Annotated in this window: 104 protein-coding genes, 1 tRNA gene and 1 pseudogene (1 of these 106 only partly in view); 66 read left to right on the forward strand and 40 right to left on the reverse strand. The window is 58.7% G+C overall.

Going from position 1 to position 114,003, the window contains the following annotated elements:
* The first annotated feature begins 207 nt into the window (after positions 1–207).
* Complete coding sequence (locus ML541_RS13585; RefSeq protein ID WP_243373645.1) at positions 208–405, forward strand: hypothetical protein; 198 nt, start codon at positions 208–210, stop codon at positions 403–405.
* 82 nt (positions 406–487) lie between these two features.
* Here the strand turns inward: ML541_RS13585 and ML541_RS13590 are convergent, their stop codons facing one another.
* From ML541_RS13590 to ML541_RS13610, 5 genes are all read right to left on the reverse strand, one after another.
* The gene (locus ML541_RS13590; protein WP_243373646.1) at positions 488–1,774 is read right to left on the reverse strand and encodes an OmpA family protein; all 1,287 of its coding nucleotides are present in this window, start codon (positions 1,772–1,774) and stop codon (positions 488–490) included.
* Between the two features lie 36 nt (positions 1,775–1,810).
* Positions 1,811–2,254: a large conductance mechanosensitive channel protein MscL gene (mscL, locus tag ML541_RS13595; protein WP_243373647.1), complete on the reverse strand. Its 444-nt coding sequence runs from the start codon at positions 2,252–2,254 to the stop codon at positions 1,811–1,813.
* 144 nt (positions 2,255–2,398) lie between these two features.
* The gene (locus ML541_RS13600; RefSeq protein ID WP_243373648.1) at positions 2,399–2,935 is read right to left on the reverse strand and encodes a YbhB/YbcL family Raf kinase inhibitor-like protein; all 537 of its coding nucleotides are present in this window, start codon (positions 2,933–2,935) and stop codon (positions 2,399–2,401) included.
* A gap of 11 nt (positions 2,936–2,946) precedes the next feature.
* A complete protein-coding gene (locus tag ML541_RS13605) occupies positions 2,947–3,603 on the reverse strand; it encodes a haloacid dehalogenase type II (protein ID WP_243373649.1) in 657 nt (218 codons plus the stop codon).
* 14 nt (positions 3,604–3,617) lie between these two features.
* Positions 3,618–4,028: an FKBP-type peptidyl-prolyl cis-trans isomerase gene (locus tag ML541_RS13610; RefSeq protein ID WP_243373650.1), complete on the reverse strand. Its 411-nt coding sequence runs from the start codon at positions 4,026–4,028 to the stop codon at positions 3,618–3,620.
* Between the two features lie 163 nt (positions 4,029–4,191).
* Here ML541_RS13610 and ML541_RS13615 point away from each other — a divergent pair, with 163 nt between their 5' ends.
* A complete protein-coding gene (locus tag ML541_RS13615) occupies positions 4,192–4,641 on the forward strand; it encodes a hypothetical protein (protein WP_243373651.1) in 450 nt (149 codons plus the stop codon).
* 154 nt (positions 4,642–4,795) lie between these two features.
* Here ML541_RS13615 and ligD read toward each other — a convergent pair whose 3' ends face one another.
* Together ligD and ML541_RS13625 are read right to left on the reverse strand one after the other, a co-directional pair.
* Positions 4,796–7,285, reverse strand: a complete 2,490-nt coding sequence (ligD, locus tag ML541_RS13620; RefSeq protein WP_243373652.1) for a DNA ligase D — start codon at positions 7,283–7,285, stop codon at positions 4,796–4,798.
* 241 nt (positions 7,286–7,526) lie between these two features.
* A complete protein-coding gene (locus ML541_RS13625; protein ID WP_243373653.1) occupies positions 7,527–8,306 on the reverse strand; it encodes a Ku protein in 780 nt (259 codons plus the stop codon).
* Between the two features lie 75 nt (positions 8,307–8,381).
* Between ML541_RS13625 and ML541_RS13630 the strand changes: the two genes are divergently transcribed.
* Together ML541_RS13630 and ML541_RS13635 are read left to right on the forward strand one after the other, a co-directional pair.
* Entirely contained in the window at positions 8,382–9,569 is a 1,188-nt protein-coding gene (locus tag ML541_RS13630; RefSeq protein ID WP_243373654.1) for a glycoside hydrolase 100 family protein, read from the forward strand.
* Positions 9,570–9,649: 80 nt separating this feature from the next.
* Positions 9,650–10,042 carry a rhodanese-like domain-containing protein gene (locus ML541_RS13635; protein ID WP_243373655.1) on the forward strand — a complete coding sequence of 131 codons (393 nt, stop codon included), beginning with the start codon at positions 9,650–9,652 and terminating at the stop codon, positions 10,040–10,042.
* 55 nt (positions 10,043–10,097) lie between these two features.
* On the opposite strand, the gene ML541_RS13640 is transcribed toward ML541_RS13635, so the two are convergent.
* The 3 genes from ML541_RS13640 to ML541_RS13650 are packed head-to-tail and all read right to left on the reverse strand — an operon-like array spanning position 10,098 to position 11,757.
* Complete coding sequence (locus tag ML541_RS13640; RefSeq protein ID WP_243373656.1) at positions 10,098–10,859, reverse strand: hypothetical protein; 762 nt, start codon at positions 10,857–10,859, stop codon at positions 10,098–10,100.
* Entirely contained in the window at positions 10,859–11,392 is a 534-nt protein-coding gene (locus tag ML541_RS13645) for a hypothetical protein (RefSeq protein WP_243373657.1), read from the reverse strand. The genes ML541_RS13640 and ML541_RS13645 overlap by 1 nt, the downstream gene beginning before the upstream one ends.
* On the reverse strand, positions 11,359–11,757 hold the full coding sequence (locus ML541_RS13650) for a phage holin family protein (protein ID WP_243373658.1): 399 nt from the start codon (positions 11,755–11,757) through the stop codon (positions 11,359–11,361). The genes ML541_RS13645 and ML541_RS13650 overlap by 34 nt, the downstream gene beginning before the upstream one ends.
* Positions 11,758–12,002: 245 nt before the next feature.
* Here ML541_RS13650 and ML541_RS13655 point away from each other — a divergent pair, with 245 nt between their 5' ends.
* Complete coding sequence (locus tag ML541_RS13655) at positions 12,003–12,410, forward strand: hypothetical protein (RefSeq protein ID WP_243373659.1); 408 nt, start codon at positions 12,003–12,005, stop codon at positions 12,408–12,410.
* Between the two features lie 86 nt (positions 12,411–12,496).
* Here ML541_RS13655 and ML541_RS13660 read toward each other — a convergent pair whose 3' ends face one another.
* Complete coding sequence (locus ML541_RS13660; RefSeq protein ID WP_243373792.1) at positions 12,497–12,676, reverse strand: DUF1328 family protein; 180 nt, start codon at positions 12,674–12,676, stop codon at positions 12,497–12,499.
* A gap of 168 nt (positions 12,677–12,844) precedes the next feature.
* Positions 12,845–13,120: a hypothetical protein gene (locus ML541_RS13665; protein WP_243373660.1), complete on the reverse strand. Its 276-nt coding sequence runs from the start codon at positions 13,118–13,120 to the stop codon at positions 12,845–12,847.
* A 159-nt stretch (positions 13,121–13,279) separates the two neighbouring features.
* Between ML541_RS13665 and ML541_RS13670 the strand changes: the two genes are divergently transcribed.
* Genes ML541_RS13670 through ML541_RS18985 form a run of 3 tightly spaced genes read left to right on the forward strand, consistent with a single transcriptional unit; the run spans position 13,280 to position 20,081 of the window.
* Positions 13,280–14,338 carry an AI-2E family transporter gene (locus ML541_RS13670; protein WP_243373661.1) on the forward strand — a complete coding sequence of 353 codons (1,059 nt, stop codon included), beginning with the start codon at positions 13,280–13,282 and terminating at the stop codon, positions 14,336–14,338.
* A 20-nt stretch (positions 14,339–14,358) separates the two neighbouring features.
* A complete protein-coding gene (locus tag ML541_RS13675; protein WP_243373663.1) occupies positions 14,359–16,098 on the forward strand; it encodes a BamA/TamA family outer membrane protein in 1,740 nt (579 codons plus the stop codon).
* Complete coding sequence (locus tag ML541_RS18985) at positions 16,095–20,081, forward strand: translocation/assembly module TamB domain-containing protein (protein WP_243373665.1); 3,987 nt, start codon at positions 16,095–16,097, stop codon at positions 20,079–20,081. The genes ML541_RS13675 and ML541_RS18985 overlap by 4 nt, the downstream gene beginning before the upstream one ends.
* A 5-nt stretch (positions 20,082–20,086) precedes the next feature.
* Here the strand turns inward: ML541_RS18985 and hemG are convergent, their stop codons facing one another.
* The 5 genes from hemG to ML541_RS13705 form a co-directional block, all read right to left on the reverse strand.
* Positions 20,087–20,614 carry a menaquinone-dependent protoporphyrinogen IX dehydrogenase gene (gene hemG / locus ML541_RS13685; RefSeq protein ID WP_243373667.1) on the reverse strand — a complete coding sequence of 176 codons (528 nt, stop codon included), beginning with the start codon at positions 20,612–20,614 and terminating at the stop codon, positions 20,087–20,089.
* Between the two features lie 13 nt (positions 20,615–20,627).
* On the reverse strand, positions 20,628–22,613 hold the full coding sequence (locus ML541_RS13690; RefSeq protein ID WP_243373669.1) for a response regulator: 1,986 nt from the start codon (positions 22,611–22,613) through the stop codon (positions 20,628–20,630).
* 38 nt (positions 22,614–22,651) lie between these two features.
* On the reverse strand, positions 22,652–23,008 hold the full coding sequence (locus tag ML541_RS13695) for a response regulator (RefSeq protein ID WP_243373671.1): 357 nt from the start codon (positions 23,006–23,008) through the stop codon (positions 22,652–22,654).
* A complete protein-coding gene (locus ML541_RS13700) occupies positions 23,005–25,095 on the reverse strand; it encodes a transporter substrate-binding domain-containing protein (protein ID WP_243373673.1) in 2,091 nt (696 codons plus the stop codon). Before ML541_RS13700 ends, ML541_RS13695 begins: the two co-directional genes overlap by 4 nt.
* Positions 25,096–25,318: 223 nt before the next feature.
* Positions 25,319–26,005: a WG repeat-containing protein gene (locus ML541_RS13705; RefSeq protein WP_243373675.1), complete on the reverse strand. Its 687-nt coding sequence runs from the start codon at positions 26,003–26,005 to the stop codon at positions 25,319–25,321.
* A 187-nt stretch (positions 26,006–26,192) separates the two neighbouring features.
* Between ML541_RS13705 and ML541_RS13710 the strand changes: the two genes are divergently transcribed.
* On the forward strand, positions 26,193–26,480 hold the full coding sequence (locus tag ML541_RS13710) for a type II toxin-antitoxin system RelE/ParE family toxin (RefSeq protein ID WP_243373677.1): 288 nt from the start codon (positions 26,193–26,195) through the stop codon (positions 26,478–26,480).
* 4 nt (positions 26,481–26,484) lie between these two features.
* A complete protein-coding gene (locus tag ML541_RS13715) occupies positions 26,485–26,787 on the forward strand; it encodes a HigA family addiction module antitoxin (protein ID WP_243373679.1) in 303 nt (100 codons plus the stop codon).
* A 67-nt stretch (positions 26,788–26,854) separates the two neighbouring features.
* Here the strand turns inward: ML541_RS13715 and ML541_RS13720 are convergent, their stop codons facing one another.
* The 3 genes from ML541_RS13720 to ML541_RS13730 all read right to left on the reverse strand — a co-directional run bounded on the left by ML541_RS13720 (position 26,855) and on the right by ML541_RS13730 (position 28,430).
* Complete coding sequence (locus ML541_RS13720; RefSeq protein ID WP_243373681.1) at positions 26,855–27,394, reverse strand: hypothetical protein; 540 nt, start codon at positions 27,392–27,394, stop codon at positions 26,855–26,857.
* Between the two features lie 195 nt (positions 27,395–27,589).
* Entirely contained in the window at positions 27,590–27,925 is a 336-nt protein-coding gene (locus ML541_RS13725; protein ID WP_243373682.1) for a hypothetical protein, read from the reverse strand.
* Positions 27,926–28,076: 151 nt separating this feature from the next.
* Positions 28,077–28,430: a hypothetical protein gene (locus ML541_RS13730; RefSeq protein WP_243373683.1), complete on the reverse strand. Its 354-nt coding sequence runs from the start codon at positions 28,428–28,430 to the stop codon at positions 28,077–28,079.
* Between the two features lie 215 nt (positions 28,431–28,645).
* Between ML541_RS13730 and ML541_RS13735 the strand changes: the two genes are divergently transcribed.
* Positions 28,646–29,137: a Slp family lipoprotein gene (locus ML541_RS13735; protein ID WP_243373684.1), complete on the forward strand. Its 492-nt coding sequence runs from the start codon at positions 28,646–28,648 to the stop codon at positions 29,135–29,137.
* A gap of 147 nt (positions 29,138–29,284) precedes the next feature.
* Here the strand turns inward: ML541_RS13735 and ML541_RS13740 are convergent, their stop codons facing one another.
* The 11 genes from ML541_RS13740 to ML541_RS13790 form a co-directional block, all read right to left on the reverse strand.
* Complete coding sequence (locus tag ML541_RS13740) at positions 29,285–29,929, reverse strand: CoA pyrophosphatase (RefSeq protein WP_243373685.1); 645 nt, start codon at positions 29,927–29,929, stop codon at positions 29,285–29,287.
* A gap of 92 nt (positions 29,930–30,021) precedes the next feature.
* The gene (locus ML541_RS13745) at positions 30,022–30,240 is read right to left on the reverse strand and encodes a CDGSH iron-sulfur domain-containing protein (protein ID WP_243373686.1); all 219 of its coding nucleotides are present in this window, start codon (positions 30,238–30,240) and stop codon (positions 30,022–30,024) included.
* 25 nt (positions 30,241–30,265) lie between these two features.
* Positions 30,266–30,853, reverse strand: coding sequence for a YceI family protein (locus ML541_RS13750; protein WP_243373687.1), 588 nt, complete (start codon positions 30,851–30,853; stop codon positions 30,266–30,268).
* Positions 30,854–31,327: 474 nt separating this feature from the next.
* Entirely contained in the window at positions 31,328–32,839 is a 1,512-nt protein-coding gene (locus ML541_RS13755; RefSeq protein ID WP_243373688.1) for a peptidase S10, read from the reverse strand.
* A 95-nt stretch (positions 32,840–32,934) separates the two neighbouring features.
* Positions 32,935–34,107, reverse strand: coding sequence for an HlyD family type I secretion periplasmic adaptor subunit (locus ML541_RS13760; RefSeq protein WP_243373689.1), 1,173 nt, complete (start codon positions 34,105–34,107; stop codon positions 32,935–32,937).
* Between the two features lies 1 nt (position 34,108).
* Positions 34,109–36,256: an ATP-binding cassette domain-containing protein gene (locus tag ML541_RS13765; protein WP_243373690.1), complete on the reverse strand. Its 2,148-nt coding sequence runs from the start codon at positions 36,254–36,256 to the stop codon at positions 34,109–34,111.
* A 14-nt stretch (positions 36,257–36,270) separates the two neighbouring features.
* Positions 36,271–37,530 (reverse strand): TolC family protein, encoded by a 1,260-nt coding sequence (locus ML541_RS13770; protein WP_243373692.1) that lies wholly within the window; start codon positions 37,528–37,530, stop codon positions 36,271–36,273.
* On the reverse strand, positions 37,530–40,121 hold the full coding sequence (locus ML541_RS13775) for a tetratricopeptide repeat-containing sulfotransferase family protein (RefSeq protein WP_243373694.1): 2,592 nt from the start codon (positions 40,119–40,121) through the stop codon (positions 37,530–37,532). The genes ML541_RS13770 and ML541_RS13775 overlap by 1 nt, the downstream gene beginning before the upstream one ends.
* A complete protein-coding gene (locus ML541_RS13780) occupies positions 40,121–43,501 on the reverse strand; it encodes a cadherin domain-containing protein (protein WP_243373696.1) in 3,381 nt (1,126 codons plus the stop codon). Before ML541_RS13780 ends, ML541_RS13775 begins: the two co-directional genes overlap by 1 nt.
* 333 nt (positions 43,502–43,834) lie before the next feature.
* On the reverse strand, positions 43,835–44,872 hold the full coding sequence (locus ML541_RS13785; protein ID WP_243373698.1) for a hypothetical protein: 1,038 nt from the start codon (positions 44,870–44,872) through the stop codon (positions 43,835–43,837).
* Positions 44,873–44,899: 27 nt separating this feature from the next.
* On the reverse strand, positions 44,900–45,052 hold the full coding sequence (locus ML541_RS13790; RefSeq protein WP_243373700.1) for a hypothetical protein: 153 nt from the start codon (positions 45,050–45,052) through the stop codon (positions 44,900–44,902).
* A 72-nt stretch (positions 45,053–45,124) separates the two neighbouring features.
* On the opposite strand from ML541_RS13790, the gene ML541_RS13795 reads away from it, so the two are divergent.
* The 8 genes from ML541_RS13795 to ML541_RS13830 all read left to right on the forward strand — a co-directional run bounded on the left by ML541_RS13795 (position 45,125) and on the right by ML541_RS13830 (position 54,774).
* Positions 45,125–45,316, forward strand: coding sequence for a hypothetical protein (locus ML541_RS13795; RefSeq protein ID WP_243373702.1), 192 nt, complete (start codon positions 45,125–45,127; stop codon positions 45,314–45,316).
* On the forward strand, positions 45,295–46,593 hold the full coding sequence (locus ML541_RS13800) for a putative DNA modification/repair radical SAM protein (RefSeq protein ID WP_243373704.1): 1,299 nt from the start codon (positions 45,295–45,297) through the stop codon (positions 46,591–46,593). Before ML541_RS13795 ends, ML541_RS13800 begins: the two co-directional genes overlap by 22 nt.
* Positions 46,593–47,342 carry a TIGR03915 family putative DNA repair protein gene (locus tag ML541_RS13805; protein WP_243373705.1) on the forward strand — a complete coding sequence of 250 codons (750 nt, stop codon included), beginning with the start codon at positions 46,593–46,595 and terminating at the stop codon, positions 47,340–47,342. Before ML541_RS13800 ends, ML541_RS13805 begins: the two co-directional genes overlap by 1 nt.
* A 189-nt stretch (positions 47,343–47,531) precedes the next feature.
* The gene (locus ML541_RS13810; RefSeq protein ID WP_243373706.1) at positions 47,532–48,104 is read left to right on the forward strand and encodes a TetR/AcrR family transcriptional regulator; all 573 of its coding nucleotides are present in this window, start codon (positions 47,532–47,534) and stop codon (positions 48,102–48,104) included.
* 183 nt (positions 48,105–48,287) lie between these two features.
* Positions 48,288–49,490 carry an efflux RND transporter periplasmic adaptor subunit gene (locus tag ML541_RS13815; protein ID WP_243373707.1) on the forward strand — a complete coding sequence of 401 codons (1,203 nt, stop codon included), beginning with the start codon at positions 48,288–48,290 and terminating at the stop codon, positions 49,488–49,490.
* Positions 49,491–49,556: 66 nt separating this feature from the next.
* Positions 49,557–52,721 carry an efflux RND transporter permease subunit gene (locus ML541_RS13820; protein WP_243373794.1) on the forward strand — a complete coding sequence of 1,055 codons (3,165 nt, stop codon included), beginning with the start codon at positions 49,557–49,559 and terminating at the stop codon, positions 52,719–52,721.
* A 1-nt stretch (position 52,722) separates the two neighbouring features.
* A complete protein-coding gene (gene adeC, locus ML541_RS13825) occupies positions 52,723–54,147 on the forward strand; it encodes an AdeC/AdeK/OprM family multidrug efflux complex outer membrane factor (protein WP_243373708.1) in 1,425 nt (474 codons plus the stop codon).
* Positions 54,148–54,300: 153 nt separating this feature from the next.
* Positions 54,301–54,774 carry a MarR family transcriptional regulator gene (locus ML541_RS13830; RefSeq protein ID WP_243373709.1) on the forward strand — a complete coding sequence of 158 codons (474 nt, stop codon included), beginning with the start codon at positions 54,301–54,303 and terminating at the stop codon, positions 54,772–54,774.
* Positions 54,775–54,907: 133 nt separating this feature from the next.
* On the opposite strand, the gene ML541_RS13835 is transcribed toward ML541_RS13830, so the two are convergent.
* Positions 54,908–55,099, reverse strand: a complete 192-nt coding sequence (locus ML541_RS13835) for a twin-arginine translocase TatA/TatE family subunit (RefSeq protein WP_243373711.1) — start codon at positions 55,097–55,099, stop codon at positions 54,908–54,910.
* A gap of 169 nt (positions 55,100–55,268) precedes the next feature.
* Between ML541_RS13835 and ML541_RS13840 the strand changes: the two genes are divergently transcribed.
* Together ML541_RS13840 and uvrB are read left to right on the forward strand one after the other, a co-directional pair.
* Positions 55,269–55,721, forward strand: coding sequence for a response regulator (locus ML541_RS13840; RefSeq protein ID WP_243373796.1), 453 nt, complete (start codon positions 55,269–55,271; stop codon positions 55,719–55,721).
* A 62-nt stretch (positions 55,722–55,783) separates the two neighbouring features.
* Entirely contained in the window at positions 55,784–57,775 is a 1,992-nt protein-coding gene (uvrB, locus tag ML541_RS13845; protein ID WP_243373712.1) for an excinuclease ABC subunit UvrB, read from the forward strand.
* A gap of 2 nt (positions 57,776–57,777) precedes the next feature.
* On the opposite strand, the gene pcnB is transcribed toward uvrB, so the two are convergent.
* Positions 57,778–59,142, reverse strand: a complete 1,365-nt coding sequence (gene pcnB / locus ML541_RS13850; protein ID WP_243373713.1) for a polynucleotide adenylyltransferase PcnB — start codon at positions 59,140–59,142, stop codon at positions 57,778–57,780.
* 110 nt (positions 59,143–59,252) lie between these two features.
* Between pcnB and ML541_RS13855 the strand changes: the two genes are divergently transcribed.
* The 5 genes from ML541_RS13855 to ML541_RS13875 all read left to right on the forward strand — a co-directional run bounded on the left by ML541_RS13855 (position 59,253) and on the right by ML541_RS13875 (position 62,083).
* Positions 59,253–59,615: a nitrous oxide-stimulated promoter family protein gene (locus ML541_RS13855; protein WP_243373714.1), complete on the forward strand. Its 363-nt coding sequence runs from the start codon at positions 59,253–59,255 to the stop codon at positions 59,613–59,615.
* Positions 59,616–59,626: 11 nt separating this feature from the next.
* Positions 59,627–60,358 (forward strand): 4Fe-4S binding protein, encoded by a 732-nt coding sequence (locus ML541_RS13860; RefSeq protein WP_243373715.1) that lies wholly within the window; start codon positions 59,627–59,629, stop codon positions 60,356–60,358.
* 188 nt (positions 60,359–60,546) lie between these two features.
* On the forward strand, positions 60,547–61,143 hold the full coding sequence (locus tag ML541_RS13865) for a peroxiredoxin (protein WP_243373716.1): 597 nt from the start codon (positions 60,547–60,549) through the stop codon (positions 61,141–61,143).
* Between the two features lie 152 nt (positions 61,144–61,295).
* Positions 61,296–61,700 carry an exosortase system-associated protein, TIGR04073 family gene (locus ML541_RS13870; protein ID WP_243373717.1) on the forward strand — a complete coding sequence of 135 codons (405 nt, stop codon included), beginning with the start codon at positions 61,296–61,298 and terminating at the stop codon, positions 61,698–61,700.
* Between the two features lie 2 nt (positions 61,701–61,702).
* Positions 61,703–62,083: an exosortase system-associated protein, TIGR04073 family gene (locus ML541_RS13875; protein ID WP_243373798.1), complete on the forward strand. Its 381-nt coding sequence runs from the start codon at positions 61,703–61,705 to the stop codon at positions 62,081–62,083.
* Positions 62,084–62,185: 102 nt separating this feature from the next.
* Here ML541_RS13875 and ML541_RS13880 read toward each other — a convergent pair whose 3' ends face one another.
* Positions 62,186–62,431 carry a hypothetical protein gene (locus ML541_RS13880; protein WP_243373718.1) on the reverse strand — a complete coding sequence of 82 codons (246 nt, stop codon included), beginning with the start codon at positions 62,429–62,431 and terminating at the stop codon, positions 62,186–62,188.
* 315 nt (positions 62,432–62,746) lie between these two features.
* Here ML541_RS13880 and ML541_RS13885 point away from each other — a divergent pair, with 315 nt between their 5' ends.
* The 8 genes from ML541_RS13885 to hemB all read left to right on the forward strand — a co-directional run bounded on the left by ML541_RS13885 (position 62,747) and on the right by hemB (position 71,631).
* Positions 62,747–65,230 carry a TIGR03960 family B12-binding radical SAM protein gene (locus ML541_RS13885; protein ID WP_243373719.1) on the forward strand — a complete coding sequence of 828 codons (2,484 nt, stop codon included), beginning with the start codon at positions 62,747–62,749 and terminating at the stop codon, positions 65,228–65,230.
* 78 nt (positions 65,231–65,308) lie between these two features.
* Positions 65,309–66,820 carry an Rne/Rng family ribonuclease gene (locus ML541_RS13890; protein WP_243373721.1) on the forward strand — a complete coding sequence of 504 codons (1,512 nt, stop codon included), beginning with the start codon at positions 65,309–65,311 and terminating at the stop codon, positions 66,818–66,820.
* Positions 66,821–66,933: 113 nt separating this feature from the next.
* Positions 66,934–68,118 (forward strand): formate-dependent phosphoribosylglycinamide formyltransferase, encoded by a 1,185-nt coding sequence (purT, locus tag ML541_RS13895; protein WP_243373723.1) that lies wholly within the window; start codon positions 66,934–66,936, stop codon positions 68,116–68,118.
* Positions 68,119–68,173: 55 nt separating this feature from the next.
* On the forward strand, positions 68,174–68,476 hold the full coding sequence (locus ML541_RS13900) for a Rieske (2Fe-2S) protein (protein ID WP_243373724.1): 303 nt from the start codon (positions 68,174–68,176) through the stop codon (positions 68,474–68,476).
* 90 nt (positions 68,477–68,566) lie between these two features.
* Complete coding sequence (rplU, locus tag ML541_RS13905) at positions 68,567–68,875, forward strand: 50S ribosomal protein L21 (protein WP_243373725.1); 309 nt, start codon at positions 68,567–68,569, stop codon at positions 68,873–68,875.
* A 53-nt stretch (positions 68,876–68,928) separates the two neighbouring features.
* Positions 68,929–69,186, forward strand: coding sequence for a 50S ribosomal protein L27 (gene rpmA / locus ML541_RS13910; protein WP_054698723.1), 258 nt, complete (start codon positions 68,929–68,931; stop codon positions 69,184–69,186).
* A gap of 75 nt (positions 69,187–69,261) precedes the next feature.
* Positions 69,262–70,278: a GTPase ObgE gene (gene obgE, locus ML541_RS13915; protein WP_243373726.1), complete on the forward strand. Its 1,017-nt coding sequence runs from the start codon at positions 69,262–69,264 to the stop codon at positions 70,276–70,278.
* A gap of 339 nt (positions 70,279–70,617) precedes the next feature.
* On the forward strand, positions 70,618–71,631 hold the full coding sequence (hemB, locus tag ML541_RS13920) for a porphobilinogen synthase (protein ID WP_243373727.1): 1,014 nt from the start codon (positions 70,618–70,620) through the stop codon (positions 71,629–71,631).
* Between the two features lie 280 nt (positions 71,632–71,911).
* Here the strand turns inward: hemB and ML541_RS13925 are convergent, their stop codons facing one another.
* Positions 71,912–72,244, reverse strand: coding sequence for a cupin domain-containing protein (locus tag ML541_RS13925; protein ID WP_243373728.1), 333 nt, complete (start codon positions 72,242–72,244; stop codon positions 71,912–71,914).
* A 102-nt stretch (positions 72,245–72,346) separates the two neighbouring features.
* Between ML541_RS13925 and ML541_RS13930 the strand changes: the two genes are divergently transcribed.
* Positions 72,347–73,456, forward strand: coding sequence for an MBL fold metallo-hydrolase (locus ML541_RS13930; RefSeq protein ID WP_243373729.1), 1,110 nt, complete (start codon positions 72,347–72,349; stop codon positions 73,454–73,456).
* 52 nt (positions 73,457–73,508) lie between these two features.
* Here the strand turns inward: ML541_RS13930 and ML541_RS18990 are convergent.
* Positions 73,509–75,638, reverse strand: a pseudogene (locus tag ML541_RS18990) (PAS domain S-box protein); the annotation flags it as partial.
* Positions 75,639–75,701: 63 nt separating this feature from the next.
* Positions 75,702–77,072, reverse strand: coding sequence for a sensor histidine kinase (locus tag ML541_RS13940; RefSeq protein WP_243373730.1), 1,371 nt, complete (start codon positions 77,070–77,072; stop codon positions 75,702–75,704).
* Between the two features lie 294 nt (positions 77,073–77,366).
* Between ML541_RS13940 and ML541_RS13945 the strand changes: the two genes are divergently transcribed.
* The gene (locus ML541_RS13945; protein ID WP_243373732.1) at positions 77,367–77,732 is read left to right on the forward strand and encodes a translation initiation factor Sui1; all 366 of its coding nucleotides are present in this window, start codon (positions 77,367–77,369) and stop codon (positions 77,730–77,732) included.
* Positions 77,733–77,734: 2 nt separating this feature from the next.
* Here ML541_RS13945 and yaaA read toward each other — a convergent pair whose 3' ends face one another.
* Positions 77,735–77,932, reverse strand: coding sequence for a S4 domain-containing protein YaaA (gene yaaA / locus ML541_RS13950; RefSeq protein ID WP_243373734.1), 198 nt, complete (start codon positions 77,930–77,932; stop codon positions 77,735–77,737).
* A gap of 88 nt (positions 77,933–78,020) precedes the next feature.
* Between yaaA and ML541_RS13955 the strand changes: the two genes are divergently transcribed.
* From ML541_RS13955 to ML541_RS13980, 6 genes are all read left to right on the forward strand, one after another.
* A complete protein-coding gene (locus tag ML541_RS13955; protein WP_243373736.1) occupies positions 78,021–78,584 on the forward strand; it encodes an elongation factor P in 564 nt (187 codons plus the stop codon).
* 66 nt (positions 78,585–78,650) lie between these two features.
* Positions 78,651–78,726 (forward strand) — tRNA-Phe (locus tag ML541_RS13960).
* A 202-nt stretch (positions 78,727–78,928) separates the two neighbouring features.
* Positions 78,929–79,291 carry a hypothetical protein gene (locus tag ML541_RS13965; RefSeq protein WP_243373737.1) on the forward strand — a complete coding sequence of 121 codons (363 nt, stop codon included), beginning with the start codon at positions 78,929–78,931 and terminating at the stop codon, positions 79,289–79,291.
* Between the two features lie 102 nt (positions 79,292–79,393).
* Complete coding sequence (locus ML541_RS13970; RefSeq protein WP_243373738.1) at positions 79,394–80,680, forward strand: TolC family protein; 1,287 nt, start codon at positions 79,394–79,396, stop codon at positions 80,678–80,680.
* Entirely contained in the window at positions 80,677–81,930 is a 1,254-nt protein-coding gene (locus tag ML541_RS13975; RefSeq protein ID WP_243373739.1) for an efflux RND transporter periplasmic adaptor subunit, read from the forward strand. Before ML541_RS13970 ends, ML541_RS13975 begins: the two co-directional genes overlap by 4 nt.
* A gap of 95 nt (positions 81,931–82,025) precedes the next feature.
* Positions 82,026–85,130 (forward strand): CusA/CzcA family heavy metal efflux RND transporter, encoded by a 3,105-nt coding sequence (locus ML541_RS13980; protein ID WP_243373740.1) that lies wholly within the window; start codon positions 82,026–82,028, stop codon positions 85,128–85,130.
* Positions 85,131–85,216: 86 nt separating this feature from the next.
* On the opposite strand, the gene ML541_RS13985 is transcribed toward ML541_RS13980, so the two are convergent.
* Positions 85,217–85,867 (reverse strand): cation transporter, encoded by a 651-nt coding sequence (locus tag ML541_RS13985; RefSeq protein ID WP_243373741.1) that lies wholly within the window; start codon positions 85,865–85,867, stop codon positions 85,217–85,219.
* Positions 85,868–86,018: 151 nt separating this feature from the next.
* Here ML541_RS13985 and ML541_RS13990 point away from each other — a divergent pair, with 151 nt between their 5' ends.
* From ML541_RS13990 to ML541_RS14100, 23 genes are all read left to right on the forward strand, one after another.
* Positions 86,019–89,600: a DUF748 domain-containing protein gene (locus tag ML541_RS13990; RefSeq protein ID WP_243373742.1), complete on the forward strand. Its 3,582-nt coding sequence runs from the start codon at positions 86,019–86,021 to the stop codon at positions 89,598–89,600.
* 88 nt (positions 89,601–89,688) lie between these two features.
* A complete protein-coding gene (locus tag ML541_RS13995) occupies positions 89,689–90,870 on the forward strand; it encodes a methyl-accepting chemotaxis protein (protein WP_243373744.1) in 1,182 nt (393 codons plus the stop codon).
* A gap of 364 nt (positions 90,871–91,234) precedes the next feature.
* Positions 91,235–92,326, forward strand: coding sequence for a glycine cleavage system aminomethyltransferase GcvT (gene gcvT / locus ML541_RS14000; RefSeq protein WP_243373746.1), 1,092 nt, complete (start codon positions 91,235–91,237; stop codon positions 92,324–92,326).
* 36 nt (positions 92,327–92,362) lie between these two features.
* Complete coding sequence (gene gcvH / locus ML541_RS14005; RefSeq protein WP_243373747.1) at positions 92,363–92,737, forward strand: glycine cleavage system protein GcvH; 375 nt, start codon at positions 92,363–92,365, stop codon at positions 92,735–92,737.
* The gene (gene gcvPA / locus ML541_RS14010; protein WP_243373749.1) at positions 92,737–94,065 is read left to right on the forward strand and encodes an aminomethyl-transferring glycine dehydrogenase subunit GcvPA; all 1,329 of its coding nucleotides are present in this window, start codon (positions 92,737–92,739) and stop codon (positions 94,063–94,065) included. Before gcvH ends, gcvPA begins: the two co-directional genes overlap by 1 nt.
* A complete protein-coding gene (gcvPB, locus tag ML541_RS14015) occupies positions 94,062–95,501 on the forward strand; it encodes an aminomethyl-transferring glycine dehydrogenase subunit GcvPB (protein ID WP_243373751.1) in 1,440 nt (479 codons plus the stop codon). The genes gcvPA and gcvPB overlap by 4 nt, the downstream gene beginning before the upstream one ends.
* A gap of 125 nt (positions 95,502–95,626) precedes the next feature.
* The gene (locus ML541_RS14020) at positions 95,627–96,079 is read left to right on the forward strand and encodes a thioredoxin domain-containing protein (protein WP_243373753.1); all 453 of its coding nucleotides are present in this window, start codon (positions 95,627–95,629) and stop codon (positions 96,077–96,079) included.
* Positions 96,080–96,169: 90 nt separating this feature from the next.
* Positions 96,170–96,598, forward strand: coding sequence for an NADH-quinone oxidoreductase subunit A (locus ML541_RS14025; RefSeq protein WP_243373755.1), 429 nt, complete (start codon positions 96,170–96,172; stop codon positions 96,596–96,598).
* A 53-nt stretch (positions 96,599–96,651) separates the two neighbouring features.
* Positions 96,652–99,030 (forward strand): NADH-quinone oxidoreductase subunit B/C/D, encoded by a 2,379-nt coding sequence (locus ML541_RS14030; RefSeq protein WP_243373756.1) that lies wholly within the window; start codon positions 96,652–96,654, stop codon positions 99,028–99,030.
* A 16-nt stretch (positions 99,031–99,046) separates the two neighbouring features.
* The gene (locus ML541_RS14035) at positions 99,047–99,403 is read left to right on the forward strand and encodes a hypothetical protein (RefSeq protein WP_243373758.1); all 357 of its coding nucleotides are present in this window, start codon (positions 99,047–99,049) and stop codon (positions 99,401–99,403) included.
* Positions 99,400–99,867, forward strand: coding sequence for an NADH-quinone oxidoreductase subunit NuoE (gene nuoE / locus ML541_RS14040; RefSeq protein ID WP_243373760.1), 468 nt, complete (start codon positions 99,400–99,402; stop codon positions 99,865–99,867). The genes ML541_RS14035 and nuoE overlap by 4 nt, the downstream gene beginning before the upstream one ends.
* A gap of 32 nt (positions 99,868–99,899) precedes the next feature.
* Positions 99,900–100,235, forward strand: coding sequence for a c-type cytochrome (locus ML541_RS14045; protein ID WP_243373761.1), 336 nt, complete (start codon positions 99,900–99,902; stop codon positions 100,233–100,235).
* Between the two features lie 25 nt (positions 100,236–100,260).
* The gene (locus ML541_RS14050) at positions 100,261–100,605 is read left to right on the forward strand and encodes a DUF488 domain-containing protein (RefSeq protein ID WP_243373762.1); all 345 of its coding nucleotides are present in this window, start codon (positions 100,261–100,263) and stop codon (positions 100,603–100,605) included.
* A gap of 7 nt (positions 100,606–100,612) precedes the next feature.
* Positions 100,613–101,875, forward strand: a complete 1,263-nt coding sequence (gene nuoF, locus ML541_RS14055) for an NADH-quinone oxidoreductase subunit NuoF (protein ID WP_243373763.1) — start codon at positions 100,613–100,615, stop codon at positions 101,873–101,875.
* A gap of 32 nt (positions 101,876–101,907) precedes the next feature.
* The gene (gene nuoG, locus ML541_RS14060; protein WP_243373764.1) at positions 101,908–103,800 is read left to right on the forward strand and encodes an NADH-quinone oxidoreductase subunit NuoG; all 1,893 of its coding nucleotides are present in this window, start codon (positions 101,908–101,910) and stop codon (positions 103,798–103,800) included.
* 12 nt (positions 103,801–103,812) lie between these two features.
* Positions 103,813–104,817 (forward strand): NADH-quinone oxidoreductase subunit NuoH, encoded by a 1,005-nt coding sequence (gene nuoH, locus ML541_RS14065; RefSeq protein WP_243373765.1) that lies wholly within the window; start codon positions 103,813–103,815, stop codon positions 104,815–104,817.
* 34 nt (positions 104,818–104,851) lie between these two features.
* On the forward strand, positions 104,852–105,280 hold the full coding sequence (locus ML541_RS14070) for an ankyrin repeat domain-containing protein (protein ID WP_243373766.1): 429 nt from the start codon (positions 104,852–104,854) through the stop codon (positions 105,278–105,280).
* A gap of 53 nt (positions 105,281–105,333) precedes the next feature.
* Positions 105,334–105,864, forward strand: coding sequence for an NADH-quinone oxidoreductase subunit NuoI (nuoI, locus tag ML541_RS14075; RefSeq protein WP_243373767.1), 531 nt, complete (start codon positions 105,334–105,336; stop codon positions 105,862–105,864).
* 202 nt (positions 105,865–106,066) lie between these two features.
* Positions 106,067–106,552: an NADH-quinone oxidoreductase subunit J gene (locus tag ML541_RS14080; RefSeq protein ID WP_243373768.1), complete on the forward strand. Its 486-nt coding sequence runs from the start codon at positions 106,067–106,069 to the stop codon at positions 106,550–106,552.
* Positions 106,553–106,595: 43 nt separating this feature from the next.
* Positions 106,596–106,904 carry an NADH-quinone oxidoreductase subunit NuoK gene (gene nuoK / locus ML541_RS14085; protein WP_243373770.1) on the forward strand — a complete coding sequence of 103 codons (309 nt, stop codon included), beginning with the start codon at positions 106,596–106,598 and terminating at the stop codon, positions 106,902–106,904.
* Between the two features lie 6 nt (positions 106,905–106,910).
* On the forward strand, positions 106,911–108,821 hold the full coding sequence (gene nuoL, locus ML541_RS14090; protein WP_243373772.1) for an NADH-quinone oxidoreductase subunit L: 1,911 nt from the start codon (positions 106,911–106,913) through the stop codon (positions 108,819–108,821).
* A complete protein-coding gene (locus ML541_RS14095; protein ID WP_243373774.1) occupies positions 108,818–110,308 on the forward strand; it encodes an NADH-quinone oxidoreductase subunit M in 1,491 nt (496 codons plus the stop codon). Before nuoL ends, ML541_RS14095 begins: the two co-directional genes overlap by 4 nt.
* On the forward strand, positions 110,305–111,711 hold the full coding sequence (locus ML541_RS14100; RefSeq protein ID WP_243373776.1) for an NADH-quinone oxidoreductase subunit N: 1,407 nt from the start codon (positions 110,305–110,307) through the stop codon (positions 111,709–111,711). The genes ML541_RS14095 and ML541_RS14100 overlap by 4 nt, the downstream gene beginning before the upstream one ends.
* A gap of 19 nt (positions 111,712–111,730) precedes the next feature.
* Here ML541_RS14100 and pabB read toward each other — a convergent pair whose 3' ends face one another.
* A complete protein-coding gene (gene pabB, locus ML541_RS14105) occupies positions 111,731–113,485 on the reverse strand; it encodes an aminodeoxychorismate synthase component I (protein WP_243373777.1) in 1,755 nt (584 codons plus the stop codon).
* Positions 113,486–113,587: 102 nt separating this feature from the next.
* Between pabB and ML541_RS14110 the strand changes: the two genes are divergently transcribed.
* Positions 113,588–114,003: the 5' portion of a MarR family transcriptional regulator gene (locus tag ML541_RS14110; protein WP_243373778.1), read on the forward strand. The gene runs 46 nt beyond the window's last position; 416 of the gene's 462 nt are visible here — the first part of the coding sequence; its start codon is at positions 113,588–113,590; the stop codon falls past the right edge of the window.

Raw genomic sequence — 114,003 nt, forward strand, 5'->3', positions numbered from 1 at the left:
CAGATTGTTCTTCAAACCCGCGCATACTTTTTCTCCAGCAATATCAAAGAATTATGCGCAGCATCATAACATAAAACTGTACCTACTGGGGCTCAAATAGTAATAGTTTTTCAAAGACCTGATATAGAAACGAGGCGGGTCAAAGAAGTCCTGGAGCTGCAGCTGAGTGCAATCCGAACCCATGCGGAAAGGCTTTCGGTTCAGGATATGGATGCCCTGGAAGAGGAGCTGGTGGAAGTGGAACGGGCGGTTGCCGATCTGCGGGGGATGGTTGCATCCCTTCCCCACCGGGCTGCAGCACAGCAGTCTGCAGGGGTGCCGCCTGCTTCCCCTGCCACGGCACGTGGAGAAAGGGTAGCCAAGGGCTCTGCCGCGGCTGATCCATCACAGCGGCAGAACGAGTGACAGCAGCAGGCTAAAACAAAGCCCATGAAAAAAGCAGCCCTTCCGGATGGAAAGGCTGCTTTTTTTTCTGGAATCTTTACTGCTACTGCTTCTCGACCGTCACCGAATCCAGGACGGCCGTGATGCGGCGGTTCTGCTGGCGCCCTTCTTCGGTGGTATTGTCCGCTATTGGGCGGGTCATGCCGAACCCCTTGGCGGTGAGGCGGTCGGGGGCGATGCCGAATTTCTTGACCAGGTAGCTGCGGACAGCATCGGCACGGCGCTGGGAGAGCTTCATGTTGGCGGCAGCCGAACCGACGTTGTCGGTGTGCCCTTCGATAACCCCTTTCACCGTGGGATATTTCTTCATGTAGTCGGCAACCTTCCTGATTTCCTTGTCATACTTGGGCTGAATATCGTTCTTGCCGGTGGCAAACTGGATGTTCAGAGACATGCTCAGGGTTTCCATTTCGGGGCAGCCGTCGGCTTTCACCTTGGTTCCTGCGGGGGTACCGGGGCATTTGTCAAGGTAGTCGGGAACACCATCATTGTCGGAATCGACAGGGCAGCCATCCTTATCCACCTGGACCCCTGCAGGGGTGCCAGGACATTTATCCAGATAATCGGGGACGCCGTCCTTGTCGGAATCCACGGGGCAGCCATCTTTATCAACCTGAACGCCGGCTGGGGTGCCGGGGCATTTGTCCAGGGAATCTATGACGCCGTCGTTGTCGGAATCAACAGGTGCAGGGGGGGGGGCCACAACCGGCGCAGGGGCCGGGGCCGGAGCAGGTGCGGGAACAGGAGCCGGAGCAGGTGCGGGCTCTGCTTTGGCTACCGGTGCCGGTTCCTTGGCAGCGCCGAAGGAGTAAACGAGACCCAGGTTGTATTCGTAGTTGCTGAACGATCGGTCCTCGTTCTTGAAGATCAAGTGGCGAAAATCCCCACGCAGCGCCCAGGTGTCGTTGATGAAGAACTTCACGCCGGGGCCGTAATCGAAGATGCCGCGGGTCAGCTTGGTACCGTCCTTGCTGTCAAGGGACATGCCGCTGTAACCGGCGGCGATGTACGGTACCAGCCTGTTGTCGGGGAAAAAGTGGAGCAGGGCATCGGCGCCGTAGCGGTAGAAATCGGTGGTCGGGATGTCCCTGGTTCCTTCGGTGCGGGTATAGTCGAAGAGCGCCTCGGCACCCAGATGTTTGGTAAAGTTGTAACCGGCCCTGATGCCTCCCACCGGTTGGGTGTCCAGATGCTGCTTGCCGTCGAAGGTGTAGCCCCCGACGATGGGGGAGAGATAAAAAGCACCGGGTTCGACTCCTGCAGCCGAAGCGGTACCCACCGAGAGCAACAGAATGCCTGCTGCCGCCAGTACACGGTTCAATACCTTCATTTTTTGCCTCCTTCTTCCTACATTGAATTTAACTGCTTATTTTGCCGTCGGCTCCACAGTTGAAGTGCACTGGGGACAACGGGACGCAGCCAATGGAATTGGGCTCAGGCAGAACGGACAGGGCCTGGTGGATGGCGGAGGAGATGCTTCCGGTTGTCTGAGCCGGTTGAGTTGCTTGACGAGGATGAAAACGGAAAAGGCAACAAGCACGAAATCGATGATGTTGTTGAGAAAAATGCCGTAGTTGATTGTGGGAATGCCCGCAGCCTTTGCCTTGGCCACGGTATCGACGGAGGTGCCGGAAAGGTTGATGAAAAGGTTGCTGAAATCCATCTTTCCGGTCAAAAGCCCAAGGGGGGGCATGAGGACATCGTTAACGAGGCTGGTGACGATCTTGCCGAAGGCGGCCCCGATAATTACACCTACTGCCAGATCGACGGCATTGCCTTTGACGGCAAATTCCTTGAATGTCTTGAACATGCAAGATCCTTTCGTTAAGGAATTAATGATAGGAAGTGTAACCCGGGGTGGGGGGTATGTCAACCGAATGGGTTAACCGAAAGGGTGGGGAAGTATGTAAGAAGAGAAACGACGGGGCTGCTCTGGAAGCAGCCCCGGGGGCAGCTATTTTTTAGAGTAAGTTCCCATCAGCTCTGCTTTCTCGAGGATATGGGGCTGAATCGCTTTTTCCAGCTGGGCTCTCGTGGCATGACCGGCGATTTGCAGGACGGCGTCGAGGGCGTAGAGCCGGAAAAAATAACGGTGAGTGCCCGATGGGGGGCAGGGACCACCGTAACTGTTATGATAGAAGTCATTCTTGCCGACGATGGCTTCCCGCGGTTCCGCCTTTTCAGCCAGTTCCTGAGTTCTCGGGCTCATGTTCCAGACCATCCAGTGGGTCCAGATGCCTGACGGGGCATCGGGGTCATCGACGATCAGCGCCAGGGATTTGGCTTTTTCGGGGATGTTTTCGAACCTGAGCGGCGGACTGATATTGGCGCCGTTGCAGGTGTAGCGGTCGGGAATGCTCTGGTTGTCGGCAAAGGCAGGACTGGTTATCTTCAAAGTGCCCATCTTCGTACCCCCTTTCTTTGTTCCCCCGGCAGCAGCCCAGGCTGTGCAGGCGAAGAGACATATGAAGGCGATGATAAACTTCTTCATTCTGTTCCCCCTTATGTTCCCCAGGTCTGAAGCACCCCCGGCAGTTCACCGAGGGAGGATATGGTGGCGCCGGGGGGAACGCCCGGAAAAGGCCAGCGCCGGTCGCGGTTCATTATCCACACCGTGTGCAGGCCGGCTGCCGCGGCGCCATAGACATCCCAGCCATGGGCCGCCACCATCCAGCAGTCTTCCGCGTCCGCATCCAATCGGTCCATTGCCAATAGGTAGGTGGATGGGTGGGGCTTGCATTTTTCCACCTCATCGGTGGAGACGATCATCTCGAAATAAGGTGCCAGGCCGGAGCGTTCCAGCAGTGCCACTGCAGCAGGCTTGGCGCTATTGGTCAATATTGCCAACCGGATCTTTTGTCCTTTCAGCTTTTTCAGGCACTCGGCGGTTCCTGCCAACGGTTGCAGCTCTTTGAGCCCTTCCATTACCGCCGGCACCGAGACGCCCGCCAAGCCGTGGATCTCCACCAGATTGGTCAGAGAGAGTTCGACCACATCGCGAAAGGGTAGGTAGCGTTCGGCCAGCGTCGCTGCCATGGCGGCCTGAATGCACTCCTGAAACCAGCAGTCCCCCTTCAGACCTTCTTTTTCCAGCTGCTCATTCACCGTGTCCAGCGAAAACAGCGTCCCTACCAGATCGAATATGACTACCTTGGCCATGGCTGCCCCTCCTCTCAACGATCCGCAGCTTCCTCTACCTTTACCAGTTTCACATGGCACAACAGTGAAGCCCCTGGGGCCAGCTGCGGCTTTGCCTTTCGCGTACGTGGCTGGCCGGGGGTTATGGTATCGCCATCGGCGCCGGGAGCGAATTCGTAGCCATTTGGCGCCCGGCTGCTGCCGCGGGGAATTTGGGCATGTGGCGCCGCAATCAATGGATACCTGTCTATCTCGGTCGCCGATAGCCGGATGGTCCGGTGTTCCCCTGGGCTCATGCCGACAATTCCCGCATCAAGACTGGGCAGCGTCTGCCCTTGTCCGATCTGGAAACGGAGCATGGTCGCGTCGGTGAATTCATAGAGGGTGCCGTCTTCGAGCCTGCAGACGAAGCTGATGACCACCGTTTTACCCTTTTCTGCACGCATTGGTTACCACCCGGGCCAGTCGGCGTCACGGCCGATAAATGTAAATCCACAATTTAATGGTACCTTGATGGCCGATGGTTGCAAATCGGGGGAGGAAAATAATGCTGCACCACTTTGCTATACTTTGACTAAACCAATTTCTTCGCCACTTACAGGAGCTGCCATGGAAAATCGTCCAATTCTACCTGAAGAAAGGAGTATTCTCTCCTCCTTTATTTTGCCCGACGGCAAAGGGGAGATGGTGGATGTGGAACGGTTCAGGCAGCAGCGGAACTTGGTCGTTGTCTTTCTGCCGTCCCCGGATGCCGCCCTGGAAGGGTTCCTCCAGAAACTTTCCGCTGCGGGAGACCGCCTCGCTTACGAGGAAGCAGTGGTGGTCGTGGTCCACGAAAAAAAGGAGGATCTGGTGCGGCTGAAGGAACTGGGCTCAGCCTTCATCCTCCTGGCCGACGAGGGGGGAACGGTGATCAGGCGGTGCTCCGGCCCGGATGTCTCCGTCTACATTACCGACCGCTTTCGGGAGGTATTTGCCGTAAGACGGGGGAAGTCTGTTTTCTCTGTGGATGAGGTGCTGGAGTGGCTGGTCCACATCAACCGCCAATGCCCGGAATGAGGAGTTTCCCACTGGCCGGCGTAGGGTACGCCGCAAGAGGCCGGGAAATATTGGAAACAAACAGGCCGGGGAAACGAAGGTCCCCCGGCCCATGCCTGGAATGTATGGGATGCTTCCCGCTCAGATCCTGTGGTAGATGGATTGCGCGGAGGCATCAATCATTCTCCAGTCTTTCAATGCATTGCTCCATGTTTATGCCCGGGCCAAGGGTGCCGGCGAAGATGTCGCCGATCCTGTCAAGGCGCTGTGGTGCTGTCTTCAGGGTGAAGTCCCGCGGGTCGAGGCCGGGCCTGACCTCGTCCCAGGTAAGGGGAGTGGAAACGGTCGCACCCGGCCGGGGGCGGATGCTGTAGGGGGCGGCAAGGGTCTGACCCCGCTTGTTCTGTAGAAAATCCAGGTAGACCTTCCTCTGGCGCTTTGCCGGGCTCCGTTCCAGGCTGGTAAATCCAGGTACCAGCTGGTTGGCCAGGGTGGCGATGAGGTGGGCGAAGCGGCCGGCAGTCTCATAGTCGTACCGGGCCCCGAGGGGAACGTAGATGTGCATGCCGGTGGCTCCGGAGGTCTTGGGAAAGCTGGCGGCCCCGGCCCGGTCCAACACCTCCTTTACCGCCAGGGCGGCTTCCACCACCTTGTCAAAGCCGATTTCCTCCGGGTCCAGGTCGATCACCAGGTAGTCAGGGTTGTCCAGGCTTCCCAGCCGGGAGAGCCAGGGATTGATTTCGATGCACCCCAGGTTGGCTAGGTAGATGAGGCTCGCCTCGTCCTGGCAGATGAGAAAGGTGATGGTCTTGTGCTGGGACTCGGAGTAGATGGCCTCGGTCGGCGGCCAGTCTCCCACCATATCCTTGACATCCTTCTGAAAAAAGCCGGTCTCGGCGATACCGTTGGGGGTGCGATAGAGGGACTGGGGGCGGTCCCGCAGGTGGGGGAGCATGTGTCGGGCAACAGTGCGGTAATAGTCGATGACCTCCCGTTTGGTGTAGCCCTGCTCCGGCCAAAAGAGCTTGTCCAGATTGCTCAACCTGAGTCTTCTGCCGCCGACGATCAGCTCGTTTTCGGCTGTCACCCCTTTGACTGCGGGGGGCGGGGGCGCAGCCACCATGCCGGGAAAGGTCTCCCGGGTCACCGTCGCCGGCTCCTTGTCCGGGCGCAGGCCGAGAAAGACCGGTTGCCGCATGATGCCGTCACCGGTCCACTCGGAAAAGGAGACCTCGCAGACCAGCTGCGGCCTGACCCATTGGGCCGGCATTCTGGTGGCGGCTCCCCCCTTGAAGGGGCAGTCCTGCTGGATCAGAGGCTGCAGCAGGTCGTAGAGCTCATGGAGGCTCTCTTCGTTGAAGCCGCCGCCGCTGGTGCCGATGTAGACCAGCTCTCCATTATCGTAGGCGCCCAAGGCCAGGGTGCCGAATTTCTTCCTGCTCCGCCTGGGGGCGGTGAAGCCGCAAATGATCGCCTCCTGGCGAAGGGTTGCCTTGATCTTCAGCCAGGAGCTGCTCCGTCTCCCCGTCTCATAGCGGCTTTCGACTCGTTTGGCGACGATCCCCTCCAGCCCCTTCTCCTCGATGGCCTGGAAGAAGGCGATGCCTGTCTCCTCCATGTGGTCGCAGTATTTCACCTCCATGAGGTCGGGCAGGATTTCCTGCAGCAGGGTCTTGCGGGTGAGGAGCGGCAGGTTGCGCAGGTCGTGGCCGTCCAGGTAGAGGAGATCGAAGACGAAATAGATGATCAGCCCTTCGCCGGTGCGGCCGTAATTCTGCAGCAGCTGGAAATCGGACCGGCCGTTTTCGTCCATGGCAACCACTTCGCCGTCAAGGATCGCTTCGCGGCCCAATCCGGCAAGGGGGGCGGCGATGGTGGGGAACCTGGTGTTGAAGGAGAGCAGGTTGCGGGAATAGAGGCGCACTGTTCCGGAGGAGATCTCGGCGATGGTCCGGTAGCCATCCAGCTTGATCTCGAAGATCCAATCGGGGTTGTCGAAGGGGTCCTTGACCAGGGTGGCGAGCATGGGCCTGATGTTGTGGGGCATGGGAGCAGGATCGCCGGGAAGGTCGGCCATGACCGGCTCTTCCCCCTCGGGCCCCAGCTCCTCCACCCGGCGCCCCGAAACCACCGAGCGGTCCTGGATGGTTATGTCGGCCCGGCCGGCAAACTCGTCCTCCTTTTTCACCAGCAGCCATGAATTGTCTTCCGCAGATTTGATCCGGACCAGGGCGAACCGCCCCTTGAGCTTATGGCCATTGAGGACAAACTTCAGGTTCCCCTTGTCCAGACCTTTGCGAAAGAAATCCTCGCTTCTGCGGCGATCTTCCGTTTCGTAGGCATGGCAAGTACCCTCGTCCCAGATGATGACCGAGCCTGCGCCGTAGCTGCCGGGGGGGATGATCCCCTCGAAGGTGCGGTAGTCGAAGGGATGGTCTTCGACCATCATAGCCAGGCGTTTCACCGAAGGGTCGAGGGACGGCCCCTTGGGCACCGCCCAGCTTTTCAGTGCGCCGTCCAGTTCCAGGCGTAGATCGTAGTGCAGGTGGGACGCGGCGTGTTTTTGCACGACGAAGCGCAGCGCCGCCCCGAGGCTGCCTGCCCTGGGAGGGGGCTCTGGGGTCCTTTCGAAGTCGCGTTTTCGGCGGTAGTCTTCAAGGGGCATCACGCCCATCCCAAAAGATGAAAATTCCCCGCCTATCAGGGAGGCTGTCGTGGCTTCGGGAGTGAGTGACAGAGCCGTAGCGGCGAGCGGACACCCGCCCGACGTCGAAAGAGGCATCTTTGTCTGCATCGCTTACGCAGAAAGTAAACGTGAGAGACGTTGCAGGTCCGCAGCTGCGGCGACCGAACGAACGGACGAAGTCGCGGCAGCCGGTGGCTATACCCCTCTCCTGGCATGACACTTACGCTGCCTTCCGCTTCTTCTCCTCCAGGCTCTTCTTCAAAAGGGCCATCATGTCCACCACGTTTGTCGGCTGCGGCCGTTTTCCCTGGGGCTGAGGCTGGATGCCCTGCGCCTTTTCCTCGATGATCCGCCTCAGATCGTCGATGTAGCTGTCCTTGTATTTGGCCGGGTCGAATGTGGTGGTGTACCGCTCGATGAGCATCAGCGCCAGGTCGATCTCCTGCTGGCGGATGTTTTCCGCCTGGGGAACCTTCAGTTCTGCATGGCTGCGCACCTCTTCCTGGTAGCGCATCTGGTTGAGGACAAGCACGTCGTCCAGCGGCTTGACGACGCCGATACTCCCCCGGTTGCGCAGGACGTAGGAGGCAATTCCCACCTTGCCCGATTTTTTCAGCGCCTCCCGCAACAGGGCATAGGGCTTGGCGCCGGTCTTGTCCGGTTCCAGGTAGTAGGGACGCTCGAAATATCTGCTGTCGATCTCGTGCTCCTCGACAAAATCGAGGATATCGATCAAGTGAGTCTTTTCGACGCTGGCATTCTCGAAATCCTGCTCGGTCAGGACGATATACTCCCCGCTGGCATGCTGGTAGCCCTTGACGATCTCGCTCATGGGCACTTCCTTGTTCTCGGCCTTGCAAACTTTGATATAGTTGATGGGGTGCAGGTCGGTCTTGTGCAGCAGGTTCAGGTCGAGGGCGTTGCTTTCCGACCCGCTGAAGAGCTTGACAGGGATATTGACCAGGCCGAAGCTGATGGAACCGGTCCAGATGGCTTTCATGACTGTCTCCCTGGATGTGAGATGTCTCTCTGTTAAAACATTATCATTCGCCGATCCCTTTGCAACGGGGGAAGGATGGACGCGAACATTGCCGTTCCGGAACTGATCGAAACCTGTTACGTCAAATCGTTGGACCTGCTCCGCGCCAACTCGGGCGAGGACGGCATCCTCGCCGCAACCATGACGACGAAAGCCGCAGGACGGAATTATACCGCCATCTTTGGCCGTGATGCCGCCATCTGCACCCTGGGGATGGTTGTTTCCGGCGATGGGGAACTGATCCGGACTGCCGGCCGGGGGCTTTTCACCCTGGCCCGGCACCAGGCGCCCAACGGCCAGATACCGAAATACGTCAAGCCGGAGACCGGAGAGGTGGATTTCTGGTATACCGGCTGCATCGATGCCACCCTCTGGTGGCTCATTGCCGTGGCCTTTTACGATCGCCACTGTCCGGATGAAGATCTGGGCGCCCGTCTGAAGGAAAATACAGAGCGGGCGCTTCAATGGCTGCAGTGCCAGGAACACCAGGCCTGGTACCTCCTCCAGCAGAATGAGGCGAGCGACTGGGCGGACATCATGCCCCGCTCCGGCTTCGTCCTTTACAGCAACGTGCTCTGGCACTGGGTCAAGCGCCTCTATGACATCCCCACCGCCCGCCATACCCGAGATTATGCCAATCTTCTCTTCAATCCCTACGGCAACGTTGTCCCCGAGCAGCGCCGTCCCCGCCTTCTCGTCCATTACATCCGCAACCGCTCCAAGGCCACCCCCTTTTATCTCAGCTTCGTCAATTTCGCCGTCTGGGGGATGGAAATCGACCTCTTCGGCAATATCCTTGCCCCCCTGACCGGCCTGGCCGCTCCCTCCCGGGGGTGCAAGCTGATTCGGGGCATTCTCGCCCTTAAGGCGCACCGCCCCTTTCCCCTGCGGGTGGTGGGAAGGCCGATTCAGATCCGTGAGCCGCTCTGGCGCCTCTACATGCACCGTCACCGCCAGAACTTTCCCTGGCAGTACCATAACGGCGGCATCTGGCCCTTTGTCGGCGGATTCTGGGTGATGCTGCTGGCCCGTCTGGGGAAACGGGAACAGGCACTGATCGAGCTGACCAGGCTGGCAGAGGCAAACCGGATCAACGACTGGGAGTTCAACGAATGGTTCCATGGCCTGACCGGCGAGCCCCGGGGCATGGCGGGGCAGTCGTGGAATGCGGCCATGTTCATCCTCGCCTGCCGCACGGTCATGGACCGGAAGCGCTATATCTGAACAGACTCCATGGCGGTTGCCCCCCCTGGGGTCTTTGGTATTCTTTTACTGAAGGAATCGACAGCCTGCGGGAGGTGGCCATGGCACAGCTTCTGACGGAATCTTTCGAAATTACGGCAGCGGATCTCAAAACCAGGATCCATGGAGATCGGCCGGTGTTTTTGGTGAACCTGCGCCATCATGGGGATTGGGATACGGGGCTCTTCAAGGCGCGGGGAGCGCTTCGGGTCGCCGATGATGAGCTTGAACAGCATCTGGGGGATATCCCCCATGACCGGGAGGTGGTCGTCTGTTACGAGGGACCTGGAGATCGTCTCGGCGTGGAGGCGGCGCGGACGCTGCAACGGAAGGGTTGGGGGGACGTGCATTCCCTCAAGGGTGGCTTCGAGGCCTATCTGGATGCCGGTCTGCCGGTGGAAGACCTGAAGGGACGAGCGATCAACAGGCAAAGGATGATGATCAGCGGCAGCTGAAGGCAGGGCACTGGGGGAGGAGATGCTTCGCTATCTCCTCCTCTCGGCTAAGCTCCTATTCCCATTTTCCTTCGAAGAGCGGCTTTACCGGATGTTTCTTCCGGTTCAACTTCAGGTCCCGAAAAATATCGGCGGAAGATTCGTTCTCCTTGTCCGGTTTCAGGCCGATAGCCAGTTCCTTCCCTGGTTGCTCTTCCGCTCCGATCAGCATCAGCTCCGCTCCGGGATAATCCAGCAGTTCGGGAGGATCGGCATCGGCGAAGCGCCGATCGTGGAAGGCCTCCAGGAGTTTTTCCGGGTAATCCGCCTTCTGCTCCGGCTTGAGTCCCGTTCGCGGCGGTGACGGCTTCTCGGGATTCTTGACGCTGATGATGTAGCTTCCTTCCGGGGCGATGCGGAAGGAGTGTTGCACCTGGCGCGGCTGCTCCGGTAATTCCAGGGAGTAGGCCAGGTGGGTGTGATTGTCGTGGCGGACGATGGCATAGATACCTTCCCCCGCCGGTCTTGCCGCCGGCACTTCCCGCTCTCCCCGCGTCTTGGTTCCGTATTCCACCCGGCCGAATTCCTCTTCCAACTCGTGTGCCCGATGGGCGACCGCCTTGATGAAGGCCCAGTTGCGCTCCTTTTTGCCGATTGCAGGGAGGGACTTCCTGCCGATGATCACTTCCCGGTAGATGTTCTTCCCCTCGGGACTGAGCACCATGTAGAAGCGTTCCACATCCTGTCCTCCCCTGGCTTCTCCGGTCTGCACCTTGGGGCGGTAAAGAAAATAGATGTTGCCCTGTTCCAATATGCCCTTTCCTTTTATCTGTGCCATCAGTAGACGCTCTCCCTGACCGTTTCGGGAAACGCTCCGGCCCGGGGGACTTCCGTGACAGTGGCCCTCCCTGGGGCGGCCGGGCCCCGTTGGCTTTTCGACTGCAGATAGACGGCTCTGGCGGCGGTCCCCGCTGCAATGGCAATCCTGAGCAGGGAGAAGTAATGCTTCATGGTTTTGACCGGGTCCTTCTTCACCTTGCGCGGGAGCGCTTCCATCAGTGCCGCCCCCGGCAGTTCCGCCTTATTGCGGTGTTTTTTCTTCTTTCTGAAGAGGAGCCACAACGCCCCTACGCCGATCAGGGCTGCAGGAACTGGTTTCTTCCTCACCGTCTCCGTCACCTTGACCAGCCCGGTCAGGGAATATTCCCGCAGTTTCACCTTGGCTTCAGCCTTGATGTGGGAAGGAGTGAAACGCTGCTCGATAGTCTGCAGCGTCTCGGTGATCCCTGCCTCCGTCGAGCGGATCTCGTTTCGTATCCGGTCGGTCGGATGCGGCGTTACCGGACCGGTTTCATCTGTGCTTTTGCCCATTGTGCCGTCTCCTTGAGGGTCTCTTGAGATTTTTCAGGCGTCAGCTTCATCTGCGACACATCCTTTTTGGCCTTGAGCAACAATCCGGCACCGATACCGATAAAGACGATGCTGATCAGCAGGGCGGAGAGCCAGAGGGGAATGAAGACGGCCAGGCCGAAGACTATGGCGGCAATCAACGTCAGCAGCCCCGCGTAGAGCAGAACGGCGGCGACCCCGACAGCAACCGCGTCCTTCACCAGCTTGTCCAGTTTTTCGGAGACTTCGACCCGCATCAGTTCCATCTCTTTCCTGAAGAGGGTCCTGGTCTCCTGGATCAGTTCCGAGAACAGATCACCCAACGGCCGGTCTTTCTTTTCGGTCATATGCGCCTCCTTTCTGCCGGTACGTCTAAGGCTTTCTTAGCTATAGTTAATTTTATTTGCCCCTGGGAGCAATGTCAATCAAGTCGCCTGACAAAGCGCCGCAACTGCAGGTGGCTCTAATAATAAAATACTAATTCATTTGTTGACAGCCCACAGAGGTCGATTACACTCAAAATGAAGCCTGTCGTGTATTCCCATCATACCGACAGACGACGTCGGCACTACCATAAAGAAAGGAGATCGCTATGAAAAAATATCTGCTGCTGGCGGCGGCATCCCTGCTCATGGGTCTTTCCGGCTGTGCAAAGGAGGTAGTGGTCTCCCCTTCGGCGGAACTTCCTGCGGTAGTCGGTGAGGCCAAGGCCACAAGAGATGCCAACGGCAACACCCGGGTCCATCTGGAAGTGGAGCACATGGCGCCGCCGCAGAACCTGCAGCCTCCCAAGTCGGTGTATGTGGTCTGGGCGGAGACGCCGGATAAACAGCGCTACAGCCTGGGCCAGCTCAAGGTGGATGAAAAACGCCGCGGGAGGCTGGATTCCACCACCGCTTTCAAGGTGTTCCGGCTGGTGGTAACCCCCGAGGATTTCCCCACCGTCACCGAACCGACCGGCCCGGAGGTGTTGGCGACCGGGGTGCTGGAAGCCAAATAAGAGAGGCTGTTGAAGGTCAGGTCTTAATAGATATTCCGGACAAAACAAAGGCGGCCTGCGGGCCGCCTCATTGTATGCCGGAAGGATCAGTGGCGGGTGATCCTGGTGCCCGCGGAGATGCCGACGATCAGCATGATGACGGCTACCACCAGGAAGAGGAAGAAGAGTATTTTCGCGATACCGGCAGCAGCTGAGGCGATTCCGGCAAATCCAAATACTGCGGCAACAATGGCTATGATGAAAAAGATCACTGCCCAACGTAGCATGGTCATTCACCTCCTTCATCGGTTTGCCTTCATAAAAAGTATACCACCGCGAAAGAGAATGCAGCAACCGGCGGACGGGAAGGAACGGTCATGCTTGACGCGATTTTTGCCGAAGGAGAGTTCATGCCCAAAAAAGAGGAGCCCTCCATCAACGAAGGGCTCCTGCCATTATCGGCTGCCACCGGTGCTGGTCATGGCACCGAAAGATCCGCCGGTACCGGTCCCCATCGAGCCACCTGTTCCGCCTCCGCTGGTGCCGCCTGTATTGGCCGGGCTGGGAGTCGTCCCCCCCATCGACCCGCCGGTGCCGCTCCCCGATGTCGAGCCGGTGCTACCGCCAGTGCCGCCGGTGCCCCCTTCTTTCTTGCATCCCGTGCTAAAGACCATTCCACCCAGAGCAATCAGCGCTGCAATGGTAAAAACCGCTTTTTTGACATGCTTCATCGCTGTCCTCCTCTTTGGTTTCGTTTGTCTTTTCGCTCATAGGAAAGTCTAACGGATAATCAAGGACAGTAAATAAATTTTAATTTTGTCCCTGCGGCCGATGGCATATTAGTGTAAACTTAAACATTAATGCTACCTGCTGCCCACCTGAGAGAACCCATGGACAAAAGGATATTTCTGACCATACTTGCCGCTCTTGCCACAGCAGGGATCATCGTTCTGCTCGGCCTGCTGGCTGCGCCGATCCTCGAACCCCTTGCCTGGGCACTCGTCATCGGCGTTGCCACCATTCCCTACTATAAGCGTCTGCTGAGAAGGTTTCCCCGGCACCCCGGCCGCATGGCGGGGAGCATGGTCCTTGCCGTGACCGTCTGCTTCATCCTCCCCACGGCAGGGCTGATAGTGGCCATTGCCCAGAGCGCTCCCGACTGGGTCCGCGAGGCGGAGCGGATGGTGCAGACAGTTCCCAAGGGGCCCGCCGTTCTCCACCGTATCCCCTTCATCGATCATGCCGCCTCGCTGGTGGAACGGGCCGGGATAGATCTGGGGAGCTATGTGAGCAAGTATGCGGGCGCCCTATCCGGGGCCATCGTCAACGGTGCGGCAAATATGGCCAAGGGGCTGGTGGAACTGCTCTTCAGTCTTGCAGTGTCCCTGTTCATCCTCTTTTTCATCTATCGGGACGGGGAACGGGTGGTGGCTACGGTGGTCGATCGTTTCGGTGACGAGCAGGACCAGATCAAGCGCTATCTGCACCGTTTCCAGATGACGACGACCGCCGTTGCCGTCGGCACCCTCTTTACCTGTCTGATCCAGGGTATTACCGCGGGTATCGGCTATTTTTTCGCCGGGGTTCCCGCACCGGTCCTATTCGGTGGTCTGACCGCCATTGCCGCACTGGTGCCGGTGGTGGGGACCGGGGTCGTCTGGGTCCCCCTGGTCGTCTTGGTCGCCATCAAGGGGACTTACCTGAAAGCCGGACTGCTGGCCCTGTGGTGCCTGGTGCTGGTGGGTCTGGCCGACAACGCCATTCGCCCCCTAGCCGTCGGTGCCAAAGGGGATGTGCCGGTGCTGGCGGTGGTGCTGGGGGCCATCTGTGGAGTAACGACCATCGGCCTTCTGGGTCTCATTCTCGGGCCGATCATCTTTGCCACGGTCATCAATCTCTGGCATGAAGAAGCCGGCAATTACCACGATAATCCGAAAGTTCTGCTTTGATGGGCATCAGGGGCGCGTGGGTGATAGGGATCGTGACGTTCCTGCTCCTCGGCCGCCCAGTGCCGTCGATGGGAGCCGATCCGGTGGAGGTGGTGGTCAGCGGGGTGGAGGACGAAGCCCGGACCAACGTCCAGGAAGCCCTTGTCTTACCCCTGGGGATGGTGCGGGAGGGGAAGGTGGATCGGTTATGGCTGGAGCGTTTCGCCCGCCAGGCGCCGGACAAGGTGCGTACCGCACTGCAACCCTTCGGCTACTACAACGCCCGGGTGGAAACCAGCCTGCAAGCGGCGTCGAGGGGGCGCTTCCGCCTTCTGGTAAATGTTTCTCCCGGAGCGCCGGTGCGGATCACGGCACTGGACGTGGCTGTCACGGGAGCCGGTGCCGGCGAAGGGGGGCTCAAAGACCTGGTTGACACATTTCCCCTGGAGAAGGGGGATATACTGCTGCAGCACCCCTATGATCAGGCCAAGGGGGGGCTGAAATCGGCAGCCGAGGAGCTGGGTTATCTGGATGCAAAATTCACTGCCCACGAGATCCGCATCGATCCCACGAGAACCTCCGCCCGTATCCGGCTGGTCATGGACACCGGGGAACGTTATTTCTTCGACGGAGCCCGGATCGAGGGTGCCCCCGATTATCCGGACCGTTTTCTGCGCCGCTATCTGAGCTTCAAGTCCGGCGAGCCCTTCTCCTACAGCCGACTGGGGCAGACCCAGCTCAACTTCAACAACTCGGAGAGGTTCAAGGAGATCATGGTCACCCCCCTCAGGGAGGAGGTCCGGGACCACGCCATCCCCGTCTCGGTGCAACTGAAGCAGAACTATCGCCGCAGCCTCAGGCCGGGGATCGGCTACGGAACCGACACCGGCGGCCGCTTCTCTCTCCGCTACCGTGATCTGAACATGCTGCAACGGGGGCACGAATACTTTGCCAACCTCTTCATTTCCCAGCGCTTGCAAGGCTTTGCCAGTGGCTACGTCATCCCCGACGCCGACGATATCCGCAGCTCTACTTCGCTGCAGCTGAATCTGCAGCGGGAAATCACCACCTATACCAGCAGGCTGGTGGCGCTGGAGCTGGACAAGAACCGCAGCTTCGGCAAGGGGGAACTGGGCACCGCCTATATCCGGATACAGCGGGAAGGCTTCACTATCGGCAGCCAGAATTCCAGTTCCAGATTGGTCCTGCCGGGCATCCGCTTCACCAAGGATCACTACGGCGATCGGGTCAGGCCCGAGAAGGGCTTTCGTTATTTTTTCGACCTGCGCGGTACCCATCAGCTGATCGGTTCCGATGTGGGACTGGTGCAATTCATCGCCGAGGGAAGTAATCTGATGCCGTTGCCGTGGCGATTATCCCTCCATACCCGTGCCAAGGTAGGCTTTACCCTCCTCAACGATCCAATGGCCGATCTGCCTGCGTCATTGCGCTTCTTTGCCGGGGGGGACCAGAGCGTCCGAGGCTATTCCTACAAGAGCCTCGGCCCCCGCGATGCCACAGGTCAGGTGGTGGGGGGGAAACACCTTCTGGTGGGAAGCGTGGAACTGGAACGGGCACTGTTCAAGGACTGGGGAGTTTCCCTCTTCTATGACGCGGGCAATGCCTTCAATACCTTCACTTCCGTCAAGATCTACCGGGGCGCCGGGATCGGGCTCCATTACTATACCAGGGTTGGTGCCCTCAACCTTTCCGTCGCCCGGCAACTGGGGGTCGACACCCCTGCCTTCCATATCCATTTCACCGTGGGAATCGAGCTGTGAGACGCGGAACCGCATATGGTCTGACGCTGCTCTTAGCCCTGCCGGCCGTGGCCGTTGTGGCGGCGGCCTTTTGGTTGCTCGGTACCACCGCTGGCGCCCGCTGGACATTGGAGAGCCTTTTCCGCTACTCCCCGTTAAAGATTTCCGCCGCCGCTGTGACGGGGCGGCTTTGGGATAACCTGCACCTGACGGGGGTTACGATGCACAGCGGCTTGAAGACTGCTGCTGTGGGCAGCCTTGAACTTGCCTGGCATCCGGTCTGGCTGGTAACGGGGCACCTGGTGGTCGAGGAGCTGACTCTTTCTGCTGTTGCCGTTCGTGACGAGACACCGACGGTCAAAAAGCCGTTGAATCTCAGCTGGCCGCGGCTGCCAGGACTGGCTGAGCTGGTGGACGTGGAGGTAAACCGGTTCCGCATCAACAATCTCAGCTATCGGCACCTGGGGGGCAAACCGGTACAGGTGCAGGAACTGGCAGGGGCAATTCTCTGGCGTGAGGGGATGCTGACGCTGCCGTCACTTGCCGTCGTTGCACCCGAGGGGCGGCTCGAGGGGGCGGTGGCGGTGGGATTGAAGCGCCCATCCCTGGCCATGGAACTGGGTATCATTCCGGCCAAGGCGGTGGCGGAAATGGATGAACTCTCACTTTCCGGCCGCCTTTTGCCCGGGCGGGCACCGGAGCAACTGGCGGGCAGGGTGGCCGTCACCGGCAGGTTGCGGGGTTATCCCCGACTGGAGCTACGGACCGAGCTGGGATTGGAGCGGCAGGCAATCAATCTGCGCCGCCTGAAGCTGACCAGACCGGGGAGGCGGGGCATCATCACCGGCGAAGGGAGCGTGAGCCTTGCCGTTGTGGAGCCCCAGGTGCGGCTGGCCCTTGCGGCCGACCGGCTGGATCTGTCCCGGGAGTTGAAGATGCCGACCGATCTTTCCGGCACCCTAAAGCTGACCGGAAGCAGCAGGGGATACCATGGCCACTTCCGTATGGACAATCGGGGAAAAGGATGGCGGGAGGCTTCCCTTGCCGCAACCTTCCGCGGCGGGGAGACCGGGATCAACCTGGCTCCCCTGCATGGCTCCATGGTTGGCGGCACCGTATCGGGAAATCTGGAGCTTGGCTGGGCTGGAGGCATCTCCGCCAAAGGACGCCTGCAGGGGCAAAAACTTGACCCGGCGCGGCTGGCAAAGGATTGGCAGGGAGAGGTGAATTTCGATGCCGCTATGGACGTGGCTTTACCAAAGGGGGGGCAACTGCAGGGGAAGGTCGATGTGACTCTGCTGCAAAGCCGTCTCCATGGTCAACCGCTTACCGGCGGGGCCAGGGGGAGTTTTTCCGGTAAAAACCTGCAGATAGCCAACCTGGACCTGCATGGCAGTGGCTTTGACCTGCATGGGGGGGGAGACCTGGCCCGGCGCTTCGATTTCAGTGCTGTGATTACCGATCTGTCGCGGCTGGTGCCGGATACGGCGGGAGAGGTGCGCCTCGCGGGATGGGGACTCTGGAGGAATGGGCGGGGAGCCGGGACCATCAGCGGCGCCGGCCGCCGACTTAAGGGGCGCGGCATGACTCTTGATGGGGTGCTGCTGGAAGGGAGCGTACCGTGGAGCAAGGACCCGCCGGTCCATCTGGTCGTTTTGTTGCAGAAGGCCGCCTATGGCGGGTTTCAGGCTGTCGCGATCAATCTGAGCATGGACGGCAGGCTTTCCGCTCACCGCCTCGGTCTGTCCATGACCGCCCCGGAAGCGAGCGTGGCGCTTGCCGTGGCCGGTGGCTACGGCAACGGTACCTGGCAGGGAACGATCGACCGTTTTTCCGGCCAGGACCGCATCGGTCCCTGGAACCTGCTTGCTCCGGCGGGGTTGCAAGTCAGCCGGACGAAGCTTTCCCTGGCACGTATGGCCCTTGTCGGTGCGGGGGGGGAGCGTCTGGAAGCGGCGGCGGAATTCAGGGCCGGTCCCGGGACGGGAAAGGTGGATCTGCAGTGGGATAAGATCGACCTGGACCGCATCACCCCCTGGCTGCAGGGGGTGCGGGTGGTGGGGGAGAGCCATGGCAAAGTGGCCCTCTCCCTTCTCCAGGAAAGCAGGCTTTTCTTCGCCATTGATGCGGGTGGAAGGGCAACGGTCACCCGGGAGGGGCGCACCATCATCATCAAGCGTGCCGACCTGCACGCGATCGGTGGCGAAAAGGGGATAGAGGCCGATGTTACCGTCAAGGGTGCCGAAGGTATACAGCTGGAGGGAAAAATTGCCACTGCCTCCCCGGCTTCGCTGGCCCTGCCGGACCAGGGGACCGTCGATCTGCACGGCAAGGTGGCCAATCTGGCCGTCCTGGAGCCGTGGATGAAGGGAAATATTAAGGTCGCCGGCGCCCTGGAAGGAACGGCAAAAGGCCGTTTCTTGCCGGAAAACCGCCTGGCCCTGGCGGGAGATGTGGCGCTCAGCGGGGGGAACCTCCATTGGCGCAAGCCGGAAGGAGAGGGAACCATGGCCCTCAAGGAGGCTGCCGTGAACTGGACCTGGCAGGGGAATACCCTGCGGGGGACCGTGGGGTTGACCCTGGGGGAATTTGGCCGGGCGCAGGGAAATTTCACACTGCCGGTACCGGCGGCATTTCCCGTTACCCCGGACCCACGGGGGGCCGTTTCGGCAAATCTATCGGGGCGTGTCCGCGAGCAGGGGCTCCTGTCGGCCATGTTGCCCGGACTGGTCCAGGAGACCCACGGGCTGGCGGCAATGGACCTGGGGGTGGGGGGCATCTGGCAGGAGCCGACACTTACCGGGACCTTGCAGCTTTCCCAGGCAGGGGCTTACCTCCCATCGGCGGGGATAAGGCTGGAGGATGTGGCCCTGGCTGCGAACCTGGACCGGGACCGGATAGGGGTGAGTCTCAGTGCCGCATCGGGCTCGGGCCGGCTCACCGGCGAGGGACTTGCCCAATTGCAGGGATGGCAGGTGGCGAGTTACCGGGGCACCATCAGTGGCGATCGTTTTCAGTTGCTCCATCTGCCGGAGCTGGAGGCCTCAGGTTCTCCCAGGCTCTCTTTCGAGGGGACGACGAGCAGGCTCGCTGTGCGGGGCGAGGTCCGCCTGCCGGTCCTCCTTGTGCATGGACAGCCTCCCAAGGCCAGCGTCCAGCCCAGCGAAGATGTGGTCCTGGAGGGGGCGCCGGCGGAGAAAAAGGCGCCACAGCTGGCCTTGGATGTCCAGGTCAGGGTTATTCTGGGGGACCGGGTGCTGGTCAAGGCGGCAGGGCTGGATGCCCAACTGGGGGGGAGCATGGACCTGCGCTTCACCCGGCTCGACACCATTGCCAGCACGGGGGAAATCAAGGTGGTCAAGGGGCGCTATAAGGCTTACGGGCTGGATCTGGCCATCGTCCGGGGGCGGATTTTCTATGCCGGCGGGCCGGTCAACGAGCCGCTGCTGGATGTCCTCGCCCTGCGCTCCGTTGGTGACGTGCGCGCCGGGGTCACGGTCACCGGTACCCCCCGGACGCCGGTCATAAAGCTTTACTCAGAACCTGCCATGCCGGACATGGACATTCTTGCCTACATGGTTCTGGGGCATCCGCTTGGGCAAAGCAGCGAACAGGCGGGGCTGGTGGCACAGGCGGCAGGGCTGCTCCTTTCCACGGGGCAATCGACGGTGCTCCAGGACCAGATCAAGAACCGCCTCGGGCTCAGTACCATCGAAATCGAGAGCGGGCAGCAGAACGCGGTGGCCCGCATGGGTTACAAGGCCATTCCCGTCACCCCCAGCGGCATGGCCCCCACCAAGGAGGCGGACACGGGAGTCTCCCAATCGATCCTCACCCTGGGCAAATACCTGACGCCGCAGCTCTACATCAGCTACGGGCGCTCCCTCTTCACCGGCGCCAATCTCTTCCGGCTCCGCTACGACATCTCCCGGCGCCTGCAGCTGGAAACGGAAACCGGCAGCGAGAGCGGCGCCGACCTCTACTATAAGATGAATTTCAACTAGTACGACTACATTTGCGCCATCCGCCGGCCGAATTCCTCCACCTTTTCCCAGTCGGTGAACTCGATAACCGCCTTGGGGTCGGTCGGGCCTTTGGTCATCCACATGATCAGCATGATCATGAACCGGTCGAGGGGCTTATAGCTGGGATAGTCGATCTTGCCGGCAAAAACTGCCAGTTCACGCGGCCTCCAGGATATGCGCCGGAGGAACTTCTGCAGGTAGGGGTTCTGTTCGGGGTCACTTTTTTCCGGTTTTCGGGCCACCACATTAACGGAGAAAAAGGCGTTGGGCCTGCTCTCCAGGCTGGAGCGGTTTTTTTCGATGAAGCGGGTGATGAGCGGGCTGTGCTTGCCGTAGCGGATGCTCGCCCCGACGATGATCTTGTCGAAGGAGGCAGGATCTAAGGTATCCGCCTCCTGAACCTTAGCCACCGTTACCCGGTGCCCCTGCTGTTCCATGACCTGCTGGAGGCGTGCGGCTATCTTTGTTGTCTGGCCGTCAGTGGTGGCGTAAACGATGAGGATATTCGCCATGGGTAGTATCCTTTCACGGCTGGAGCAGCGACGCCAACGCCTGGCGCAGGGTCTCCAGATCAAAGGGTTTTCGGATGAAGTGCGTACCTTCCGCCAGCAACCCGTGCGCGCCGGTCATCTCCGAAGAATATCCGGACATATAGAGTACGGGAACGCCGGGGAGGTATACCTCGATATTTCTGATCATCTGTTTGCAGTGCATGCCGGGCATGATCACATCGGTCAGGATCAGATCAATGGTTCTGTTGCCGGCGGCGCAAAAGGTGACGGCCTCTTCCGTGCCAGCCATTTCAAAGACCTGGTATCCTTGCGTCTCAAGCATCGTTTTTACTACCCGCCGGACCGCTTCATCATCCTCCACAAGGAGAACGGTGCTCGATTTTTTCCTCGTGCTGGCGGTTTCGGGAACAGCCGTGCCGGTCTCCGGTCCCTTTTCCCAGCGGGGAAAGCAGATGGTGAAGGTGGTGCCGCACCCCGGTTCGCTGCTGACATCGATGAAGCCGCGGTTCTGGCTGACGATGCCGTAGATGGTGGCCAGCCCCAGGCCAGTGCCCTTGCCCGCCTCCTTTGTGGTGAAGAACGGCTCGAAGATGTGGGTGAGGATCTCGGCGGACATGCCGCAACCGGTGTCGCTGATTTCCAGTTGCACATACTTCCCCGGTGCCGCCTGGGAATGCTGGAGACTCAGGTGCCGATCGATTAGGACATTGCTGGTGGCGAAACGGAGCGTCCCCCCGCGGGGCATGGCATCGCGGGCATTGACCGACAGGTTCATGACGATCTGGTCCACCTGCGTCGGGTCCAGCCTTGCCGGCCACAAGTCGGGTGCCAGTGCGAGATCCAGGATGATGTCTTCGCCGATCAGGCACCCAAGGCTCTTGCAGCCGATTTCGATCAACTCGTTGAGGTTGACCGTGCGGGGAACTATGATCTCCTTGCGGGAGAAGGCCAGCAATTGCCGGGTTATCTCCCGTGCCTGTTGAGCTGCCTTCATGACCCGCTGGAGCGTTTCCTCGACCACCTCCCACTGGGGCCGCCGGTGCTGTAACAGTTCCAGGTGTCCCATGATGACCGTCAGCTTGTTGTTGAAATCGTGGGCGACCCCTCCTGCCAGCCGGCCGACCGCTTCCATCTTCTGGGCGTGCTGAAGCTGGGCTTCCAACATCTTCTGCTGCGATATGTCACGGATGACCTGGATATCACCCACCGGCAGTCCATCATCGCCGATAAGCTTCAGTGCCGACAGCTCTCCTTCGAACCTGCTGCCGTCTTTTTTGCGGCAGGCAACTTCCCGAACCAGCGGCTCTAGGGCAATAGCCACGCCGTTCACGGCCTCGTGGCCAACCGGCGCAGTCCCGGCAAAGAGCAGCCGGCTGTCTGCCCCCTTGAGGTCCTCCAGTTCATAGCCGAAAATGGTGCGCAGAGCGGGCTGGTTCGCGTCCAGGACCATTCCCTGCAGATCGGTGATGATCACCACGTCGCGAAGGCTGTTGAACAGGTTACGGTAGCGGCGCTCGCTCTCCCGGATCTGCACCAGTTTATCGTCCAGCTTTTCCCGGAGACGTGAGTTGTAGGTTACCAGGTAATCCTCTTCACCCAGGTTGGCTTGACCCGGTTGTAAGGCCTTGTTCTTGGCGTGGGCGACAACATCCATGATGATCTGGAGAAAGACCTGGGGGGCAGCAGGTTTGAGGATGAAGCGGTCGGCGCCGAGGCCGAGGGCAAAGGCTTCGTCTTCTTCCGAGGTGTAGGTGGCCGTGTAGAAAACGAAGGGAATGCGGCGCAGCGTGATGTCGGCCCGCACCGCGCGGCAGAACTGGAAGCCGTCCATTTTCGGCATGAGGATGTCGGAAACGATCAGACCGAAGGAATCCTGCTTCAGCAGCGCCAAGGCCTCCTCTCCATTGCCGGCCATGGCAACACTAAAGCCGTTTCCCGTCAGGATAGCCTGAAGCAGGTAGAGGTTTTCGGCATTGTCATCGACAATAAGCACTTTCATAGGTCCGCTCCCCACGTGTTATCTCGTGCGTCAAGCCCTCACAAAAAGGCGCCGATCTCGTCCTTGATCGTGCCCGGATCGATAGGCTTCTCGATATAGCCGTTGCATCCTGCCGCCAGAAGCCGTTCCCGATCCCCTGACATGGCAAATGAGGTAACGGCGATGATCGGCACGGCGGTAATGCCTTCTTCCCGGATCCTTTTGGTGGTTTCCAGGCCGTCGATCCCGGGAAGCTGAATATCCATCAGGATCAGGTCGGGACGTTCCGCCACCGCCAGGGCGACCCCCTCTTCACCGGTCTTGGCCTGGACCACCTGATGTCCCATGGTGCCGATGATGAACGAGATCAGGTACATGTTCTTTTCATTGTCTTCCACAATAAGGATCTTCTTCATGCCCGCTCCTCCCTCTGCAACGGCACGGATACCGCAAAGGTGCTGCCTCTGCCGAATTCACTTTCCACCTGGATGCCGCCCCCTAGGAGGATCATCAGCTTCCTTGAAATATAGAGTCCGAGCCCGGTCCCTTCGTGTTTCGGCAAGTCCGCAGAGGTGATCTGACTGAAGTACTGGAACAGTTTTGACATATCCTCCGCCTTGATTCCCGGCCCCGAGTCGCGGACTGCGACTACCGCGCTGTCTGCATCGGTGCCGATCGCGATTCGCACCTCGCCCTCATCGGTGAATTTCACTGCATTTCCCACCAGATTGACCAGGACCTGCCTGATTCTCCGCATATCGCTCTCGATCCTCAGCCGCTCAGACCCTTCGACGATGAGTTTGAGGGATTTTCGGTCGGCGGTAACCCGGAAACTTTCGACGATGTCCCTGGTCAATGCCGCCAGGTCGAACGGCTCTATGGTCAGGGTGATCTTGCCTGCTTCGATTTTGCTCAGGTCGATGATATCGGTGATCAGTTCCAGCAGGTGCTGGGAACTTCCCTTAACCATGCTGAGCTGCTTGCGCTGCTCGTCGTTCAGCGTCCCGGCAAGCCCCTGGAGCAGAATGCCAGTGAAGCCGATGATGGAATTGAGGGGGGTCCGCAATTCATGGCTCATGGAGGCGATGAACATGGATTTGAGCTGGTCGAGCTCCTTCAGCTTCTCGTTGACCCCCTCCAGTTCCAGGTTTTTCTGCTCCAGTTGGGCCGTCCGCTCCCGCACCTTGTTGTCGAGGGTTTCATTGACGTTACGCAGCTGGTCTTCCATCTGCTTCATCTCGGTTACATCGGAGATGACGGCAATCCGGGCGTCATACCCCCAGTACTCGATGTCGTGGGACCGGACCATGATGGTCATGATCGATCCGTCTGCCTTGCGGTGGTGCCATTCCCCCACGTAGGCCAGCCCCTTGAGCCCTGCCGCCATCGTGGCAATCTTCTCCTTTTCCTCGTCCGGATAGAGATCGGTGAGGAGGAAGGACAGGGCTGCCTCCCGACTATAGCCGTAGTGGTTAACGAAGGCATCGTTCACCGCCAGCATTTCCAGGGTTCCCCGCTGATAAATGAGCATGGGCGCCGGGTTGTGTTCGAATAGGTGGCGATAGCGCTGCTCGCTTTCGGTCAGATCATTGTTGATCTTCTCCAACTGCCGGGTGCGGGCCTTCACCTGGGATTTCAACAGGACCGCTCCCGCCAGGCTGGTGATTAACGCCACACCCAGGACCAGGCCGAGAACATCCAGCCATACCGGCAGCTTGAATTGCACCTCCTCAGTGGTCCAGCGCCCCATTGAGGCGTAGTAGGCCGATTTGGGGTCCTTTTTCAAGGCGGCAAGGTCGCGATCTATGGCATCCAGGAGCGGCTGGTTGAGCCCTTTGTGAGCGGCAAAAAAGAATGGGGCAGGATCGAACATGACTGGGGTATCTTCAAGGCCATACTTTCTGCCGTTCATCAAGCCGTAGAAGCGGTTGGTGACCCCCGCATCGGCCCTGCCGTCGGCGATCATCTGAAAGCCGGTTTTGTAGTCCGGCACAGGGATAAGGGTAATCTTCAACGCGAAATTGCTGGCAAGTCTCCTGAACGTCTCCAGCTGGATGGTCTGCTCCAGGGCAACGACCCGTTTGCCGTTCAGATCCAGAAAAGACTGAATGCCGCTCCCTTTTCTGGCATAGACCTGGGACCAACCGTTAAGGACCGGGATGCGGTGAAAGGAATAAACCTTTTCCCGTTCGGCCGTGTAAGCCACATCGGGCATCAGGTCGATCTCCCCCTTTTCCAGGCGACTCAACCCTTCTCCCCAGGTGCCGTGCACGTAGTGCAGTTCCCATCCTTCGGTTTTAGCGATATGTTCGATGATGTCGATGAAGATCCCGGCGGGCTTGCCCGATTCGGCAGTGAAGACCTTGGGGGCGTTTTCATAGACGCCGACGGTCACGGTCTGTGCTTCGGCTCTAGCTGGGGGGGAAAAAAGGAGTGGAAAGAACAGCGCCATGGCTGCCAGGAGAACATGCAGGCAACGGATACTGTCCCTCATCGTTAACATACCGTGTGCTCCCTTCCCAGCGGCACATTTGTCACGATAACCCGGTCGTGGTGCGGCATCGATATTCAGCAACAGGTATCCAGCAAGTATGTCAATTAATAGCATACATTAATAATTAATGCCATGTTTTACTGTGGTGGCAGATTGAGCGGGATAGGTTTGGACGATGAACAAAAAAGGCCGGTGGAGTTTCCACCGGCCCATGTTCAGAAAGGTTACAGGATCAATACTTGACCGGCCCCCAGACGAAGCGGCCGGAATGATCGATGTATCCCTTCTTGCCATCGATTTCCACCAGCGCCAGACCATTGATGAAGGCATCGGCGCTGTCGAAGGCAGGCTTGATGGCGAATTTGCCGTTCTTGCCCATATAGCCCCATTTGTCGTCAGACTTGACCCTCGCCAGCCCTTCGGTGAAATCTTCCACCTCCTTGTATTGGGTGGGGACGACCTTCCTTCCGGTGGTGTCGATAAAGCCCCATCGGCCGTCGATCTTTACCTTTGCCATCCCTTCCCGGAAATTCCCCGCATCTTCGAATTCAAGGGGAATCCTTACCTTGCCGCCATGGTCCACAAAGCCCCACTTTTTCTTGCTCCTCACCTTGGCCAACCCTTCGGAAAACTCGTCGTTGTCGTCATAGACAGGGGCAACCACCACCCTGCCGCTCCGATCCATGAAGCCCCACAGATCCTTCACCTGGATCCGGGTCAACCCCTCCTCGAAACCGCCGCGCACGTCATCGTAGCGGGGAGGGATAACCTCTTTGCCCTGGCGGTTGATGAAGCCGATTTTGCCGTCCCGCTTGATTTCGTAAAGGGCTGTTCCTCCCTGCTTCTTCTGCTGTCCGCCAGAGGCCGGCAGCGTCAGGCAAAGCATGAGACAGGCAAGAGAAAAGATCAGGCTTTTCATGGGTGGACCTCCTGGGTGAATTGAATTAGTGTTATTCCCTTTTTATTTCGTGTCCCCGATAACGTCACAAAGGGCACTGGCGAAGCGTAGGAAGATAGTGTGCTGCTGATCAGCAGCTTTCCTGAGCCGTATTTTCTTTGCAAAGTCCTCGTTGACTGTACTTCCGCCATACGTTAGTATATGGTTTATGATTGCCTCGTTCCATGACAGCGAAACGCAAAAGATTTGGGATGGCCATTTTTCCCGTCGGCTACCAAACCAGATTCAGGCAGTGGCACGGCGGAAGCTACGTATGTTAAACAACGCCCGCCGAATTGACGATCTCCGTATCCCTCCACAGAATAGGCTGGAGAAGCTCTCTGGAGACCGTGACGGACAATGGAGCATAAGAATCAATGACCAGTGGCGGATTTGCTTTATGTGGAACGAAGGGACCGCCAGCCGTGTCGAAATTTGCGACTATCAATTGAGGTGACGCCATGAACAAGCTTCCAAATATTCACCCTGGAGAGGTCCTTCGGGAAGAATTCCTGATTCCGTTAGGGATAAGCCAGTATCGCTTGGCCAAAGAAATTGGAGTGCCGGAGCCAAGGATCTCCGCAATTTGTAATGGCAAGCGGGCCATCACTGCCGATACTGCCGTCCGACTTGCGCGCTTCTTTGGCACCAGTGCTGGTTTCTGGCTCGGTCTTCAGGCCGATTACGATACTGAGGAAATTGAAAATTCCGAGTCGGAAAGCCTTTCCTCCATTCACCAATGGAACGCTAATTCTCCTGCGTAAACTTTGCTAACGGTTCGAGGATGACCGGCGCGGCCTTATCGCGACCGATCTAGTCGTGTGTTGGGCATTATCTTGGCGTGATCGAAACTTTTTTAAAGGTGCTACCACCTTTTTTGGAAAAGCTGATGTACCCTATTGTGTTGTCATCTATCCAATATGGTGCAAAAGCATTACGATCACGACTCACTGTTGTAATTTTATATCGAAGAAAGTTTTCAATGGTTAGGACCTCAATTCCGTCAGTATCATTAAATACAATCTTCCTGAGTCGCGGGTGTGCTGCAAAATGAGATTCTCCTGCTGCCCCAATTTCTGTAATTTTCTTCTTTTTGCCAGTACGCAAATTGAATACTTCAATTACAGCACTTGCTTCAGCTTCTCCATCGGGCTGGTAAGCGACAAAGATCTCTTCTTTATCAAGCCAGCCATACCCATAAAAGGGGGATTTTGTTCTAAAAATTTCTTTGTATTTACCGTTGAAGCTGGCGAACAAGATTCTTCCCTGAACTACCGTTAGGATGTCCGCATGTGATTCTCTGGTCGCAGCTAAACAAACAAGAGTCACGAAAGTTAGCAGAATGAATTTTCCCACCGATAGCTTCTTCATTTTCTTCCCTTTGATTGCCCAACGGGGTGACAGAACAGCGGCGGTTTTTTAGGCCGCTGCTTCTGGCTGGTTATACCTTCGGGTGTAGCCTCACTTCTCTAATAAAGGGGGATAAGATGAAATGCAAATGCCATTCATGCGTAAATTACATGACTAGAGAAGAAGCCAATGAGTTGGTAATGCAGATGCAAACAGCTACTCAGCGTTGTTCTGCTCAGATTTCTTCGGCACGAGCCTTAGTAGAGGCTTCGACTCAGCTTTTATCCCAGTTAACGCGCGCAAGTGATCGTCATAAGCCTCAGAGTAGATGCCAACCGATTTTTTCATCTCTAGTAAATTTGCCAATTCTTCAACTACTTTGGCGTGTACTGAGGGGTTTGTTTCGGCAAGAGCCGAAAACAACCTAAGTTGCACAACCTCAAGTGCTCCGACCTTTTCAATGAGAGTTGCTATATGGTCGCTTTGAAATGTTAATTGATTGCTAAGTGCCTGTATTGACTCTAAAATGTTCAGAATTGGGTTGTCTGCCATTTGCTTTCTCCCTTTTGGGCAATTCCGCTCACTCGGAGCAGTTTTAGGTTCTTTTATTTTTCTTGGTATAACTAATTATTGACCAGTTTCCGTATACAAGTCATTGCCTATATAGTTAAGGTGCCAGGTTACCTATACTGGTAATATTCGCTCAGCGATATAGTTCTGCAAGCCTCTCGACTAGGGGGGTCCCGCGAATCAGGCCATAGCGCACGTACCACAGCTTTCTCTCTGCATCCCATCTCGCCCGCATGGCGCGCAGTTGCTGTCGCAGTTCCGTCTCGTCATAGGCGACATGCACCGGCACCAGGTCATCGTCCTTGAACCGGGGAGCCTGCAATGGTTTCTCGTCCACGATGATCTCAACCGTCTTCAGCTTAACGCCGCGCGTCTCATCGAAGCGATACCGCACGCAGACAAGCTTGTCGCCATATTGCTCGACCAGCCTTTTCGTGCCGTCCTGCCCAGGTTTCAGATGGGCATAGGCCTTCATCTCTCTCAACATGGACCCTCCATAACCCTGCCAGACAACGATCCGTGAAATCCTTCTACCATGTTGGATAACTATTTCCTATTAAAATTTATACAGTGACAGCTGGTATCTTGAGATGCCCATTTATCGTGCGGTCGTATTCATTGGATAGACAGAGGCAGTGGCATTGACATCCTTTCGTTTGCCGCCAGACTTTAATTGAATCATAGCGGCAGAGGAGGTCTGCGATGCGTCTATGTCTTTTGCTGGTGTTGGTGATGTTCATTTCCGGATGTGCCGGGGTCTTCAGCGATGAATCCTTGAACAGGGTGGAATGGGATGTGCCTTTTGCCGTGCTGCGCGTGCAGCCGGAGCAGTATCAGGGGCGCTATTTTCTGCTGGGCGGGGCGATTGTGGCGGTGCGGAACGATGAGCAGGGGAGTGAGCTGGAGGTGGCGCAGCTTTCGACCGACGACGATGGCCACATCAAGGACAATCCCACCTCGGGAGGGCGTTTCCTTGCCAGGAGCGGGGATTTCCTCGATCCCGCCATCTTTCGGCGGGGGATGCTGGTGAGCGTGGTGGGGCCGGTGGCGGGGAAGGAGGTCAGGGAACTTGCCGGGCGGGATTATCCCTATCCGGTATTGGCGATCCGGGAAATCCACCTCTGGCGGCCGGAGGAACGATACGGGGAACCGCGCTTTCATTTTGGCTTCGGCATCGGTACCTTCATCCATTAGCAGGTTGTTGAAAAACTGTTGCGGGTCCGATCTGCTGCGTTATCACTCGCTAAAAACCTCAGCGTACAGTGGGTACGCTTCGGCTTTTCGCTCGCTTAAGCCTTGCATCTCGGCCTCTTTAGGCCCTGTGGGTCCTCTCGACGTTTTTCAATAATCCGTTGGGATGATGGCCTTTTTTATCTGCTGCAGCAGGTCGTAGGTGATTCCCCAGAGCTGCCGCTCCTGGGGGCCGGGGATAGAGACTGCCGGATAGCTCCTCATGCGCCCTTTGAAGAGGAACCTGATCCGGGCGCGGCCGGCCGGGTTATCCAGGTCCCGGAGGGGAAACCAGAAGGCCTCGGCCACCTCTAGGGGGTCGGGGTGCAGTACCGGCTCATCCCGAAGTGCGTAAACGAAACAGGATACGACGATGTTCAAGCCCTTCGGGGCGAGGTCCTTGAGGCGACCCAGGTAGCGGGCGTCGGACAGATCAAGGCCGAGCTCTTCACGGGTCTCACGCTCGGCGGTATCCATGGGGCCGTTGTCGGCGCTTTCCGTTCTCCCCCCTGGCAGGCCGATCTGCCCCGACCAGAAGTCCTTTTCGTTGAGCGACCGCTGGATGAGCAGGACGCTCAGGCCGTCGAGTCGCTCGCGCAGGATCATGGCCACTGCTGCATGGGCGCGGTCGTCGGGCTTTACGGTCCGGGGACGATGACGGCCGAGCACGTGCTGAATCTGTTGGAACGGGTCCATGCCGTCTGCCCCCAGCCCGTGGTGGCGCTCCGGTCGTGATGAAATGGCCTGTATTTTCATTTTATAACTCTTTGCTTTCATGGCTATGTCCAAAAAAGGCCGGACCGGCATTGTGCCCGGTCCGGCCTCGTCATGCCGCATGTATTATTGCCCTACTTGGCGCAGCTCCCGTCGCAGAAGGGGGCGTTAGCGGTCTTGCCGCAGTTGCAGAGGTATACCTGCTGCTTCTCCTTGACTTCGAAGGACTTGGGGGCGCAGTCGGTTCCCTGGTGGGCGCCGTCACAGAAGGGTGTGGCGGCTTTCCCGCAGGTGCAGCGGTAGTAGGTCCCTGGTTCCAGTTCCAGTACGATGGGTCCTTTTGCTTGGGTCATAATTGCTTCTCTCCTTTTTCTCTAATTACTTCTTGATCATTTCAATTTCGAGGATGATGGCCACTTCTTCACCGACGGCTACCCCACCGGTCTCAAGGGCTGCATTATAGACCAGGCCGAAGTCCTTGCGGTTGATGGTGGTGGTAGCAGTGGTGCCGCGACGGAGGTTGCCCCAGGGATCTTTGCTCTCTTTGGTGAGGGGCTCGACGGTGAGCACGACAGGTCGGGTAACGCCGTGGAGGGTCAGGTTGCCGGTAACTTTAAGGTATTTCCCAGCTTTGGCCACTTTTTTGGAAACGAAGGTCATGGTCGGATACTTGGCAACATCGAAGAAATCGGCGCTGCGCAGGTGTTCGTCACGCTTGGCGACATTGGTGTTGACGGATGCGGTTTCGATGGTGACGTCAACCTTGGACTTGGTGATGTCCTTGTCGTTCAGCTCAAGGACGCCAGCTACCTTCTCAAAGCTCCCTTTGACGTTGGAAACCATCAGGTGGCGGACTTTGAACCCCACGTTGGAATGGTCGGCATCGATCTTCCAGCTGGAAGCCGATGCCATTGCCGGCAGGGACAGGGCGATGATTGCTGCGATGGATGTGATAATGCGTTTCATGGTTGTTTCTCCTTTTGGTGTTGTGTTGATGGTAAATGGTTTAATATTGAACTTATTACCTAAAAAATTTTTCCTGCTTATTTCTTTATGGGTACTGTCGGTGCGTTCCTCCTTCGTATCAATTTTCGGGGTGATACCAACGATGATTTAAAATCATATCGTTTGAACTTAAACTATATCTTTCTGAAACTGCTGTCAACGATTTTTTTTTGCCCGTGAAAAAACTCCTCGGTAGGGGGTTTCTGGAGAAAGAAAAGCAGTCGGGACGACGTCCGTTCGCTCTGTCACCGCAGCTGCGGACCTTGCGGTGCCGCCCTCGTAGTGCGTTCGTGGTGCCAAAACGGGCATCCTTTCCTTCGTTCAACGTACGGCGGGCGTCCGCTCGCCGCTGTGGCTCGTCACTCACTCCCGACGCCCCGACTGCTTTTCCTGGAAATGACCAAGAACAAAAAAATCGCCAACGGCTATACCAGGTCAGGGAGCCGCGGCAGTATTCCTGATGAAGGCGGTGACATCGCTACTAAGCCTGGAGAGGGCGGCGACATCCAGGTACATCATGTGGCCTCCCCGATAGCGGCGGGTGGTGAGGTTTTTGCGCAGTTCGGGAGTGAGTCCCAGGTGGTTCAGGGTGTATTCGGTGGAAAAATGGGGGGTGGCCAGGTCGAAGCAGCCCATGGCGACGAAGAGCTTCATGTGGGGGTTCTTGGTCATGGCTTCCCGCAGGTCGCTACTCGTGTCTGCGTAGGCGTTTTTCGCTTCCCAGTCCCACTTGCCGATCCCTCCCCCCAGGATGTAATACTCCTGGTCCGCTCGAAAGCCGAGCTCTTTACGGATGTAGTCGTTGAAAAGGGAGGTGTAGGGGGGGCGGATCGAGGCGACGGTGGGGTCGAAGCCGTGGGGGGAGGAAGGATCGGTATTGGCGGCGGTGAAGCGGCTGTCCATGGTGCCAGTCACCTGCTGCCGGTCGCGGAGAAGTTCCCGGACAAAGGTTCTGCTGTCGATGCGCAGGTTGAGGCTGTCGATGAAGGAAGGGCTCAGGCCGGTGAAGCGGGCAAGGCGGTCGGCGACCTCCGTTCGCTCCTTGGCTGGTAAATCGTCCCCCTTGGCCAGGGCGGTGAAATAGGCGCTTCCCGCCCAGGTTTCCGCCTCTTCCAGGAGAGCATCCAGCTCGGCGGCGGGGGCTGCCCCTTTCTTGTGGTACCAGGCGGTGGCGGCGTAGCTGGGTAGGTAGAGGGCATAGGGGAGATCGTTGCCCGGATCAAAGGAGACGGTCTGCATGTTCATGATGGCGGAAATGAGGATGGTGCCGTTCAGGGCAATGCCGTGCTCCAGGAGATAATTGGCGAGACCGGCGGCGCGGAAGGCGCCGTAGCTTTCCCCCACCAGGAACAGGGGGGAATCCCAGCGGTCGTAGCGCCCCAGGTAGAGGCGGATGAACTTGCCGACCCCCTCGATGTCCCCCTGGACGGAGGTGAATTTTTTGGCAAAATCGGGCTTGGTGGCCCGGCTGTACCCGGTACCGACCGGGTCGATGAAGACCAGATCGGCTTGGTCGAGCCAGGTATGCTCATTATCGGCGAGCCGGTAGGGGGGTGGGGGCATGGTGCCGTCCGGTCGCATCTGTACCCGTTTTGGGCCGGCGATGCCCAGGTGCAGCCAGACCGAGGCTGATCCGGGGCCGCCGTTGAAGATGAAGAGGAGCGGCCGGCGGATATCCGGCTGTTTCCTTTCGAGGGTATAGGCAATGAAAAAGATCCGGGCTTCGGTTTCACCGCTGTCGCCGGTCACCGGCAGATAGCCGGCGGTGGTGGTGTAGGCCAGCTCCTTTTTTCCGAGGGTGATCCGATGGCTGCTGACCACCGGTTTTTCCTCGACCGATTTCATCTCCTTCGGAGAGGCTTCCGTCGGAGAAGCCTCCTGATGCGCCCCTGCCGGACAGGGGGCGGCCGCAAGCATGGCAGCCATGAGGATAACGGAAAGGAACACGACCCACCTCCTCTGGGAAATGCTTAAGTTTAGCCTATTCATCCCTCCCGTGCGAACAAAAAACACCCTTCCTGTCTATTTTCTATGGATACCTGCTACCGCTCCCCCATTGATTCGGTCAGGGTCTTGCGCAGCGGCTTCAGAAGGTAATCCAGCACAGTCCGCTCACCAGTGCGGATATCCACCTGGGCGGTCATGCCGGGGAGGATATCCAGGCTCCTGCCTGTGGCGGTTCTGACCGGCTTGGCGTTCGTGGCCACATGGACCCGGTAGTAGGTTAGTTCTCCTGCCTTTCCCTCCTCCTTGATGGTGTCGGCGCTCACATAGGCAACCGTTCCGGCAACTGAACCGTAAATGGTGTAGTCGAAGGCATCGAAGCGGATCGTTGCCTTCAGTCCCGGTTTCACCAGGGCGATATCCGCCGGCCGGATTTTCGTCTCGACGATGAGCACATCGTCCAGGGGGACGATCTGCAGCAGTTCCTCGCCGGCGCGGAGCACTCCCCCCTGGGTGGTGATGCGCACATTCTTGACGATTCCCGCGACCGGCGACCGCATGACGCTGTCCGCCAGCTGCTGGGCGCGGGGAGTCCGTATCTGCTCGTTTTGGCCGATGTCATCCTCGGTCTTGGCCAGCTCGGCCCTGGCATCCTGGTAATACTTGTTCTTCCTGTTGATGAGCAGGGCTTCGGCATCGTTTAAGGCGCGCTCCGCCTTGATGACCTCGGCGCGGCTGACGTCGCCGGTCTTGGCCAGTTCCGCCACCAGCCGTGCATCCTCCCGGGCGAGGCTGACGGCAACCCCGAGGGTGCGCAGTTCCTCATCCAGGCTGTGGCGCTTCTGGGTGAAAAGGGCGTTCTGCACCGCCAGCAGCTCGGGGAAATGCCTCAGTCTGGTGGGAAATCGGATCGCCGGCGCTCCGGTTACCTCTGCCTGCAGCCGTGCCGCCTGGCCGTAGAGCGCGGCAAGCCGCGAATCGAGCTCCATGACCTGGGCGGCGAAGCGGGTCTGATCCAGCACGGCGAGCACCTGTCCAGCCTTCACCGGGTCTCCCTCCCGTACCCGCAGCGATTTGAGCACCCCTCCATCCACCGCCTGGATGACCTGGACCCTGCTGGTGGCGATGACGGTGCCTGCTCCCCGTGCCGTCTGGTCGATGCGGTAGCGGGACGCCCAGAAGCCTGTCGCGACTAGGGCGGCGATCAGGACCCACAGGATCAGGGAATGGCTGCCGAGAGCAGGCCTGCGCACGGAGTCGATTTTAGTCATGTCAGCTCTCCACCGCCTGCACCAGCCGCCGCCCCCGGCGCGGTTGCTGTTGCAGCACTTCTTCCGGCTTGCCGTCGGCCAGCACGCGGCCGCGCCCCATGAGGATCACCCGGTTGGCGAGCACCGCCAGCCTGGGTCTATGGGTGGCGATGAGAAGAATGTCGGTTGGACGCACCCGCTTCCTGATGGCCTCGATGATCCGGTTTTCGGCCTCCAGATCGAGGGAGGAGGTGGGTTCATCCAGCAGCCAGACCCGCGGCCGTGCCAGGAACAATCGGGCCAGCCCCACCAGCTGCCGCTGTCCCCCCGACAGTCCGGCGCCCCCTTCGCTGATCTCAAGATCCATGCTGCGCGGGCTGTCGGCGGCGATGCGGTCGATGCCGAGCAGTTGGGCCACCTCCAGCAATTTTCCGTCACTGGCTCCCCCTCCGAGAAGCAGGTTGCTCTTCAGCGTCCCCTTGAAAAGGTGGATGTCCTGGGGGAGGTAGCCGATCCGCTCGTTGATTACCTGGCTGTCCAGTTCCCAGATATCGGCCCCCCCAAGCCGCACCTGCCCTTCACTCGGCCGGTACAGCCCGGCCGCCACCGTGAGGAGGGTGGATTTGCCGCAGCCGTTGGGGCCCAGCAGGACTACCCGGTCCCCGGCGGTGAAATTGAGCTCCGGCAGCTGCAGGCGCATGACCGGCGAGTTCGGGTAAGCGAAACGGACTCCTTCCAAATCGAGCCGGTCGGGGAGAGTTTCGGGGACGAGCAGGCTTCCGTCCTCCGGGCGGCCCGTTTCCAGGGCCAGCAGCCGGTTGACCATGGCCAGGGATTCGCGGACGTGGTACCACTGCACCTGCAACTGGACCCCCTGGGCAATAGGAGCGATGACCCGCCCCCCGAGGATGGTACAGGCGATGAGCCCGCCGGTGGTCAGGTCTCCCGCCTCGATGCGTGTCGTCCCGACCACTATGGCCGCCACATAGGCCAGGGTGCCCAGGGTACCGGTGGTCGCCAGGGTGGTGCTGGTGATGGTCCTGCTTTGCAGCGCATGAGCCCCCATGGTTGCGGTGATGTTCCGCCACGATTCGGCAAAGCGCCAGCCGGCACCTGCTGCCTGGATCGTTTCCGCCCCCTGGATCATCTCCACCAGCAGCCCGTGGCGCTCGTGCCCCCGGGTGATCTCTTGGCGGGCAAGCCTGCGCAGCTGTTTCTGGGCAACCCATCCCCATACCAGGGCGATGACCAGCAGCACAAGGTAGACAACGCTTACCCTGCCGCCGATAGCGGCAATGAGACCAATGAACAGGAGGCAGAACGGCAGGTCGGCCAGGGCAAAGATGATGGTGGATGAGAAGAAACTGCGCGCCGGTTCAAGGCCGCTCATCTGGGCTGCCAGCGACCCCAGGCTGCGGGGACGTGCATCCAGCCGCAGCCCCATGACATGCTCGAACAGTTGCTGGGAGACCGCCAGGTCCACCTGCTTTGCCAGGGTGTCCACGATGCGTGCACGGATATGCTTCAGCGTCCAGTCCACCGCCACCACTATGGCCATGCCGACAACGAGCGCCGTCAGGGTCGCATAGGCCATGGTCGGCACCACCCGGTCATAGACCTGCATGGAAAAAAGTGAGCCGGCCACCGCCAGCAGGTTTACTGCGGCGGTGGCGACAATTACCTCCACCAGCCACCGTTTTTCCTGCAGCACCTCCTGCATCAGCAGCCGTGCCGCACCGCTTTCCAATGTCTCCTCAGCCGTGGAGTCGGCGGACTGTACCCGCAGCCACAGGACCGGCACATCTGCCAGCTCTGCCACCGGCACCGGTCCCGCGCTTTCCTTCTCTCCTGCAAGGGTTACCATGCGTCCACTGCCATGGGAGGCAATTTGCCATTCTCCCCCATGCCAGACCAGCACCGGCAGGTGCCGCCGGTCCAGTCGGCTCCAGCGCAGCTGGACAACCTGCACCCCATTTTTATGGACGGCCCGAAGGATGCCCATGAGGCGTTCCGCAGGGGGCATATCCGCATCCTCAGGTTGCATCGTGCTGCAAGCCTCGGCCAACGCCCCCTTCGGGACGGGCAAACCGTGCATGAGCAGCAGTTTTCCCAGCACCCCCGCCGTGATCGCCGTTGCCTGGGGGCCTTTCAAGCCATCCGAATTTGCCATGCCAGCATTCTCCATCATGGGCCGATCACCATCGAATCCAGTCTTCCAATCTGCACCGACAGGCGCAGGGTGTTTTCCTGCAGCGAGCTCCTGGTCTGTTCCAGGGCGAGGCGGGCATCGGAAAGCTCCCGCTGGGCGTTCAGCACATCCACCCAGGTCTTTCTCCCCGCGTCATACTGGCGCATGAAAGAAGCCAAGGTTTCCTCCGTTGCCGCCACCAGCAGCTCGTTGCTCTCCATAACGCTCTGCAGCGATGCCGTCACCGCCAGAAGGGTTTCGGCACGACGCCTGGCATCGGTGCGGGCTGTCTCCACATCCTTGCGGGCAGCATCGATGCGGGCTTCGACCGACTTGATCCGTTTCCATCCTGCCAGGCCGGCACCTTCCAGGCTACCTTCCAGAACAACCCCTGCCTTGGTGGTCACCGGCAAATCTCTTTTGCCGTCCCTCCCATAGATATTCTGGTCAAGGCGGGCGTAGAGGCTCGGCATCAGGTCGGCCCGGCGCAGCTCGACCTCGGTCCGCACCACCTCCACATCGGCCCGGCGCTGTTGGACGGTCGCCGAGGCTTCGACGATGCCCGTCGCAATCCCGGCGAAATCGGGCAGTACCAGGAGCCTGTCGGGGATGGGGAGCAGCGGGCCCGCCGGTTCCTGGGTCAGGGCCAGAAGGTCGGCCAGCGCCCGTTGCAGCTCCCCTTTTGTCTGCTCCCGCTGGGCAATGGCCATGGTCAGCCGGGCGCGTGCCAGGCGCACATCGGCTTCGGAGGCGATGCTGCCTGCCTGGCGGCGGGAGATGAGCCCCAGCAGCTTTTCGTGTTCGGCAACGTTCCGGTCGATGGCGGCCAGACGTCGGCTGAAGCCGATGAGCACTGCGTAGGCCGCTGCTGTATCCTCCATCAGCTGGCGCTGCAAGGCCAGGAGCGAGGCCCGTCCAGAACGAAGGCGCATGCCGGCCTGCTTGATGGCTCCGTCGATCCGCCCACCCACCCAAAGGGGCTGCTGGACACGGGCGAAGACCTGTGACTGATCGTCGGTCAAGGCCTGTGCCTGGAGGGACAGGGACGGGAGACGACGCGCCTTTTCCGATTGGAGCTCCAGGTCCAGGGCATTCAACTCGTTGAGCCTACTCTTGATGCTGGGATGGAGGGCAACGGCATTGCGGAGCGCCGCAAGGATTCCATCCGTGGGCGGCGTATCCTGGGCAAGGAGCGGCAGGGGCAGCAACGGGAGGCTGAGCGAGCAGACCAGCAGCGCGCGACACCATACAGCCATCAGGTAGCTCCGCTGGCGAGGTGATCGGAACCGTTTTCCGGGAAGTGGGGTCCGGTGTCGGTGCGCCCGGCAATCATCGCCGCCAGTTCTTCGGCTTCCCTTCTGTTTCCCAGCGTCTCTTCCACCGCCAGGAGATTCTCCAGCCATTGGCGGTGCATGGGGAGCAGTTCCACTGAACGGCGCATGGCTTTTCTCGCCTCGACCGCTTTCTGCTGCTGGAAGAGAGCTGCGCCGAGAAAATGATGGGCCGCTGCATGTGCCGGACGGGCCGCTGCCAGCGCCCGGAAGGAGCTTTCCGCTTCCCTGAATCTGCCTGCCTGAAGGTGCGCCATTCCATCGAGAAAGAGCCCTGCCGGCACGCGCGATAGGGGCAGGGGATCGGGCAGGGGGGGGATATCCGCCAGGGCGCTTTCCAGCGGCTCCAGGTGTTCTGCGTATCGCTTCCATTTTGCCTTCGAGGTGGTATACACCGGCTGGCGCACCTGCCAGACGGATGCGGTTTTCACCGGCCGGTCCAGCTGCCGGAAGGAGAGGACATCGTCTTCCCACGGCAGCCCCAGGTAATCGATGATCCGGCGCGCCCATCCCTCCACGTCCTCGACCAGGGCATCGTACTCCACCTCCAGGATCTGCCCGGGAAAGACCCGGTGCCAGTGGTCCATCAGACGCTGGTGATCGACCAGCTGTTCGCCGATCCAGGCCATGTCGTAGGCGAAGCCCATGCCGCTGAATTTGCAGGCATAGTCCGTGAAAAAATTGGAGACGGCCACGTCCCGCGGTTCGCGCCTGAGGTGCAGGATTGCCGCTTCGGGAAACAGCAGCTTGATCAGGCCGATGTGTTCGAAGTTGTGGGGGAGCTTGTCCACGATCCTTTCGGCTGTGGGGGCATAGCCCTGCAGTCGGGCCAGGTGTTTTGCGGCGAAGCGGCGGGATTCCTCTTTTCCCATATCGTCGATGCATTCGGGATAGGAGCGCCTCGTTCCAAGCTTCATCTCCCAGGCATTGAACGTGCGGATCAGCTCGGGAACAAGCGAGAGCTCGCCGGCACCGAATACCTTGCTGTGGCTCCCCAGGATCTGCTCCACGAGGGTCGTCCCGGAGCGGGGCATGCCGAGGACAAAAGTCGGGAGCCGGCTCCTTATGCCATAACCGGCACGGTTGGCCATGAACGCGGCGGAAAACCGCGCCATCTCCCTTTCCACCCTGGCCCGGTGCTGCTCGGGACGATAGGAGAGGTGTTCCTGTACTGCCCTGTTGGCTTCGGCCGCAAACTGCCAGGCCCTGTCATTGTCCTCCTTCTTTTCCCAAGCTGCCGCCAATGTAAAGAGCAGGTGGGACTGCAACGGTCCTTCCAGACTCGGCCTCCGTGCCGCCAGGGCCAATTGCTCCAGCACCTCCGTTTCCTCCGGCAACTCCCGGGCCTGGATCAGCTGGCTCCATCCTTGCAAAGGCGCGATTTCCTTCAGGCTTTTGTAAAGGGCGGTCGCCTCCTCGACGTGCCCCTGTTGCATCAGCAGGTTTCCCAGTCCCGTCAGGGCCGGCGCGAAACGGGGGGGTAGCGCCAGCGCTGCCCGGTAGGCTTCTTCGGCCTCAGTACGTCGATCCTGTTCTGCCAGGACGTGTGCATTGGCTGTCAAGGCATGGGCGCGGAGGGGGCCACCCACCCCCTCGGTCAGGGCAAGGGCCGTGTCGGCGGCTTCCCTGGCAGAGTTCACGCCAAGGTGGCGGCTGCTCAACATGGCCAGGCACGACCAGAGGCGGGCGTTGTCGGGTTCCTTTTCCAGCGCCCGCTTCAGCCAGTGGGCTGCCTCGCCGAATCGTCCCCGCACCTGTGCCAGTTCGGCCGCGAGTTCCATCAGCTCCGTTTCGTCGGGCTTATCCTCCAGCGCATCCATCAGCAGAAGCCATGCCTCCTCGTGCCGCCCGCAGGCGCCCAGCAGGTGCACCAACGCCGTAGTCGCTCCCCGGTCCCCCCGGTCGAAGGCCTGGCGCAGCACCGATTCGGCTTCTTCATGGCGCTCAAGGCGGAAGAGCGCTTCAACGCGGGAAAAGCGATAGAGACTTTCGTCCTTGCCGGCGAGGGGGGCTGTCCGATCCAAGGCTGCCAGCGCTTTTCCCGCCTCTCCCACTGCCAGGTATCCCCGCGCCAGGTTCAGCCAGGCTCCCCCGGATTCAGGCATTAGCTCCACCGCCCGTTCCAGCATGGGTAAGGCTTCCGGCAACTGCCTTGCAGCCAGCAGGCAAGCCCCCAGCCGGGCGGCAACGAGCGGATGTCTGCAGTCGTCTTCCCATGCCCGGTGGAGAAAGGGAATGGCGGTCTCCGGGGCACCCAGCTTGAACCAGGTGCTTCCCACGGCGAGCAGTGCCTCCAGGTCGTTCAGGTCTTCAGGGGCGGGAAATTCGGCAAGTGCCGCCAAGGCCTTTTGCCGCTCGTTTCCCATGGCTGCGGCAAGAGCCTGCAGTGCCCGCGTTGCCGGTTCTTCCGGCTGACTCGCGGCACTGTTTGTCCGATAGGCCTGCGGGAATGCCGGAACCTGTCCGGGGTATAAATCCCTGGAACCTGCCGTGAAAGGGGGAGCGGCACCGGTCATCAGGCGGGTCCCGCTCCCGAATCGACGAAGACCACCTGGTCGAAGTGATGGGCAAGGGCACCGGCATTGACGGCAATGGTCCCTTCCAGTGGCCCGGTTGCGGTGTACTGCAGGGACACCGTCCCTGTTCCCGGAGCCTCGTGACCGAACTTAAGTGAGCTTCCTGCCAGGAATACCCCGCTCTTGCCTCCGGTGCTGTAATTCCCGCCGCTGAAGCCATAGCCGTCGATCCGGCTGCCGGCCTGATGGATCGGTTGTGACGCGAGCACCCTGTCTCCGTTGCCGTGACCCAAGGCATCCATATCCACAACCAGCCGGTCGTCAGAGCCAAAGCCGCTGAAATCCAGGGGGGTCGTCGGGATGTCGTTCACATGGACAGTAACGGGATTGGCTGCCAGATCGCCTGTCAGATCGACGGCAGTCGTCTCCCCCGCATCCCTGCGCCCGTCGCCATTGGCGTCGATCCAGGCGCCGCTGCCATCAACGACCACGTTTTCCGGCCAGACAAAATCAACCAATCCACCATGGGGTGCGTTCGAGTTGAGTGTCTCCAGTACGCCCTCTTCATTGTTGCCCGTGTAACCGGGGAGGATGTGCCGAGCTTCGTTGAGGGCATTGCTCGAGTCGTTCCAGTAGACGAGTGCGCCCTGCCCTTTGTTCGCTCCCATGTCGGCAATACCCATTACGGCGTTGGCATTGGCAGGTAGCCCGTTGAAAGGGTTCGACAGCGGCGTTTCTCTGACAATAAGTCGTGCCGGGGAAGATCCGGCCGAATTGAAGGTATAACCGACCCTGATGGGGTTAAGGATATTGGTGATGGTGGTGAGGGCCGTGAGGCCGGCCAGGCGGGTGGCCGATCTGAGGACATTGTGCTGCCCCAGTGCCTGGACATCGAACTCGACCTTGTCGTCGGCGCCGAAGCCGGTCAGGTTGAGAGCGTTGAGGGGAACGTCGTTGAAATGTACCGTCACTCCTGCCGTGCCCCCCAGCTCCGCGCTTCCTCCGGCATCGAACAGCGCCAGGCGGTTTTCGCTGCTGTCACGGACGCCGTCGCCGTCGGTGTCGATGACGGCGCCGTCCCGTTCCACAACCACATGGATGACAGCCGGTTTTTCAGGAAGGTGGACGAAATCGACCACCTGCTGCAGCGGTACGCCTGAGGGGAGCCCGGATGCCAGTTGCCCTTCAATGGCGGTGGGGCCGTCATTGCTTTTGACGCGGAGGTTGCCTGCATTGTGCAGGGTCAGGCCTAGCCCTGCTGTCCTCGGCGGGGCAGCCAGGGCTTCATAGGTATTGTGGTTGAAATAGCGGGTTCCGGTGCCCAGTTCCTCCAGGCCGTTGTCGGTCTTGCCGCTATGGCTGGTGCCAAACGCGGCAAAGGCATCTAGTGTCCGGATATGGGGCCGGGTGAGGATCTGCAGACCCTGATGACCGTTATCGATGAATGCCTGCGCATCTATCTCGATCCGGTCGTCGGCGCCGAAACCGTTCAGGTCAATGGCCCCGCTGGGAATGTTGTTGTAATGGATGACTCCATGGACCGCCGCCAGGTCCACATTGCCCGTCCCCGGGGTTAAATCGGCCCGGATGCGGTCTTCCCCGTCCCGGATGCCGTTGGCGTTCAGGTCGAGCCATGCCCCAGAGGCTTCCACGACCACATGCTCCCTGACATCGGTGACGGTAACCGCCAGGTTCTGCACATCCGAGAGCCCCCCCCGGTCGGTGACTGCGACCTGAACGTCGTAGATGTTGTTGCCGTCGGCATCTGTCGGTTGTTCACGATCCGGGGAGGCCAGAAATGTCAGCACCCCCGTTTCTGGGTCGATGGCGAAAAGGGCCTGGTCGGCCCCGCCCGCGATGCTGAAGGTCCTGCCATCGCTTGCATCCACGTCGGTGGCGGTCACGGTGGTAACGGCTGTCTGGTTTTCGCTGACACTTGCGGCTGCGGTTGCCCCGCCGCCGTTACTGGTGATGACCGGCGCTTCGTTCATATCGGTGACGCCGACGGTTACCCTCTGTTCAATGGTGTGGACGTCGTCGTTGACGGCGACGGTGAAGCTGTAACTTGACTTGCTCTCGAAATCCGCGGGGTTAAGGAGAGTGACTGCTCCGGTGGCTGGATCCACATGGAGCAGTTCGGCATCTTCACCCGGTTTGAGGCTGTAGGTGATGCTGTCTCCCGCATCGGCATCGCTGGCTGTCGTCTGATAGATGACGGTGTCCGTGGGGGCGTTTTCGGCGACGGCGCCGCTGCTGCCGGAAGTGAAGACCGGGGCGTTGTCATTGAGATCTGTGACGCTGACAGTAATGGTTTTCTCGCTGCTGTTGACCCCATCTCCGGCAATGACCGTGAAGGTGTAGGAGCTCTTTGCCTCGAAATCGGCGCTGTTTTTGAGTGTGACTGCGCCGCTGCCTGGATCGATGCTGAGCAGGGAGGCGTCCCCTTCCGTCCCGAGGCTGTAAGTGATGGTGGTTCCGCTATCGGCGTCGCTGGCTGTTGCCTGGTAGATGACGGTGTCGGTGGGGGCGTTTTCTGCGACGATGCCGCTGCTGCCGGAGGTGATGACCGGGGCGTTGTCGTTGAGGTCGGTGAGGTTGATGGTTACCGTGCCCGTATCGCTTAACCTGCCGTCCGATGCCTGCACGGTGAGGGTGAATTTTTGGATGGTCTCGAAATCGAGCTTCGAGGCGTCGGCAACGGTGATTGCCCCACTGGCAGCATCTATGGCGAAGGCGCCGCTGTCGTTTCCGGCAATTATGGTGTAGGTAATCCTATCGCCGTCGGCGTCGGTAGCGGAAACCGTTTCTACCGTCGTACCTTTGGCGCTGTTTTCGGCAAGGGTAACGGCGTAGTTACCCAGGTTTGGTGCAGAGTTGGCGGGGGTGGACCCTGGGTTGGCAGGGCTGGACCCCGGGTTTGCGGGGCTAAACACCTCCGAGTCATTGCTGTGTATGCCCTGCGTCGAACCATCGCGGTCATTCCCTGAAAAAGCGAGGCCGATCCCCGTGGCTACTGCCGCCAGGCCGGCTCCCCCAAGCAGCCACCAGCTTCCGTTGCCACTGGACCGGTCTTCATCCTCATCGCCGGTCTTGGCCACATCGCTGCCGTGAGCAGGCCGTGTCTCTGCAGTCGCAGTCGGTTCCGGCGGGGCTGCAGTCACAGCGCCATCGACTCCATTTACTTCGACTGCCGCAACGGTGAGCTTCTTATCATCCTGGGGCTGGTCTTCAGGCTCGACGTTCCCGGGAGCCTTCCTGGCTATGGGCGGAGAAAATGCCTGCGTCCCTCCATCGCCCGGTGCACCTGGAATGGCACGATGTACCTTTTCCCCGGCGGCATAAGAGAACTTAGCCCCATCGCTGACAATTTTTTTTGCCATGACCATCCTCCTCAATTAGTGGGAAGTGCCAGGAGAGCCTGGCACAGCAGGCAATATGCTTGTCCGAGCCGGTTCACCCAAAGGTATGGGTAGTATGGGTGATATAAAAAGTAAAAAGTATTAGTTAGAAACTAATAATAAAGTGTTAGCACTAAATGTCAAAGGGAAAAATTTTAGAGGCGGCATGGGCCAAAGCTGCAGGTTAAAGAGGAGATCACTGCCGCGAGACCGCTTCAGCGCAGGCCACAGCGAGCATCAACCCTGAGCAGTTCCATGCGACGGCGCAACGATGCACCGCTTAATTCGCAAATGAGAGAGAGGCTGATGGTTCGATCAGTCTGTCCACTTTTTAATTCCTGTTTCTTCCTTGTCTGGCGGGGCAAACCGAACGATGAGCCATGAAGTGACCAGCGCTACGACGAGCACGGCTGCGGATGCGGCGGCATTCGCGAGCAGGTGCGGCTTGATGAGGAGAATGAGCCCGAGAAAGAACATCATCACCCCGGACAAAAGCTTGAGCACCCGCCCGTGCCGTTCGCTCAGCCTGCGGCTGCCGAGGGTGATGGCGAACAGGGCGACGATGCCGGCGAGGGGGATGACATAGACCAGGTTGTAGAGGGCCAGGTATAAATAATAAACCGGCATAGGCAGGGGCTGCAGGGTGAGTGCCCGCGTGTAGATCATGGGAAATCCGGCGGTACAGATCAGTTCGTAAAGGTTTGCGGTAAACGCCAGGAAGATGGTGGCGGCAAGCATGGCGGGCACCGACCCGGCGCGCATGATGTTGCGCATCCGCTCGAACAGCTTCGGTTTGACCTGCTCCGGAATTGTCAGGGAAATGCCGCGCTTGAAGAAAAAGTAATCCTTGATGTTGATGGTGGCGATGACGATCGCCACCGCCCCGGCAATGGCGGCAATATACTTCAGCCGCCCCACCAGCAGAAAGAAATTGAGCCAGGCAGCCATGAAGACGAAGTAGAGGAGACCGGAAAAGAGCACGAAAATGCCGCCGATGATCACCATCCGCTTGCGGGAATGGGCGTGCAGCAAAAGCGAGAGGAGGAAAAAGAGCACGAAGAAGGCGCACGGGTTGAAGCTGTCGAGCCCGGCAATGACAAGGGTCAGCACCGGCAGTGACAGCCGGGAGGTCTGGACCGAACCGAGGAGCGGCAGCGAGATGATGTCCCCTGGATCGGAGATGCTATCCTGGATCGACTGCTCTGGGGCAGCGCCGTAGGCGGTGCCTTCCTCAAGCACCATGCCAGCTGGCGCCGGCGCGGCAACAGCCTGGCCGAGCAGGAAAACGATCACCGCCAGGACAGCAAAGCAACCGAAGGCTACCGGGCCCGGTGGCGGCCGCCGACGTGTCATGGGCGACCCATGGAGCATGAGCACTCGTTACTGCTCCGGGTTCTCACAGACAGGGCAGTGCGCCTCGCCGCTTTCCCTGTCCACGTCCAGCCTTTCCCCGCACACCTCACAGTTGACGGAGGGGATCGCTTCCTTTCTCCGCTTCCGGTACCTCTCGCCGAACCTTTTCAAGATCCCCATAATTGGCGCTCCTCCGGTAATCGAAAAATGATCTGCCAAGATGCATATCAAAAGTTTCCCACAGGATGAAGAATGCTCAAGGGGCTTTTTCGATGGATGCGCGTGGGGCTGACAGTCGACGAGATCGAGAGCCCTGGGCGCACCGGCATTTGTATCGGCAATTCTGGGATCGATAAGGAACTGCGACATATTGTGACGCACATCTCTGCTAAGCTGCGCCCAAAAATCCGCGGGGGACTGCCATGGCAGCAACTATTGATCTGATGGACAAACTGAAGACCCTTGCCGAGGGGGCGAAGTACGATGTTTCCTGCGCTTCCAGCGGCAGTCACCGCCGCAACCGGGACGGCATCGGCAATGCCGCCTCCTGCGGCATCTGCCATTCCTGGACCGCTGACGGCCGCTGTGTTTCTCTGCTGAAGATCCTCATGACCAACTGCTGCGTCTACGACTGCGCTTACTGCGTCAACAGGCGGAGCAACGACATCCCCCGCACCGGCCTGACCCCCGCAGAGGTGGCGGAACTGACCATCGGCTTCTATCGGCGCAATTATATCGAGGGGCTCTTTCTCAGCAGTGGCGTGGTCGGCTCTCCAGACCGGACCATGGAACTGCTCATCGCGGCGGTGCGGACCCTGCGCCATGCGTATCGCTTCAACGGTTACATCCATTTGAAAGTGGTTCCTGGCGCCGACCCGCTTCTGGTGCAGCAAGCCGGACTGGTGGCCGACCGGGTGAGCGTCAACCTTGAGCTGCCGACCCGGAAGAGCCTGGCCCTGTTGGCGCCGGATAAGAGCCGGGAGGCGGTGGTGGAACCCATGCGCCAGATCAGCAGCCTCATCGTCGCCAACCGGGCGGAGCGCAAGGAGTCGCGCAAAGTATCACATTTTGCCCCGGCCGGGCAGAGCACCCAGTTGATCGTCGGCGCCAGCGGCGAGAGCGACCGGCAAATCGTTACCCTGTCAGAGCAGCTCTACGGGAAGATGGACCTGAAACGGGTCTACTATTCAGCCTACATCCCGGTGAACGATGATCGGCGGCTCCCCGCCCGGCCTCTGTCGCCGCTGCGGCGGGAGCACCGTCTCTATCAGGCCGACTGGCTGCTCCGCTATTACGGCTTCAGTGCCCATGAACTGCTGGACGAGCAGTGCCCCAACCTGGAGAGCGACCTCGACCCCAAGACCGGCTGGGCACTCCGTCACCAGGAGCTGTTTCCGGTTGAGGTCAATCGGGCGGAGTATGGTGTGCTGCTCCGGGTACCGGGAGTCGGAGTACGTTCGGCGCAACGGATCGTCGCTGCCCGACGGCAGGGGAGCCTTCGGCTGGATGATCTTCCCCTGCTGGGGGTGGTAATGAAGCGAGCCCGCTACTTCCTCACCGCCCGGGGGCGCTACGCCGGCGACTGTTCCCCGGGGAGCACCATGCTCCGCAGCCGGCTCATTGCGGCACCGGCAAAACGGGATCATGGCCAGCTGTCGCTGCCTTTTGCCCGAGAACTAGCTGTGGAAGCCATAGCCACCGTCATTAGCGGCGAATTCTGATGGGGGGGGACTACTGTTACGACGGCAGCGATGTGGGGCTGCTGACCCTGCTGGCCGACATCATCCCCCGTAGGGTCGAACCCCGCAGCATCGGTGTAGAGCAGCCGCAGCAGAAGGATCTTTTTACCGCACCCGTTACTGTGACCACCGATCCGGAGCTGGCGGAGCGGTTCAGGGTCGAACTCTTCCGCCGGCTGACACCGCTTTCCCTGGAGCAGCTGCGCCGGGCCTGGTACGCCGATCATCCCGGGCGGGAGCTGATGATCTGCCGCTTTTTGCTGCTGGTCTGGCGGGAAGGGGGGCGGGCAGGGACCATGCTGGCTAATCCCCATGTGGCGCCTTTTTGGAAACTGGCGCAGCAGGTGGGACGAGAGGCTCATCGCTACCTGGGCTTCGTTCGCTTCCGGGAAACCACCAGTGGCTACTATTATGCTTCCCTGGCGCCCGACCACCGAGTCCTTTCCCTCATTGCCGGCCATTTTGCCGACCGCTTCCGGGACCAGCACTGGGTGATCCACGACCTGCGCCATGGAGAAGGGATCGTCTACGATTGCACGCGGCGGCGTTGGCTGCTCCTCCCCATGTTGGCCGAAGGTGATCCGGAGCTGACTCCGGCGGAGGAAACGTTCCAGAGGCTTTGGCGCAAGTATTTCGCCGTGCTGGCCATTGGGGAGCGGGAGAATCTCTCCCTGCAGCAGGGGAAGGTGCCGCTCAAGGTGCGGCCATGGCTGATGGAATTTTCTGAGTAGAGAGCCCGCGGGTCGAAGGATCTGGAACTGCAGCTGAAGTGGCTAAGACGGCCGTTTACCGTCTTGGGCAGGGAAAACTTATATTTCAAGACCTGACCCCCTATAAAAAGAGCTGGGGAATTTTTGATTGACAGGGGACAGGAGCGAGACTATAAAAGAATGAACGTTCATTCTGTAGGGGATATGTAAATGGAAAAATGTGACAAAAAGGAAACCATCATACAGGCGGCGCTCGAACTGGTTGCCGAACAGGGGTTCCACGGTGCTCCGATGGCGATGATCGCCGAGAAGGCGGGGGTCGGAGCCGGCACCATCTACCGTTATTTCGACTGCAAGGATACCTTGATCAAGGAAGTATACCGGATCGTCGAGGAACGATTCGTCGCGGCGCTCATGGAGGGATACCCTGAGAAGGGCTCGGTGCGGGAGCGGTTTCTCCATATGGGGGCGGTGCTGGTCAGGCATCTCATCCAGGCTCCGTTGGAACTGCGCTTCATCGAGCAGTTTCACAATTCTCCTTACGGTGTGATCCACCGTCGGGAGAAGCTTTTCGGCGACAAGGAAAAGGACATCATCAGGGAGCTTTTCGACGAGGCCAGGCAGCAGCAGATTTTCAAGGACCTGGATCTCTCCATATTGTTCGCCCTCTCATTCGGGCCGCTGGTGGACGTGAGCAGGGATCACATCCTGGGGTTCATCAACCTCTCCGATCAATTGATCGAGCAGACGGTCGGTGCCTGCTGGGATGCGGTACGACGCTGAACAAAGAATGAACGTTCATTTATTTTTATGCGGAGTCGCAAATGCTTGCCAAGATTTTTCTTCTCTTACTTGCCGCCTTGTGGGGCTTGATTATAATCATCGCCTTCACCCGGCGCAAATGAACCTGCCGCTGCAGCCGCGCTTGGAGCGGTTGTATTAAACAAAATCATACGAGGTGTTTCAATGCAGATCACGAAGAGAGCACAGTTCATTGCCACCATGGCCATTATCAGTGGATTCATGCTGCTGTCCGGGTGCGGGAAAAAGCAACCGGCCGGGCCGGCCAAGATGGGTCCCCCCGAAGTGGGGGTCATCGAGGTTAAGCCCCAGCGCGTGGCTCTGACGACAGAGGTGCCGGGCCGGACTTCGCCATTCCTTATTGCCGAGGTCAGACCCCAGGTGAGCGGCATTATCCAGAAGCGGATCTTTGAAGAAGGTACTGATGTGAAGGCCGGGCAGGTGCTATACTTGATCGATGCTGCCCCCTATCAGGCGGCGTACGCCAGTGCCAAGGCCGCTGAAGCTCGTGCAGAAGCGAACCTGGTCCCGGCCAGGCTCAAGGAGGAACGCTTCCGGGAGCTGGTGAAGATCAAGGCTGTGAGCCAGCAGGATTACGATAATGCCTATGCCTCGCTGAAACAGGCTGAAGCTGAAGTTGCCGCCGGCAAGGCAGCGGTAGACACCGCCCGCATCAACCTGGCGTACACCAAAATCACCGCACCCATTTCCGGCCGCATCGGCCGTTCAGCCGTTACCAACGGTGCCCTGGTGACCGCCAATCAGCCTGCGGCCCTGGCAACCATCCAGCAGTTGAACTCCATCTATGTGGATGTAACCCAGTCCAACAGTGAAATCCTGCGGCTCAAACGGAGCCTGGCCAGCGGCCTCCTGAAACGGGACAGGGCTAACCAGGCCCGAGTCAAACTGCTTCTCGAAGATGGGACTCCCTATCCGCTGACGGGAACGCTGAAGTTTTCCGAGGTGAGTGTCGACCAGAGCACCGGGTCGGTCACCATGCGGGCGGTTTTCCCCAATCCGCAGCAGGTTCTCCTCCCCGGCATGTTCGTCCGGGCCATTCTGGAAGAAGGCATCAACGAGCAGGCCGTCATGGTGCCCCAGCGCGGCGTGACTCGCGATCCCATGGGGAATGCCATGGTCTTCGTGGTTGGCGCCGGAGAAAAGGTGGAGCCGCGGGTCATCAAGGTTTCCCGGACGGTGGCGGACAGCTGGCTGGTCAGCGATGGCTTGAAGACGGGGGACCGCATTATTTTGGAAGGTATCCAGAAGGCTCGCCCGGGCACGCTCGTCAAAGCGGTTGCCTTTGTGCCCAAGCCTGATGCCACACCCGTTTTGCAATCGGCTGCCGCAACCTCCGTCAAGAAATAGAATTGCCCATGGGAATTCGCACCATCCATTTTTGCTGCGCAAACTAGCTAAGGAGCTTCTACTATGTTGTCGAAGTTTTTCATAAACAGACCCATCTTCGCCTGGGTCATCGCCATCATGGTGATGCTGGCCGGGCTGCTGGCGATCAAGACCCTGCCCGTTTCCCAGTATCCGCCGATCGCGCCGCCCCAGATTACCATCAACGCCATGTATCCGGGCGCCTCGGCCCAGACCGTCCAGGATACGGTCACCCAGGTGATCGAGCAGAAGCTGAACGGTATCGACAACCTGATCTACATGTCCTCCACCAGCGATTCGGCGGGGGCCGTGGGCATCAACCTGACCTTCAAGGCGGGAACCGATCCCAACATCGCCCAGGTGCAGGTACAGAACAAGCTGCAGCTGGCAACGCCGCTTTTGCCGCAGATTGTGCAGAAGCAGGGCATTCAGGTGGTCAAATCGACCAAGAACTTCCTCATGATCGTCGGGGTAACGTCGGAAGACGGCTCCATGGACCGCCCGGCCCTCACCGACTACCTGGTCGCCAATGTCCAGGACATCATCAGCCGGACGGAAGGGGTCGGCGAGTTGACCGTCTTTGGTTCCCAGAATGCCATGCGGATCTGGGTGAATCCGGCCAAGCTCAACAACTACCGTCTCACCACCAGTGATGTTATTGCAGCGATTCAGGCCCAGAATGCCCAGGTTTCTGCCGGTCAGTTCGGCGGAAACCCGGCACCGGCCGGGCAGCAGCTGAATGCCACGATCACCGCGCGGACCCTGCTTCAGACCCCGGAGCAGTTCGACGACATCATCCTCCGCACCAATCCGGACGGTTCGGCCGTCAGGCTGAAGGACGTAGCCGAATGTAAGGTTGGCACCGAGAACTACGACATCGAAGCACGCTACAAAGGCAAACCCATGGGGGGGATGGCCATCAGGCTGGCAGCGGGGGCCAACGCCCTCGACACCGCCGAGCGAGTCAAGGTCAAGATGGCCGAATTGTCCAACTACTTCCCTCACGGGATGAAGGTCGTCTACCCCTACGACACCACCCCCTTCGTCAAGATCTCGCTGAATGAGGTGGTGCATACCCTGATCGAGGCGGTCTTCCTGGTCTTCATCATCATGTTCATCTTCCTGCAGAACATTCGGGCGACACTCATTCCGACCATCGCCGTCCCGGTCGTCCTGCTCGGCACCATGGGAACGCTGTCCATCGCCGGCTTCTCCATCAACACCCTCACCATGTTCGCCCTGGTCATCGTCATCGGCCTTCTGGTGGACGATGCCATCGTTGTCGTAGAAAACGTGGAGAGGATCATGTCCGAGGAGGGGCTTTCCCCCCACGACGCGACCATCAAGTCCATGGGACAGATCACCAGTGCCCTGGTGGGCATCGCCACGGTCCTCACTGCCGTCTTCCTGCCCATGGCCTTTTTCGGCGGCTCCACCGGCGTCATCTACCGCCAGTTCTCCATCACCATCATCTCGGCTATGATCCTCTCGGTGTTGGTCGCGATGATCCTTACCCCGGCCCTCTGCTCAACGCTGCTCAAGCCAGTGCCGAAGGGCCATGAGCCGGGAGAATACGGCTGGTTCCGGGGATTCTTTCACCGGTTCAATCAGGTTTTTGACTGGGGACGGGGCAAATATGAAGGGATCGTCGGGCGCTCCTTCGGCAAGCCGGTCCGCTACCTGATTCTCTACGGAGGCATCGTCGCCGCCATGGCCTTCTTCTTTCTCCATCTGCCGACGGCGTTTCTCCCCGACGAGGACCAGGGCTTCATCATCTGTCAGGTCCAGCTTCCTGCCGGAGCCACCCAGGAACGGACCATGAAGGTCATCGAGCAGCTGGAACACCATTTTCTGGAGAATGAGAAAAAATCGGTCGAGGCGATTATCACTGTTGCCGGCTTCAGTTTTGCCGGCCGTGGCCAGAACATGGGGCTTGCCTTTGTCAGGCTGAAAGACTGGGAACTGCGCAAAACTCCCGACCTGAAAGCACCGGCAGTGGCCGGTCGCGCCATGGCGGCGTTTTCCAAATTCCGCGATGGTCTCGCCTTCGCTTTTTCGCCACCGGCTGTTGTCGAGCTGGGACAGGCGAACGGTTTCGACTTCCAGCTGCAGGATCGCGGCGGCCTGGGACATGAGAAGCTGATGGAGGCGCGAGGCCAGCTTCTTGGCATGGCCATGAAGAATCCCAAGCTGATTGCGGTGCGCCCCAACGGGCAGGAGGATTCACCACAGTTCAAACTGGACATCGATGATGTACGTGCCGGTGCTCTCGGAGTTAATCTGGCTGACGTCAACAACGTGCTTGCCACTGCCTGGGGAAGCGCATACGTCAACGACTTCATCCAAAACGGTCGCGTCAAGAAGGTCTATCTTCAGGCCGATCCCAAATCACGGATGCTGCCGGAAGACATCAACGGCTGGTATGTGCGCAACAACCAGGGAGAGATGGTACCTTTTTCCGCTTTCGCCACTCCCCGCTGGCAGTACGGTTCTCCCCGCCTTGAGCGTTACAATGGCATCCCCTCGGCTGAAATCATGGGGCAGGCAGCGCCAGGGGTAAGCACCGGTGAGGCAATGGCGGAGATGGAAAAGATGGTTTCCAAGCTGCCGCCGGGCATCGGTTATGAGTGGACCGGCCTCTCCTATGAAGAGAAGGCGGCGGGGAAACAGGCACCAGCGCTCTATGCCATTTCGTTGCTGGTGGTATTCCTGGCCGTGGCGGCGCTCTATGAGAGCTGGACCATTCCCTTCGTCAACCTGCTCATGCTGCCGCTGGGCCTTGTCGGGGCCGTCACTGCCGTTAAGTTGCGCATGCTCCCCAACGACGTCTATCTTCAGATCGGCCTTCTGACAACCGTCGGCCTTTCCACGAAGAACGCGATTCTCATCATCCAGTTCATCAAGGAACAGATGCGCCAGGGGCATGAATTGATGGAGGCGACCCTGGCGGCGGTGAAGATCAGGCTCCGCCCGGTCATCATGACCTCGTTGGCCTTCTTCTTCGGCACCTTGCCTCTGGCGCTGACCAAGGGGGCAGGGGCTGCAGCCCAGAATGCCATCGGTACCGCCGTGACAGGGGGGCTTCTTTCCGCTACCTTCATCGACTTGATCTTTATTCCGTTTTTCTTTGTGCTGGTTTCCCGCATCTTTGCCAGAAAGAAACAGCCTGCCGTGCAACCAGCCGCTGCCGAAGTTTTACCAGAGGTGGAATGATATGAAACAGTTGAAAAAATCCCTTTTCCTGGTGCTGGGATTATTACTTGGCCTGAATGGTTGTACCACCATGGCCCCGAAATACACCCAGCCCGCCGCGCCGGTGCCCAATGCCTGGCCTGCCGGCCCTGCCTACAAAACGGAAGCGGCTAAGCCTGGGCAGAAGCCTCTGGCCGAAATTCCGTGGCAGGAATTTTTCGTCGATCCACAGCTACAGAAGCTGATTGCACTTTCCCTGGACAACAACCGCGACCTGCGCGTTGCTGTGCTCAATATGGAGCGGTTCCAGGCCCAGTACCAGATCAGGCGCGCCGACCTCTTTCCCAGTGTGGATGCCAGTGCAGGAGCCGCCTATCAGCGGGTTCCCGAGGATCTCTCCGCCACCGGCCAGGCGAAGACCATTCACCAATACGACGTCGGGCTGGGAGTCAGCTCATATGAACTCGACCTCTTCGGTCGGGTGCGAAGCCTGAAGGATCAGGCCCTCGAACAGTATCTGGCCACGGAGCAGGCCAGGCGCAGCGTACAGATCACCCTCGTATCCCAGGTGGCTACCGCCTATCTGACCCTGGCATCGGACCTGGAGCGACTGCAGCTGGCCAAGGACACCTTGGCCAACCAGCAGGAATCCTACAAGCTGACCAAGAGCCGTTTCGATTCCGGTGTCTCCTCGGCCTTGGATCTGCAACAGGCCCAGACCAGCGTCGATGCTGCACGGGTGGATATCGCCCGTTACACTGCTCTGATAGCCCAGGACCAAAACGCCCTGAGCCTGGTGGTCGGAGCATCGGTGCCGGCGGACCTGCTGCCCCAGTCTCTTTCCGAAAATCTCACTGCCTTGAAGGACGTGGCTCCCGGCCTGCCCTCAGATGTTCTCCTCAACCGACCGGACATCCTCCAGGCCGAATTCCTGCTCAAAGGAGCCAATGCCAACATCGGTGCAGCGCGGGCAGCTTTCTTCCCCCGCATTACCCTGACCTCCAGCGTCGGTTTCGGCAGCGATGAGTTGGCCGGGCTCTTCACGGGGGGAAATTTCACCTGGAGTTTTGCACCGCGGATCTCCGTGCCGATCTTCGAGGGTGGACGCAATCGTGCCAACCTGAAAGTGGCGGAAGTGGACCGGGATATCGCCGTGGCCCAGTATGAAAAGGCCATCCAGATCGCCTTCCGCGAAGTGGCAGACGCCCTTGCCCAGCGTGGAACCATCGATGAGCAGGTGGCGGCACAACAGTCCCTTACCGATGCCACTGCCGAAAGTTTCCGCCTTTCCCAGGCCCGTTACGAAAGAGGGGTCGACAGCTACCTGAATGTCCTCGATTCGCAGCGTTCTCTGTATGCGGCCCAACAGAACCTGATCAGCGCCCGGTTGATAAGGCTCAGCAACATGGTTGCCCTTTACAAGGTATTGGGAGGCGGGAGCAGATAGGATAATACAGCTTGCCGAAACAAAATGGTCCGTCGGAGATATTCCGACGGACCATTTTTGTTTCAGGAGCGCTTATTCGGTGAAAATTCGCCTTGACAGTTAAAATAGAGTTAGTTTAATATTAAATTATATCGAAGAATTAAAAGGATCCCCATGCAGAAAAAAAACAATTCCTCTTTTCGTGCCTTGAATACCTATACCAAGCTAATGCGGGCTGCAGAATCAGTTACCGTTCGAGTCAACCGCTTTATGTCGGCTGCGGACCTGACCATCAGTCAGTTTGGTGTTCTTGAGGCATTGTATCACAAGGGTCCGCTGTGTCAGCGTGACCTGGCAGCAAAGATTCTGAAAAGCACCGGCAATATCACCATGGTCATTGATAACCTGGAAAAGCGCCACCTTGTCAGGCGGGAGCGGGATACCGAAGACAGACGCTATCTGACAGTTCATTTAACGGATGGAGGGGAAAAACTGATCGCCCAGGTCTTTACTGCAGTAGAAGCAGCTATCGTCAAAGAAATGTCGGAATTGACCGAAAAGGAACAGGAACAACTGGGGGTGCTGTGTAAAAAGCTCGGTTTAAAAGAAGGGGCAAGTAGCAAGGGAAGAGAAAATTTGTCAAAGTAGTCTAATTTAAAACAGCATGAACTTAAAGCCAAGGTGGCAATATAGTAGGACAATTGATAGCGGCAAAGACACAAAAAGGGGTGGCTGATTAGCCATCCCTTTTTGTTTTCAGAGCTGATTCGTAAGGAAGGGATCACCCTTCCTTTTTCCCTTCGTCATCTTTGCGAGGTTTGATTTCTATTTCGTCCTTGCCTTCGGACGCGCGCTTGAAGTTCTTGATGCTTTTGCCCAATGCGCTGCCGATCTCCGGCAGTTTGCCCGCTCCGAATATGACCATGACTATTACCAGGATGACAATGAGTTCCGGCATGCCGAATCCAAACATAAATCCTCCATATATGCGCAAAATTTCTGCAAGTATTGCATTGCATCGGCAAAAAATCAAGCTATTACCTGCTTTGTGGCCTCGCCTGTCGCGAAACGAAATTAATTGCACATTAATTTTGAGATCGGTATATTAATTGACAGTAAAAAAAGAGGGCAAGCACGTGAAAATGATTTTGCTGGTTGAGGATAACCCCGATGACGAGGCTTTGACTTTGCGGGCGCTGCAGAAGGCCGCCGCGAGCCATGAGATAGTCATTGCCCATGATGGGGTCGAGGCCCTTGATATAGCCTTTGGACGCGGACCTGCCGCGGGTATCCATGGGCATGTCAAGCCGCAACTGATACTGTTGGACCTGAAGCTCCCCAAGGTGGACGGCCTGGAGGTGCTGCGCCAGTTGCGGGCAAATCCGGAAACGAGGACCATCCCTATTGTCGTATTCACCTCCTCTTCTGAGGAGCAGGATATCATGCGCAGTTATGGCCTGGGAGCGAACAGTTATATCCGCAAACCGGTGGAGTTCAGACAGTTCTGCGAGGCGCTCCGCCAGATCAGCAGTTATTGGCTATCCCTATGTCAACTGCCGCCCCGCGCGATCTGCTCTTCCGGGCAAAATCTCTGAACCTCACTTCCTGCCGTCCCCCCCGCTATGCAAAACCCCATCGACCATGATACTATGCTTGTATGGATTTCAAGCTCAGCAGTGATTACCAACCCCGGGGAGATCAGCCCCAGGCCATAGACGAACTTTCCCAGGGGGTCCTTCGCGGCGATCGCGACCAGGTGCTTCTGGGGGTCACCGGTTCCGGCAAGACCTTTACCATGGCCAACATCATCGCCAACGTCAACCGGCCGGCGCTGATTCTGGCTCCCAACAAAACCCTGGCTGCCCAGCTCTACGGTGAGTTCAAGGAACTCTTCCCCGAAAATGCCGTTGAGTATTTCGTTTCCTACTACGACTATTACCAGCCCGAGGCCTATCTTCCCACCACCGACACCTTCATAGAAAAAGATTCGTCCATCAACGACGAGATCGACAAGATGCGCCATTCCGCAACCCGTTCGCTGCTTACCCGGCGGGACGTCATCATAGTCGCTTCGGTTTCCTGCATCTACGGCATCGGTTCGCCGGCATCTTACCAGGAGATGCATATCTTCTTCCACCAGGGGGACGAGGTACCCCGGGACGAGTTCCTGAAGAAGCTGGTCGGCATCCAGTACGAACGGAACGACGTGGATTTCCACCGCGGCACCTTCCGGGTGCGCGGCGACATCGTCGAGGTCTTTCCGGCACATGACGATGAGCGGGCGCTACGTATCGAGTTCTTTGGCGATACGGTGGATGCCGTTTCGGAGATCGATCCCCTGCGCGGCCAGGTTATCCAGAAGTTGGCAAAATGCGCCATCTACCCGGCATCACATTACGTGGCTAACAAGGAGACTTTGGACCGGGCCATCGAGCAGATCCGCCTGGAACTTGAGGAGCGAATCCGCTTTTTCCGAGAGCAGAACATGCTGCTGGAAGCACAGCGGATCGAGCAGCGGACCTTTTTCGACATCGAGATGATGGAGGAGATGGGCTTCTGCCAGGGGATCGAGAATTATTCCCGCCATTTCGACGGCCGGGGCGCCGGTGAGCCCCCCTATACCCTGCTCGACTATTTCCCCCGGGACTTCGTCCTCTTCATCGACGAATCCCACATCACGGTTTCACAGGTGGGGGGGATGTACCGGGGAGACCGCAGCCGCAAGGAAACCCTGGTCAACTACGGCTTTCGTCTGCCCTCTGCCCTTGACAACCGGCCCCTCAACTTTCAGGAATTTACACGGAAGCTGAATCAGGCCGTCTATGTCTCGGCGACACCGGCTGAATACGAGCTGAAGCAGGCGGGTGGCGTGGTGGTGGAGCAGGTCATCAGGCCGACGGGACTTCTGGACCCGCAGGTGGAGGTGCGCCCCGCCTCCGGCCAGGTGGACGACCTGCTCCATGAAGTGCGGCTCACGGTCGAAAAAGGCGAGCGGGTCCTGGTGACGACGCTGACCAAACGGATGGCCGAGGAGCTGACCGATTACTACCGGGAGTTAGGGGTCAGGGTTCGCTATCTCCATTCGGACATCGACACCATTCAGCGGATGCAGATCATCCGTGATCTCAGGCTCGGGGAATTCGACGTGCTGGTGGGAATCAACCTGCTCCGGGAGGGGCTGGACATCCCCGAGGTCTCCCTGGTGGCGATCCTCGATGCGGACAAGGAGGGTTTTCTCCGCTCGGAACGTTCCCTGATCCAGACCTGCGGCCGAGCCGCCCGCAACCTCTCGGGCCGGGTCATCATGTATGCCGATAACGTTACCGGTTCCATGCAGGCCTGCATCGACATCACTTCGCGGCGGCGGCAGATTCAGCAGGAGTATAACCGGGAGCACAACATCACCCCCCAAAGTGTGCGGAAGCAGATACGGAACATTCTCGAATCGGTGGAGGAGCATGACTATGTTACGGTGCCGCTGGCAGCCGAACCCTTGGAGGAATACGTGGCGGCCAAGGATGTTCCGAAGCTGGTGAAGAAGCTGCGCAAGGAAATGCTGGCGGCGGCCAGGGAGCTTGATTTCGAAAAGGCGGCGGCACTGCGGGACCGGGTCAGGAAGCTTGAGGACCAGTCTCTGAAGCTCGGTTAAGGCTAATCGACTCCTTCGCTGTGGTCTTGGGAGGGTTTTTTTCTGCGTTTCCGGCGCCGCCGGCGCTTTTGCCGGGGCTCCCCTTCCTGCTGGATTTCCGGTTGTGGTTCCAGCCGGAATTTTTCCCACCAATTCACGATCTTGGCATCTTCACCGGTGACGTTTGCCATAAAGCGCAAATAGGCCAGTGCTTCGGCAAAGCCATGGCGGGTGGCGAAGGTTTCGGGGTGGCGCCCGGGAATCTTGCGCAGCCGGTATTGGCTGGTCAGGATGTCGCGCATGAGGATGGCGACCCGGTTGGGAAATTGCACAGTAGGGGAGACTTCTCCCATGAATTCGGCGACAGCCGCATTGACCGCAGGATGGGCGGGCAGCCCCTCCTTGCGAAAGCGATCCGCCTTTTCCTGCAGGTACTGGCCGAACATCAGGGCAAAAAGCAGCGGCGGCTGCACTTTTTCTCCATTCTGCAGCAGGACGTCCACGTGGTCCAGTGCCTTGCCCACCCAGGTATGGGGGAAGCCGTCGCTCTCCCGGTCGAGCCACCGGCTGAAATGGGGGAAGAGGGCGGCAAAAATACCGCTTTGCCGCAGAAGCTGGTAAGTCCGCTCAGCCGCTCCCAGCAGGAGCAATTTGAGAACTTCTTCGTAGAGTCGCGGGGGAGAGGCCTTGGTGACCGTGGCACCCAGTTCGAGAATGGTGTGCCAGGTGGTGCCTTCGATGCTGAAGCCGAGCATGGCGGCAAAGCGCACGGCTCGGATCATCCTTACAGGGTCTTCGACGAAGCGTACTGCCGGGTCGCCGATGGTTCTGATCACCCCCCGCTGCAGATCCTCCAGCCCTCCCACATAATCGATGAGGGAAAAATCGCTGATATTATAGGCCAGGGCATTGACGGTGAAATCTCTCCTGACGGCATCTTCCTCAGGGGTGCCGAAGATGTTGTCCCGCAGGACCATGCCGTCCTCACTTTTCAGCAGGCGCGGCACATCGCTGGTCGAAGTGCGTCCCTCCGGCTGGTCCATGGACAGCGATTCATCGGCAGGCATATCATCAAGCCGTGCAGAACGGAACGTGGCCACTTCGACAATCTCGTCGTGGAAATGCAGGTGGGCGAGCCGAAAACGCCTGCCGATCAGGCGGCAGTTGCGGAACATTTTCTTGATTTGCACTGGTGTTGCATTGGTGACAATATCGAAATCCTTCGGTTCCCTTCCCAGCAATAGGTCGCGCACTCCTCCTCCGACAAGGTAGGCAGTAAAGCCGTTGTCTTTGAGGCGGTAGAGGACTCTGACAGCGTTGGGACTAAGGGAACGGCGAGAAATGGTGTGGTCTGCACGGGGAATTATCAGCGGCTTGAGTGGTTCCATATGGCTAGTACCCTACCACATCTGGCCGAGAAAGGCAAAGCGCCAGGAAAAGGTGATTATTTGACTTTGGTCATATGCTGTCCACACCTGCAGCCGGTATGATGGGGGCCATGAAACAGTTCACGGAAAAGCAGAAGAAGGACCTGAAGGTTCTGGTAACATTCGTCGATATTTACTGCCGTGCCAGGCACGGCGAAAAGAGGAATGGACCGGGTCTCACCCCATTACCGGCGGAACCCGGCCTGATTTTTAAAAAGGATATTCATCTTTGCGGCGAGTGTGCCTCCCTTGTTGCCCATGCGCTGGACAAGCGGCGCCGATGCCCGCTCGACCCGAAACCATCCTGCAAGAAGTGCCCGATCCATTGCTACAGCAAGGAATACCGGGCCAGAATCAGGGAAGTCATGGCCTTTTCCGGCAGGCGGATGATCATGCGCGGCAGGCTCGACCTGTTGTGGCACTACCTATTCTAGAAGGAGACAGAATGATCAGAAAAATTGTACAGATAGACCGTGAGAAATGCAACGGCTGCGGACTCTGTGTCCCTGCCTGTGCCGAAGGGGCGATACGGATTATCGACGGCAAGGCTGTCCTGTCGGCGGACAATCTTTGCGACGGGCTGGGTGCCTGCCTGGGTGACTGCCCCCAGCATGCCATAGCCATCATCGAACGAGAGGCGGAGGAATTCGATGAGGCCGCAGTGGAAAAACACCTGAAGAAGGCTGTGGAAAAGCAGGCAATTGCCCAGACCCATGGCGGTCATCACGGGGGCTGCCCAGGCTCACGCGCCATGTCATTTGCCCCTTCCCCTGCAAAGGGCTCCGGCGATACCGTGGAACGTGCACCCAGCCAGCTTCGCCAGTGGCCGGTACAGCTGAACCTGGTCCCGACGACGGCCCCATATTTTCAGGATGCGGACCTCCTTATCACTGCGGATTGCGTCCCCTTCGCCTACGCAGAGTATCACCGGGATTTTCTAGCCGGCAAAGCCGTGGTGGTGGGCTGTCCGAAGCTGGACGACAACCAGCATTACCGGGACAAGCTTACCGAGCTCTTCACCATGTCCGCAATCCGGTCCATTACGGTATTGCGCATGGAGGTTCCCTGTTGCGGCGGCATCGTCATGGCGGCCCGCCAGGCTTTGGCAGCCTCGGGCAAGGACATTCCTTTCAAAGAGGTTACCATCGGCATTCGCGGGCAGGTGTTGGAGCCTTAATCGGGAATTAGACATTGGGGTGATGGGGCCGGGCCTAAGTTTAGGCTCGGCTTTTTTTCTAAGAAAACCAGTAGGTTTGCTAAAAGGATAAAAAGGATTGTTTTTGTCTTTTTTTGCATTGACAACGGGGGGCGGCGCTGGTATTTTTCAGACAGATTCAATTGATTGCCATACAAAAGGAGAAAACCATGAGCATTTGCACGCTGGTTACCCAGGATGCCCCTGACTTTACCGCTGAGGCAGTTATGCCCGACAACACCTTTGCCGAAATCAAGCTGTCGGCCTATCACGGCAAGTATGTCATTCTCTTTTTCTACCCGCTCGATTTCACTTTTGTCTGCCCCTCGGAAATACTTGCCTTTAATAAGCGGTTACCTGACTTCAAGGGGAAAAACTGCGAGGTGATCGGCGTATCGGTCGATTCCAAGTACACCCACCTGGCTTGGAAAAATACACCTCTGGAGAATGGAGGGATCGGTAAAATTCAATACCCTCTGGTTCAGGATCTGAACAAGTCCATCGCCCGGTCCTACGGAATCCTCTTCAACGATTCGGTTGCCCTGCGCGGTCTGTTTCTCATCGATCCTAACGGTAAGGTGCGCCACGCGGTGATCAACGATTTGCCTCTGGGGCGCAGCGTCAACGAGGCCCTGCGTATGGTCGGTGCTTTGCAGTTTGTGGAAACCCACGGTGATGAGGTGTGCCCAGCCAACTGGCAGGAAGGAGATGAAGCAATGACGGCATCGAGCGAAGGGGTTGCTGCATACCTGGCAAAGCATGGCTGAGAAGGCGGATATGGGCACCACAACCGCGGCGCGGAAATCTATTTTCCGCGCCGTTCTGCATTCTGCCTGGAAATGCTGACCTTGCCAGTGGGGGGTATTTATGTTAAAAGGATAAAATCTGCAAGCATAATGATGGGAAAAGGAGCATCGCCATGCGTATCGTTGTTGCAGGTTTACCGCTTTTACTGCTCTTTGTTTTCACTGTACCTTCCTTCGCCCAGGAGGCGCAGCAACCCGAAGCCATCGCCGAAAAAATGTCCTTCAAGCTGGTGCGAGGACTCACCAATGTGGTGACCGGGGTGGTGGAGATCCCGAAACAGTCCTACCTGACCGTACGTGATCGGGGGAAGATCGGCTATGTGGTGGGACCGATCAAAGGGGGGGCGATGGCCTTGTATCGGACACTGCTGGGTGCGGTGGAGACCGTATTTTTCATGGTGCCACAGCCGGGATATTACGACCCGATGGTAAATCCTGAATATGTCTGGCAAGGTTGGGAAAAACGGCCGGAACTGGTTGTCATCAAAGAGACCGAACCTGTGGAAGAGGGAGAATGAGCATGCCACAAAGGGGAAGCTTCCTTATTGCAGCGACGGTTTTGATCTGGCTCCTTGCGGTAACTGCCCCTCCGGCCGGAGCCGATGATTACCGGACGGTTGAGAATGCCGGCCCCCAGGAAGTGGTTGATGCCATGGCAAGCAAGGCCGCGCGCGGCTTGGCCAATACGGCGACAGGATGGGGCGAGTTTCCCAAGCAGATCTATTTGACTGCCAAGGACGACGGCATTGCCAAGGGGCTGCTTGTCGGTCCGCTTAAGGGCGTGGGAATGACACTGGTGAGAACGGCATCGGGCCTTCTGGAGACGGTTACTTTTTTTATTCCGTATCCTGGCTTTTACGACCCGTACTTCGACCCGGCTTACGTCTGGCAGAAGGAGTAGCCAGGCCGAAGGGACCGGCGGGCTCAACAGTCAACGCTGCATTCAGTAATAAAAAAAGCCGCATCCCGAAGGATGCGGCTTTTCAATTTCCTTAAAGGGAAATTACTTTGCAGCAGGAGCAGCAGGAGCAGCCGCAGGTGCTTCTTCTTTCTTCTCAGCAGCTTTCTTAGCAGCTTTTTTCTTCTTAGCAGCTTTCTTCTTAGCAGGTTTTTTAACTTCTTTCACTTCGCCAGCAGCAGGAGCGGCAGCAGCAGGAGCTTCGGTTTTTGCAGGCTCAGCAGCGAAAACAACGCCAGCGAAAGCAACGGCAACGAGTGCAGCAACAACAGAGGACAGAACTTTTTTCATGGTGATTCTCCTTTGAAGATATAAGATGTTTTTACCTATAGCAGGGAGCATGCCAAATTTTTCAGCTGGTCTAACCTGTTGAAAACACAGTGGCTTGTTGCATTTGCCTTCAGGGGTGGCAAAATGTTAACCCGAAATAGTCAGAAGTATGCCTTATTTGGGGTATGTGGTGCGGTTAATCTGTCCTCTCTGGATATCCCTTGCAAGGTATTGAATAAATTTGATATTATGCGTGCCGGTCGTGGCGGCAAGCTTCCGCCATGACCATTTATGTTTATGAGGCAAGACATGGACAAATGCTTGCCTGGAGGATTTTTGCAGAGAGATTTCTTGCTTTCGGTTGAAAAACCTGCCCGTTACATGGGTGGTGAAATGGGGGCCGTTACCCGACCCGACGCAGAGGTCAGGTTCGTCCTTGCTTTTCCGGATGTCTATGAAGTGGGAATGAGCCATCTGGGGCTGCGCATTCTTTACAATATCCTCAATGGGGAGCCGTGGGTAGCTGCTGAGCGGGTTTATGCACCCTGGCCCGATATGGAGGAGCATCTCAGGTCCGACGACATTCCCCTTGCTACCCTCGAGACGGCGACCCCCCTTTGCAACACGGACATCATCGGTTTTACCCTGCAGTACGAACTTTCCTACAGTAATATCCTCAACATGCTTGAGTTGGCAGGCATTCCCCTGCTTGCTTCCGCACGGGGGGCAAAATTTCCCCTGATCCTCGGTGGCGGGCCCTGCGCCTGCAACCCCGAGCCACTGGCCGACTTTTTTGACGCTTTTCTCCTTGGAGACGGAGAGGATGCTGTTCTTGAGATCGCAGCAACGTACCGCCAATGGAAGCATGGCGGTGGCACCAAGGATGAGCTGCTCCATCGGCTGTCGCTGATCGATGGCGTCTATATTCCCTCCTTTTTTTCGGTTTCCCATGCCCCGGATGGGCGTGTGGCAACCATCACCTCTCTGAAGCCAGGCTATGAGAGGGTGCGGAGGCGAATTGCTCCCGATCTCAATGCCCTGCCCTCTCCCACTGTTCCGGTAGTGCCTTTCCTGAAGACGGTGCACGACCGGGTCAGCATGGAAATCGCCCGGGGCTGTACCCGGGGGTGCCGTTTCTGTCAGGCCGGCTACATCTATCGCCCCTTGCGGGAGCGGACTCCGGCCCAGGTCATGGAAAAAATCGAAGAGACCCTGCGCAACACGGGTTACGACGAAATATCGCTCCTTGCCCTTTCCGCCGGCGATTACAGCTGTCTTACTCCATTGCTCCAGGGGCTGATGCACCGTTACGCCGAGGAGCGGATTGCCGTTTCGCTGCCATCACTCCGGGTGGGAAGCCTGACGCCGGAGATGGTGGCAGAGATCAACAAGGTGCGAAAGACCGGGTTCACCCTTGCACCGGAAGCGGGAAGCGACAGGCTGCGCCAGGTGATCAACAAGGGAATCACCGAGGCCGATCTGCTGGAGACCGCATCGCAGGTCTATGGCGCCGGCTGGCGGCTGATCAAGCTCTACTTCATGATCGGCCTGCCGACGGAGACCATGGAGGATGTCTTGAGGATCGCCGAACTGGCCCGGCAAGTGAAATTCCAGGGTAAGCGCTCCGGCAACGGCGGCGAGGTCAATGTGGCCGTCAGCAGCTTCGTTCCCAAGGCAAATACCCCCTTCCAGTGGGAGCCCCAGATCAGCTACGAAGAGATCCTGGATAAGCAGCAGTTCCTGCGCCAGGAGTTGAAGAAGCGCAAGCTCAACCTCAAGTGGCACGATGCTCCGTTGACGGTCATGGAAGGGGTCTTTGCCCGGGGGGACCGGCGACTGGGGAAGGTCCTGCTGGAGGCACGGCGCCTTGGTTGCCGTTTCGACGGCTGGGGGGAACACTTCAGTTTTGCCCGCTGGCAGCAAGCATTTGCCGCTGCAGGGATCGATCCCCTTTTCTATCATCGCAGGCGGGAACTGGATGAGATACTCCCATGGGACCACCTGGACAGCGGCGTCAGCAGGAAATTTCTGCTGGCCGAGCGAGAGAAGGCGCTGGGTGGCATCTATACCCCCGACTGCCGTCATGGCGCGTGTTCCGGCTGCGGAGTCTGCGACTTTGAGGAGATCCGCATGCGCCTTAACGATCCAACGTCCGCCGTCGCCGCCGGAGAGGGAGCGAGGCCGATCGAGACCGCCGATGTGGAACGAATCAGGCTTCGCTTTCAGAAGGTGGGCCGGATGCGGTTTCTCAGCCATCTGGAGATGCTCAATCTTTTCATCAGGGCGGTGGGAAGGGCGCGTATCCCGATCCGCTATTCCCAAGGTTTCCATCCCCACCCGAAATTTTCCTTTGCCACGGCCCTTTCGGTGGGGGTCGAATCGTGGGCTGAATATATGGACATGGAAGTGGATGCGGGCTTTGGCGCTGAGCGGCTCATGGAAGCATTGAACCAGGTCCTGCCGGAAGGGGTGCGGGTCATGGAATCGCAGCTCATCCCGTTGAAGAGTGATTCCCTATCGGTTATCATTACAGGGACCCGCTACCGGGTCCGCTTTCCTGCCGGCGCCGTCCATAGGCTTCCGCAGCTGACGGACCGCTTCCTTGCCCTGGATTCCTTTCCCCATCGCCGGGAAAAAAAGGGCAAGCTGGTGGAGTTCGACCTGCGGCACGAGTTGATAAACCTCTCGGCAACGACGGACGAAGTGGTCATGGATATCCGTCGCGGTAAGCCCATGGAATATGTGGCCGCCATAACCGGTCAGTTGCCGGAACAGCTTAACCGGGCAACCATAGAAAAGCTTGAGGTGCTGTTCACCTGATCGTTTCCTTGATGAACGAAATTACTTTTCAACTTTTATATAAATAGGTCCTTAAATTCAAAAGTAAACGAGGTTATCATGGGAAATGAGCTGGTCATCAATACCACCTCCCACGAAACCCGCATCGCCCTCATCGAGAACGGCACTATTGCCGAACTTTATATTGAGCGCAGCAGGGTCAAGGGGATCGTGGGCAATATCTACAAAGGGCGTGTGATCCGCGTTCTGCCCGGCATGCAGGCCGCTTTTGTGGACATCGGTCTGGAGAAGGCGGCATTCCTCTATGTTGCGGATGTCTTTGACGCCATGGACGAATACGACGCCTTCATGGAAGGCAATGGCAAGAAGGATGAGCCTGTGGAGGGGGAGGAGCCGGTACTGCATCCTCTCCATCCCATTGAAGAGCTTCTGCAGGAAGGGCAGGAACTCCTGGTGCAGATATCCAAGGAGCCGATCGGTACCAAGGGTGCACGCATCACCGCCCACATTTCCCTCCCCGGCAGGCACCTGGTTTATATGCCGACCGTGGATCACGTGGGCATCTCTCGCCGTATCGAGGATGAGGCGGAGCGGGAGCGGCTGAAGGAGATCATCGACCGGATCAAACCTCCCGGGGGGGGCTTCATCGTCCGTACCGTATCCGAAGGTAAAAGTGAAGAGGATTTGGTCTCAGACCTGAACTACCTGATCAAGCTCTGGGACGAGGTGGTCAAACGCAAGGAGAAGGCCAACGCCCCTTGCCTGATCCATTCCGATCTGGATGTGACCCAGAAGGTGGTGCGGGATATTCTCACCGAGTCGGTGGAGCGGATTATCGTCGACTCAAAGCCGGAGCACGACAAGATAGTCCAGTTCATCAGCACCTTCATGCCGAAGATGAAGTATTCCATCGAACTATATGACGAAGAGGAGCCTATTTTCGACCATTTCGGGCTGGAAGTGGAGATCAGCCGGGCGCTGGGGCGCAAGGTCTGGCTCAAGTCCGGGGGCTACATCATCATTGAGCAGACCGAGGCGCTCACCGCCATCGACGTCAACACCGGGCGTTTCGTCGGCAAGCACAACCTGGAAGACACCATCCTCAAGACGAATCTGGAGGCGGTGAAGGAGATCGCTTACCAGTTGCGGCTGCGTAACCTGGGGGGTATCATCATCATCGACTTCATCGACATGGAGCGGGAGGTGAACCGGGAAAAGGTCTTTACCGCCCTGGAAGAGGCGGTCAAGAGCGATAAATCCAAGACCAACATCCTCAAGATTTCCGAACTGGGACTGGTGGAGATGACGAGAAAGCGGGTCCGGGAAAGCATCGGTCGGATGATGTGCGAGCCTTGCCCTTACTGCGAGGGGAGGGGCTACGTCAAGTCCAAGACCACCGTCTGTCATGAGATATTCCGGGAGCTGCGCCGGGAGATGCTGGAAATCCGCGGCAGCAAGATTACCCTCACCGTCCACCCGCAGGTGGCGGACCTGCTCTATGACGAGGAGCGGCGCGGTCTGGAGGAACTGGAAAAGAACTTCAAGAAGCGCATAACGGTGAGGGCGAAGCCGGGGTTTCATCAGGAGCAATTCGAAATTGCCATCTCTTAGGAAGCGCCGCTTTTTGCCAATATCTTCGTTGCCCGTCAGGGTTCCTTGTGCGACGTGGCGCCTTGATCTTGACTAAAAATCGACGCTTCCGGAAAACCTAAGAAGGATAAAAAATGATTGGAACACCTTTAAAAAAATCGGCAACAAAAATCATGATGCTCGGGTCGGGGGAGCTGGGCAAGGAAGTGGTCATCGAGGCCCAGCGGCTGGGGGTGGAAGTGATCGCCGTGGACCGCTATGCCGATGCACCGGCCATGCAGGTGGCTCATCGCAGCCACGTCATCAACATGCTAGACCGGGACGAACTGGCCCGGGTCATTCGCCAGGAACGCCCTCATTTCATAGTTCCTGAGATCGAGGCAATTAATACTCCTTTTCTGCTGGAGTTGGAGAAGGAAGGATTTACGGTCATTCCCACCGCCCGTGCGGCCAACCTGACCATGAACCGGGAGGGGATCAGGAGACTCGCAGCCGAAGAGCTGCGGCTGCCGACGGCCCAGTACCTCTTTGCCTCGTCTATGGATGAATTCAGCGCCTGCGTGGAAAAAATCGGCCTTCCATGCGTGGTGAAGCCGATCATGAGCTCCTCCGGTAAAGGACAGAGCGTGGTGCGGGATGCGGTCGAACTGGAGAAGGCCTGGACCTATGCCATTGAAGGGGCGCGGGGAGCTTCGGACAAGGTCATTGTCGAGGAATTCATCCCCTTTGATTACGAGATCACGCTCTTGACGGTGCGTTACAACGGCGGCACCCGCTTTTGCCCACCCATCGGCCATGTGCAGATCAAGGGGGACTACCACGAGTCGTGGCAGCCCATGCCCATGACTCCCCAGGTGTTGGCAGAGGCGGAGCGTCAGGCCAAGGCGGTCACCGATGCCCTTGGAGGGTACGGCATCTTCGGTGTCGAACTCTTCATCAAGGGGGACCGGGTCTGGTTCAGCGAGGTTTCGCCCCGTCCCCACGATACGGGCATGGTAACCATGGTCTCCCAGAACATGTCCGAGTTCGAGCTGCACGTGCGGGCCATTCTCGGCCTGCCGGTGCCGGAGATCGTCAATCTTGCCCCGGCAGCGTCCCATGTTATCCTGGCTGAAGATGCGGCAGCGGAGGTGGCCTTCGATGGGCTCTCCGAAGCGCTGTCGGTACCGGAGACGAAGATCCGTCTCTTCGGCAAGCCGGACACCCGCCCCGGACGTCGCATGGGGGTTGCTCTCTCCCTTGGTGCGGATACCGATGAGGCGCGCAGCCATGCGGAAGAGGCTGCCCATGCGGTAAAGATAGTGATTGTAACCGGCTGATACATCTCCTCGAAGTGGCAAATTAATTTCGTAAAGTGTTGCTAGGAGGATCTCCATGGTATTTGCTGCCAAAGTTTCAGAAGTGCCCCTGTGGGAAAAGAAGGTGGTCACGGTAGAGGGACGGGAAATCCTGCTGGTCAATGCAAAAGGCACCATCTACGCCTGCGACAACGAGTGTCCCCATCAATGGGCGCCCATGGCGGGTGGGTTGGTCAAAGATGGAGAGCGCATTAGTTGTCCACGCCACGGTTATCACTTCAACCTGAAGACCGGTGCCTGCACGGAATATCCAGAATACACTCTGAAAATTTATCCGACCAAGGTAGAGGGTGAAGATATACTGGTGGAACTCGGTTAACGCTGGCGAAAAAACTCCTTGACTTACTGGACTTTTTTCGTTATCTATGACTGCTCTTTGTAAAAACTTGCGATAAAGGTGGTGAAGTACATGTACGCAGTAGTGAGAACCGGAGGGAAGCAATACAAAGTTTCCGAAGGCGACTTTCTGAAAGTCGAAAAACTTGAGGGTGCGGTAGGCGATACCGTTAATCTCTCTGAAGTCCTGATGGTTGGCGGCGATAAGGTTGCAATCGGAACACCTTTAGTGCCCAGCGCCTCTGTGGTCGGCAAAATCGTCGAGCAGGGCAAAGACAAGAAGATCCTCGTCTTCAAGTCCAAGCGCCGGAAGGATTCCAGGAAACTTAACGGGCACCGTCAACTCAGAACCATCATCAAGATCGAGAAGATCAACGCCTAGGAAATAGATTAAGCGGCGGCTGCAACCGTGGCGCCGTCAGGAGGAGTAGAAAAATGGCACATAAGAAAGGCGTCGGCAGTTCCAGGAACGGCCGCGATTCAGACGGCCAAAGGCTTGGCTGCAAGAAATTTGGCGGCGAGCACGTCAAAGCCGGCAACATCATCTATCGCCAGCACGGCACCAAGATCCACCCTGGCAACAACGTTGGTCTTGGCAAGGACTACACCCTCTTCGCCCTTATCGAGGGCGTGGTGAAGTTCGAGCGGATGGGGCGTGACCGGAAAAAGGTCTCCGTTTACCCCGCCAGCTAAAAGCGCAGTTGATACAAACCTGCAAAAGCCTGGAAACCAGTGGTTCCGGGCTTTTGTTGTTTCTTTGAGGAAAACATGAGTTTCATCGACGAGGTCAAAATACACGTTAAGTCCGGTGACGGCGGCGCGGGCTGCGTTTCCTTCCGCCGAGAGAAATTTATTCCCTACGGGGGACCCGACGGTGGCGACGGGGGCAAGGGGGGGGACGTTATCGTCGAGGCATCCGCCAATCTCTCGACCTTGCTCGACTTGCGCCAGCATCCCCACCAGAAGGCGGGACGCGGCAAAAACGGCATGGGCAAGGATCGGCATGGAGCCTATGGTGATGATCTTCGCTTGCTGTTGCCGGTGGGGACTGTCATCAGGGATGCGGAAACGGATGAGGTCATGGCAGACCTGACCGAGCCGGGGCAATCGCTGGTATTGCTCAAGGGCGGGCGCGGCGGCCAGGGTAATGCCCGTTTTGCCACCGCCACCCATAAGGCACCCAAATTCGCCCAACCGGGGGAACCGGGAGAAGAGCGCTGGTTCAGGCTGGAACTGAAGCTGATGGCCGACGTGGGACTTTTGGGCATGCCCAGTGTCGGCAAGTCTTCCCTCATCACCAAGGTTTCGGCAGCACGGCCGAAGATCGCCGAATACCATTTCACCACACTGAAACCAAACCTCGGCGTCGTTGCCTACAAGAACTATAAGTCCTTTGTCATGGCCGATATTCCCGGTCTTATCGAGGGCGCCCACGAGGGAGCAGGCCTTGGCCACCGCTTCCTAAAGCACCTGGAGCGCACCGGCCATCTGCTCCACATCCTGGATATTTCCTGGATGCCCGACCGGGACCCGCTGCGGGAATACGAGGCGATCAACCGGGAACTGGCCCTTTTCAACCCTGAATTGGCGGAAAAGAAACAGACCATTGTCATCAACAAGATCGATCTGCCGGTGGTCAAGGAGAACCTGCCGAAGGTGCTTCCCTACTTCCAGGAGCGGGGGCTTAAGGTCTTCCCCATTTCCGCGGCAACCGGTGAGGGAATCCCGGCGCTTCTGGACGAAATAGCCCGCAACCTCTGGGGAAGCGTCGAAGAAGAATGGTAAGTTGCTGCTAGCCGCATCCTTTAGGAAAATGGTTTCGGCAGCAGCGGCAGTTGATGTATGATTGATACTTCAGGAAAAATTAGTTCATCGGGAGCTCCAGGACGTTAAGGCAGTCGCGACATCGTCCGTTCGCTCTGTCGCCACAGCTGCAGACCTTGCGGTGTCGCCCGTGTAATGGCGCACGGTGCTTAAAGTGACGGATCATCTTCGCTCAACATGCGGCGGGTTTCCGCTCGCCGCTGTAGCTCGTCGCTCACTCCCGATGCCACGACTGCTGTCCCTGGGATTTCTTAAGAACCAAAAAATTGAGCGGCAATTCTTGATAAAGGAGAAACAGTCATGTTCTATCCCACATTCCGTGCCCGTCGCATCAGAGGCAAAGAAGTCTTCCGCAACATGGTCCGCGAGACCTCCCTCTCCACCAACGATCTGATCTACCCCATGTTTTCCGCCTTCGGCAAAGGGATCAAGAAGGAAATTTCTTCGATGCCGGGCATTTATCAGCAATCAATTGAAAATATCGTCGCCGAAGCCCAGGAGGCCTATGAACTGGGGGTTCCGGCGGTGATCCTCTTCGGCATTCCCGAAACTAAGGATGCAGTGGGAAGCGACGCCTATGCCGAGCATGGCATCATCCAGGAGACAATCCGCGCCCTGAAAAAAGAGGTACCCAAGCTGGCGGTCATCACCGACGTCTGCATGTGCGAGTACACCGACCACGGCCACTGCGGCATCATCAAGGATGGCGACGTGGACAACGACGAAACTCTGGAACTCCTGGCCAAGGAGGCGCTCTCCCATGCCCAGGCCGGTGCCGACATGGTCGCCCCTTCGGACATGATGGACGGTCGGGTCATGGCCATCCGCGAGGCGCTGGATAATAACGGCTACAAGCACATTCCGGTCATGAGCTACGCGGTGAAGTATGCCTCCGGCTACTACGGCCCATTCCGGGAAGCGGCAGAATCCACTCCCCAGTTCGGCGACCGCCGCTCCTATCAAATGGACCCGGCCAATCGCCTGGAGGCGTTCCGCGAGGCCCAGATGGACGTGGAGGAGGGTGCGGACATCATCATGGTCAAACCGGGACTGCCGTATCTGGACGTCGTCAGGGAGATGCGCAATCAGTTCAACCTGCCGGTGGCTGTGTACAACGTTTCCGGCGAATACAGCATGATCAAGGCGGCGGCGCAAATGGGGTGGATCGACGAGGACCGGGTAACTATGGAGACGATGATGTCCTTCAAGCGGGCCGGCGCCGATCTGATCCTTACCTATCACGCCAAGGAAGTGGCCAAACTCCTGCACAAGGGGTATGAAATAGATCGCGCAAGCCGCTGTGGCTGCCCGTAAAAAATGTAAAAGAAGGAACTGAAAAAGCCTGCGAGCACCGCAGGCTTTTTTATTGCCGTCTTCACTAATGGCAGCAGACGGCGGTGGAGGCTTGTCCATTCCGGGGGAGCCGGAGCTGCGGACCTGTTCCAACGCCTTCAATGCCGAAGATATAAGAGTTAATGCTGCTTTTGTCCGCTGAATTCTTAACGGCGAGTGTCCGCTCGCAGCTCAGTCTCACCCTGCATTCCCCAGCCTCCACCGCCTCCGGCCTTATCTGTAGCACTATGGAATCCATCTCTTACGCTCGGATCATCACCAGCAGCATTTTGAAGCTCTCTATCCCCTTCAGTGCATGGGGCTTGTTGGCAGGCATGATGATCATCTGCCCGGCGTTCACCCTGTGCGGTTCCCCTGCTATGGTGATCTCCGCCTCGCCGTCGAGTATCTGGACGAAGGCGTCGAAGGGGGCGGTATGTTCGCTCAGTCCCTGCCCCTCGTCGAAGGCAAAGACCGTGATGGTTCCCACCTGCTTGTCGATCAGGGTCCTGCTGACCACGGTCCCTTCCTGGTAGCCGACCAAATCATTCAAGGTCAGAGCCTTGCCGATCAATCCCTCTCTTTTCTCTCCCATCTCTTTCTCCTCTCGAAAAATTCCCTTTCCTGCTGACTTCAAGCTTAGCCCCAGTGCCATTGAATTCAATTGATGCAGGTCAAGATATGTTATATTTGCATCATGAAACGACGTCTGCCGTTCCGCTACCTTGAGCCCACCTTTTTCGCCGGCCTGCTGGACGACCCTTTGCTGCTGGTCAATGTCCGGCCGTGGGGGAGGGCTCTGCTCTTCGATTGCGGGCAACTTCACCATCTGGCAAAGCGTGTGCTGAGATCCATCAATGCCATTTTCATCAGCCATGCCCATATGGACCACTTCATGGGCATGGATACCTTCATCCGCCACAACCATGTCTCCCCCAGAAGCGTCGACATCTTCGGCCCTCCCGGCATAACCGAGCGGATGGAGTCGAAGCTGCGAAGCTATGACTGGAATCTTTCCGAGCCCTACTGGTGTACCTTTCGCGTCCACGAGATTCATGCCGGCCACTGGGCCACAACGGCCTTTTCCGGTGCCGGCGGCTTCCGGCGTCAACCGCCGCAAAGCCGGCCACTGGAGGGCGAAGCGGTCTATGAAAATCCATGGCTCAAGGTGGAGGCAATTTCGTGCGATCACAAGATCCCCTCACTGATCTTTAAAGTAACGGAGCGGGAATCGTTTGCCATTGACGAGGAAAAAATGGCCGCGGCCGGACTGGTAAAGGGGGAGTGGCTCAGGCAGTTGAAGAAGCATTTTTATGGCAGGGCAGGTGGGGACGGACTGTTAAGGGTGGCGAGGCTACAGGGGGGAGAGATCGTTTCCGAGGAGGTTCACGACCTGGATGGGCTTTATGCTTCCATTCGCCGGAGGCAGCGGCCTGCTTCCATAGGCTATGTAACCGATGTGGGTTTTACCGAAGAAAATCTGGCCCGGATGGAGAGGTTCCTGGGAGGGGTCACGCTGCTGGTCTGCGAGTGCTCCTTCATTGCCGAGGACCGGGACAAGGCACGTGCTTCCTACCACCTCTGCACGGCGGACCTGAACTGCATCATCGAACGTCTCAGGCCCCGCTTTGTTTTACCCATGCACCTATCGAAGGCATATCTGGAGCGGAGTCGGCTTGTATACCGGCAACTGATGGCGCCCCCAGGGGTGACCGTGCTGAAAGTAACGGATCGAGTGACGCCCCGTCCACTTGCGGCCTGGGAGGTTCCTCAGCCGGAGTGGAGCCCTGTTGACAGCCGAGGGTGAAAAAGAAGGAGGCTCCCTTGCCGGGAGCGCTTTCTGCCCAGACCCTGCCGCCGTGCCGCTGGATGATGCGTTGGACGATGGCAAGACCGACACCGTTTCCCGAGAATTCATGCTCGCTGTGCAGTCGCTGGAATGGAATGAATAACTTATCGGCATGGGCCATGCTGAAGCCGGCCCCGTTGTCACGGATATGGAAAACCGTGATATCCTCTTCATCCGTACTGAAAAACTCGATTAGTGCATCGGGGACCTGGGCGGTATATTTCCATGCATTGCCGAAGAGATTCTCAATAACCGAGCGAATCAGCCTCGGGTCCCCCTTAACCGCCATTCCCTCCTTAATTAGGAAGGAGACCTTTCTCTCAGGATGGGTAATGTGCAGTTCGGCGGTGACAACGGTAGCAAGTTCGCTCAGGTTGACCTCTTCGTACTGCAGTTCGCTTTGGCTGATTCTGAAAAAACCGAGCATGGCGTCGATAATCTGTTCCATGCGCCGGCCGCTGCTGATGATAACCTCCACGTATTTCTGCCCCTGTTCGTCGAGCTTTTTCCCCCAGTCGTCGAGCAGGAGTTGGCTATAGCCATAGATGGTGCGCAGCGGCGAGCGCAGGTCGTGGGAAACCGAATAACTGAAGGATACCAGTTCCTGGCAGGCCTCGACGAGCATCTCCGTCCGCTCGGCCACCCGCCGTTCCAGTTCGGAATTCAACCGCAGGATCTCTCTTTCTGCTTCCTTGCGTGCGGAAATGTCGCGTACTGCTTCAATTGCCCCGACAACGGCGCCGCTGCCGTCTTTCAGTGGAGAGACGGTAATCTCCACATGCTTGGCCTGTCCTTCATGCTGGATCAACCGTACGGTGCTGTGTACTTGCAGATCGCGGATCGCCATGGCTGTCGGGCAATCCTGGCAAACCTGGGGCTGTTTTTCGTATGCCCGATGGCAGTATTCGCCCAGATGATCGCCATAAAGCTTCTTATGGATCTGGTTTTGATAGACGATTCTATGGTCGGCATTCTGGATGGTCAAACCGTCGCCGAGGCAGGATAGGATTGCTTCGAGCTTGTTCCGTTCATCCAGAAGATTTTCCGCAACCATCTTCTGCTCGGTGACGTCGGCGACAATGACGTAGAGAATGCTTTCCTGGGGGGCCGGCTGGAGGTGCCATTGTAGCCAGCGCTCGGGGCGGTGGGGTGGCGCGTATTTCTTTTCAAAACAGAGGGGAAATAGCTCACCGTTTTCGGGTATGAAGGAGAGATTGCCATCCTGCCGGGTTTCAAAGCCGAATTCTGTCAGCCGGCGCCCCTTGAGTTCATCGGGAGGTACACCGATAATCTGGCGGGAGGCCGGGCTGGCGAGGATGAAGGTGCCGTCGAAACGGATCAGCCCCAGCAACCCCGGGCTCAGGTTGAAGATGTTCTTTACCATCCGTTCGGCTTCAGCCATGCGTCTGCTGAGGTCTCCCAAGTAAGTCCCCAGAAACAACGGAATGGCCCAGATGTGCAGATTGTGCCGGATTGGGGCGTAGACAGCCACATGCCTTTCATTGCTGATGATATTGAAGATCATCAGGAATTCGTCGAAAAACAGGAAGATGAAGCCACACAGCAGTGCCTTTGAGACCTGTTTGCCCTGGGCTGCGGAAGATATGAAGGCCCCCAGGACGATCCCCATAAAGATGGCTGCAGCAGAGCGGAACGCCATGTCGCCCCAAAATCGGCCGAAAGATATACCTGGGTGGTCGGCCAGGAAGCCAGGCCACTGGAAGGTCGTCAGCAGGTACAACACCAGGGTCGTGAAGGTGCTGAATGCGAGGAAAGGGCGTGAGAAATTCGGAGAGTTCAGCTGGTAGTTGAGAAATGCGTAGCCGATGAAAAGGCCCGAGATCATGGTGGCGGCATGTTCCAGGGGCGGGTAATAGTTGTACATGAAGTCGAAAGGTACCACTTGCCGCCAGGCACCATATTCGGCGGTGAACATCAGCATTTCCCGCGCCATGCCCAGAGTGGAAGCAATGCCGACCCAGAGGTCTTTGCTATTCCTGCTCCTCAGAAATTCCCGGTATGCCACCCCTGCAAGAACGGCCCAGAAGAATGTGGGCAGAAGAAAACGCACGACGACGTTGCCCGGTTCGCCACCCTTTCCTCCGCCGAATTGGGCAAGTATTTCCAGAATTTCGGTCATAGCGGATGTCTCCTTTCAGGCAATGACTGTCGTACGGAAGAGCCGGTGACGTGTATGGGAAAATCAGCCGAGGGTGAAATAAAAAGTCGCTCCACCGTTAACCATGCCTTCTCCCCAGACATCTCCACCGTGCCGTTCGACGATTTGCTTCACTGCGGCGAGGCCGATTCCTGTTCCCTCGAAACTGTCGGATTTGTGAAGGCGCTGGAATGCTTCGAATAGCTTGCCGGCAAAGGCGGAGTCGAATCCGATGCCGTTATCGCCGATGAAAAAGGTTCTGCCTCGATCGAGCTCCATGCAGCCGAACCGGATGATGGCCTCCCGGTTGTTGGCGGTGTACTTCCAGGCATTGTCCAGCAGGTTGAGCAGCGCTTTCCGCAACAATCGCGAATCGCCCCAGGCGGTAAGATCGTCCTCTATAAAAAAGCGGACAACACGTTCAGGGGCCTGCACCTGAAGGTTGTGGGCGATGGCGCGTGCCACGCTGGTCAGGTCCACCTGCTCGCGCCTCATTTCCGTGCGCGACACCATGGACAGGTCGAGAAGATTTTCGATGAGGGTCCCCATGCTGACACTGGAGGAACAGAGGCGGTTCAGGTACGTCCGCCCCTCATCGTCCAGGACAGGGCCGTATTGTTCCAGCAGCAGCTGGCTGTAGGCATTTATGTGCCGCAACGGCGCCCGCAGATCATGGGAGACCGAGTAACAGAACGATTCCAAGGAGCGGTTGGCCCGCTCCAGCATGGAGGCGCGCCGCTCCAGATCGTCGTTCAGGTGCCGAATCTCTGCCTCGATCTCCTTACGGTCGTTGACAAAACGGTTGATGGCATAGAAACCGGAGGCCAGAAGCAGCAGGTAGAGGAGCGTTCCGGCTATGATGGTGATCATAGTGATGCTGTTTTGTCGCTTCCAACAGGAAATCCTTTTTTCCAGCAGCTCCGCTTCTGCCTTTTCCATTCTTTCGGTTACTCTGCGGATATGGTCCATGCTTTCTTTGCCGCTTCCCACAAGGACCATTTGCTGTGCTGTGGCAAAACCGGTGGTCTTGCGCAGTTTGATGGTTTTGTCCAGTTCCGCGAACTTGGCGGCAATGATCGGTTTCAGCTGGTTGAAATACTCCAGTTGCGGCCGGTTTGCGGATATCAGCTGCTCCAGCTTGGCAAGGCTTTCGGCAATGGATGCCTCAGCGGCCAGGTACGGTGCCAGGTATTTTTCGTCCCCCGTAATGATAAAACCGCGTTGGCCGGTCTCGGCATCTTTCATTACCGAAAGGATCGCTTCCAGCTCTTTCTGAACCTCGTAGGAACGCACGATGTCGCGATTGGCATCGAAGAGCCTGAAGGCATTCCGGTAGGAGGTCAGACTGATAATGATCAGGATCATGACAATGGCGGAAAAGAAAAGAGCCATTTTGTTGTGAATGGACCAATGCATCGGTGCCTCGGCTGGAAGTTAAAAAAAACCGCTTCAACCAGCGTCAGCTGGAGGAAAGCGGTTTTACCCAATGTTGCCGATAAGGGATGGAGACCAATTCGCACTCCGGTAGAGAGGATTAAATTTTCTACATCAAAATAGACTCGTGCAATGGGGGTGTCAATACAAAAATGTCGGAGAAAGAAATGGTGTCCATGGCTGCACTGGGCGGAAGTGCGGCTCCTCGAATAGGGCCCCCGGGGCGCCATGACGGTTGTAGTGGAAATCGGGTCGTTTTTTTGCTACAAGGCAGGAATGCAAAACGGATCAGAGAAAAACTCAAGACTGGTATATTCATCGGAGCAGGGGCGGATCTGCCCCGAATGCGGCAAGGCGGTCGGCGGATGCATTTGTCGGAAGAAAGCGCTGAAAGGCCCCGGCGACGGCATCGTCCGAGTCCAGCGGGAAACAAAGGGGCGTGGCGGCAAGACTGTGACAGTTATTACCGGCCTTCCGGGAGATGACAACGCATTGAAAGCAATTTCCGGGGAATTGAAACGCCGTTGCGGCACTGGTGGCACGGTCAAGGATGGGGTCATCGAGATCCAGGGAGACCACCGGGAACTGCTGCTGGCGGAGCTGGAAAAGAAAGGTTACAAGGTCAAGCGGGCAGGTGGGTAACGTTATTCCACCTGGTACGAGGCCCCCTCCAGGGTTACGCGGTCACCGGGCCGCAGTTTCCTGCCGCGCCGCTGCTCCACCTCGCCGTTGACCTCAACCAGCCCCTCGCTGATGATGATCTTGGCCTCCCCTCCCGAAGAAACCGCATTGACTGCCTTCAGAAAACTGTCAAGCTTGATGTATTCCGTATCTATCTTCATTTCATCCTCCATCGGACCGTTGTGTCGCGGGTTGAATTTATCACCTTTTTCTGCTAAAGATGGACAATTATTTTTCAAGGAGATAGCCATGTTTACCACATCAGATTTCAAAAAGGGGCTCGTCATTCAGTTGGATGGAGCCCCCTGCATCATAGTGGACGTCACCTTCCAGTCCCCCTCCGCCCGCGGTGCCAACACCATGGTCAAGACCAAGTACCGCAACCTCATTACCAGTCAGGTGCTGGAGAAGACCTTCCGCTCGGGCGACAAGGTGGACGAGGCCGATTACGAGCGGCACAAGGGGCAGTTCCTTTACGCCGACGGCGACAAGGGGATCTTCATGGACCTGGAGACCTACGATCAGTTCGAGCAGGATCCGGAAGCATTCGAGGCAACGCAACCGTACCTGCTTGAAGGCACCGAAGTGGTCCTGGGGCTATTCGAGGGACGGATGGTAAACGTGGAACTGCCCATGACGGTTGAATTGACCGTAACCGAGACCGCACCGGTGATCAAGAACGCCACCGCCACCGCGGAAACCAAGGACGCCCTGCTGGAGACGGGATTGAAGATAAAGGTCCCCCCCTACCTGGAGACCGGCAACAGGGTGAAGGTCGATACCAGGGATGGCCGCTTCATTTCCAGGGCGTAAAACCGGCACACAGGGAAAAATTTATTGACAAAGAAAGGAATAGCCGCTATAAAGTGGGTTCCTTTTGCCCAGGTAGCTCAGTCGGTAGAGCAGAGGACTGAAAATCCTCGTGTCGGCGGTTCGATTCCGTCCCTGGGCACCAGTTGAAAACAAGAAGGCCTCGCGATACCGACCGCGAGGCCTTTTTCTTTTGTACTTGCGTAATTATTACTTTAATAAGAACTTTACCTGCCATTGCTTCTCCCGGCTCAAAAGCACTTTGCCCCAGCACCCCATCCTCCTTGACTTTAAAACCTCTTCCTGCTACGGTTCCCATCCATCCCAATTCTCTGTAGAAGAGATATATGCCGCAAGTCCTGGTGCGAAAATATCTGTCCCTCTGCCTGGTGGCCGTTGTTGTCATCCTGTCGCTTGGCGACTTATGCCTGGGTTTCCACGCACCGCAATCCACTGCCGGCTTGCATCGGACACAGGGTGATTCTCTCCCCGACCTTGCCGGCGACGACTGCCCATGCTGCCCTGCCGACGACCATTCCCATCCTGACGATTGCCTCTCTTGCGATTGCGCGTGCCATGCGCCGCTGCCGGCACAACCCTTGACCATTGCCTGTCTGCAACTCGTTGCACCTCTGAAATTCCACGAACCTTTCACCTTCTTGCCGGAAGTCTACCTTCCCAAGTTTATCCCCCCTCAGAACCAAGCCTGATCTGCCTTAGCGGCGGCAGTGCGTCCCGACTCCGGGATCCTTATGCCCGCCATCACTGTCGATTTCCCATCTAAACAAATTGAAAACAATGGAGGTCCTACCTTGGGCACTTCTGCATGTGCGCGTGGAGCGCTGCTCCTTGTGCTGGCCTGTTTCACATTTTCAGCCACCGTGGGGGCGGCGGAGCCACTGTCGCTTTCCCGGATCATCGACTATTCCCTGCGTCATAACGGCGAACTTGGCGCCTTTCGGGAAGAGAAAGGCATCCGTGATGCGGCCCTGGTCAGGGCCGGGCTTTTTCCCAATCCAAGTCTCGAAGTGGAAGCGGCTAGCGGAGCCCTGACCGAGAGCAGCGCAGAAAACAGCGTTTCCTTGGGAGTTTCCCAGGAATTTCTCCTGGCAGATAAACGCCGAAAACGGCAGAACGTTGCCGAACGTGAGCTGGAGATCTACAGCCTGCAGCTGGCCGACCGGGAACGGACAATTCGGGAAGAGGTGAAGATGGCATTCTATGCTGCCATTCTGGCAAAAAAGCGAGTCGAGCTGACCGAGCAGGTGGTTCTGCTCAACCGGCAACTTCTCCATGTGGCGGGGGAACGTTTGGCTGCCGGAGACATCCCGGAACTGGAACTGAACCTGGTCAAGGTTGAACTGAATCGTGCCGAGGCCGACAAAATCACAGCGGCAAACGCTCTGCACCAAAGGGAGGCGAGCCTTGCCATACTCATGGGATTGCCCCCGGGAGCACCCGTGGCCATAGCCGGTGAATTCGCCGGTGGGCCTGGGGTGGGGACACCCGCAGAGCTGCTGACTCGGGTCTACAACAACCGACCGGACCTGAAGGCCCTAGAAGCTGAGAAAAGCAGGGGTGATGCAGAGATTGCCCTGGCCGGCGCAGAGGGGATACCCAACGTCACGGCGGCTTTGACCTTTAGCCGTGAGAGAACGGCATTGGACGTGGGAAGCGAAGAGGTTACGGACACCGATTACCTGGTGGGAGTGAGGCTTTCCGTGCCCATTCCCATTTTCGACCGGAACGGGGCCGGAGTCCGGGAGGCCCGAGCCAGGCGAAACAGCGCAGAGACAAGGTTATCGGCCGCAAAACGAAGCATCGAGCGGGAGTTTTCCGCGGCCTACGCCGGCTATGAGAACAGCGAGCGGATTCTCTCCATCTACAAAACCGAGATCATTCCCCAACTGGAGGAAAACCTGAAACTGAGCCAGGAAGCCTACCGTCTCGGCGAGATCGGCATCCTGGAGGTGATTCAGGAACAGAAAAAATTTTTCGAGGTCAGCGACGGTCACCTGACGGCGCTCCATGATCGCCAGACGGCCCTGGTGAAACTGGAAGCAGTTACCGCGTCGGAACTTACCGGAGGTGAGAAGTGAAGAAAAAGGCATTGGTTATCGGGCTGATTGTGGCCGTGGCTGCAGCCGGCATCTACTACGGCACAAGCTGGAACAAAAGCGGAACAGAACAAGGAGAAAACAAGGAAACGGCCCACAGGGAGGCCGCTGGAGACCATGGCGAGCATGAAGGGGAGAAGGGTGGAGGTGAAGGCCACGACGGACATGGCGAAGAAGGGAAGGTCAAAATGCCTGCCGAGGTGCAAAAGCAAAACGGCGTGGTGGTCGCCCCGGCGAAAAAGCAGCGGCTCAATGGTGTTGTTAGCGCCACCGGCAAGATAGAGGCCAATGCCGACAGGATCGCCCACGTTTCGCCGCGCATACCGGGCAAGATCGTCACCGTCAGGTCTTCCCTAGGGGACAGTGTCGCCGCTGGCCAGGTGCTGGCAATCATCGACAGCGTCGAGCTCGGCGAGGCATTGAGCCGCTATCGCCAATCGAAAACCAAACTGGCCCTGGCCCAATCCAACATGGAGCGGATCAAGGCACTGGTGGAGAAAAAGATCGCGGCGCGCAAGGATATCCTCCTGGCCGAAACCGATTACAAAACCGCCCAGACCGAACTGCACGCGGACGAAGAGCGGCTTTCGCTCTACGGGGTCAACCTCGCAGAACAAAAAGGCGACAGTCATAAAAAACCGCTCCTGCCTGTGCGCTCCCCCATTTCGGGAGTAATCACCGAAAAGCATGCCATTGTCGGCGAACTGGCCGATCCCTCGAAAAGTCTCTACACCGTCGCCGACCTCTCTTCCATCTGGGTGTTGGTGGACATCAACGAAAAGGACTTGGCAAAGATCCAGCGCGGCCAAGGGGCAGCAGTCAGCGTAGGCGCCTTTCCCGACCTGAAGCTGAAAGGGCGGATCACCCACATTGCCGATCTGGTGGACCCCAACACCCGCACAGTCAAGGCGCGTGTCGAGGTGCCGAATTCTGGCCGCAAACTGAAACCGGAAATGTTCGCCACCGTGGATCTGAGCATCGCTGCCGATGCACCGCCGGTACTGGCGGTGCCGGAAGAGGCCATACAGGAACTGGACGGGAAAAAGGTGGTCTTTGTCCCAGAGGAGGAAACCGAATTCGTCCCCCGCCCGGTGGAGACCGGGCGGACGGCAGGCGGACTGGTAGAGATCGTGGCCGGCCTCAAAGAGGGTGAGAAATTCGCCGTCAAGGGTGCCTTTATCCTGAAATCGGAACTGAAGAAGGGGGAGATGAAGGACGAGCATGGCCACTGATGAATAGTCCGAGGTGTAAGGCTTAGGACTGAAGGACGTTTCCTCCTCAGTCTTCAGCCTTCAGCCCTCAGTCTTCAGCCTAACCGGAGGATTTTATGCTTGAAAAACTAATTGCCTTTACCTTGCGGCAGAAGGGAATGATCATCTTCCTGGCTCTGCTGATCGTGGTTTTCGGCTTGTATGCCTACGCCAAACTGCCCATTGACGCCTTTCCAGATGTGACGAACATCCAGGTGGAGGTGGTCAGCCACGCCCACGGCCTTTCGGCCATCGAGATCGAGCGCAACGTCACCTATCCCATAGAGACTGCCATGCGCGGACTTCCGGGGATCGAGCAACTGCGTTCAGTGACCAAGTTCGGCCTCTCCATCGTCACCATCGTCTTCAAGGACGATGTGGATATTTACTTCGCCAGACAGCTGGTTTTCGAACGGCTGGCCGAGGCGCGGGAGAAGGTCCCCAAGGGGGTCGAGGTGGCCATGGGGCCCATCGGCACGGCCATGGGGGAGATCTATCAATACACCTTGGAAGGGAAGGTGCCCGATGACCCCCAGCAGAAGATCGCCTATCTCACCAACCTGCGCACCATCCAGGAGTGGATCGTTGCGCCGCAGTTGAAAAGCATTGCCGGGGTCAACGAGATCAACTCCTACGGTGGCTACTTTAAGCAATACCAGGTGCTGGTGTCGCCGGAAAAGCTGGTCAAATACGGCGTCACGGTGGAAAACGTTCACGATGCCGTCGCAGGCAACAACGAGAACGTGGGGGGGAACCTCCTTGAGCGGGGCGCGGACCAGTACATCGTCCGGGGGGTGGGGCTGATCAAGAATCTGGATGACGTCGGCAACATCGTTCTCAAGTCGTCAGGGGGGACCCCCACCTACATCCGCGACGTGGCCCAGGTCAAGGTGGGAGAGGCGGTGCGCATGGGCGCGTCCGTCAAGGACGGCAAGGACGAATGCGTCGGCGGCATCGTCATGATGCTCCGCGGAGAGAACAGCCGGGAGGTGGTCCGGCGGGTTGCGGAGAAGGTAAAAGAGATCAACGAAAACAACATTCTGCCCGAGGGAATCAGGGTCGTTCCCTACTATGACCGCAGCCACATGGTGAAGGCGAGCGTCGGTACGGTCAATAAGGCCCTTGTGGAGGGCTCCATCCTCGTCCTGATCGTGCTCTACCTGCTGCTCAACAGCATACGGGGCAGCATCGTCGTCCTCATCGCCCTGCCCCTCTCCCTTCTCGCCACCTTCATTGTCATGAAGCTTACTGGCATTTCGGCAAACCTCATGTCCCTGGGGGGGCTGGCCATCTCCATCGGCATGATCATCGACACCACCATCATTCAGGTGGAGAACGTCCAGCGCCATTTGAGCGAAGCGGCAGAAGGCCGATCCAAACTGCAGACGGTGCTGAAAGCGGTGATGGAGGTGCGTAAGCCGAGTATCTTCGGCGAATTGATCATTGCTGTCACCTTCATTCCGATCCTTGCCCTGGAAGGGATCGAGGGGAAAATGTTCGGGCCGCTGGCCGTAACGGTGGCCATTGCACTGCTGTCGTCCCTGTTTCTCTCCATCTTCATCATCCCGGTACTCTGCAAGCTTATCCTCAAGCCGCACCCGGAAAAGGAAAGCTTCATCATGGGGCACGCCCACCGGCTTTACCGGCCGATGCTCGACTATGCCATGGGCAAAAAAAGGGTGGTGCTGGGAACGGCTGGCGCCCTGCTGATCGTCTCACTATTGATGGTGACCCGGCTGGGGACGGAATTCATTCCTATCTTGGACGAGGGTTCATTCGACATGGACGTGAGCATGCTGCCGGGGGTATCCCTGGAAAAGGCCCTGGAGGTGAACAAGCGGGCTGCGGCAAAGCTGATGGAGTTCCCTGAGCTGGAAACGGTGGTGGGACGGACCGGGCAGACCGGCGTCGCCCTGGACACCCGTGGCTCGGACAAGACGGGCTACGTGGGGATATTCAAGCCCAAGAGCGAATGGAAACGGGACATCTCCAAGGAGGAACTGACCAATGGGATGCGCGAGGCGCTGGAATCCATTGCCGGGATCTCGGTGGGGTTCAGCCAGCCGGTCCAGTGCCGCATCGACGAGCTGGTGGCGGGCACCAGGGCGCAGTTGATCGTCAAGCTGTTCGGCGAGGACATGACGACGCTCAACGGCAAATCGGCGGAAATTGCCCGGGTGCTTTCCAAGATCAAGGGGGGGATCGACCTCAATGCGGAAAAAGTTGCGGGGCAGCCCTACCTGACCATTGATATTGACCGGTCGAAGATTGCCCGCTATGGTTTGAACATCAGCGACGTGCAGAAGGTCATCGAGATTGCCGTAGCCGGAAAGGCGGCTTCGGAGCTTTACGAGGAGAACCGCAGCTTCCCCATCATGGTTCGCCTGCCCGAGGAGAAGCGCAATTCCCTCGACGGGATCAAAAACCTGCTGATTACCACCAAAACCGGCGTCAACGTCCCCCTGGAACAGCTGGCCGAGGTGAAAATGGTGGAGGGGCCGGTGCAGATCAGCCGCCAGGACGGGGTGCGGCGCATCGGCATTGAGATGAACATTACTGGCCGCGACATGGGGAGTTTCGTCACCGAGGCCAAGGAGAAGATCCGCTCCCAGGTCAAGCTCCCCCCTGGCTACTATCTCACCTGGGGAGGCCAATTCGAGAACCAGCAGCGGGCCATGAAAAAGCTGATGATTATCGGACCGGTGGCCGTCGCCCTCATCCTGCTGCTGCTCTACATAACCTTCCGCTCAATCCGCCTGGCGCTGCTGGTCATATGCAATCTCCCCTTCGCCCTGATCGGGGGTGTTTTTGCCCTCTTCATCTCCGGCCAGTACCTGTCCGTGCCCGCATCGGTTGGATTCGTCGTTCTCTTCGGGGTGGCGGTACTGAACGGCCTGGTGCTGGTATCCCGCATTGCCCAGCTGCGTGAGGAGGGACTCGACCTGCAGGAGGCCATCAAGCAAGGGGCGGCGGACCGCTTGCGGCCGGTGCTGATGACGGCATCCATTGCCATCTTCAGCCTTATCCCCATGCTTATGGCCGGAGGCACAGGATCGGAAATCCAGAAACCGCTGGCGACTGTCGTCGTGGGTGGCTTGATCACCTCGACCCTGCTGACCCTGCTGATCATTCCATCGGTCTACGGCTGGTTCGAGAAGAGAGCTGAAAAAACCGAAGTGTAATTTCACGTTTCCAGCGCTGCAGAAAAGGGGTTGCCGGCACATGTCGGCAACCCCTTTTGTTTGTTCGGTGATCGTCCGGCTGCTTATCAATGGCAGTCGGAGGTCTTGCAGCAACAGCAGGCAATCCCCTTTGCCTTCAGGAATGCCTCTTTCCCCTCTCTTGCCGCAAACCAGGCGATGATGAGCGAGCCGATGGCGTCGAGACTTCCCACCCCGGTCAATTCGAACCCGGCACTTGCGGCCAGCAGGGCAACGGAGAGGTAGAGGCAGGCCCTTGAACAGGCGGCATCGGCGAGAATGGCCGATGAATCGAGGGCGACGCCTACCTTCGTTTTATAGTGGATCAGTAGCCACATGAACGATATGGACACCAGGGAAACGATGATCCCCCACAGGGTTGAGTTGGGCCTGTGCCCCTGGTAGAGCGATAAACCTGCGGAAATGACCAGTCCTGTTGCCAGGAGATAGAACGAACCCCCCGTAATCCGCAGGGCTTGCCGCTCGAACTCGTCGGTGGTCGCACCGCTGTTCAGTCTGATCCGCCGCACCATGTGCCAGATGCCGACCCCGGAAATTACCTCGACAAAGGAATCCACGCCGAAGCCGAACAGGGAAAGGGTTTCATCGGCGGCACCGAACCAGACGGAGACGCATCCTTCGATGATGTTGTAGAGTATGGTGAACAGGGCTAGAAGATTGGCCATGTCATAGAGTTTCTGGCGCGAAAGGTCGTTCATCGGCTCTCCTTGGTGGGAATCAATGTCATGGAAGATATCGATTTTTTCTGCTACTGTAAAGCTGAACCGTTTCCCTTCGGCCTTTCTTGCGTATTTATTTCCCGGTTGTACACTTGCCCCATGCAATGTTGTTTCAGAAGGAGGCACCACCATGTCCCCATGGAAGAAAGCCACCATTGCTGCCGCTGCCCTTTGCTCCCTGCTGGTCCTGATCATTGCCTTTGTCCTTCCAGGCATCGTCCGCAGCCAAGCCATAAATAAGGTGGAGGCGCTGACCGGAAGAAAGCTTGCCATCCGCCATGTGTCCATCAACCCTCTGACGTTGCGGGTCGGCATCGAGGGGTTGCAGATGCAGGAACCTGGAGGAAAGGTGACATTCGTTTCCTTCAGCAGCGCCTCCGCCCGGTTGAGCCCCGCCTCCCTCTGGCGCCGGGCACCCATCGTCACCGATATCCGGCTGGTTTCCCCCTATCTGCACCTCGTCAGGACTGCAGCCAACAGTTATAATTTTTCCGATATTCCAGAGCGACTGCCGAAAAACGAGAAAAAATCCGACTCTCCCGCTTATTTCTCCCTCAACAATATCACCGTCAGCGGCGGCTCCATCGATTTCGACGACCGTGCCGCAAAAGCGCCGAAAATGCATACCCTGCGCAAGGTGAACATTGCCGTGCCGTTCATCAGCAATATTCCCTACCTGGTGGACAAGTACGTCCAGCCCCGCTTTGCCGCCCAGGTCAACGGTGCCTCATTGGACCTGAGAGGGCGGCTAAAACCGTTCCAGAAGGGGATGGAGACGCTGCTGGACGTTAATCTGACGGACCTGGATATACCTTACTATGCCGCCTACCTTCCCGCCCAGCTGCCGGTGGCGGTAAGTTCGGGAAAATTTTCATCCAAACTTGTCGTTTCCTACCGGGTGACGCCGGACAAGAAGCCGGTGATAGCGGTTTCCGGAGATGCAGCCGTGGCGCGGCTGGCCCTTGCCGAAAAAAAGGGGGGGGAACTGCTGGCTTTTGATCGCCTGGCAGTCAGGATCAACCAGGCGGACCTGATGGGGGGGAGTTACGACCTTGCCGCAGTCACCCTTGACCGGCCGTTGGTTACCCTGTTGCGGACGGCAGATGGACGCTGGCCGAACCAGCGCATCATGCCAGCGGCCGCTCCGCCGAAAGGTGAAAAAGCCGAGAAGCCGGCAGAAAAGAAGCCGGCGCCGTTGGTGCGCATTGGCGAGATCCGACTGAATAGCGGAACGGTGCGGGTTGACGACCGGCTGCCCACCGGTGGATTCCGCACCGAAATCCGTGACCTGACTGCCCTGGTGACGGGTCTTGCCACCAGGGGCGAGGAGACGGCCGATTACGAACTCTCTTTTTCAACGGCTAGGGGGGAACGCCTGGAACTTTCCGGCGACATGGCCCTGGAGGCCATGGAAGGATCGGCCCTGCTCAGTGTTTCCGATGTTCCCCTTGAAGCCTATTATCCCTACCTGGCGGACCGGCTGACGTCTCCGGTAAGCGGCAGGGCAGATCTCAACGCCGAGGCGACGTGGTCGAAAGAAGACGGGTTCGTTATCGACGATTTTGGGCTGAAGCTGCGGGGCCTGAGGGCCAGTTTCGGCAAGGGGGACGGCGCGCGCGTCGCAGAGGCGGTTCTGGCGGGAGGGAAGTTCGACCTGAAGAAGAAGACGGCTGCGCTGGACTCCATTGCGCTGCTCGGCGCCAAGGTCTTCGTCACTCGCGATGCCGGCGGGAAGCTTTCGCTTCTTTCCCTGCTGCGGGAGAGTAAGCCTGATCCGACCAATGCCAAACCGGCCGGGACAGCGGCAAAAGAATCGCCTTTTCACTATAAGATAGCATCGATCACAGGTAAGGGGATCGATGCCTCCTTCCGGGACGAGAGCCGGGACTCCGCCCCCCGCTTCCAATTCCGGGGGATCGAATTCGCCGCGAACAATATCAGCGACCTGCTCAAGGCATCGATCCCTGTTCGCCTCAACGCCTCCTACGGCAGTGATGCCAAGCTTGCCCTGAAAGGAGCCGTCATCCGGGAACCGTTTCGCTACCGGGGCAACATTCAGGTGCGAAACCTGCCCATCGCCGATTTCAGCCCCTACCTCCCCGAGGATCTCAATCTCTACCTGGCGGACGGCAACCTGGACCTGACGGCGACCCTGGACCTGGCCAAGGGGGAGGAATTAACCGGCAGCTTCGCCGGCAGCGCCGGTCTGCGGAATCTCTACCTTCTCGATACGGTGGACACGGACGACCTGCTCAAATGGGAAAGCCTGCATGTCGAAGAGGTGCGGGGCACGCTCAAACCACTGACGATAAATATCGGTGGCATTTCGCTCAACAGGTTCCTGGCCAGGCTGGTGGTTGACCGGGATGGGACCATCAACCTGAAAAAAATCAAGTCGGCACCGACCGGCGCAGTCGCTGAGGCCAATGCCAGAACGGCGCCCGCTCCAGCCGCTGTTGCGCCCACCCCGGTAACGCCGTCAGTGGCGAACGTCAAAGCGGCACCGCCGCAGATCCGTATCGATACGGTCACCCTCCAGGAGGGAACGGTTGCCTTTCTCGACCGGCACACCCCCCAGGAGTTCGGCACCACCATGTACAACCTGGGAGGAAGGATCAGCGGCCTCTCTTCGGAGGATTTCCGCTATGCGGACCTGGACCTGCGCGGCAATCTGGACAATCATTCGCCGCTGCGCATCACCGGCAAGATCAACCCCCTTTCCAGGGACCTCTTTGCCGACATCAAGGTCCGTTTCACCGACATCGAGCTGAGCCCGGTCACTCCCTATGCCGGTACCTATCTGGGCTATGAGATTGATAAAGGGAAGCTCTTTCTCGATCTCAGCTACAAGATCGAAAAGAAGGCGCTCAATGCCGAGAACAAGGTCTTCATCGACCAGTTCACCTTCGGCAAGGGGGTGGAGAGCGGGAAGGCGACGAAACTTCCGGTCCGGCTCGCCGTCGCCCTGCTCAAGGATCGTCATGGCGAGATTCACCTGGATCTGCCGGTCACAGGACGGACCGACGATCCCGAGTTCAGCGTCTTTCGGCTGGTGTTGAAGGTGCTGAAGAATCTTCTGGTCAAGGCGGCGACGGCGCCCTTCGCTCTGCTCCAATCGGCGTTCGGTGGTGGAGAGGATTTGAGCAGCGTCGTATTTGCCCCCGGATCCCAGAAACTGGCCAATGGGGAGCGGAGCAAAGTGCTTAAGCTGGCTGAGGCGCTCGGACAGCGGCCGGGAGTGAAGCTGGAAATGAGCGCCTATGTGGACAGGGAGAAAGACGCGGAGGGATATCGCAACGAGCTGTTGACAAGGAAGATGAAGGGGGAGAAATTTGCGGCCCTGGTGAAAGAGCGCAAGAATGCCCCGGGAGACACGCCGGAGAAGATGGAGATCCTGCCGGCAGAGCATGACCTGTATCTGAAGGCGGTCTACAAGAAGGAGAAATTTCCCAAGCCGCGCAATGCCTTGGGCTTCGTCAAGGATATCCCTGCTCCGGAGATGAAAAAGTTGATCCTGGCCAACACCGTCATCGGCGAAGCTCAGCTCCAGGCCCTGTCCCGCGAGCGGATCGCCGCCGTTCGTGCCCTGCTCGTCGGCGAAGGAAAGCTGCCGGCAGAAAGGATCTTTGAAAAAGGGGGGGATGTGTCGCAGCCGCAGAAAAAGGAGGGGCAGCCGGCGAGCAGGGTCGAATTCGGCGTATCTGTTCAATGAAGTAAAAAAAGTTGCTTCCAGGTCTAATAAAGCATTGTTCTCCGTCGATAAGTGTCTATGTGAAGCAGCAGCTGATCGGAGGGAAGCCATGGAATGGATCTGGAACAGGTATCTGAATTTTTCGATCAAGGTCAGGCTGGCGACGCTTTGCCTCTGCTACAGCGCTTGTATCGTCGCCACCGGAATTGCCGCCCAATCGGGCTCACTGCTGGTCAAGTACGGCTCGATGCTGCTCTTTATCACGCTCGGCGGCATCTTCGGCTGGATCAACATCTGGTCGATCAACAGGCCGATCCAGCGGTCCATAAACTATCTGCAGACCATGGCAAGTGGTGACCTGAGCCAGGAGATACGGGTCCTGCGCAAGAACGAGTTCAGCAAGATGCTGACGGCGATGATCGAGTTGCAGAAATCCATACGTGAGATCATCGCGGGGATCAAGGGGACGGCAGGGGAGCTTACCGATGCATCCCGGCTGCTCTCGACCACTTCTGCGGACATCGTTCAGGGAACCGGCGATGCGTCCAGCCAGTCCGACAGTGTCAGCTATGCCGTCGGCGAATTGTCCACGGTTGCCGTCACCATTTCCGGCAGCTGCCAGGAAATGGCCGATAGTGCGGCGGCAACGGAAGCGGCAACGCAAAAAGGGGCGGAGACGGCTGCAAGCATGTCCCAGGTCATGGCGGAGATAGAAAGAATGGTGGTCAGCACCATGGAGGCGGTCAAGGCCCTCGGTGAGAATTCCGAGCGAATCGGCACCATTATCGATGCCATCGAAGATATTGCCGATCAGACCAACCTCCTTGCCCTCAATGCGGCCATCGAGGCGGCCAGGGCTGGAGAGCAGGGGCGGGGATTCGCAGTCGTCGCCGACGAGGTGCGGGGCCTTGCCGAAAGGACCAGCGCTTCCACCAAGGAAATCCAGACGATCATCACCACGCTTCAGGGGGATGTGAAGAACGTGGTGACGCTGATGGATAAAAGCGCTGACAGCGTTCGCACTGGGGCCGAAGATGTGCGTTTCTCCAACCAGGCCATCAGTACCATTGCCGAGCAGATGGCTCCCCTCGTGGCACGGGTCTCCCAGGTGGCGACGGCGGCAGAGGAACAGTCGGCTACCAGCGCCGGCATCACAGAAAGCATGCAGCACATTGCCCGGATCATTCACAGTGCGGCGGCGGGAGCCCACGAAACGGCCAAGGCTGCTGCAGTCCTGGCCGATTCGTCGGCAAACCTGGAACAGATGGTCAATCGCTTCAAGCTGCAGTGACACTCCTCTCAGCCAGCCCCGGATTCCGGGGCTTTTTTTGTTTTTCAAACATTTTCGGGGAAGGCAGTCGTGGCATCGGGAGAGAGTGACGAGCTACAGCGGCGAGCGGACACCCGCCGCATGTGGAGCGAAGGCAATTCGCTTATTCAAGCACTGCGAGCCGTAAGGTGGGCGGCACCGCAAGGTCCGCAGCTGTGGCGACAGAGCGAACGGACGATGTCGCGGCTGCCTGTTGTTTCACAGAATCCCCGGACGAACCTTTTTTTCAATGTTCATGCGCATCAATGGCTTATGCCGAGAAACCTGTTTACAAACGGGTATAATTTTTTTAAATTTGGCCAATTTTATAGCGCCGGAGTCCTCCATGGAAAATCTGAGAAACACTCCTCTCTTGTCGCGACACCAGCAGCTGCATGCCCTGCTTGCCCCGTTCGGTGGCTGGAACATGCCGATCCAGTATGAGGGGATCATTGCCGAGCACCGGTGGTGCCGGGAGCAGGCGAGCCTTTTCGACATCTGCCACATGGGGGAGTTCATTTTCAGGGGTGACATGGAGGAAAGCGGGCTGGAGGATATCTTCACCTTTTCCGTCAAATCGATCCCCATCGGCCGCTCCCGCTACGGCTTCCTCCTCAACGAGAGGGGGGGGATCATCGACGACCTGATCGTCTTCCGTCTCGGTGAGGACGAGGCAATGGTCGTGGTCAATGCTGCCACCAGCGACAACGACTTCGCTGTCATCCGCTCCCGGCTGAAACCGGGCGTTTCCTTTACCGATATTTCGGCGGCTACCGGCAAGCTGGATCTCCAGGGCCCGCTGTCCCGCCAGGTGCTCGTGGAGAAATTCGGCGAGCAGATTGCGGTACTCCCCTACTTCAAATTCATCAGGACCACCCTGCTCGGCGTCGATGCCGTAATCAGCCGCACGGGCTATACGGGGGAACTGGGTTACGAGATTTTCCTCCCGGCGGACAAGGTGGGCGAATTGTGGGACCTGCTGCTTGCCGACCAGCGGGTGAAGCCGGCCGGCCTCGGCGCACGGGACGTGCTCCGCCTGGAGGTCGGCTACAGCCTCTACGGCAGCGACATAGACGAGGCGACGACACCGCTGGAAGCTGGCCTGGGGGCGTTCGTCAACATGGACAAAAAGTTCATCGGCAAGGAAGCCCTACAGAAACAGCAGCGGGAAGGGCTGCAGAAGGTGAAGGCTGCCTTCCAGGTCCATTCGCGCCGTTCGCCGCGGCACCATTACGAGATCTGCTTCGAAGGGGAGGCTGTCGGTACGGTAACGAGCGGCGTTTTTTCCCCCATGCTCGGCTGCGGCATTGGCATCGGTTACGTCCGGCCGGAAATAGCCACACTTGGCGCCCAGATCGCCATCATGCACGACAAGGTGACCATGGACGCCGCCGTTGTGGAGCTTCCCTTTTACAAGGGGGGATCATTGCGCTCTTAGCAGCTGTTTTTGTGAAATAACGTTCGGGAGGATGTCATGGAAATGTACTTCAGCAAGGAGCACGAGTGGGTCAGGATCAAGGACGGCATCGCCAGCGTCGGCATCAGCGAGCATGCTGCCCACGAATTGGGTGACATTACCTTTGTCGAGCTTCCCCAGGTGGGGAAGACGGTCAAGCAGTTCGAGGTTCTCGCGGGCATTGAATCGGTGAAGGCGGCCAGCGACATCTATGCTCCCCTTTCCGGCAAGGTCATCAAGGTTAACGAGGCCCTGGACGGGACACCGGAAATCGTCAACGAGGCGGCCGAAGAGGCGGGGTGGATTGCCTGGCTTGAGCCGACCGATCCCGGCGAGGTGAAGAACCTCATGAGCAGAGAAGAGTACGACACCTATCTGAAAGGGCTTGCCTGATGAGCTACTGTCCCAATACGCCGGAGCAGATCCGGGAGATGCTTGCCGTCATCGGCAAGACCGCCGTGGACGAGCTGTTCGAACCGATTCCCCGGGGATTGCGGGCAAAATCATTCAACCTCCCTGCCGGCGTATCGGAACAGGAACTGCTGGTGCAACTGCAGGAGATGGCGGCCTGTAACCGGCACCTGATCAACTTCATCGGTGGCGGTTATTACGACCATCATATTCCGGCAGTGGTGGATCACCTGACAGGGCGCGCCGAGTTTTACACCGCCTATACCCCCTACCAGCCGGAATGTTCCCAAGGAACGCTGCAGGCGCTTTTCGAGTACCAGACGGCCATCTGCAGGCTGACCGGCATGGAAGTGAGCAATGCCTCCCTTTATGACGGCGGTACCGCCTTGGCAGAGGCGGCCATGATGGCCCTGCGCATCACCGGGCGGAATCGCATCGTCATCGATGCCTCGGTCAATCCCTTTGCCCGGCAGATCGTCACCACCTACATGAAGAATCTGGCGGTCGAGCTGGTGGAAATCCCTACCAGTTCCGGCAGTGCCGACCGCTCGGCCCTGACTGAAGCCCTGACCGATGATGTGGCGGCGGTAATGGTGCAGAATCCCAATTTCTTCGGCTCCATCGAGGATCTGACCGCCATTGCCCATGCTGCCCATGCCAAAGGCGCCCTGCTCGTCACATCCGTCTATCCCATCAGTCTGGGGCTGATCAAGAGCCCTGGCGAGATGGGGGCCGACATCGTCGTCGGCGACGGCCAGAGCCTGGGCAATCCCCTTGCTTTCGGCGGTCCATCCTTTGGCTTCATTGCCACGACGAAGAAATACATCCGCAATCTTCCCGGCCGCATCATCGGCGAGACCATCGACCGGGAAGGGCGCCGCGGCTTCGTTTTGACCCTGCAGGCGCGGGAGCAGCACATCAAGCGGCACAAGGCGACTTCCAATATCTGCAGCAACCAGAGCCTCTGCGCCCTGCGCGGCCTCATCTTTCTTGCCGCCGTCGGTAGGGAGGGGCTGGTGGAGCTGGCCCAACTCAACCGTGACAAGGCGGAATATGCCAAGGATCGGCTCGGTTCCATCAAGGGGGTACGGGTCCTGAACCGGGGTGCCACCTTCAACGAGTTTACCCTGGAACTGCCCAGGGATGCAGCGGAGGTGGTGCATACCCTTTTGGACAAGGGACTCGCCGCCGGTATGCCCCTTGGAGAATATTACGCCGGCATGGCCAATTGCATGGTGGTGACGGTGACGGAAAGACGGTCCAGGGGGGAAATCGACGCACTGGCCGATGCGCTGGAGGCCGCACTATGAATCTAATCTTCGAGAAATCCGTACCTGGAAGGCGCGGGCTGAAGCTTCCCGTCGCCGATGTGCCGAGGGCTGCCGCACTCCCCGAGAACCTGGTGCGCACCGAGCCGGCCCAGCTTCCCGAGGTGAGCGAACTGGACCTGGTTCGCCACTTCACCGGCCTTTCCCGCCGTAACTTCTCCGTTGACGGTAACTTCTACCCCCTCGGCTCCTGCACCATGAAGTACAACGCCAAGGTTACCGAGAATGCCGCGGCACTCTTCGCCGACGTCCATCCCATGACCCCCCTGCTGCCGGAAGGGGAAACCTCGGCCCAGGGGGCATTGTGCCTTATTCTCGGCTTGTCCCGCCTGCTGGCTGAGATAACCGGCATGGACGAGGTGAGCTGTCAGCCCTTGGCCGGCGCCCATGGCGAGATGACCGGCATCATGCTCATTGCCGCCTACCACCGGGCGAAAAGGAACAAGAAAAAATACGTCATCGTCCCCGATTCCTCACACGGCACCAATCCTGCCAGTGCCGCCATGGTCGGCTACGAAATCATCACCATTCCGTCTGCCCCTTACGGGGATATGGACCTGGATGCTTTCCGAGCTGCCATGAACGGAGAGGTGGCAGCGGTCATGCTCACCTGCCCCAATACCCTCGGGCTCTTCAACCCGCACATCAGGGAGATCTGCGACATTGCCCACGAGCACGATGCCCTCATGTACTACGACGGGGCCAACCTCAATGCCATTCTCGGCAAGGTCCGCCCGGGGGACGTGGGCTTCGACGTCATCCATGTGAACCTGCACAAGACCTTCGGTACCCCTCACGGGGGTGGTGGCCCGGGGAGCGGTCCGGTCGGGGTCAAGCGGGAGCTGATACCCTTTCTGCCCGGTCCCCGAATCATCAAGCATGCCGACGGGCGCTGCGGCCTGGAAAAGGGCACTTCCGAGAGCATCGGCAGGGTGGCCAACTTCTACGGCAACTTCGGCGTCATGGCCAGGGCCTATGCCTATATCATTCTCCTTGGAAGGGAAGGCTTGATAGAGGTGAGCGAGCAGGCGGTGCTCAATGCCAATTACATGCTTGCCCGGCTCAGGGAACATTTCGACCTCCCATTCGACCGGACCTGCATGCACGAATGCGTCTTTTCCGCTTCCCGCCAGCTGAAGCACGGGGTACATGCCATCGACATCGCCAAATATCTTATCGACCGCGGCTATCACCCGCCGACTGTCTATTTCCCCCTCAACGTCAAGGAGGCGATCATGATCGAACCGACCGAGACGGAGAGCAAGGAAACCATGGATGCCTTCATCGAGGCGATGATCGAGGCGGCCAACCTGGCAGAAAAGGAGCCGGAAAGGCTTCACGAGGCGCCACGGACGATGCCGGTCGGCCGGCTCGATGAGACCAAGGCGGCGCGGGAACAAAACGTCTGCTTCGGCTGAATGACACCCCCTTCAGGACTAATCCGGAAGGGGGTTTTTTGTCTGTGGGGGTCCAGAAACCTGCCCGCTCCTCCGATGCTTGATACCAAGACTGCGGTATTATCCAGATCTCCATGGGAGGATACATGACCGATACCAGTCGAACCTACCTCGTCACCTGCCCGTCGTGCAAGGCAGAGAACAGAATCCCCGCTGCCAGGGAAGGACAGGCGGGCAGATGCGGCAATTGCCATGCCTTGCTTCCCCCCCTCTATCTGCAACCGGTCCAGCTCACCGACCGGTCCTTCGACTCCTTCGTTTCCACCTATATGGGCCCGATCCTTGCCGAATTCTGGGCACCCTGGTGACCTCACTGCCGCGACTTCGCACCGGTGGTGCGGGAAATCGCCCGGGATTTGGCGGGCAAGGCTGCTGTCGTGCAGATCGATACGGAGGAAAATCGGGCCCTGGCCGCACGCTTTGCCATACAGGGCATACCGGCGCTCTTCATCCTTAAACATGGAAAGAACATCGCCGGGATGAGCGGCGCCCGTCCCAAGCAGACAATCCTGGAATGGGTGCGAAAAAACGCCTTCTGATCCCCTACGAAGCGGCTCCGGACGTTGACATGGAGCGTTTTGAGGCTATCATTACATTTTAATAAATAATTCAAATGAGCAGGTTCAGCCATGCCACTCCCCGCGGACAAAGTATCCGGCCAGACAGACGTCATCTTATCCATGGCACTCTATACAACGGCTGCAGTACTGTTGGTCGGTTTTCTGCTCCTGGCGGCATGGTGGCTGGGGAGCAAGCGACGGACAGTGGTGAAGCAGATCCCTTACGAATCGGGCGTCTTTCCGACCGGAACCGCCCGCCTTGCCTATCCGGTGCCCTTTTACCTGGTGGCCATCTTTTTCATCGTTTTCGATGTGGAAGCAGTCTTCATCTTCACCTGGGGGGTCGCCTGGGACGAGCTGGGCTTTGCCGGACTGATCCACATCACCATCTTCATCGTCATACTTCTCCTTGGGCTTTTCTGGCTCTGGCTCAAGGGTGGACTTGAGTGGGGACCCACAAAAGCGGTTCGAGGTTCTAAGTTCGATGTTCAAGGTTAGAACCTGGAACATAGAACCTAGAACATAGAACTGTTGTGCAGTCAGGAACAGGCATGCATACAAACGCCGGTACGGCAGACAATATCCTCCTGACCAACCTGGACGACCTGATCAACTGGGGACGGGCCAATTCGCTCTGGCCCATGTTCTTCGGCCTTTCCTGCTGTTTCGTGGAAATGATGACTTCCTTCACCTCCCGCTACGATATCGCCCGCTTCGGTGCCGAAGTGCTGCGCGGCACGCCGCGGGAGGCGGACCTCATGGTTATTGCCGGCACTGTCTTCAAGAAGATGGCCCCCTCCATCCTTAATCTTTACGAGCAGATGGCCGAGCCCCGCTGGGTCATCTCCATGGGTAGCTGCGCCAATTCGGGGGGGATGTATGATGTCTACAGCGTAGTTCAAGGTGTCAATCAGATCCTGCCCGTGGATGTCTATGTGCCGGGTTGCCCTCCCCGCCCCGAGGCCTTCATGCAGGGGTTGATGCTGCTTCAGGAAAAGATCCGCAGCGATGAGCGGCCGGCCCGGCCGGTCCTGCATCTGCAGGGGGGAACCCAGGGGACGACTGCGCCGATCCTGGTCGATGGGGTGACCAAGTCCCGGGACACTCGCGGCCCCGGTCTGGAAGGGACCATGAAGCGTGGCACGTCGGTCAATCATCCGCGTTTCTGGCTGTCCCGTTCCGATGAGATGTGGCGCCCCCCGGCGGAAAAGCATCCTTACCCGGATTTCGGCCTTGCCGGGGAGCTGGAAGGGGTCTTCGAGGGCAGGGTGACGGTGGACCCGGAGGCGACGGACATGCTCACCTATCGCTGTTCGCCGGAGCTAGTGCCGCAGGTGCTGAGGCACTTGAAAAACCGCAGCGCCAATTCCTTCAAGCGCCTGGAGGATATTGCCTCCGTCGATGACTCGTGCCGGCGGCAGCGGGAGAATTTTCGGGATTTTACCGTCAACTACCACCTGCTCTGCTTCGATACCCCCGGCCATCTGCGCATCAAAACGGAGCTTTCCGGCACCTCTCCCGACCTGCCCACCGTTACCGGCATCTTCCCCGCCGCCAACTGGTATGAACGGGAAGTTTACGATATGTACGGCATCGGCATCACCGGCCATCCCAACCTGCGCCGTATCCTCATGCCGGATGAGTGGCAGGGGCATCCCCTGCGCAAGGATCATCCGTTCCGTGCCACGGAAATGGCCCCTTACACGGTGGATGATGCCCGTAAACTGCAGCCGCTGCCGGGGGGGGAATTCTTCGAACGGGTGGATGATGAAACCCTCATCCTCAACCTGGGGCCGCAGCATCCCGGAACCCACGGCGTCATCCGCTTTATCCTCAAGCTGAACGGCGAAGAAATAGCCGATCTGGACAGCAACATCGGCTTTCACCACAGGGCTGCGGAAAAGATGGGGGAACGCCAGCACTGGAACCAGTACATCCCCTATACCGATCGCATCGACTACCTGGCCGGGGTGCAGAACAACCTGGCGTACGTGAACAGCGTCGAAAAATTGTGCAGCATCACCGTTCCCGATCGGGCCGTTACCATCAGGGTCATGCTGGCCGAGCTCTTCCGCATCGCCAGCCATCTGGTCTGGCTCGGTACCTTTGCTGCTGACGTGGGGGCGATGACCCCGGTCTTCTATACCTTCACCGATCGGGAAAAGATCTTCGACATCGTCGAGATGATCACCGGCGGCCGTATGCACCCGGCATGGTTCCGCATCGGTGGCGTCGCCGAGGACCTGCCGGAAGGCTGGGAGGTGCCGGTCAGGGAATTTCTGTCATGGTTCCCCCCGCGGCTCAAAGAATACGAGGACCTGCTCAACGGCAACCCGATTTTTACCGCCCGCCTCAAGGGGGTCGGGGCGATCAGTCGCGAGGAGGCCATGGAATGGGGGATCAGCGGTCCCAACCTGCGGGCCTGCGGCTTCGCCTGGGATCTGCGCAAGAAGATGCCCTATGCGGGCTATGACCGTTTCGATTTTGACATTGCCGTGGCTGAGGGTGGGGACTGCTGGGCGAGGTACCTGGTGCGCCTGGAAGAGATGCGCCAGTCCCTGCGCATCGTCCGCCAATGCCTGGAGAAGATGCCGGGGGGACGCTGGATTACCGAGGAGTACCGCTATGCACTTCCCCGGAAGCGGGACTCTTTGGAAGACATCGAGTCGCTGATCCATCACTTCGTTAATTCCACCCGTGGGATGACGCCGCCACGGGGGGAGACTTACGCCGCCATTGAGGCGCCCAAGGGGGAGAACGGCTATTTCGTCGTTTCCGACGGCATCAACATTCCCTACCGGGTGCGGATCAGGACGCCGAGCTTTCCCCATATCCAGGCCCTGCCGGTCATGAGCAAGGGGTGGCTCCTGGCCGACTTCCTGGCCATCATCGGTTCCATCGATTTTGTGCTGGCCGATATCGACCGGTGAGAGCAGGGCAAGCTGCATGAAGCGCTATGAACGTCGCCAGGAGGCATTGCTGCCCCGGTCCAAATTTCTCTGGAGGCTCTTTCGCCATGGCATGCTGGCTTCGATCTTTATCGTCGCTTCCCTGGCAGTGGGAATTGTCGGCTATCGCCATTTCGAGGGCATGCCCTGGACCGATGCCTTTGTCAACGCGGCCATGATACTGGGAGGGATGGGGCCGGTCGGAGAGCTGCATAGCGAGGCGGGAAAGCTTTTCGCAGGTCTCTATGCCCTGTACAGCGGCTTGATTGCCATCATTGCCGTTGGCATTATGGCCGCACCCATTCTCCACCGCTTCCTGCACCGGTTTCATCTGGAGGCTGACCGAGACGTATGATTTCACCACCGCTGGCAGAAGAACTGAAGAGGCGTATTGCAGCTGCGGTTACCAAACGGGAAGCGGCAGTTGACGTGATGAAGGAGCTGCAGCGCCATTATGGCTGGCTTACCGACGAAGCTGTCGAAGAGGCTGCTCGGCTGCTCGATCTCTCCCCCTTGCAGGTCGAGGAACTGGCAACCTTCTACGAGATGATCTACCGGCAGCCGGTGGGCAAGCAGGTCATCCATGTCTGCGATTCCATCTCCTGCTGGGCCATGGGAGGGGAAACGATGATGGCCCATCTGGCCGGGCTTTTGGGAATTTCGCCGGGAGAAACCACGGCCGACGGGCGGTTTACCCTGCTCCCCTGTGCCTGCCTGGGCAACTGCGGCAACGGTCCGGCCATGATGATCGATGAAAAAATCTACGGCAAATTGACCCCTTCGGTCCTGGAGGGGATCGTCGGCATTGCGAAGGGGTGAGGCTCAGACCGGTATCCAGCAAAGGAGGCGCTATGAAGAGTATTTTTCGAATGCTTGCGGTGATCGTGCCCATTGTTGTGACGGCAACCTGCTCTCTGGCAGACACCACACCGGGCAAGCCCATCAGCGGCAAGAAGGAGTTCGAAAAACACTGCAGCTCCTGTCACGCCAATGGGGGAAACACCATCAATCAGGCAAAGACCCTGCACAAGCAGGCGATGGCAGCCAACGGCATCAGGACGGCCAGGGACATTATCAAGACGATGCGCAATCCCGGCCCCGGCATGACCCGCTTCGATGAGAGCACCATTTCGGACAGGGAAGCAAAGGTTATTGCCGCATACGTGCTGAAAGCCTTCAATAAATAGACAATTCCACTGACGGAGGCAGGCCATGCTCAAGATCAAGAGGGTTTACGACACACCCCAGCCGGGTGACGGCAAGCGGCTGCTGGTTGACCGCCTTTGGCCCCGGGGACTAGCCAAGGAAAAGGCCCACGTGGATGACTGGATCAAGGACCTGGCCCCGAGCAGCGAGCTGCGCACCTGGTTCGGCCATGACCCGGCGAAATGGGAAGAGTTCCGCCGCCGGTACAGTGAAGAACTGAACGGCCACCGGGAGCAGCTGGCGAAGCTCCATGCCGAGGCTGAACGGGAGACGGTGACACTGCTCTACGCGGCAAAGGACGATGAGCACAACAATGCGGTGGTGCTCAAGGAGTTGATCGGCAACGCATAGGGAATGGATGGAACAGGTTCTTTTTCGACATAACCGCCCAGGGCGGGCGGTGACCTTTGCCGAATACTGCGGCGAGGGGGGCTTCGATACCCTGAAGCAGGCGTTGAAGAGCCTGTCGCCGGACCAGGTGCAGCAGATGGTCATCGATTCGGGGCTCAGGGGGCGCGGAGGTGCGGGATTTCCCACTGGCAAGAAATGGTCCTTCGTTCCCCGCAACCTGCCCGGGCCCCGCTGGCTCATCTGCAACTGTGACGAGATGGAACCGGGGACTTACAAGGATCGTGCGCTGTTGGAGGCAAACCCCTACTCCCTCATCGAAGGGATTCTCCTGGCCTGCTATGCCATCGGCGTCCACCATGCCTTCATCTTCATCCGCCGGGGCTATGAGACGGCGGCGGCCAACCTCAGGCAGGGGATCGGCGAGGCGCGGGCCGCCGGCTTCATCGGCGACAATATCCTCGGAAGCGGCTTCAGCTGTGTCATCGATCTCCATATTTCCGCCGGTCGCTATATCTGCGGCGAAGAGACGGCCTTGATGAACGCCCTGGAGGGAAAGCGGGCCAATCCCCGCTCCAAGCCTCCGTTCCCTGCGGTGAAAGGGCTCTGGGGAGGGCCGACGGTGGTGAACAACGTGGAGACCCTGGCCAACATTCCCGCCATCGCCGCAAAAGGCCCCGCCTGGTTCAAGGGGCTGGCCAAAGTGCCAGAGGCGGCGGGAACGAAACTCTTCTGCATCAGCGGCCATGTGCGCAATGCAGTCTGTGTGGAACTCCCCCTGGGCATGACCCTGGGGGAGATCATCGACGGCCCCTGCGGCGGCATGCTCCCTGGAAGGCGGTTCAAGGCGTGCATCCCCGGTGGCGCCTCCACCCCCTTTTTCACCGCCGACCACTTTGCCGTCCCCATGGATTTCGACGCCGTAGCTAAGGCCGGGTCCCGGCTCGGCACCGGCGGCATCATCGTCTTCGACGAAAATACCTGCATGGTCGGCGCGACCCTCAACCTCATCCGCTTCTTTGCCCGTGAATCTTGCGGCTGGTGCACCCCCTGCCGGGAAGGACTCCCCTTTGTCCAAGAGGTGCTGACCCGCATGGAGCACGGCCAGGGAAGGGAGGCAGACCTGGAAATTCTCCGGGAGCATGTGAAATATCTCAACTATTCCTTCTGCGCTCTTGCTCCAGGTGCCATGGGGCCTGTGGAAGGGCTTTTGCGCCTTTTCGAGGACGAGATCCGGGCGCACATCGGCACGGGGCGCTGCCCCTTTGCCTGACAGATATTCCGAAGGAGAAGCCAGCGGCGGCCATGCCCAGACTGACCATCGACAACATACCCGTTGAGGTGCCTGCCGGAACCAGTGTCCTGGAAGCGGCCAAGCAGGTGGGGATCTGGATTCCCCACTTCTGCTACCACCCCGCCCTGGGGAGCGTCGGGGCCTGCCGGCTCTGCGCCATGAAGTTCCTGGAGGGGCCGGTGAAGGGGGTGCAGATGTCGTGCATGATCCCCGCCCAGGACGGCATGGTCGTTTCCACCACCGACGGGGAAGCATACAGAATGCGCCAGCTGGTCATCGAGTGGCTGATGATCAACCATCCCCACGACTGCCCGGTCTGCGACGAGGGGGGGGAATGCCTGCTCCAGGACTACACCATCGCCGGGGGGCACGGCATCCGCCGCTACCAGGGGAAGAAGAGGACCTTCAACAACCAGTTCCTCGGGCCGTATATCGAGCATGAGATGAACCGCTGCATCGAGTGTTACCGCTGTGCCCGCTTCTATCAGGATTTTGCCGGCGGGAGCGATTTCGGGGTCATGGGGAGTGCCGGCCGGGTCTACTTCGGGCGTTTTCAGGATGGACCCCTGCAGTCCCCCTTTTCCGGCAACCTGGTGGACATCTGCCCGACCGGTGTCTTCACCGACAAGACGGCCCGCTTCAGGGCACGGTACTGGGACTACCAGATGGCGCCCTCCATCTGCCCCCACTGTTCCCTCGGCTGCAATACCATCCCGGCTGCCCGTTACCGGGAACTGCTCAAGATCATGGCCCGCAGGAACGACGCGGTCAATGGCTGGTTCATCTGCGACCGGGGGCGGTTCGAGAAATCTCCGGTCAACGATCCGGCGAGACCGCGCTCGCCCCGCATTGCCGGGGGGGAGGCAGGCTGGGATCAGGCCCTCGATGCCCTTGTGGGGAGGATTGGGGAAGTTGCGGCAATCCATGGCAGGGACAGCATCGCCCTCGTCGGTTCTACGCGGCTTCCCCTGGAGGGGCTGGTCATGCTGCCCCGACTGGCGGAGGCCCTGGGAACTGCCACCCTCTGCTTTTTTACGGAGACGAAGGAGGCGGAAAGGACTATGGCGGCCGTTCGAAGGTTGACCCCATCGAATGCCGCATCCATGGCCGATGTCCAGGCTGCCGATGGGGTGATCGTCATGGCCTGCGACCTGCCGGCTGAAGGGGCTATGATGGCCCTGGCGGTGCGCCAGGCCTGGCGCAAAGGGGCGCAGATCTTTGCCGTAGAAGGCGGCGGCGAGGCACTGACCGCGGAACTGGGCGTTGCCGTCACAGGCGCCGCCTCCCTTGCCCAGGTTCCCCTTGGGAAATTCAAAAACCCGGTGATCATCTGCGGTACGGGCCGGGCGGACCCGGCGACCATCGAAGCCGCGGCAGACACCGGGGCAAAGGTGGCATTTATTCTGCCGGGAGCCAATGCCTTTGCCGCGGCGCGGCTGTCGGCCGAGCTGGGGGTGTGCGATCTGCGAACTGCCGTTGCCGGTGGGAAAATAAAGGGTATCATTGCCTTTGAGGCGGATGTGGCGGCAGACCTGCTTGCAAACCTTCCCCTGATTGCTGCGGCCGATTACCTCCCCTCGGACCTCATGGTCGATGCCGCCGTCTTCCTTCCCGCCACCACAACCTTCGAGGCGGACGGGACCTTTGTCAACAATGAGGGGCGGGCCCAGCGGTTCAAGAAGGTGATGGAGCCTGGAGTGCCGGTGAAGGGGCTCGACCCGGCGCTCCACCCGCCTCACGTGCACCGGCTTTCCCCTCCCGGCGGGGAGGTCTTCCCCTCCTGGCAGATCATTGCCGCCCTGATAGAGCGACTTGGCGGGGTAAAGATCGTCGAGCCGCTTTCCGGACCGTGGGAGAAGCTGCGCCACCTGAATGCGGATGGGGGGGGTGTGAGCATATTATGACGGTGAAGACGCGTGAATAGTGACCCCTTGTACATACTGCTGATTGCCGCAAAGATCGGCGTCGTCTTCTCCGTCATTCTCACCACGGCTGCCGGCCTGGTCTATGCGGAGCGGCGTATTCTCGGCTGGATTCAGGACCGGAAGGGGCCGAACCGGGTGGGACCCATGGGGCTCCTGCAGCCGGTGGCCGACGTGATCAAGATGCTGACCAAGGAGGACATGCTGCCGGCGGCGGCTGACCGCTGGCTTTTCTATCTCGCTCCGGCAATGGCGGCCATCCCGGCCATCATGACCTTTGCCGTCGTCCCCTTCGGCGCGCCGTTGAACATCCTGGGGCGGCAGCTTCCCCTGCAGGTGGCGGATCTGCATGTGGGCCTGCTCTTTTTCATGGCCTTCTCCTCCATTGCTGTCTATGGCGTCGCACTTGGGGGGTGGGCCTCCAACTCCAAATATGCACTCCTGGGCAGCATCCGCGGCCTGGCCCAGCTCATCTCCTACGAACTCTCCATGGGGCTTTCGCTGGTGCCGGTGGTGATGCTGGCCCGCTCCTTCAGCCTGTCGGAGATTGTCGCTGCCCAGTCGGGGGTCTGGTTCATCGTCTACCAACCGCTGGCGTTTGTCATCTTTCTCATCAGCATCATCGCTGAATGCCGGCGCATCCCTTTCGACCTTCCCGAGGCGGAAGGGGAGCTGGTGGCGGGTTTTCACTCGGAGTATTCGGGAATGCGCTTCGGCCTCTTCTTCGTGGGGGAATACATCAACATCATCGTTCTCGGCGCGCTGGCCACCACCTTCTTTCTCGGCGGCTGGCACGGACCGTGGCTCCCTCCCGTGGTCTGGTTTCTCATCAAGACCCTGTCCTTCACCTTCTTCTTTATCTGGGTTCGCGGCACACTGCCGCGGCTACGCTACGACCAGCTCATGCACCTGGGATGGAAGCTGCTGACGCCACTGGCGCTGGTCAACATTGTGGTAACCGGCTGGTACTTAATGCTTTCCGGGAGCTTCCAATACTAACCATCAGCCAGATGCATGAAAAGGGGGAAATGCAATGAGCGAGAATCTGAACGAGATGGATGAAAACGGGCACACGCCCCTGATCGAGGCGGCAAAGTCAGGGGACGTGGGGGCAATCAAGGATATCATCAGCCGCGGAGCCGATCTCAATGCCAAGAGCAACAAGGGCAAGACCGCCCTCCACTATGCGGCAGCCAACGGCAGGGCCATTGCCATCAAGGAGCTGCTGGCGGCGGGGGCCGAGGTGGACCCGCGGGACCGGGAATGGCATACGCCACTCATGCTTGCCGCCATTTACGGCTGCAACGAATGCGTCCAGGACCTGCTCGGGTCCGGTGCCGACGTCAATGCCCGAACCCTGCTGGGGAACACCGCCCTCATGTATGCCGAGAACAACAGTCACCAAGATACGGCGGAGATATTGAAGAAGGTGTTACGGGCAAAACCCCACGCTATTGGCTAGCCCCTCCTCCTTGATGGGGAGAAACTCATTGAGTAATAGAAGCAAGGAGATGCATGTCTGTTTTTGGGGATATAAAGGCGCTGTCGGTCGGCCTGTGGACCACCTGGAAGCACATCTTCCGCAGACCGGTGACCATTCAGTATCCGGAGGAAAAACGGACGCCATACCCGCGTTTCCGGGCGCGGATCGTCCTGACCCGTGACCCGGACGGCGGCGAGCGCTGCGTTGCCTGCTACCTCTGTTCTGCCGCTTGTCCGGTGGACTGCATCTCCATGCAGTCGGCGGAGGGGGCCAACGGTCGCCGCTATGCCGAGTGGTTCCGCATCAATTTCGCCCGCTGCATATACTGCGGCCTCTGCGCCGAGGCCTGCCCGACCCTGGCCATCCAGATGACCCCCGATTACGAATTCTGCAAGCGGGATGTCTCGGCATTCATCTACGAGAAGGAAGACCTGCTCATCGACGGCTGCGGCAAAGACCCGAACTACAACTATTACCGCCATGCCGGCATCGGCGTTGTCAACCCCCGCGGCGGCAATAGCGATGAAAAGCCACCGGTTGACCCGCGGGGACTTATGCCTTAATGTGCCGTTTTTTAAATGCTTTCTTAACCACAAATGACACGAATTATCACGAATAAAAGCAGAAAGTAACTGCATGTCATAGCTCTTACAGAAAATCCTCCGGCAACGTGAAAAGTCAGAGGGGTTTTCACGGAGCGTATAAAGGGCGGATAAAAGCAGGTTTATTCGTGCCCATTCGTGGTTGACCGATTCGAGGTTTACAATGGAACAGGCACTTTTCTACATACTGGCGGTGGTGGCGGTCGTTGCCACGATCTTCGCCATCACCGAAAAACATGCGGTCCATGCCATCGTCTACCTGGTCACCTCCTTCTTTGCACTGGCGGTGATCTTTTTTCTTCTCAACGCTCCACTGGTGGCGGTTTTCGAGGTAATCATCTATGCCGGTGCCATTATGGTGCTCTTCATGTTTGTCATCATGATGCTCGACCTGAGCCACCCGGAGAAGGTAGGGCTGCCCCGCCTCGCCCACTGGTGGCCGGCCCTTCTCATGGGGAGCATTATTCTGGCCGCGCTCGTTGCTTTGCTCGTGGCACGGCCCCAGCCGGTGCCTGGGCCGGTGGCCGAGATCGGCATCCGTGATTTCAGCCGGGCGCTCTTCCAGAAATACGGCATTGCCGTGGAGATCATCTCCATGCAGCTGCTGTTCGCGCTTGTCGGAGCATTGTATCTGGGGAGGCGACGGTGATGAACAAAGTTCGAGGTTCAAGGTTCGGTGTTCGAGGTTCATCATGATCGTGCCCTTGTTGCATATACTGATTTTAGCTGGCGTTCTTTTCGTCCTCGGCCTGGTTTGCACCATGGTCTGGCGGATGAATGTCATCATGATGCTGATCGGTATCGAGATCATGCTCAACGCGGCCATGCTCGCCTTTGTCGGCGCGGCCAACTACTGGGGGAGTGCAGATGGACAGGTTTTTTCCCTGATGATCATGGCCATGACCTCTGCCGAGGTTTCCTTGGCTCTGGCGCTGGTGGTCTACCTGCACCGCTGGCGGAAGACGGTCAATGCCGATGAATTCAACAGCATGAAAGGCTGAGATATCTTGAAACTCTACCTGGTTCTCATACTCGTCCTGCCTTTGATGGGGGGGGTGGTCAATGCCGTCGTCGGCAGAAATCTGCCCCGGCGCATTAGCGAATGGTTGGCCTGCGGCGTCGTCTGGGGTGCCTTCGTCTGCAGTCTCCTTGCCTATGGCGCCTATCAGTCGCCGGTGAAGGTCGAACTTGCCTCATGGCTGGCGAGTTTCGATCTCAAGGCCCCTTTCAGCCTCTATCTCGACCCGCTGGCACTGGTCATGGTGCTGATGATCACTTTCGTCTGCGGGCTGATCCATGTCTACTCCGTGGGCTACATGGCCGGCGATGCCGACTACGCCCGCTATTTCGCCCTGCTCAACCTCTTCGTCTTCGCCATGTTGTTGCTGGTGCTGGCGGAGAACCTGCCGCTTCTCTACCTGGGGTGGGAGGGGGTCGGTTTCTGCTCCTATGCCCTGATCGGCTTCTGGTACCGTGAGGAAAAATTTGCCACCGCCGGGCGCAAGGCCTTCATCGTCACCCGTATCGGCGACACCGCCTTCGGCATTGCCATCTTCTGGATGTTCCAGCTCTTCCACACCCTTTCCATTACCAAGCTGAACGGCCTTGGTTTCCTGATGCCGGTCGGTGTCGTTACCGCCTTGGGACTGCTCCTGCTCTTCGGCGCCATGGGCAAATCGGCCCAGCTGCCACTCATGGTCTGGCTTCCCGATGCCATGGCCGGCCCGACCCCCGTTTCCGCCCAGATCCATGCGGCAACCATGGTCACCGCCGGAGTCTATCTCCTCGCCCGAATGTTTCCCCTCATCGGCACGTCCACCACTGTGCAGGCAGCCATCGCCCTTACCGGCGCCCTGACCGCCTTTTATGCGGCCACTTGTGCCCTAGCCCAGCGGGACCTGAAGCGCATCCTGGCCTACTCCACCATCAGCCAGATCGGCTATATGATGCTGGGGGTCGGCTGCGGCGCCATTAGTGCCGCTACTTTTCATCTCCTGATTCATGCCTTTTTCAAGGCGCTGCTCTTCCTCGCTGCCGGCTGCGTCATTGCGGCAATGCACCATGAACAGGACATCTTCCGCATGGGGGGGCTGAAGAGCCGTCTGCCGCTCACCTTCTGGCCCTTTCTTGCCGGTGCCGTCTGCCTGGCAGGCATTCCGCTCACCGGTGGCTTTTTCAGCAAGGACTCCATCCTTCTGGCGGCCTGGGAGAAGGGGGGGCCCCTCTATGGCGGGCTCTACGTTCTCGGCCTGGTGACGGCGCTCATTACCTCCATCTACACCTTCCGCATGGTCTATCTGGTCTTCTTCGGTCCCCTCTCCCCAGCCCTCTCCTCTAGGCCCTTGGGGGCCCATGAGGGGAGGGGGAACTCTCCCGTGCCGCGGGTCATGGAGCTGATGCTCATACCTCTAGCGATCCTGGCGCTCGCTGGCGGGTTGATCAACCCGCCTTCCTACCTAGGCCATGGCTGGCTGGAGCGCTTTCTCTCCGGCACCTTAAGCAAGGAATCTGCGGGGGCTGGACACGCCATCGAGCTGACGCTACAGGGAGTTGCCACAGTCGTGGCCCTGGCAGGCCTTGCCGTTGCCCATATCAGGTATGGCAGGGGACGGGGCAGGGCCATTTCCGCAGCGGTGCAGCCGGCAACCGGCATCACCGCCTTTCTGCTCAATGGCTGGTATGCGGACGATCTTTACCGCCTGCTCTTTATCCGCCCCTACAAGGCGCTGGCGGACATGTTGTGGCAGCGGATCGACGAAGGGGTCATCGACAATGCCCTGGACCGGCTGGCGGAGATTCTGGGGCGGATGGGACGGGGCCTGGGTAGCTGGACCAGCGGCCAGGTCTCCCTTTACATCGCCAGTTTTGCTGCCGGGGGAGCTCTGATCCTCGGTTATCTTGCCTGGACGGTGTGGTGATGGCGTATCCGTTGCTTTCCATAGTGGTGTTCCTTCCCCTGGTGGGGGGGCTTGCCCTGCTGCCATTCTGGAAACGGGAAGGGCTGGCCAGGTGGATTGCTCTGGTCACGGCCCTGGCCGAACTGGCTGTCTGCAGCCTGTTCATTTCCCGTGCCGGTTCCGCCACCACAGGCCCGTCCGGTTTCGCCTTTCTGTTTGTGGAGGACTATTCCTGGATCGGGCGTCTTGGTATCCGCTACACCCTCGGTCTGGACGGCATCAATCTGCTCATGGTGCTTCTGACCGCCTTTATTACCGCCATCGCCGTGCTTGTTTCCTGGCGCGGCATAGAAGAGCGGGTCGCCCTGCATTTTGCCGCTATCCTCGTCATGGAAACGGGGATCATGGGGGTTTTCCTCGCCCTGGACCTGGTGCTTTTCTATCTCTTCTGGGAAGTGATGCTGGTGCCCATGTTCATCCTCATCGGCATCTGGGGGCATGGGCGGCGCATCTATTCGGCGGTGAAGTTCTTCCTTTACACCCTGGCGGGATCGCTGCTCATGCTCCTGGCGATCATCGCCCTCTACCTGATCCACGGCGCCCAGAGCGGCAGCTATACCTTTGCTCTGCCGGCACTGCTGCAGACCCATCTTGACCCCACCACGGCCGGGTGGCTTTTTGCCGCCTTTCTCCTCGCTTTTGCCATAAAAGTACCACTTTTCCCGCTTCATACCTGGCTGCCCGACGCCCACACCGACGCACCCACTGCAGGCAGCGTCATCCTGGCCGGCCTGCTCCTGAAAACCGGCGCCTACGGCCTGATCCGCTTCGGTTTTCCCCTCTTTCCCCAGGCTGCCAGGGCAAGTGCGACGCTGCTCTTTATCCTGGCGGTGATCGGCATCGTCTACGGCTCGTGGGTCGCCTATGCCCAGCGGGACATGAAGCGGCTCGTCGCCTACTCCAGCGTCGGCCATATGGGCTTTGTTGCCTTGGGAATCGCTGCCTGGACCCCCTTGGCCCTCTCCGGCGCCATTCTGCAGATGGTCAACCACGGAGTCACCACGGGAGCGCTCTTCGCCCTGGTGGGGATGCTGGACGAGCGGGCCGCCACCCGGGAAATAGATGCCTATGGGGGGCTCTGGGGCAAGGTTCCCATGCTCTCCTTTTTCTTCCTCTTCTTTGCCATGGCTTCCGCCGGGCTTCCAGGACTTAACAACTTTGCCGGAGAATTCATCATTCTCACCGGTACCTTTCCGGTCGCTCCCTGGGCCGTTGTCCTCGGTTTCTTCGGCGTCGTTCTCGGACTTATCTACGTGGTGCGCCTGGTGCAGGAGGTGCTCTTCGTCCGGGAGCGGACGGCAATGCCTCTGGCCGACCTGTCCCTGCGCGAGGGGGCGCTTCTGACCGTACTGGCCGTGACGGCGCTCTATCTTGGCGTCCATCCCTCCCCGGTGCTGGAACTGGTCCGGGCACCGGTACAACTCCTGTCCGGGGGAGGGGCGCCATGACCATTAACGATCTGTGGAGCGTCATGCCCCTGGTAATTCTGGCCGGCGGCGCCCTGCTCATTCTTCTTGCCGGTGCGGTCAGGCCGGGGGGATTCGGCACCGGCCTCGGTGTGGTTGCCACCTTGGGCGCCGTCGCCTGGACTGTGGCCATGCCGTTATTTTTCACGTCACCCACCCTTGGCATCGCCTTCGGCCCCTTTGCCCGCTTCTTCAGCACGGTATTTTTGCTGGCTGCAGCCGTCACCCTGCTCCTTTCCCATCATTACAACAGGGGACGGGGCATCCGCGGCGAAGAATACCCGGCGACGGTTCTTTTTGCCGCCTTTGGCATGGTGGTGGTCAGCGCCTCGACCAACCTCCTCATCCTCTTCCTGGGGGTCGAGGCCATGACATTCGCCTTCTATATCCTTGCCGCCATCGACCTGAACCGCAGCGAATCGGCGGAGGCAGGGCTCAAGTATCTCCTGCTCGGGGCCATTTCCGCCGCCTGCATTGCCTTCGGCATCGCCCTCCTCTATGGTGCTTCCGGGACCCTCAATACCCGTGAGGCGGCCAGATTGACCCTGGCGGTTACCGGCAGCGACCCTCTTGCCCTCGCCGGTTGGGGAATGCTCCTCGTCGGCATCGCCTTCAAGATATCCCTGGTTCCGGCCCATCTCTGGACTCCGGATGTTTACCAGGGGGCGCCGACGCCGGTGGTCGCTTTCCTTTCCACCGCCTCCAAGGGAACGGCCATCGTTTTCGTCCTGCTGCTTCTCTGGGAAGGAGGGGGGGGGAAGGCACTGCACGGTCCGCTCTGGGGACTGTCCCTGCTTTCCATGGTGACAGGGAACCTTGCCGCACTGCTGCAATCAAATGTGAGACGGATGCTCGCCTACTCTTCCATTGCCCAGATGGGCTACGTGATGCTGGCGTTTCTGGGGGGGCCGGGGGAGGGCTTTACGGCGGTGATCCTTTACGTGGTGGCCTACACGGCCATGAATCTGGCCGCCTTCGGCGCCGTGGCCACTCTCTCCGGAGGGGGGGCTGGGGAGGAGATCGACGATTTGCGGGGAATGGGCTACAGCCGGCCCTTTCCGGCGGCGGTGCTGGCTCTCGCCGTGTTCGCCCTGGCGGGCATCCCCCCCACCGTCGGTTTTATCGGCAAGTTCTTCATCTTTTATGCTGCCTTCAGGGGAGGGGAGGTTCCCCTGGCCATCATCGGCATACTCACGGCAGCGGCATCGGCATTCTATTACCTGCGGGTGGTGGTCAACCTCTACATGCATCCCACACGCCTGCCTGAAGAACGTTCAACCTCCATCACGGAAACCCTCGCCCTCGCTGCTTCGGCAGTAGCCATCCTTTTCATCGGCATCTATCCGGCTCCGCTTCTCCAGGCGATTGGACGACTCATCCCCTGAAGCCTGCCCGGCAGCTATTTCAGCTAATTGGGGGCGCCACCTTGACGCGGTACATGCCCCGTACCGAGTTGATCAGGTAGACATCATGACCGTGAAGCTGGTCGAGCGTGATGATTCGCTCCTCGATCCTCTTCATTTCCAGGAGTGACTGGCGGAAGGTGCCCGGCAGCAGGCCGCACTGAACGGGTGGGGTACAGAGCACCCCATGCAGATCGACCACCACGTTGGCAATGGTGGATTCGGTCACCTCGCCATCCCCATTGTACATGATCACATCGTCATACCCGCTACAGGCGGCGAGACATCGCCGGTACACATCCCGGCAGGTGGTCTTGTGATAGAGGAACGGGTCCGACTTATCCACCGGAAAGGGGGCAACGGCGGCCTCCTTGGGTGATGTATCGCCGGACTGGATCAGCGGCTCGACCTGTGATGTGAAGGTGCCGTCCTGCTCCAGGAGGAGCCTGACCTTGTGGGGGAATGGTTGCAGCCGCCGGGAGAGGTCGGCCAGATGCCGGCGCAGGTCGTCCTCAGCCATGGAATAATCGAAATATGCCGCCGACTGTGCCATGCGCTTCAGGTGGTGTTCCAGCAGCCGGTATCTTTCTTCAGGCGTCCAGAGAATGGATTCCAGAAGCGAAAAACCGACCGGGCGCGCCCGGAGCACCGCCGCCTTGGTACGTGATTCGGCCAGCTCGTTCTGCCACTGGGAATCCCAGACAATTCCCCCGCCAGTGCCGTATTCGACGGCATTCTCCTGCCCGCTGAAAAGCATGCTCCTGATAGCCACATTGAACTGGGCCCTGCGTCCGGGGGCGATAAAGCCGATGGAGCCTGTATATATCCGCCGCGGTGATGTCTCAAGATTGGCGATGATCTGCATGGCTTGGTTTTTGGGTGCCCCGGTAATGGAAGCGGCAGGAAACATGGCCGCAAAGATGTCGGTGACCGATGCCCTTGTCCGCCCTCTGACCGAGGAGGTCATCTGCCAGAGAGTCGGATACTTCTCCAGGGTGAAGAGGCGGGGAACATGGACGCTGCCCGTTTCGGCGATCCGGCCCAGGTCGTTGCGCACCATGTCCACGATCATCAGGTTTTCCGCTCGGTCCTTCTCCGAATTCTGCAAGGCTTGCCCCTGGCGCCAGTCCTCCTCCTGGGTCAGCCCCCGGGCGATGGTACCCTTCATGGGCCGGGACTCGATCATCTCGCCGTCAAGGCTGAAGAAAAGCTCCGGTGAAGCGCTGAGGATGGAAAACGACTTGGTGGTAATAGCGGCGCCGAACGGTGCGGACTTCCCCTGCAGCAGGCCGAGGAAGTCATGGATGGTGGCTGTCGATGATGGGCCGCGCAGGCGGTAGGTGTAGTTCACTTGGTAGGTGTCGCCACTTTTGATGTGCTCTTTTATCTGCTCGAAAGCCGAACGGTACGCTTCAGGCGAAACTGTGGCAAGCCAGGGCACCTTGAGCCAGGTCGATTCCGATGGAGGGAAACCGGTAGCCTGTTGTGGCCCATGGTACAGCCCGAACCAGAGGATCGGCAGATCGCTGTCATCAGGTCGCACCTGCAGCGCAGGATCGAATGCGGGCGCAGCCTCGTAAGCGACCATTCCTGCGGCGTACAATCCGCGTCGATCAACAGCTTCCTCCACATATCTGAGACAGGAGAGCACTTCAGCGACGGCATGAGCCTGTACGACCTCAACGGGGCGATCAAAATGAAGCCAGCAATCGGCCGCGCAGTCCCGTATCAGGACGTGATTGTCATGTGCATGCATTGATTGATGGCTACTCATTTAGGTGGATTTATCGGATGGAAACAGATGTAAGGCATTTATAGCATAGATATTTCCAAGTTAAAAACAGGTGAAGGAAAAAACATGTTGACACTAGTTGGGTGTCCAACTATTTTTAAGGGCATGAACGGTTCCAACATTGCCCACATTATCGGTGTCGTCAGGGAAAAGATCAACCGCTACCTGGCCAGGGAACTGGAGCGCTGTGCCGTCAAGGGGCTCGTGGCCTCCCATGGCAGCATCCTCTATCATCTCTTTCAGGAAGAGCAAGTATCCATGAAAAAACTGGCGGAGGTGGTCGGCCGGGACAAATCTACGGTTACAGTCCTGGTGGATAAACTGGTGAATCTGGGCTATGTGACGAAAAACAGCAGCGGTCCCGACCAGCGCTACTCCTATGTCAGTCTGACTAAGGATGGACGGGCGCTGGAGCCAGCTTTCAGGGAAATATCCGATAACCTGCTGGCGACGATCTTCAAGAATGTTTCCGAGAAAGAGCG

The sequence above is a fragment of the Geotalea sp. SG265 genome (assembly GCF_022808985.1).
Lineage (GTDB): Bacteria > Desulfobacterota > Desulfuromonadia > Geobacterales > Geobacteraceae > Geotalea.

Excerpts from the sequence above, each read along its gene's own strand:
- ML541_RS13585 (WP_243373645.1), top strand. The coding sequence starts at position 208 with ATGGATGCCCTGGAAGAGGAGCTGGTGGAAGTGGAACGGGCGGTTGCC.
- ML541_RS13590 (WP_243373646.1), bottom strand. The coding sequence starts at position 1,774 with ATGAAGGTATTGAACCGTGTACTGGCGGCAGCAGGCATTCTGTTGCTC.
- mscL (WP_243373647.1), bottom strand. The coding sequence starts at position 2,254 with ATGTTCAAGACATTCAAGGAATTTGCCGTCAAAGGCAATGCCGTCGAT.
- ML541_RS13600 (WP_243373648.1), bottom strand. The coding sequence starts at position 2,935 with ATGAAGAAGTTTATCATCGCCTTCATATGTCTCTTCGCCTGCACAGCC.
- ML541_RS13605 (WP_243373649.1), bottom strand. The coding sequence starts at position 3,603 with ATGGCCAAGGTAGTCATATTCGATCTGGTAGGGACGCTGTTTTCGCTG.
- ML541_RS13610 (WP_243373650.1), bottom strand. The coding sequence starts at position 4,028 with ATGCGTGCAGAAAAGGGTAAAACGGTGGTCATCAGCTTCGTCTGCAGG.
- ML541_RS13615 (WP_243373651.1), top strand. The coding sequence starts at position 4,192 with ATGGAAAATCGTCCAATTCTACCTGAAGAAAGGAGTATTCTCTCCTCC.
- ligD (WP_243373652.1), bottom strand. The coding sequence starts at position 7,285 with ATGCCCCTTGAAGACTACCGCCGAAAACGCGACTTCGAAAGGACCCCA.
- ML541_RS13625 (WP_243373653.1), bottom strand. The coding sequence starts at position 8,306 with ATGAAAGCCATCTGGACCGGTTCCATCAGCTTCGGCCTGGTCAATATC.
- ML541_RS13630 (WP_243373654.1), top strand. The coding sequence starts at position 8,382 with ATGGACGCGAACATTGCCGTTCCGGAACTGATCGAAACCTGTTACGTC.
- ML541_RS13635 (WP_243373655.1), top strand. The coding sequence starts at position 9,650 with ATGGCACAGCTTCTGACGGAATCTTTCGAAATTACGGCAGCGGATCTC.
- ML541_RS13640 (WP_243373656.1), bottom strand. The coding sequence starts at position 10,859 with ATGGCACAGATAAAAGGAAAGGGCATATTGGAACAGGGCAACATCTAT.
- ML541_RS13645 (WP_243373657.1), bottom strand. The coding sequence starts at position 11,392 with ATGGGCAAAAGCACAGATGAAACCGGTCCGGTAACGCCGCATCCGACC.
- ML541_RS13650 (WP_243373658.1), bottom strand. The coding sequence starts at position 11,757 with ATGACCGAAAAGAAAGACCGGCCGTTGGGTGATCTGTTCTCGGAACTG.
- ML541_RS13655 (WP_243373659.1), top strand. The coding sequence starts at position 12,003 with ATGAAAAAATATCTGCTGCTGGCGGCGGCATCCCTGCTCATGGGTCTT.
- ML541_RS13660 (WP_243373792.1), bottom strand. The coding sequence starts at position 12,676 with ATGCTACGTTGGGCAGTGATCTTTTTCATCATAGCCATTGTTGCCGCA.
- ML541_RS13665 (WP_243373660.1), bottom strand. The coding sequence starts at position 13,120 with ATGAAGCATGTCAAAAAAGCGGTTTTTACCATTGCAGCGCTGATTGCT.
- ML541_RS13670 (WP_243373661.1), top strand. The coding sequence starts at position 13,280 with ATGGACAAAAGGATATTTCTGACCATACTTGCCGCTCTTGCCACAGCA.
- hemG (WP_243373667.1), bottom strand. The coding sequence starts at position 20,614 with ATGGCGAATATCCTCATCGTTTACGCCACCACTGACGGCCAGACAACA.
- ML541_RS13690 (WP_243373669.1), bottom strand. The coding sequence starts at position 22,613 with ATGAAAGTGCTTATTGTCGATGACAATGCCGAAAACCTCTACCTGCTT.
- ML541_RS13695 (WP_243373671.1), bottom strand. The coding sequence starts at position 23,008 with ATGAAGAAGATCCTTATTGTGGAAGACAATGAAAAGAACATGTACCTG.
- ML541_RS13700 (WP_243373673.1), bottom strand. The coding sequence starts at position 25,095 with ATGTTAACGATGAGGGACAGTATCCGTTGCCTGCATGTTCTCCTGGCA.
- ML541_RS13705 (WP_243373675.1), bottom strand. The coding sequence starts at position 26,005 with ATGAAAAGCCTGATCTTTTCTCTTGCCTGTCTCATGCTTTGCCTGACG.
- ML541_RS13710 (WP_243373677.1), top strand. The coding sequence starts at position 26,193 with ATGATTGCCTCGTTCCATGACAGCGAAACGCAAAAGATTTGGGATGGC.
- ML541_RS13715 (WP_243373679.1), top strand. The coding sequence starts at position 26,485 with ATGAACAAGCTTCCAAATATTCACCCTGGAGAGGTCCTTCGGGAAGAA.
- ML541_RS13720 (WP_243373681.1), bottom strand. The coding sequence starts at position 27,394 with ATGAAGAAGCTATCGGTGGGAAAATTCATTCTGCTAACTTTCGTGACT.
- ML541_RS13725 (WP_243373682.1), bottom strand. The coding sequence starts at position 27,925 with ATGGCAGACAACCCAATTCTGAACATTTTAGAGTCAATACAGGCACTT.
- ML541_RS13730 (WP_243373683.1), bottom strand. The coding sequence starts at position 28,430 with ATGTTGAGAGAGATGAAGGCCTATGCCCATCTGAAACCTGGGCAGGAC.
- ML541_RS13735 (WP_243373684.1), top strand. The coding sequence starts at position 28,646 with ATGCGTCTATGTCTTTTGCTGGTGTTGGTGATGTTCATTTCCGGATGT.
- ML541_RS13740 (WP_243373685.1), bottom strand. The coding sequence starts at position 29,929 with ATGAAAATACAGGCCATTTCATCACGACCGGAGCGCCACCACGGGCTG.
- ML541_RS13745 (WP_243373686.1), bottom strand. The coding sequence starts at position 30,240 with ATGACCCAAGCAAAAGGACCCATCGTACTGGAACTGGAACCAGGGACC.
- ML541_RS13750 (WP_243373687.1), bottom strand. The coding sequence starts at position 30,853 with ATGAAACGCATTATCACATCCATCGCAGCAATCATCGCCCTGTCCCTG.
- ML541_RS13760 (WP_243373689.1), bottom strand. The coding sequence starts at position 34,107 with ATGACTAAAATCGACTCCGTGCGCAGGCCTGCTCTCGGCAGCCATTCC.
- ML541_RS13765 (WP_243373690.1), bottom strand. The coding sequence starts at position 36,256 with ATGGCAAATTCGGATGGCTTGAAAGGCCCCCAGGCAACGGCGATCACG.
- ML541_RS13770 (WP_243373692.1), bottom strand. The coding sequence starts at position 37,530 with ATGGCTGTATGGTGTCGCGCGCTGCTGGTCTGCTCGCTCAGCCTCCCG.
- ML541_RS13775 (WP_243373694.1), bottom strand. The coding sequence starts at position 40,121 with ATGACCGGTGCCGCTCCCCCTTTCACGGCAGGTTCCAGGGATTTATAC.
- ML541_RS13780 (WP_243373696.1), bottom strand. The coding sequence starts at position 43,501 with ATGGCAAAAAAAATTGTCAGCGATGGGGCTAAGTTCTCTTATGCCGCC.
- ML541_RS13785 (WP_243373698.1), bottom strand. The coding sequence starts at position 44,872 with ATGACACGTCGGCGGCCGCCACCGGGCCCGGTAGCCTTCGGTTGCTTT.
- ML541_RS13790 (WP_243373700.1), bottom strand. The coding sequence starts at position 45,052 with ATGGGGATCTTGAAAAGGTTCGGCGAGAGGTACCGGAAGCGGAGAAAG.
- ML541_RS13795 (WP_243373702.1), top strand. The coding sequence starts at position 45,125 with ATGCTCAAGGGGCTTTTTCGATGGATGCGCGTGGGGCTGACAGTCGAC.
- ML541_RS13800 (WP_243373704.1), top strand. The coding sequence starts at position 45,295 with ATGGCAGCAACTATTGATCTGATGGACAAACTGAAGACCCTTGCCGAG.
- ML541_RS13805 (WP_243373705.1), top strand. The coding sequence starts at position 46,593 with ATGGGGGGGGACTACTGTTACGACGGCAGCGATGTGGGGCTGCTGACC.
- ML541_RS13810 (WP_243373706.1), top strand. The coding sequence starts at position 47,532 with ATGGAAAAATGTGACAAAAAGGAAACCATCATACAGGCGGCGCTCGAA.
- ML541_RS13815 (WP_243373707.1), top strand. The coding sequence starts at position 48,288 with ATGCAGATCACGAAGAGAGCACAGTTCATTGCCACCATGGCCATTATC.
- adeC (WP_243373708.1), top strand. The coding sequence starts at position 52,723 with ATGAAACAGTTGAAAAAATCCCTTTTCCTGGTGCTGGGATTATTACTT.
- ML541_RS13830 (WP_243373709.1), top strand. The coding sequence starts at position 54,301 with ATGCAGAAAAAAAACAATTCCTCTTTTCGTGCCTTGAATACCTATACC.
- ML541_RS13835 (WP_243373711.1), bottom strand. The coding sequence starts at position 55,099 with ATGTTTGGATTCGGCATGCCGGAACTCATTGTCATCCTGGTAATAGTC.
- ML541_RS13840 (WP_243373796.1), top strand. The coding sequence starts at position 55,269 with ATGATTTTGCTGGTTGAGGATAACCCCGATGACGAGGCTTTGACTTTG.
- uvrB (WP_243373712.1), top strand. The coding sequence starts at position 55,784 with ATGGATTTCAAGCTCAGCAGTGATTACCAACCCCGGGGAGATCAGCCC.
- pcnB (WP_243373713.1), bottom strand. The coding sequence starts at position 59,142 with ATGGAACCACTCAAGCCGCTGATAATTCCCCGTGCAGACCACACCATT.
- ML541_RS13855 (WP_243373714.1), top strand. The coding sequence starts at position 59,253 with ATGAAACAGTTCACGGAAAAGCAGAAGAAGGACCTGAAGGTTCTGGTA.
- ML541_RS13860 (WP_243373715.1), top strand. The coding sequence starts at position 59,627 with ATGATCAGAAAAATTGTACAGATAGACCGTGAGAAATGCAACGGCTGC.
- ML541_RS13865 (WP_243373716.1), top strand. The coding sequence starts at position 60,547 with ATGAGCATTTGCACGCTGGTTACCCAGGATGCCCCTGACTTTACCGCT.
- ML541_RS13870 (WP_243373717.1), top strand. The coding sequence starts at position 61,296 with ATGCGTATCGTTGTTGCAGGTTTACCGCTTTTACTGCTCTTTGTTTTC.
- ML541_RS13875 (WP_243373798.1), top strand. The coding sequence starts at position 61,703 with ATGCCACAAAGGGGAAGCTTCCTTATTGCAGCGACGGTTTTGATCTGG.
- ML541_RS13880 (WP_243373718.1), bottom strand. The coding sequence starts at position 62,431 with ATGAAAAAAGTTCTGTCCTCTGTTGTTGCTGCACTCGTTGCCGTTGCT.
- ML541_RS13890 (WP_243373721.1), top strand. The coding sequence starts at position 65,309 with ATGGGAAATGAGCTGGTCATCAATACCACCTCCCACGAAACCCGCATC.
- purT (WP_243373723.1), top strand. The coding sequence starts at position 66,934 with ATGATTGGAACACCTTTAAAAAAATCGGCAACAAAAATCATGATGCTC.
- ML541_RS13900 (WP_243373724.1), top strand. The coding sequence starts at position 68,174 with ATGGTATTTGCTGCCAAAGTTTCAGAAGTGCCCCTGTGGGAAAAGAAG.
- rplU (WP_243373725.1), top strand. The coding sequence starts at position 68,567 with ATGTACGCAGTAGTGAGAACCGGAGGGAAGCAATACAAAGTTTCCGAA.
- rpmA (WP_054698723.1), top strand. The coding sequence starts at position 68,929 with ATGGCACATAAGAAAGGCGTCGGCAGTTCCAGGAACGGCCGCGATTCA.
- obgE (WP_243373726.1), top strand. The coding sequence starts at position 69,262 with ATGAGTTTCATCGACGAGGTCAAAATACACGTTAAGTCCGGTGACGGC.
- hemB (WP_243373727.1), top strand. The coding sequence starts at position 70,618 with ATGTTCTATCCCACATTCCGTGCCCGTCGCATCAGAGGCAAAGAAGTC.
- ML541_RS13925 (WP_243373728.1), bottom strand. The coding sequence starts at position 72,244 with ATGGGAGAGAAAAGAGAGGGATTGATCGGCAAGGCTCTGACCTTGAAT.
- ML541_RS13930 (WP_243373729.1), top strand. The coding sequence starts at position 72,347 with ATGAAACGACGTCTGCCGTTCCGCTACCTTGAGCCCACCTTTTTCGCC.
- ML541_RS13940 (WP_243373730.1), bottom strand. The coding sequence starts at position 77,072 with ATGCATTGGTCCATTCACAACAAAATGGCTCTTTTCTTTTCCGCCATT.
- ML541_RS13945 (WP_243373732.1), top strand. The coding sequence starts at position 77,367 with ATGCAAAACGGATCAGAGAAAAACTCAAGACTGGTATATTCATCGGAG.
- yaaA (WP_243373734.1), bottom strand. The coding sequence starts at position 77,932 with ATGAAGATAGATACGGAATACATCAAGCTTGACAGTTTTCTGAAGGCA.
- ML541_RS13955 (WP_243373736.1), top strand. The coding sequence starts at position 78,021 with ATGTTTACCACATCAGATTTCAAAAAGGGGCTCGTCATTCAGTTGGAT.
- ML541_RS13965 (WP_243373737.1), top strand. The coding sequence starts at position 78,929 with ATGCCGCAAGTCCTGGTGCGAAAATATCTGTCCCTCTGCCTGGTGGCC.
- ML541_RS13980 (WP_243373740.1), top strand. The coding sequence starts at position 82,026 with ATGCTTGAAAAACTAATTGCCTTTACCTTGCGGCAGAAGGGAATGATC.
- ML541_RS13985 (WP_243373741.1), bottom strand. The coding sequence starts at position 85,867 with ATGAACGACCTTTCGCGCCAGAAACTCTATGACATGGCCAATCTTCTA.
- ML541_RS13990 (WP_243373742.1), top strand. The coding sequence starts at position 86,019 with ATGTCCCCATGGAAGAAAGCCACCATTGCTGCCGCTGCCCTTTGCTCC.
- ML541_RS13995 (WP_243373744.1), top strand. The coding sequence starts at position 89,689 with ATGGAATGGATCTGGAACAGGTATCTGAATTTTTCGATCAAGGTCAGG.
- gcvT (WP_243373746.1), top strand. The coding sequence starts at position 91,235 with ATGGAAAATCTGAGAAACACTCCTCTCTTGTCGCGACACCAGCAGCTG.
- gcvH (WP_243373747.1), top strand. The coding sequence starts at position 92,363 with ATGGAAATGTACTTCAGCAAGGAGCACGAGTGGGTCAGGATCAAGGAC.
- gcvPA (WP_243373749.1), top strand. The coding sequence starts at position 92,737 with ATGAGCTACTGTCCCAATACGCCGGAGCAGATCCGGGAGATGCTTGCC.
- gcvPB (WP_243373751.1), top strand. The coding sequence starts at position 94,062 with ATGAATCTAATCTTCGAGAAATCCGTACCTGGAAGGCGCGGGCTGAAG.
- ML541_RS14025 (WP_243373755.1), top strand. The coding sequence starts at position 96,170 with ATGCCACTCCCCGCGGACAAAGTATCCGGCCAGACAGACGTCATCTTA.
- ML541_RS14030 (WP_243373756.1), top strand. The coding sequence starts at position 96,652 with ATGCATACAAACGCCGGTACGGCAGACAATATCCTCCTGACCAACCTG.
- ML541_RS14035 (WP_243373758.1), top strand. The coding sequence starts at position 99,047 with ATGAAGCGCTATGAACGTCGCCAGGAGGCATTGCTGCCCCGGTCCAAA.
- nuoE (WP_243373760.1), top strand. The coding sequence starts at position 99,400 with ATGATTTCACCACCGCTGGCAGAAGAACTGAAGAGGCGTATTGCAGCT.
- ML541_RS14045 (WP_243373761.1), top strand. The coding sequence starts at position 99,900 with ATGAAGAGTATTTTTCGAATGCTTGCGGTGATCGTGCCCATTGTTGTG.
- ML541_RS14050 (WP_243373762.1), top strand. The coding sequence starts at position 100,261 with ATGCTCAAGATCAAGAGGGTTTACGACACACCCCAGCCGGGTGACGGC.
- nuoF (WP_243373763.1), top strand. The coding sequence starts at position 100,613 with ATGGAACAGGTTCTTTTTCGACATAACCGCCCAGGGCGGGCGGTGACC.
- nuoG (WP_243373764.1), top strand. The coding sequence starts at position 101,908 with ATGCCCAGACTGACCATCGACAACATACCCGTTGAGGTGCCTGCCGGA.
- ML541_RS14070 (WP_243373766.1), top strand. The coding sequence starts at position 104,852 with ATGAGCGAGAATCTGAACGAGATGGATGAAAACGGGCACACGCCCCTG.
- nuoI (WP_243373767.1), top strand. The coding sequence starts at position 105,334 with ATGTCTGTTTTTGGGGATATAAAGGCGCTGTCGGTCGGCCTGTGGACC.
- ML541_RS14080 (WP_243373768.1), top strand. The coding sequence starts at position 106,067 with ATGGAACAGGCACTTTTCTACATACTGGCGGTGGTGGCGGTCGTTGCC.
- nuoK (WP_243373770.1), top strand. The coding sequence starts at position 106,596 with ATGATCGTGCCCTTGTTGCATATACTGATTTTAGCTGGCGTTCTTTTC.
- ML541_RS14100 (WP_243373776.1), top strand. The coding sequence starts at position 110,305 with ATGACCATTAACGATCTGTGGAGCGTCATGCCCCTGGTAATTCTGGCC.
- pabB (WP_243373777.1), bottom strand. The coding sequence starts at position 113,485 with ATGCATGCACATGACAATCACGTCCTGATACGGGACTGCGCGGCCGAT.